Here is a 115,343-nt window from a genome sequence, read left to right as displayed (position 1 = left end):
TGGTCGGGGCTGAACAAGCAACAGACTATTCGATTACGATGGCTCGGATGCTTGTCCGACATACGTCGTAATTTTTTTGCCATAAAATTAGAAAGGTCGTTCTATATAATGAGAGGTGAGAAAGATGACGATGAAATTTTCTAGGCTGGTTTTACCTGGCATTACCATGATTGCAGTCACTTACGGATTGGCGAGATTTAGCTTTGGATTGCTTCTTCCTGAAATCAATCAATCACTTGACATGCCCGAGCTGGTGTCGGGAACGATTTCGTCGTTATTTTATTTAGCTTATTGCTTTACGATTATTGTTTCCACCGTGCTTACCACAAAAGAAGGCCCTAGAAAAATGATCCTCTTAGCAGGACTTTCAGCATTCATAGGGTTAATGTTCATGGGTTTTGCCCCAAATGTGTGGGTGTTGGCGATAGGCGTTTTGTTTGCTGGAGGAAGCACGGGCCTGGTTTCTCCCCCTTATGGCGCGGCGATAGCGCTTTGGATTAAAGAAGGTGAGCAAGGGAAAGCCAATACATGGATTAATTCAGGCACGAGCTTAGGTATCGCTCTCTCTGGGGTTGGAGCAATCTTTTTAATAGAGGATTGGCGACTGACGTATTTCATTTATGCGATCATGGCATTCCTGACCCTGGCATGGAATTTCCGGGCGATTCCGAAAAATGGAACGCGTTCGCGGTTGAGCTTTGAAAAAGGGCATCTCTCTATACGAGGCGTGAAAGGGTCGCTCCCTTTGGTGCTGGCCTCTCTTACTCTGGGGATCTCAACAGCGGCGTTCTGGACATTTTCCCGGTCTTTTATTGAAATGGCGGGTGAGTATAGTAATTGGCAGCTTTCTGGATTTTGGGTGATCATCGGACTATTTGGTGTGCTTGGGGGATTTTCCGGATCCCTGATTGAAAGATGGGGGCTCCCGTCCACTTATACGTTAGGGAGTTTGGCGATTGCTTCAGCTTCGATTATTCTAGCTGTTTCATCCGGGAATTGGGTGATGTCTTACTTATCGGCTGGCATGTTTGGCTCCTCATATATATTTTTAACCGGCGTTTTGCTCGTCTGGGGAATCCGTGTGTTTATTACGAATGCATCCTTAGGTATCGGTGTGCCGTTTTTACTTTTGGCAATCGGGCAAGTCGTGGGTTCAATCCTCGCTGGCTGGATGATTGGCACGTGGGGCTATGTTCCAGCTTTTATGCTTTATGGGGGTGTCGGTGTTGCAGCTTCAATGTTGGGTCCGACAAAAGAAAAAACGGAGTAGGAGGCAGGGACATGTCTCCTACGCGGGCTATTCTTCTTGCTCCTTGTTCTTATGAATCGGAATAAATTCCAGGATCTCCTTTGACTCAAAACTGTCGATGAGCCTGTTGAGCCAATCGTAATACTCCAGCCAATTTTCAAGGTTCTTAATATCAACTTGAGCGCGCTCGCGAACTTCTTCAGGCGTTTCTGGATTTTCAGTGAGTACCTGTAATTCATGAATGGTTGTTTCGATGGCATTGGTGTTCATTGTTGCCGCTCCACGCCATTTGGTTGAGAAGTAATCGAAAAAACGCTGATAAGGGTCATCATTTACCACATATAAATCTTTCCTTACGCCTTTTCTCCATGCCTTTTCAACCATATTGAGGTCCAGCAGTGTTCTGACTCCAAGACTCATACTGGCTTTACTCATGCCGAGCTGCTCTTTCATTTCGTCCAATGTCAGAGGCTTGTCCGCAAAGAAGAGGAGACAGTATAACCGTCCGATGGAAGGGGTAACGCCATAAAGATCCATGTTTTGTGAAATAGCTTCGATCACTCTAGCTCTGGATTGTTCTAACGCTTCATTATGATCCATCTCGCTCACATCCTGTAAATAATGTCTCTAGCTATATATAATTTAGGCTACCTATCCATTTTAGAAATGTAAAGACTCCCTTCCTATTGCAAAATGGATCATAAGTGAGGAATTATACATGAATTCGACATATTTTTCGTTTAATTCGTATTAAACGTATTATACGGTTCGTATTAACTTTGTATGAAAGTTGTTGCAGTCTAGTGATGACCGATACAATTGAGAAGGCTTAAGTGACAACATTGCAAAAAATATTGATGCAAAGAACAAAGGAGAGTTTACAACGGGTTTAACGTAACGTGGAAAAAATGGAGTATGATCGCAGGCTTATCTTTATCACTCATGTTAACGGGCTGTGGAGAAGATGATTCATCTGACAATGCCGACAATAGCGAAGGAGAAACGACCAGTGTCGGGGAAAAAATAGATTATACCATTACCGGTATTGAGCCTGGAGCTGGACTTACGGAAGCTACTGATAATGCTTTATCAGAATATGAAAACTTAGAGGGATGGGAACAGGAAACAGCGTCAACTTCTGCCATGTTGACTTCTCTAGGAGAGGCAATCGAAAATGAAGAACCAATTGTTGTTGCAGGGTGGTCCCCTCATTTTAAATTTGCGAAATATGACTTGAAGTACTTAGAAGATCCGAAAGGTGCCTTTGGGGATGTTGAGTCCATTAAAACAATCGCCAGAAAAGGATTTAAAGAAGACATGCCTGAAGCGTATACGATTTTAGACCGATTTCAATGGGAAACGAGTGACATGGAATCCGTCATGCTTGCTGCCCAGGACATGGATTTTGAAAAAGCGGCCCAACAATGGGTCGGTGAAAACCAAGACACCGTTTCGGAATGGACAAAAGGTGTTGAGTCTGTAGATGGGACGTCCATTGAGTTAGTCTTAACCCCTTGGGATACAGAGCGTTCTTCAGCGAATGTTGCTAAATTAGTGCTAGAAGAACAAGGTTACGATGTGACGCTCACCCCCGTTTCTCCATCGGTCATGTTCCAAGCCATAGCTGAGGGTGACGGTGATGCTTCACTTGCTCCGTGGATGCCGGAAACTCACGGTTCTTTCTATGAAAAACATGAAGGTGATTTTGAAGATTTAGGGGAAAACTTGGAAGGTGCCAAGCTTGGACTTGTGGTACCTGCCTATATGGATATCGATTCCATTGAAGATCTTAAACCTGACGAGTAATTTACAAGCAAGGGTTCAATACTGACGTTAAATAAAATGCTTCCCTTTGAATGACAGATTGAACATCTTGTTATTCAACAGGGAAGCATTTGTTATGTCAGAAATAATCTTCTGATCGTGTTCGGAGCTGCGTATGGTTGTTTATTGACGGGGTATTTCCTCGGAAATTCATGTCACCGTTTATTGTTTACATAGATACAGTTACAATGACTCCATCCATATTGTCACCTGAAATCTCATAAGCCTGATTTGCAGGGACCTCAATCTGCTCGTTTTCCCCGTAATACGAAATATAATAATCGGTTCCTTCATAATTGATATGGAGTTCTTTCTTATCTTTTAAATAGGTTAAGTATTCCTCCAGCACAAAATTTTTCTCATGCATGATGGCGCTGTGAGGCAGACCCACGTAGCGAATATGCCATGGTTCATATTGGATGCCTGTAATATCTGTTTTATTTTCAGGGTATCGAAGGATGAATCCGTGTTCCCAGGCGTGGTCCTCGATCCACTTTCCTTCGGGTGCATGTGCCATGGTGCCGTGGGTCGAACCGACATCCAGGGAAAGACCTGCATTGTGTTCGCTGTTTCCGCCAGGGAGGGCATAGTCTTCGCCCATTTCGTTAAAAAGACGGCTCTGTTCGTCTATGCCTCTATATCCGCTAGTAATCGTGAAGTTGCTTATTCCGTCATTCTTGGCGTCTTTTACTAGTTCCACAAAGTTTTTGGCGATTGAATGGGAGAGCTGGATATGCTGATCGGGGAGTTGGATATCTTGAAAATTTTCTGAGTAAAAGGTTTTAATATCGTTTTGAACACTTTCCTGCTTTACCGGGTGATCTTCATTGATTAGAACCAGGTTTCCGGAATGAACGTCAATCTTGCTAATCACCTCAGTAGCCAGCGTTTCCGGCAGTTCTCCGCTTTTTTCCTCAATGATTTTTTCGTTATTTATAAAGAGGAGCGTTAATGCTCCTCCCATAACAATAATTGTTAGAATAAAAAAAACCCACTTTTTCATGTCAATTCCTCCTTATCTCTACTGCATCTAAAGAATAGGAAAAAGTGTTAAATAAAATCGTGGGGTAAACCTAAAATTTTTCTTAAGTTTTCGTTCCAGGGAGCCGCACCTCGAATTGCGTGCGGATCACGTTGCTGTCAACAGAAATTGAGCCTTCATGCTGTTTGATTATATTTTTGGCGATGTATAATCCTAACCCTGTACTGCTTTCTTTGTGTGTGCGTGAGGGGTCTCCTTTATAAAACATTTCAAAAAGGTAAGGAAGTTCTTCCTCAGGGATATGATCGCCATAATTAATAATCTGAATGACGATTTCATTGTCTTCCCGAAAGCCATTAATATCCACATAGAGTCCATCTGCCCCGTAGCGGCTGGCGTTAATGAGGAGGTTCTCAAACACCCGCGCCAGCTGCTCCCCGTCACCATCGATGAGGAGCTCGGATACAACATCCAGGCGGACTTCCAGGTGGTTCTTTTCAAAAATTGGGTACATTTCCTCGCTGATCTGATAAATAAGTTCACTCATATTGATGGAATTCTTCTCTAGCGGCATCATGCCATAATTCATGCGCGTTGTTTCAAACAGTTCATCGATTAGACGTTCCAGACGCTGGGATTTTGTATAAGAGATTCTTAAATAGTGATCTTTTTGTTCGGGTGTTAACTGGGAATCTTTCAAAATGAGATCCAGGTAACCAAGGACAGATGTCAACGGGGTGCGTAAATCATGGGCTAGATTGACGATTAATTGATCTTTGCTGCTTTCCGAGAAGTCTCCCCGTTCAATGGCTTCTTCCAGTTTTTGCCCCGCCATATTAATATCCTTAGCGATTTCTTGGAATTCATCATGGGACTGGATATGGACACGGTGGGTTAAGTCGCCGCGTGCCAGCTGGTGAATGCCGGTGGAAATTTCTCTGAAATAGGTGGAATAGGGCTTAGTCAATAAGTAGAAAAACAGAACAGCTAAGGGTATAAAGAAGATTAAAAAAACATTAATGTCCCCCATTCGGCTGATCCAAAGTCTGAGAAACATAAGTGCGTCCTCATAGTCGACCATGTTGTGGTAGTACCACTGCAGCGTTTTAAAAATAAGATAAGAGATAATCCCAGCTAGTAGCATGCTCAAACCAAACAGGAAGATCATTTTTGAACGGAAGCTGTAAATGAATTTAACCATTGAAGGAATACCCCACTCCCCAGACGGTTTTAATCCATTGATGGTTGTTTCTTTCTTCAGCAAGTTTTTTACGGAGTGTCCGGATATGAACCATCACAGTATTGGTTCCTTCAAAATAATCCTCTCCCCAAACAGCTTTGAAGATATTATCTGCGCTAAATACTTTTTGCGGGTGTCTGGCCAGCAAATAAAGAATATCAAATTCTTTCGGAGTCAAGTTGATATCTTTATCGTATAAGCAGACCTTGCGCTGATCAGGAATAATCATAAGTCCGCCAAATTCGAGCTTCTCATGGTTGCTAGTTGGCTGGTTCAACTCCATATAACGTCTCAGCTGAGCATTGACACGTGCCACCAATTCAATAGGTGTGAAGGGCTTGGTCATGTAATCATCCGCTCCGATGACCAGTCCTTGAACCTTATCGAAATCTGAAGTTTTTGCGCTTAAGAAAATGATGGGCATATTATATGTTTTACGTAGGGAGCGTGTCACTTCGTATCCATCTATATGTGGCATCATAATGTCTAAAATGACAAGATCGACGAATTGGTTCTTAATGGTATCCAATGCCTCTTGTCCATCAAAAGCTTTTAGCACGCGATGATTTTCCTTCTCCAAATGTATCGCGATTAAATCGGCAATTTCCCTCTCATCGTCAGCAATGAGGATGGTGGCTTGCTTCATGGCGTTTGCCTCCTTGATCTTAGCTTAATTCTAATATGTAACTATAGCACAATTTTCATGATTCTTTTAGGGAGGACCAGTATAAGTGCGAAACACAAAAAGCCCCAATGGTCATCTTGGGGCTCTTCTCACCTGAGTTAAATTGAGGGAAGGAACGGGTCATGGCCTCTCTTTTGCTTCGTCCAAACGACTGGCCAAAGTATGAATGAGCCGGATAAGCAGTAGGAATGCGGCGTAGCCAATAAATGAATAGACATGATGCCAGCTTGAGCTGAATGCAACCCACCCTGCCGCCTCCATAATTGGCTCCAGCAGCATCGCAAGCGAACTGGCAAGCAGAATAAATATGTAGCGTGACAGGCCATTCAAAGCCCTCATCATCCATAAAGCGAATAGGGTGAAGATGGGGATGATCACTAATGTAAACCGAATATCTACGGGGAAAACAGACGGAAAAGGGCGGGTCAGAAACGTATAGTAACCTTGAGTGGTGAGCCATAATTCGATATACGTAGTCAGCAGGGAGGCGGACAGCATAGTGAAGAGGTAGGACAATTTAGTGTTGCCGCTGAAATATGATTTTTTTGGTGAAAACGGTCCACTCGAGTTTTTCGATGCTTTCACAGTAGTCATGTTTGATCTCTCCATTTACATTTTCGCTAAGAGGTTCTAAATAATCGATTCCGCTCCATTCTGCGAACCAGTCGCCCGCTTCAGCCTTACCTTGGTTACTATTTTTCCAAGCATATTCCAGTCGTGGGCTGTAGATCGGGCTGGCGTCTTTTTGTAAGCTGCAATCTTTTGTTTGAGGCACATACAATTCTCCCGGCACAGTCTCTTTCACGTCATGAAACAGATGCGGCCAGTAATCTTTGCGAGACCCTGTATGCGGAGTGGCTGCCGCCCAGTCAATTAGACGTTGTCGGCGATCGGAATCGGCGAAAAGCAGCCCATACAATTGTTTCCCTAATTCGATTCGTTTTGTCAAGGAAGAAAATTGGTGCAAGGTTTGCCCTACTAGCCTATTTTTGACAAATGGCTTTTGCGCGTAGGGAAATATTATATGACTCATGTTCAGCACATCCTGCAGCTTGAACATGATCGTATCTAAGACGGTGTGTTGGTAGGTCGGATTCTGAATGACCCGTTTTTCCAAATAGCTTTGTTCATTAATGATCATGGCTAGAGCGAGAGTCGATTGATGTTGGTTTTTCCAAAAGTCCGACCACACGACTTCCATAAATCTTGATACATTGAAGTAGGGCAGAAGCGCAAAGCATGGCTGCTGTCTGTTTAAACTTTCCTCATAGAGGAGGAACTGAGGGTAGATATCCTGGAAAATCAACCAGTTTCCTCGTTCTAAGAAGGAAAAGAACTGCGCTTGTTCTTTTTCGGTTAACAGTTTTGCTAGAAATTCTCCCTTCAAATCGGTCATATTCCAGCCGCCATTTCGCGACACCATGTGGCCAAGGAAAGCCCATTCGATTTCTGGATGCCGTGAATAGAAGTCAAAATAAGCGTGAGTACGCGTCACATTATTCGTATTGAGCTCTTCAGTTTTGTTTCGGATCGATGTGATGAGCTGCTGGTCCTTCACTGACAGTGGAACATCAGTCTGGGGAGACTTTGCTTTAAATTTCTTTTTCAGCTTTCTTTTTAATGTTGTCAGAGCAGGACATGTTTTAGTAGGCACTAGAAGAGATCCCTCCTCTTCGGGAATGTCCGTATTTGTCTGTGAATAAGTATAGGTAGCCATGAATCACGGGGGGGTGGGATGCGTGAATTACGTTGTAAGATCTGAAATGGAACGCCTGATCAATCGGTTAAAACAGGATCAATCAGAAGATGGGTCCTGGGATTATGCCTTTGAAACGGGGGTTGCGACGGATGCCTATATGATCATTTTATTACGTTCTCTGGAGATTCATGAGGAGAAGTTAATTCAAGACTTAGTAGAAAGGATTCTGAGTAAACAGGAGAAAAACGGGGCGTGGAAACTGTTTCATGACGAGGGAGAAGGCAATGTATCAGCTACAATCGAGGCTTACTATGGTCTCTTATACTCGGGCAATGTTAATATTCAGGATCCTAACATGAAGCAAGCAGAACAGTTCATCCTTAAACAAGGGGGATTAAGTGAGGCAAGCATGTTTACAAAAATCATGCTCGTGTTAACCGGCCAATACGCCTGGCCTAAATTATTCCCGGTGCCGCTTGAAGCGATTTTACTGCCGGTTCAATTTCCGCTCAACATGTATGATATTTCGGTATTTGGGAGAGCGAACATTGTACCGATTCTGCTGCTGGCTCATAAAAAATATCAATTAACGACGCCCCAAACGCCTGATTTGTCTCATCTGTATGTTCACCGGGGGTCAACTTCAGACGATCATTTCTTCCGAGAACAGAATCGCGTCTTTGAATGGCGCCATTACTTAACCTCATTAACCTCTTACCTTCAGTCTAGCTTCTATACGCTGAGTCATTTAGAGGAAACAGCTATTGAAGAAGCGAAACAATATATGCTCAGGCGAATTGAGCCCGATGGAACGTTTTTGAATTACTTTAGCGCAACATTCTTGATGATTTTTGCCTTTTTATCGCTCGGTTTTTCAAAGAAAGACGAACGTATCCAACGTGCTGTGAATGGGCTGAAGTCGATGGCCATTTTTATAGACGATCGTATCCATATGCAATATACGACAGCTGACGTATGGAATACGTCGCTCATCAGCTATACACTTCAAGAAGCTGGCGTTTCCGAGCATTCGGAAGTCGTTCAAAAGGCAAACCGCTATTTATTATTGCGACAGCATGTTAAATACGGCGATTGGGGTGTGCACAGTCCCTACGCGAGACCTGGCGGATGGGGGTTTTCTAATCTGAATACCATGCATCCTGATGTTGATGACACGACGGCGAGTTTACGAGCGTTACACAAGAGCCTTTCATTTCAACCGCGTTTATATCCAGCTTGGGAACGAGGGGTTCAGTGGGGAATGGCCATGCAAAATAATGATGGAGGCTGGCCGTCCTTTGAACGGAATGTGGATAAGACAATTTTTAACCTGCTGCCTGTCCAAGGAGCGAAATTTATTTTGCTGGATGCGTCCACGGCAGATTTAACAGGAAGGACACTTGAATTCTTAGGGAATTATACAAACTTAAATCGACAGCATGCTGCGATAACGCGAGGAGTCGCCTGGCTTCGCAAGGAGCAAAAGCAAAATGGTTCCTGGTATGGACGCTGGGGAATCTGCTACATTTACGGAACATGGTCCGCCGTAACGGGTTTAGTGGCATGCGGGGCAAATACCGAAGCCCCAATGCTCCGGAAAGCTGCCCGCTGGTTGAAGGGCATCCAAAATGAGGACGGTGGTTGGGGAGAATCTTGTAAAAGCGATACCGAGAACCGCTACGTGCCGTTACAAGCAAGTACACTGACTCATACCGCCTGGGCTGTAGATGCTCTGATCGCCACTTCACCATCTCCAACGCCGGCCATTGAAAAAGGTATCCAATTTCTTATTGATCAGGGAAATAACCGTGATTGGACGAGTGACTATCCAAAAGGGCAAGGGATGGGAGGAGCATTTTATATTCACTATCACAGCTACCGTTACATCTGGCCACTTCTCGCCTTAAGCCATTACAAGCAGAAGTTTCTACATGGATAAATGTATGATAAATCTGAACGTATACGATGAAAGGGTGCCATATACTGCTTGTTAACTAGGTATGTGTATCAAAAATGATATGACTACCTAAAAATTCTAATAGGCATTGATGCAACCATTAATTCTCCTTACACATACAATAAATATGAACTTACAAGGAAAGGAGAGATTAACCATAATGAGTTGCGAAAAAGAAAAAGATTTTAATACGTGCGTTTGTGAAACTGTCGCAAAGATTATCAGAGCACAAGATGAAGTAGCTGGCGTCGGTGGCTGCTGTTCCACTGGATGTGTTCAATCCATCAGGGACTTAATATCACCCATGGAGAATGGAAATGATTTTACTGCTATCCCATTTGCACTGTATTGTAAGGGTGATTGTGAGCCGTTTATCGGAAGCGGTATATTCAGATCTCCAGTCGGTGGTTCAGGTATGACAGCTTTACGTTGTGTGGAAACACCTATCTTTCAGGCGAAAAAATTCGTGGATAAAGAGGAATGCTGTGTTCAATTAGAGTTACTGCTTCCCGTTACAATGGGAGGGTCTACGCCTGGACCAAGCGGAAAGGGGAATAGGATTTGCGATTTTTTCCCGGGTAATAGCATCAGAAATTTACAAGCAACTGGCATTTGTATAACGGTAGATTTGGATTGCTTCTGCGGTATTGTCTGTTTAGACCCTGTTTCACCATTGCCGCTATCTGAATTTAATATGAGTGACGAGGAAGACTAAACGTTTTTCGATAATTCTCATGCAGCTCCTGCTGTTTGGACAAATGGGAGGATGAGGATTAGAAAATGCAAGAAAGGACGGCACAATTGAAACCCTTTTAATGCGATTTATTTGTTTTAAACTGATTGGGGGGCGATTCTCAAACTAGGGAATCGCCTTCTTAATGTTAGGAAAGAATTACTGAAGATTCGTATCGGGATACTAAAATTTATAAAAATTTTATAATGATTTCAGGCCTTTTTTAGTTGCGAATACTTGTACTATACCTATATCAATTTATTGAAGGAGAAGCGTATGATATCCTACAATACATGACTTTGCAGTTTAACGGTTTATTTTCTGCTTTCCACACCGTAATTGCGGTATTGTTAACCATGTGGGCGTTTGCAGTAGCAACCGCCGCTGTAAAATGTGTAGCAAAAAAGCATGAGAAACAATGAAATTTGAAATCATAATAAAATATTGACTGGATATTACAGCCTTCCTTACGTTCAAATTACTTAGGGGAGGTTTTTTGTAGATTAATTTAGTGTGTATTCTTTTAGCGGGGACCTCACCTGAGATGGCACTAGGACGTTTTAGATAGTTGACGATAACTTTCGTGATACAATACTAGGTGTAAGGGGTCATTGGAAGATATGGCATTAATAGTCATACATTTTTATGGAAGCATTCATACATCGTTCAACGATAGTTACACGCAGTCTAGTAAAGATATTTAAACAAATTGAGAAGAATATTCGTTATCAAAATCCACGGAGGAAATTTCTATGATTAAGCGTATCACCATTATCATCATTATTGCTCTAGTCACGCTTGGGGCGGCTTTCTTTTTGCTTCGTTCCTCGGGGGATGAGGCGAAGGATGGACAAACAGACGAACCATCTCATAACACATCTCCGGATAGTGAAAATCAAGAGGACTTGGAGCCTAAGCCTAAGCCATCATTGGCCACCATATTCGACATGGCTAAAGAAGGTACAATCCTGGACAGCCCGATTACAGTGAGTGAAACGACAGTCGATGATGTGGAAGAAACGTGGGGAGAACCGGAGGAGACTACTGACACGGAGGTAGGCCCTTTTTTGAACTATCCCTCACACAACATCGACCTTGGCATTACAGATGATGTTGTGACCGATCTGCGTTCGTCTCAGGAAGCAGTCACCTCATTCGATTTCGATACGATCAAATCCTATCAAAAGCCCGACGATACTCGGTACTATCAGGATGAGAATGTTGATCAAATCATTCTTGTCTATAACTTGTCTGATGATTATGTTTTGAAATGGGTGCTGCCGCGACCTGCCGAGGATTCAGATAACCCGGAGGTCGATCATCTATCATTATCTAAAAGCGGAAGTGAACATTCTGATGATAGGGGAGTCAGCAAGATGAGCCTGGATGAAAAGATTGGACAAATGATTTTCGGCGGAGTCGATGGTACGCAAATGAATGCCAAAACCAAAACAATTATCCAGAAATATCACGTTGGCGGCATCATTTTATTTGGCAATAACATCGAAAGTGCAACGCAAACCGTCAACTTTATAAACGACATGAAAACGGCGAATGCTGAGAACCCATATCCATTATTGCTGGGTGTTGATGAAGAAGGGGGCAGTGTGACCCGAATGCCTCCTCAGGCTAAAAGTCTGCCAACGAGCCGTTCGATCGGAAACCTGAATGATCCGGACGTGGCCTTCAATGCCGGCACCATCCTCGGTGAACAAATGCAAGAACTCGGGTTCAATTTGGATTTCGCGCCTGTCCTTGATGTTAACAGCAACCCCAATAACCCTGTCATCGGCGACCGTTCGTTTGGCGATAACCCGAAGATTGTCACCAGGCTCGGCATTCAGAGCATGAAAGGGATTCAGAATGAAGGTGTCGTTCCCGTTATGAAACATTTCCCTGGGCACGGGGATACCGGCGTGGATTCCCATTTGGAACTCCCGAAGGTCGATAAAAGCTACGAGCAATTAACCAATCTGGAACTTGTACCCTTTAAGAAAGCCATTTCAGAGGGGGCGGATGTGAGCATGATCGCTCATATCCTGCTGCCGCAAATCGACGGAAACTATCCCGCTTCCATGTCGAGAGAGGTCATAACAGGCATGCTGCGAGAAGATCTTAACTTTGACGGTGTTGTCATCACCGACGACTTGACGATGGGAGCCATTACAGATCATTATAATATCGCGGATGCAGCGGTTCAGACCGTGAAAGCGGGAGGGGACTTATTGCTTGTGGCCCATAACCCCGATTTGGTCGCTACTGTATTTAATAAATTGAAAGCAGCTGTAGAAAGTGGCGAAATAAGCGAGGACAGGATTGACGAAAGTGTTGAACGCATCACCCAGTTAAAAGCAAAATATCAGCTTTCGGGTGAAAAGACACCTGCTCCTAATTTTCAGCCGATTAATGAAAAAGTGGAAGCCATTTTGCAGAAGGTACCTTGATTAATGTGGGCACATTAGTTGGCTCCCTTTATGACATATTGCAAATGAAAATCACGAATGGATGGATTTCACTAATCCCCCATAAGTTCAATAACTTATGGGGGATTTTTAGATGCTAATCCGAACAATATAAATTTTTTATAGAGCCCCCAAAAAATATGTATTTTCTAAATAGTATGAAAACTTATAGAATGAAGGTCAACTATCACAAACCTAAGCGAATAAGGAGAATATCTCATGACCGAAACGTCACAGAAAAAGCGTATCCAAGATTATATCGATGAAACCCGTGAGCAATGGGTGGATTTATCGATGCATATTCATGACAACCCGGAGTTAAGCTTCGCAGAGCATCAGGCGATGGCCTGGCTGACTTCTCCTCTCGAGGAGGAAGGGTTTGAAGTGAGGCGTGGCCTTATACCTGAACTTCCGACTTCATTTCGTGCAGAGTGGGAGGGAACGACGGATGGTCCTACAATCGGATTAATTGCTGAGTACGATGCTTTGGCGGAGCTTGGCCATGCGTGTGGCCATAACATTATTGGTGCGTCTGCCGTTTGTGCGGCCATTTCGTTGAAAAAAGCGCTTGGCAGTCATTTTCCTGGTAAGGTGGTTGTCCTTGGAACACCAGCAGAAGAAGAAGGTGGTGGAAAGATTATGCTGATTGAGGAAGGATGGTTCGACGATTTAGACACAGCGATGATGTGTCATCCGAGAGATCGAACTATGATTTTGCGTGGGAGCTTGGCTTGTGTGGACGTCGATGTCTCTTTTCATGGCAAAGCGGCACATGCAGCTGCCAATCCGGATCAGGGAATAAGTGCTTTGGATGCCATGTTGAACAGTTTCATGTGTGTGAAGCAGTTGCTGCCTGCTCTGCACTCTTCGGCCAACATTCACGGTATCATCACCAAGGGCGGGGACGCGACTAATATTATTCCTGATCATTGTGAGGCAAGTTTCTTACTTCGAGCTGAGAAACTGGAAGTATTGGAACAGGTGAAGGAGAGGTTTTATCAGGGAGTGGAGCATTCAACGAAAGCAATAGGAGCAACATGCGAGATGAACGAAGGGCTTATGTACGCGGAGCGGATTAATAATAGAGTATTAGCGTATCAGTTTAAGGAGAATTTAAGGGAGCTCGGGGTCGATGTCGATGATTCCGTTATTGAAAAAGGGATCGGGTCATCTGATATTGGGAATGTCAGTCAAATCGTACCAACGATTCATCCATATATTAAAATCGGGGAAGCCTCCACTCACACGAAAGCTTTTACAGAGACTGCGGGGTCTCTTGATGGCATGCGGGGGCTCATTCAATCATCGAAGGCTCTAGCTTTAACAGCCTACGATTTGTTGGCAACACCGTCTCTAGTGAAAGATGCTCATGAAGAATGGAAGCAGTCAATTAATCATAAAGGAGATGGACATGGATGAACCTGAATGAACAAACTACTGAACCTGAAACGGAAGCTCCAAAAGGTTTCCGGCGCTTCCTGGTCATGCCGCATACATATGTGCTGCTTATTATCATTATTATATTTGCCGCTTTGCTTACGTATGTTGTCCCAGCCGGAGAGTTTGAGCGTGTTGAGGATGAACAGTCAGGCCAAACAGTGGTTGTCCCTGGCACCTATGAACAAATGGAGGCGACACCGTTTAACCCTTTGCTATTTCCAATTTCAATTGTCGAAGGGTTTAACGATGCGAGTTCAATCATCTTCTTTATCTTAATTATCGGAGGGGCGTTTCAAGTCATCATGTCGACCGGGGCGATAGATGCTTTAACGGGGAGGATGACGAAGTTTTTCTCGAAAAATGATGCTTTGTTTATCCCGTCGTTTCTTGCCTTATTCTCAGTAGGTGGTTTTACGATGGGGATGAGCACAGAATCGATGGTATTTGTACCTATCGGGATCCTTGTCGCTCGTTCCCTTGGCTATGATGCACTAATGGGCACAGCTTTGGTAATCCTTGGTACCAATATCGGATTTACGGCAGGTCTGTTAAACCCGTTCAGTGTCGGTGTGGCCCAGACGATTGCTGAAGTGCCGTTATTCTCAGGTATGTTGATGCGTGCAGTCATATTACTACTGCTGCTCTTAATCACCAGCTTGTACATTCATCGTTATGCGAAAAAGATAAAGCAGGATAAACAGCAGAGTCTCGTTTACGACCTCGAACAGGAAGCTTCAGAAGTAGAGACTGCGACACTCTATAAGACCATTCATAAAAAGCATGTTGCTGTTATTGGGGTGTTTCTAGCAGGGATCCTCGTTCTGTTATGGGGCGTTTCAGTTTATCAATGGTACATTGTGGAAATATCCTCTTTATTTCTGGCGATGGGTATAGTAGCAGGATTGATAGCAGGGTATGGACCTAGCCGCATTTCGAAGGAATTCATACAAGGTGCCAGCGGCATTGTCATGGGGGCGTTAATGATCGGGCTCGCCCGGGCTGTCATCATCGTTATGGAGGAAGGGGCGATTATGGATTCCATTGTTTATTTCGCTGCCAATTTCATTGATGTGTTTCCCGCTTCCGTTCAAATTCTTGGTATCTACGGCTTTCAAGTTTTTGTGAATCTATTCATCACTTCCGGTTCTGGTCAAGCTGCGATTACGATGCCGATTATTACACCGCTCGCTGACCTCATCGGTACGACACGACAGACCGGTGTGCTTGCCTTTCAACTCGGTGATGGATTCACAAACTTGATCAATCCGACTTCCTCTACACTGATGGGAGCTCTGGCTGTTTCTGGTATCGCTTTTCAAAAGTGGTTCCGCTTCGCGCTTCCATTAATCTTATATTGGATTGTATTCGGAGGCGTTATGGTCGTGATAGCCAATTTCATTCATTACTCGTAACGTGGAACACTTTTCTCTCTTTTGTAGAGAAAAGTGTTCTTTTCAATTATACTTGCTAGTAAAACTGGGGGAGTTGTATATGGACCAGAAAGACTGTCGAATGCTTATTTACTTGGAAGAAGAGCCGAACGTAACACGAGCAGCTCAACGCTTGTATATCTCTCAACCGGCACTAGCCTACCGCCTTCGACAGATCGAAGAATCGTTTGATATTACGTTTTTCCACCGGGAAGGTAAAAAGACCTATCTAACCAACGAAGGTCGTTGTCTTGTTCACTATGCCCGCAAACAATTACGTTTGCTCCAGGAAACCAAAGACAAGCTTACCGAAATAAAAGATACTTTCGGCGGCAATCTCCGACTTGGCGTGAACAGCTACTTCTGTAACTATATCTTCCCACCGCTTCTGAATGGCTTTCATCATAAATACCCAAACATCAAGTATTACGTTCGATCCGGGATGAGTTCAGAAATTTTTGCCCAGCTGCAGAACGGCGACATTGACGTCGCGATCGTACGAGGCGATTTTTACTGGTCAGGTGAAAAATCCTTATTACAGAAAGAACCGATCGGCATAGCATCTCATAAACGGTTTGAGAACAGTGACCTTATCAGCCAGCCGAGGATTGCCTTTCGTGAACCTGAAGCCCTCTCCCATTACCCGAATAAAACAAAATCGACGATTGAAGACATGATTTATCAATGGTGGAACGAACACTTTGATACTGAGCCAAATACACTAATGGAAGTCGATAACTATGAGACGTGCGTGCGGATGGTGTCCGAGGGGTTCGGCTACGCAGTCGTTCCGGAATTATTTTTAACCAATCACAAGGAATTACGGTTTACTCCCCTTGTGTTTAAAGATGATACGCCGGTCGTCCGTCATACGTGGGTGTATTACAGAGAAGAAAGCGTGGCACAAGCGGTGCCGATTTTCTTGAATTATTTAAGGGCGTATATGGAGGAGAATAGAGGTGAAGACGAGACATCAGTATAAAATTCATGTGAATCCTACAAAGCAGCTTGGAAATCTCCCAAGCTGTTATTTTTGGAACATAAAAACTGTACCTAAAGCTGTACCTGGTACCTCCCACCCTAAGAGGGCACACTAGTTGGGGGCTTTTTTTTTGTTTTCTGCACCATGAAAACAGAGTCGGGGATGCTGTACCTGGTACGCCTATCATACTTTTACACAAAATTGCTTTTAAAATGTAATGGAAATGTAAGAGTGAGAAGCTTGTAAGAGGGTAATAATGGGAATAAGGTTATTTTTTAATTTAATGAATTGAGGTGGTCTGGGTGAAGGGCATCATTCTTGCTGGAGGAAGCGGAACGAGGCTGTCTCCGAATACCATCAGTGTCAATAAACATCTGCTTGCTGTATACGATAAGCCGATGATTTATTATCCTTTATCGGTCTTAATGCTTGCTGGAATTGAAGAGATCTTGATTATCAGTTCGCCTGAGGATGTCAATAGGTTTGAAAGCTTATTAGGTAATGGTGAATCGCTGGGTATTTCGATAACGTATCAATCTCAGGAAGATCCAAATGGGATTCCTGAAGCATTAATCATTGGGGAAGATTTTATTGGAACAGATGATGTGACCCTTATCCTTGGCGACAACATCTTTTACGGCCAAGGTTTTACAACCATTCTCCGTAAAGCGATACAGGAGCATGAGCATGCTACCATCTTTGGATACCGCGTTAAAGATCCAGAGCGTTTTGGGGTAGTTGAATTTGATGAACGAAAAAAAGTTGTGTCATTAGAAGAAAAACCCGATGACCCTAAGTCAGACTTTGCCGTAACAGGTTTATACATCTATGATCACGAAGCTGTCGAGATTGCGAAGCAGCTTCATCCGTCAGAGCGGGACGAATTAGAGATTACCGATTTAAATCAAGCGTATTTAGATAGAAAACAACTCGATGTTCAGCTGCTTGGCCGTGGGTTTGCCTGGATGGATGCCGGCACGCATGACTCATTATTTGAAGCATCTGAATTTGTTAAGAACATTCAGCACAGGCAGGGGTTCAAGCTTGCCTGTATTGAGGAAATTGCCTATTACATGGGACATATCACAAAGGAAGAATTAATGCAGATAGGAAAATTCATGGCAAAAACGGATTACGGGCAATATTTGCTTGAGATTGCCAACCGTAAGCACATCGAACAATATTGGGAAGAATTCGACAGCCATCCCATGTTAAGGGGGAGTGAAGATGAATAAGGACACCTCATATCTTCTCGTTACGGGCGGAGCCGGCTTTATTGGGTCGAATTTTATCAGCTATTATGTAAGCAAGTACCCCGATACCCAGGTTCTTAACGTAGACAAGCTCACTTATGCTGGGTCCACGGCGAATTTGACTGATGTTGAAGACTGCTCCAACTATCATTTTATTCAAGGAGATATTACTGATGAGGCATTTGTAAAACGCTTATTTATCGACTATCCGATTGATGGGGTGATTCATTTTGCGGCCGAATCCCACGTCGATCGGTCAATTGAAGATGCGAGTTCGTTTATCGATACGAACGTCAAGGGGACCATGATTCTCCTGCAGGCCGCGAAGCATGCGTGGCAAGAGAGCGGGAAGCTTGAGGCAGCCCGATTTCATCAAATCTCCACGGATGAGGTGTATGGGTCGTTAGGTGATGATGATAAGTTTAATGAACACACGCCATACAATCCGCGAAATCCCTACAGTGCCTCGAAAGCCGGGGCTAATTTTCTTGTGACGAGCTTTGGCTCTACATACGGGATGAACGTTGTCATATCAAGCAGCTCGAATAATTATGGACCGAGACAGCATGTGGAAAAATTGATTCCAAAGATCATTTCAAATGCGCTAAATCACCAGACGATTCCTATTTACGGGGATGGAAAAAATGTAAGGGATTGGCTGTTTGTCGAGGACCATTGCCGGGCACTCGACGTTATCTATCATCAAGGGGAAACGATGGAAAGTTACAATGTTGGGGGTGGGAACGAGATGACGAACATTGATTTAGCCACCCAGATTTGCACGATCCTTGATGAACGGTATGCTGATCAGAAGGGGGCACTAAAGAATTTTACCGAATTAATCACGTGTACAGAGGATCGTCTTGGACACGACCGTAGGTATGCTGTGGATGATACGAAATTAAGAGGAACATTGGGCTGGCAGCCGCTCGTTGATATGGAAAAGGGCTTACAACAAACTGTGGATTGGTACGTGAAGCAATGGCTCATGCTCAACCATTAATTTCCGTTGTTGTCCCTGTTTATGGCTGCCAGTCATGCTTGCGTGAATTATGCGAGCGTCTGAGGACAACGATTGCGCGTATTCCCGCGCGTTATGAAATCCTGCTTATCAATGATGCCAGCCCTGATCATGCCTGGGAGACGATTGTCCAGTTATGTGAGGAAGATGAGCAGGTGAAAGGCATTGATTTAGCACGAAACTTCGGACAGCATTATGCCATTACGGCGGGGCTTGATCATACATCAGGGGACTGGGTCGTAGTGATGGATTGCGATCTGCAGGATCGTCCCGAAGAAATAGCGACCCTTTTTAATATAGCCCAGCAAGGGTATGAAGTCGTGTTTGCCAAGCGGGTATTTCGTCAGGATAAGCTGAATAAGCGTTTGCTTTCCAAATTGTTTTATCGTGTATATGATTATTTTACCGGCACTTCCTCTGATCATACGGTAGCGAATTTCAGTATGGCTGAGAAGAAAGTCATTGAGGGATTCAGGCAGATGAAAGAACAAAATCGTCTCTATCCCCTGTTCCTTCAGTGGATGGGATATAAGACGGCTAGCATTGCTGTAGAACATAATGGACGAAGTGAGGGTGTCTCCTCCTATAACTTGAAAAAGCTCGTGACGCTAGCGACCGATACCATCATTGCGCAATCAAACAAACCGTTACGGTTATCGATCCAATTCGGATTTTTCATCTCGCTTGGATCGTTCCTATACGGTCTATATTTATTTACCCGTTACTTCTTTATGGATTACCATGTGGAAGGCTGGACAAGTGTCATGGTAAGTATGTATTTTATTGCCGGGTTGATGTTTTTTAATTTCGGCATTCTCGGCCTGTATATCGGGAAAGTTTTTGATGAAGCAAAAGCCAGACCGCTTTATTTGATTCGTGAACAGCTCAATCAAAAGGAACGGAGGTGATTGGATGGCCGCAGATTATTTGCGACCGACCCCGTGGGATGTGAGAAATTTTCATATTGATACGTATGAAGTGATGAGAAGCGAGGAAGCGGCGTTGAAGGAAACGGACGAACGGACAGGGCATTTTACCATCAAAGTGGATCCGTTTGAAAATGCGAAACCATTATTAGAGCATGGATTTTATTATGTTGATACCTTAATAGAGCCTGTTTGTAAGAAGGAAAAACTGCAGCTGTTCACCCGAGAAGGCACAACCATTTCCACTGAGTACGATCGTGAGAGTATCTTGAAGATCGCTGAAGAGAGCTTTGAACATGGGCGTTTTCATCGGGATTTTAATATTCCGAATGAACAGGCGGATCGCAGGTACGTGAACTGGGTCAATGATTTAATCGATCAAAATCAGATTTATGCATTGAAGTTTAATGGAGAGCTTGCCGGCTTTTATGGGTTTAATAAAGCGTATGTCCTTCTGCTCGGAATGAGCGGTCGTTTCCGCAATCAAGGTCTGGCAAAGGCGTTTACGAGTCAGGGGTGTGCCAGACAATTGGAGGATAATGGGTTGTCCGAGCTGCGTACATCGATTTCAGCTGCTAACACTACTTCATTGAACCTATTTTATTCATTGGGTTTTCGTTTAACAAAGGCGAAAGACGTCTACCACAAATTAAATCGTAATCAAGCAAGTAGGTGACTTATGGGATATGCATATATATTTGGAACTATTTTCTTTACAGTTTACGGCCAATTGATTTTGAAATGGAAGATCGATCAATACGGCAGTTTGCCGGCGTTATGGAAGGATAAGATTCTATTTCTCTTGCAGCTGTTGTTTAATCCGTTTATCTTATCAGGCTTCTTATCCGCCTTCTTGGCTGCACTCTGCTGGATGGCAGCGATGACAAAGTTTGATATCAGCTACGCTTATCCGTTTATGAGTCTCTCCTTTGTCTTCGTATTCTTACTATCGGTTTTACTGTTTGGCGAACCGATATCGATGAAAAAGTTCATGGGAGTTTCTCTAATTATCTTAGGCATTATCGTAATGAGGTGAGCACATGATTCCATTTAACCGTCCCTGTGTGGTTGGAGGCGAAGAAGCATACGTAATGGAAGCAATTTCCAATCGAAAATTGTCAGGCAACGGACCGTTTGGCAAAAGGTGTACAGAGTGGCTGGAACATCATGTGGGCTGCGAACGGGCTTTTATGACGCCGTCTTGTACAGCCGCTCTGGAAATGACGGCGATATTAACAGAGGCAGGAGCTGGGGATGAAGTCATTATGCCCTCTTACACATTTGTGTCTACCGCTAATGCCTTTGCTTTAAGAGGTGCGGCGATCCGATTTGTTGATATTGAGGAAAATACGCTCAATATCGACCCCCGTCAAATCGAACAGGCGATAACAGACCGGACTAAAGCGATTGTTGTCGTTCATTATGCGGGCGTGGCCTGTGCAATGGATGAGATTATGCAGATCGCAGAACATTACAATCTGTGGGTGATCGAAGATGCTGCCCAGGCGTTAACGAGCACATACAAAGGGAAGCCATTAGGCTCGCTCGGTCACTTAGCCACCTTCAGTTTTCATGAAACGAAAAATTATACGTGCGGCGAGGGAGGGGCGCTGATCGTCAATCATCGTCCATTCATCGAACGAGCAGAAATGATCCAGGAGAAAGGGACGAATCGAGCGCAGTTCGCTCGTGGGATGGTCGATAAATATTCCTGGCGCGACATTGGGTCCTCCTATGTGCTAAGTGAACTGAATACAGCCTACCTTTACAAGCAATTGGCGTCCATTGAACACATTAATGAAGACCGCAAACAAACGTGGAACGTTTATCATGAGGCATTAAACCATTTGGACGGTGTTGAAGTGCCGCACATTCCTGAAGAAGCGGAGCACAATGCGCATATGTATTACGTGAAATGTCGTGATGGAGATGAACGCGCCGCCCTTATGCAACATTTAAAAGAAAATGGCATCATGGCTGTTCCGCATTATGTAGCCTTACACTCATCACATGCCGGCGGAACGTATGGCATGTTTGCAGGCGAAGATCGCGTTACGACGAGAGATAGTGAACGCTTATTAAGATTGCCGTTATATTATGGAATGACAGAAGAGGATGTCCGTCATGTCGTTAAGCATATTCAATTATTTTATCAAGTATAAATGGAACCTACTGGCTTTAATCATTCTAACGATGTATCTCCTGCCCTATTTCATGCTTGGGGGAGATACGCACATTCGTGTTCACGATAACTTAGACTCTAATATCGTGTGGTATAAGCTGCTTGCAGAGAGTGGACACTTATTCGCAAATCCGGGGACGACCCTCCCAAATATCATTAATGGTCTTCCCAGAAGTGCTTTGCCTTCAGCGTTGGATGCAGTGACGTGGCTTTATGAGTGGTTTGCTCCCTTTACGGCTTATACCATCAGTCAAACGATCATGCGCTTGGCAGCGTTTTTCGGGATGTATATGTTGTTGAGTCGCTTCGTTATGCCAGACTGGAAGAGGACCTGGCTGACTGCAGGTTGTTCCTTGGCGTTTGCGATGCTGCCGTTCTGGCCCTCAGGTGTATTATCAATCGCCGGACTGCCTTTAGCCTTTTATTTATTTTTGACGATCCGCCAACAAGGAAAAAGCACGCCGAGGTACATATGGCTCACCGTAGCTATTATTCCGCTTCTGTCTAATTTTATTTTATCGTTCATCTTCTTCCTAGGCGTAATGGGCGTCCTTTGGCTCGCTGAGTGGATACAGAAAAAGTATTTTAACTTGCCTTTTTTTATTGCCATAAGCGGGATGACCGCTATTTATTTGGTGAAAAATTATTTGCTCCTTTATACGATGTTTATCGATTCTTCTTTTACGTCGCACCGGGAGGAAAACGATCTTGGCCATAAGGATCTGCCAGCAACGATCGATTTGTTTAATGAAAATTTCTTTCACGGCCATACGCACGACATGGCTGTTCACACATCGATTGTGTTGCCCGTCATTGTGGCCGCGATCGTTCTTGCGATTATGCGCGGTGGTTATCCGACAAGCCTGATTGTGTTATTCGCCACTACGCCTGCTCTTTCCTTATGGTATGCCTTCTGGTATTGGGAAGGCTGGAGACCGCTTAAAGAGAGCTTTCATCTGTTGAATACCTTTAACTTTGCGCGTATCCATTTCTTTGACCCCATGATCTGGTATATCTGTTTTGCTCTCGCGCTCGTAATCGTGGCAAAGCGGATCAAAGGAGGAAAGCTGCTCGCCATCATTCTCCTGATAGCCCAGTGCTGGAACGTGTATCAATTGAACGAGGAAAACAAATATAGTGAAATCAACACACCGACGTTTAATGAATTTTACTCGGTGGACTTATTTGAAGAAGTAAAGTCATATATCGGTAAAGATCCTTCTTCTTACCGTGTTGTGAGCGTGGGCATGCATCCGACCATCGCGCAATATAATGGGTTTTATACGCTGGACACGTACAATAATATGTATCCGCTTGAATACAAACACAAATTCCGTAAAGTGATTGCGGGAGAACTGGAGAAGAGTCCGTCTTTACAAAATTACTATGATACCTGGGGCGGCAGAGCGTACGTTTTTTCAAGTGAACTCGGAAAGGATTATCTGTTTAGCAAACATAGCGATGAGACCATCGAAGACCTTTCCATCAATACCGAAGCCTTAAGCGAACTCGGCGGCGAGTACGTTATCTCAGCTCTCCCAATCGAAAATCACGAGGAGATCGGTCTCAAGTTAGAACAAACCTTCCAAAACGACCAATCTCCCTTGAAGCTTCACCTGTACCAGGTACAGAACTGAGCAATGTGTACCTTTTGTACCTGGTACGCAGAAACGAGAAGAGTCCTTATGAGGGCTCTTTTTTAATGCCGGTAAATAAGTAGCAAAGTGTGCAATGATTGCAAAATAATAGATTAAAAGTAATGATTACGATTTACAAAGTGTAATCATTACGATAATATATATATAGAATTAAAGGAGGGGAGAAATGTTGTTTAAGAAGTTTGTAAGCTTACTTAGTTTAGTTGTCCTTATTTTTACACTAGCCGCATGCCAAGAAGAAGCATCTACCAGTGAGGAAAATGACCAGTCATCAGAAGGGTCTAACGAGAAATTGAAAATTTTCACGACGGTTTATCCCCTTCAGTTTTTTGCTGAACAAATCGCAGGGGACCAAGCGTCCGTAGAATCCATTCTTCCGACAGGATCAGATCCTCATACTTATGAACCGACCACCCAAGAAATGGTGGAAATCGCTGAAGCTGATGCATTTATCTATAACGGAGCCGGTTTAGAATCCTATGCCAAACAAATCTCAGAATCTGTTGAATCTGAAGACGTCAAGATTCTAGAAGCATCGAAAGGTATTGATTTGAAAGAGCACGTTCATAACCATGAAGGAGTGGAAGGTAATCACGGGGATGAACATGCTCATGAAGGAGAAGAAGGCGATCATGAGGAGAAGCATGCTCATGAAGGGGAAGAAGGCGAGCATGAGGGTGAACATGCTCATGAAGAAGACAGTGAGGGCGATGAACACGCTGGCCATAACCATGGCGATCAAGACCCGCACGTATGGCTCGATCCAATGCTCGCCATCCAGCAAGCAGCGCATGTAAAAGAAACCCTGGTTGAACTCAAACCTGAACAAGAAAAGACATTTAATCAAAACTTTGAAGAGCTGAAAAAGGAACTTGAAAACTTAGACCAAGATTTTCATAGCCAGCTCGAGAGCTTACCTCAAAATAAAATCATTGTATCGCATGCTGCATATGGCTATTGGGAGCAGGCCTACGGAATCGAGCAGATTGCCGTTTCTGGGTTAAGCCCTACCAATGAACCTTCGCAAAAAGAGCTGCAGACTATCATTGAGACAGCTGAGCAGCATGGCTTGAATCATGTATTCTTTGAGCAGAACGTTACGCCTAAGGTGGCCGATGTAGTGCGCAAGGAAATCGGCGCAGAAACACTGCGCATCCACAATCTGTCTGTTCTGACAGAGGAAGATGTTAAAAATGAAGAGGACTACTTTACTTTGATGCGGCACAATTTAGAGGAGTTGACCAAGGCTTTATCTGAATCTTCTTCCGGTTCAGGAGATACCTCTGGAAATGAGGAAAGCGAACATGAACACGAGCATAGCCATGATCATGATGAGGAAGCGCAAAAAATATATGAGGGATACTTTGAAGACAGTCAAGTGAAGGACCGCTCTCTTTCTGACTGGGAAGGGGCCTGGCAGTCGGTTTACCCTCATTTGCAGGATGGTACCCTGGATGAAGTATTTGCCCATAAAGCTGAGGAAGACGAGGACATGACAGCGGATGAATACAAGGCATATTATCAGAAAGGGTATCAAACTGATGTAAAACGTATTAAGATCCAGGAAGGTAAGGTAACATTTTTTGAAAATGGCGACCAGTCGTCTGGTGAATATGGCTATGACGGCTACGAAATTCTCACCTATGAAGCAGGAAATAGAGGCGTAAGGTACATCTTTGAATTGAAGGAAGACACTGAAGGTCTTCCTCAATATATTCAATTTAGCGATCATCGCATTTCACCGACTGAAGTGGGCCACTATCATTTGTATTGGGGTGACGATCGTGATGCCTTACTAGAAGAAGTCACGAATTGGCCGACTTACTATCCTTCAAATATGGATGGTCATGATATTGCCCATGAAATGGTGGCGCATTAAGTTAAAATGTTGTTAGAAGGTATGGCAACTAAATAATGATCATATAACCCCTGGGAGTTCGTGCATCCCCAGGGGTTTTGTAGTGGGATTTTGTAAATATGATGTTGCCATTGGGCGATTGCGGCCAGAGTTTGGGCGGATTGCACCTCTTGTTGGGCGATTCAGCCACGCTTGGGCGGTTCTGCTCCTATCTCGGGCGATTGTGGTCCGAACTTGGGCGATTCCCACATCAATTTGGGCGATCCAACTTGAAAGCTTACTAGCTTAAGGAAAAACATCATTGACAAAATAACTACCAAAGTAGTAAAGTGTAAGACAACAAACATAATACTACCAACGTAGTAAGTAAATGAGGGGTAACTGTGGAAGAGATTATTCGTACGTTGAAGGAATTTGGTATGACTGAGTATGAGGCGAAGATTTATGTGTCGCTTTTAAGTCATCAGCCATCGAATGGGAATAATATTGCAAAATTATCAGGTGTCCCGACTCCAAAGGTGTATGGGGCTCTTCAGAAGATGAAGGAACAGGGTTTGGTGTTTACAGTATCGGGAGGTAATAATGGGAAGCAAGTTCGGTACAGTCCCCTCCCTTACAAAGAGCTATTGAAAACGAAGAAAGACACATTTATGAATCACCTTGATTTTCTTGATGATTCGCTTGCCGAGGTTTCTGCTAATAGTGATGTAGATTGGTCAGAGTTATTTTTAATAGAAGGGTATTCCGCTTCTATGGAAGTTGTGCAAACTGCAATTTCAGAATGTGAATCACAGCTTATCATCAGCTGCTGGAATAGAGAATTTGAGGAGTTGAAAGACCTTCTGTTTAAAACGCACCAACGCGGCATAAAAATTGTGACGTTAATTTTTGATGAGGATCAGACTGATGTGCCTTGGGATAGTTTTACGCACTACAAAGAAGGACTGGCATTAGGACGTCATAGCGGCGAATTCTCGATTGTAGTTGATAATCGAAAAGCAATTCTGCTTCATTCCTTAGAGGACGCGCCTCACTCCGTGGTGTCAAGTCATCCTGTTATGGTATCGACGACTCGAAATTACATTCGCCATGATATTTATGTGAATAGGATCATTAATGATTTTGAGTCAACGATCACAGAACATTATGGCCGCAGCTTAGAGAATTTGATTAATGATTTTTGATGAATAGAGTTCTAGGTAATTTTGGAAGCGCTTTTATAATCGAAATATATGGAGGAGATACACATGGAAAAGTTAATCATTACAGTTGCTCCTAATGGGGCTCAGGCCACACGTCAACATAATCCTAACCTTCCTTTGACCCCAGAAGAAATCGCGGATTCCATTTATGAATCATGGAAAGCGGGAGCAGCGATTGGTCATGTACACGTGAGGGATGTAATGGGCGAAAATACGATGGATCTGAGTGTTTACCAGGAAGTGATCGATCGGGTCCAGGAGAAATGCGACATCATTTTAAATTTAACAACGGCAGGGGGGTTAGAACCGACCGAGGAGGAGCGCCTTCGTGTGTGTGAACTGAATCCGGAAATGGCCACGTTTGATGCAGGGACCATGAATTTCGGTTCAGGTGTATTTTATAATACGCCGGACTTTTTGGAGAGACTTGCTGCCGAAACGCAACAGAGAAATATAAAGCCTGAAATAGAAGCGTTCGATGTGGGCATGATTTCGAATGCTATGCGGATAGCAAAAAAGGGACTGATCGATGAACCGTTCCATTTTCAATTTGTCTTAGGCGTTGCTGGCGGTATGCCTGCTACACCAAAGAACTTGATGCATATGGCTGAAAGTATTCCAGCGGGTTCCACGTGGTCAGCGATTGGCACAAGCAAAGATCAATTAACGATCAACACGATGAGTATTCTATTAGGCGGGCATGTGCGCGTAGGGATGGAAGACAGTGTGTACTTCCGCAAAGGTGAATTAGCTGAAACGAACGCTCAATTTGTCACGCGTATCGTTGAATTAGCTCAGACATTAGGAAGAGAAATCGCTACGCCTGATGAAGCAAGAGAAATCTTAAAGCTGAAAACTAGTAACTTGAATAAGGTAGGTCGAAGAGCATGAAAATTGCAGTTCTAGGAGCGGGGTCCTTGGGAACGATTATCGGAGCTTTAATACAGAAAGGAGGGTATGATGTTGATTTAATTGATGTGAATCACAAAAATGTAGATGCATTAAATCAAAATGGAGCGAAACTCACAGGATTTTTAGATACGACTATTCCAGTCAAAGCCAAACATCCAAATGATTATAGTGAAGTCTATGACATTGTCTTTCTGCTTACCAAGCAAGTTTTCACCCAAGATTCCCTAACCGCCATTCTCCCTTTCCTTCATCAAGAAAGCATCATTTGCACCCTGCAAAACGGTATACCAGAAGAACAAGTTGCCTCAATCGTAGGTGAAGATCGAACAGTTGGCGGTGCTGTTGGCTTCGGAGCTGCTTGGTCTGGTCCAGGTGTGTCTAAGTTAACCACAGAATTCGATACAATGAAAAAATATGCCTTCGATGTCGGTGAATTAAATGGCGACATAACGGAACGGATTAACATGGTCAAAAAGATATTAGATGCTGTCGGGCACTGTGAAATCACGACAAACATACAAGGGGTGAGATGGTCAAAATTACTGATGAATAGTACATTCAGTGGCATGTCAGCTGCGCTTGGTTGTACATTTGGCAGGGTATTGAATCATGCCGATGCAATGAAAATCATCGCTAATCTCGCTGACGAAACCATCAAGGTCGCTCATTCTTATCACATTAAACTAGAAAACATGCAAGGTAAAAATTTTGAATTTTTAGAATTGAAAGATCAGGATGCGATTTGGGATAAACTTGATTTTTACCATGAAGTTTGGGGACCGCATGCCAATCTGAAAGCAAGCATGCTTCAGGATTTAGAAAAAGGAAAACGGACTGAAATCAGTTATATTAACGGTCATGTTGTAAAAAAAGGTGAATTTTCTAATGTGCAAACGCCGTACAATCAGTTAGTTTGTCAACTTGTCCAACAAGCAGAAGAAGAGCAAGCAATACCGGATTTTGAGAAAAACATAGTCACATTCCAAAATTTTTTAGATGTAAATGTAAACGCATTCAATTGAATTGCTCTGATTATTAAATAATTGAAGGTGGGGTAATGTAATGGTTATTGCCTTAATGACCTGGTTCGTTACGATTATTTTTGGATTGCTACTCGGCACATATTTATGTTTCCGGCTTGAAAAACACGGTGTGAAACGATGGGGAGCGACAGGAAAGTTGTTTCACTATAATCCAAAAGGGGAGGAGTAGGGCGGAATGGTATACTTAGTTGTACTTGGCTTTTATATCGCCTTTGTTATATGGGCGTCATTAAAAAGTTTAAAACAAGCTGAATCTATGTCGGATTTTACCACGGGCGGCCATCGCATGGGGCTCATGTTAGGGATTGGCACCACAACAGCCACATGGGTTAGTGTGGCTTCTGTGATGGGGGTTCCTGGGTATTTATACAGCAACGGGGTTTCAGCGATCATCGGTTGGGTAGCCGGTTGGTTTTTGGCAACGGCTTTATTTCCAATCGTAGCTTACAAAATAAGGCGTCCCAAAACGCCGGCCCGTACATTTCCTGAGTACATTCATTTGAGGTTTGAACCATTCAGGAGGATCAGCCACTTACGAACGATTGTTGGCGCTGTTATGTTTATTGGTTACTTTTTATTTGTGCATTTACAGGTGGTTGGCTTCGGAATTGTATTCTCTACGATTACAAATATTCAATATGAGTATGCGATATTCGCATTTTTGATCTTTCTGCTTTTCACGAGCATCGGAGGATTCTGGTCAGTTGCAGCAACAGATACATTAAATACGACCTTAATCGTTATCGGTGTCATTTTAGGTGGAGCTTCTGTGTTAGCTGCTACAGGCGGATTGGGGAACATCATTGATACGATGTCCTCCACCACGAGCCCAACAAATATCGGAGGAGATGCCATACCGGAAGGGTCCATGATTTCGCCAGTTGGGACATTTGGTTTAGGGGCCTTATTTGCTATTTTTATGTCTAATGCAGTCGGTTCGATCGTTTCTCCGCACTGGGTTACGCGCATGCTCGCTCCCAAAAATATTAAGGTGGCTATTCTGCAAATCATGGGTTCGCTTCTTGTTTTAACAGCCATCTTTATACCGTTAATTATTATGGGATTGGGCGCGAAGACATTGATGCCGAGTTTACCGGCTGATCGAACGACAGATTATATCATTCCACTCATCGTCCAGGAGTACAGCCCTCCGTTATTTGGGGCGTTAACATTAGTAGCTTTATGTGCCGCTGCTGTGTCTTCCGCGAACTCAATGCTTCTGCATTGCGCCACTTCGATTTACTACGACGTCTATTTAAACATTTTTTCCGAAAAGAAAATCACTGAGAAGAAATTTAATATGAACCTTAGAATTGGCATGTTTGTGATTGCCGTCATTGCTGTGGTTAGTGCGATTACGCCTCCTTGGTTCTTAGCGATGGGCTTCACTTATGTATATGGCGGGTTCGGAGCGGTATTTTTCGCAGTCGTTATCCTGGGATTGTATTGGAAGCGCATGAATCGAGCGGCAGCATATGTTTCTATGCTCGTTGGGCTATTCGCGTATATCGCTGCTCAATTTGCCAGTGCGACCAATCCTTTTTTAATTGCTTTAGGAGCTTCTTTAGTAGGAGTGTTCATGGTTGTCTTCTTCACACCTAAACCTCCGGTTGAAGCATATGAACCCTATTTTAAAGCAGACGTCAGCCAATCAACTCAAGAGACCTTTTATCATATACAAAAGAACGAAACAGATCAAAGTGTCGTGAGTGATGAAGAAAAGTTAGCCAGGAAAGACGCGTAAAGCACTAAGCATGACTATCATATTTTTCCTGTTGTATGGGCGCCGATATCGGGGTCCAATTTTTTTTGATGATTACGCATTTTATTTATTGCCTTCACATGATTTCCTTCCTTCTACTTATACTAATGAGCAGTAGGAGGGCGCACGTATGAAATTTATAACGTTGTCTATATATTTGCTCGCATTTCAGCTGTTTATTCAAGATGATGATTTAACAATAGTCGATGATGGGGAAGAAATCCTTGATGTTAATCGGGAACAGTTTGAGGCAGAGTTCCTCGGGCAGCCGTTTGTAAACGAGACTGAAACACAGAAGCTGATCGATGAACTGAATCAAGAAATTAGTCAAAAACCGTTGAATGCCAAAATAGGTGAGTCAGGGGAAATCATACCTGGAGAGGATGGCTCGAAAGTTTATAAGAAAGCGTTCTTAGAAAAATTTTATCACTACTTACATGGGACAGGGTCAAGTACCCTTCAAGTTCCGAAAATTGCAATCTCTCCTAAAGTGGACGTTGAAATGCTTGCCAATATCCGAACGAAGCAGATTGGTCATTATGTGACCTATTTTAATTCGAGTAATAAAGAAAGGACCCACAATATCCATCTTGCTTCAGAGGCGATCGATAGTCATGTGGTGTTCCCTGGAGATATATTTTCATTTAATAAGGTGGTTGGAAAAAGAACAAAGGATAAGGGATACAAGGAGGCACCTGTCATTGTAAAGGGTGAAGTGACAGAAGGGATTGGCGGCGGCATTTGTCAGGTGTCATCGACCCTGTATAATTCTGTCGCTAATGCAGGCTTGGACGTTAAGGAACGCTATTCCCATAGTAAAAGTGTCCCGTATGTGCCTTCAGGACGCGATGCCACGGTAAGCTGGTACGGCCCTGATTTCACGTTCGAAAACCAGTATAATCAGCCGGTTTTAATACGGTCAAACGTTTATGGTGGCCAGATGAGTATTACGATTTATTCATCCGACGTCATCAATTTTGACCCGCAGAACATTCCAGAAGCCAGTGATAAACTCCCTGAGGAAAAGGACACCAGCGCTCAAGGGATCAACCAATAAATTTACGCCAGTGGAAAGCGGCGTGTTTTGGAAGGAGCGCTATTGAACGCCTTTCTTAAAACACAAAAAGACCGAAACAATTCAGCGAATTGTTCGGTCTTTTTATAATGAATTATTTGAGTAGTTTGGGTTCAAAAGGGAAGTCAGAGAAGTTTTCTACTCCATCTTCCGTCACCAGCAGCTGCTCTTCGAGTTTGACGCCTTCTTTTCCGCCTGGTGAACCAATGTAGCTTTCGACAGACAGCACCATATTAGGCTGGATGATGCCATCGTACCCTTTTTCTTCAAAATCTTGCGCATACACGATATAAGGATATTCACCGCTCAAACCTGTTCCGTGTGCGACAGTGAAATAACGATTAGGGAAAAATTCATCTGGAATCTGCCAGCTTTTTTCTGCGTATTCCCGGAAAGACATGCCCGGTTTCAACAATTCAATGTTGGATTGAATTTGCTCGTAAGCGGTTTGGTACAGGCGTTTTTGTTCATCTGTCGGTTCTCCGTCTCCGCAATAGAAGGTACGACTGATGTCCGTGAAGTAGCCGAAAGGTCCGTTCATATCGGTGTCGAACGCAACTAGTTCGCCGTCATTGATCACTTTGTCGCTGCATTCTTGGAACCAGGGATTAGTACGGTTGCCAGAGTTGAGTAAGCGTGTTTCCACGTAGTCGCCGCCCTGGGCAATGTTCGTTTGATGGAGGTACGACCACAGTTCGTTTTCAGTGATCCCCGGTTCAAGTGCTTGTTGCATGCGGATCATGCCCTCTTCTGCTGTACGGACAGAAATTTTCATGGCTTCGATTTCCTGTTTGCTTTTAATACTGCGGGCATGCTCGATTGGTTCTTGTCCATCCACGACATCAATGCCTTCTTTGGCGAGTTCGATCGCCCCAACGGAAGGGACATAATCGATGGCAAGTTTTTTATTATCGCCAGCGTGTTGTTTCATGAGATCGGCCATTTCTTTCGCCCATTGTTTGGCATTGTCATAGAGGTGATTTCCTGAAGCGACATAAGATAATGTTATGGCTTCCCTCACTTCATCGATGGTTTCAATGCCTTCTGATAGATGTTCGCAGTTAGGGAAATCAAATAGGGTGACAGGTCCTTCTGTAGGGATGAAAACGTAACGGGCTGGGTTTCGTAACATGAATACTTGCATGTTACGGCTTCCCGTTGCGTAGCGAAGGTTGACAGGATCAAAAATGACAATGCCCCCATACCCTAATTTCTTCAATTGTTCCCGGACGCGCCCTAAGCGGTATTGACGCATGCGGACAAGGTCAATTTGCGTTTTATCATGACGAATGCTCGAAAGCTTGCTCATATCTTCTCCTCCCAAAATTAACGTTAATGCTATTGGATGTTACGTCACTTTTATACTTCAATAAACATATTATAACATGATTAAACTTATGGCAACATGTTATTTCCCGATTTCTACTCGATAATGAAAGAATTCAGGAAGGTACCTGGTACGGCTATATTCGATGGGCTGGCTATCGATGCCGAGTGTCGTGCGTTCAATATCGATTAATGCTCCGCCTGGAATAATGCCTAACAAATCAGCTTCGTATTGAGTCGCATTGGAGGCGGATACGAGTTCTCTGATATTCGTGTGGTGGATATTGTGTTCGCCTAATTTTGGGAAAATATCAAATGCCTCAGCCGAGAATGTGGTAACTTTTTCACCAATCGGAAGCGGGACGAACATACGTTGAAAAGCAATCGGTTTATTATCTGCAATCCGCAGCCGTTCTATTAAATAAACGTCCTCATTTTCTTCTAACTGCAGCTGGTAGCTTGCATAGTAGTGCTCCTTCAGTGTTTCAGCACGTAACACTTTTACGTCGAAGTCTGTTCCTAGTTCATGGTGAATGATTCCTGGATTCCCCAACTCGATTTGTGGTTCATTTCGAACGCGTGTGGGGGCGCCGCGTCGTGTTTCTAACACATTTTTTTGGGCAAGGTCCTGAATCGCCTGCCTAATTGTCGTGCGGCTGACATTATATTGTTCGATTAGCTGGCTCTCAGAGGGAATGGCTTCTCCGGGTTGCCACACGCCTTCTTTGATATTCGTGACCAGTTTGTTTTTAATTTGCACATATAATGGTAATTTTCTTTGTTTGGTCATTTAGTCACCTCATTTAGTAAAAAAAATGCCTTGTGGCAGTGTTACAACTATTAATAGTAAGAGTGAATCGATAAAGGTAGGTTTGTCGATTATGTTTGGATTTCTTATTACGTTTCTTTGGTCAATCTTGTTAGTATATGTTATATCATATCATAACATCTCCAAGTGTAACGAAGTGTGGTGTGAACGTTAAATGGTCGAGTAAGTGCGATATAAAGTAATTATGAAAAAGAAGGGAGAATGGAGTTTATGGGGACAATGTTGTTCGTTATTTCATTCGTGATGCTGATTTATCTTGTAATAAAAGTGGGACATGTTGAAAATGTGTTGAAAAAGCAGCAGGCTGATCATGAGGAAATGAAGTCATTGCTCAAAGTGATTATTAAAGGTGAGCATATTAGATAAGCATACATATTCAGGAAGGTGGAATGAGATAAGAGAACTGATGAGTAAACGTTTAGAGAGTAGGGTTATACGATCAACTAGAGCATTCCTGGAGGAGTGCTTTTTTTGTTTTCGGAACATTCACAGTATTAATCGCCATTGTATGGAATATAATTACAAATCTTCAGCTCTTTACAAAAAAGGGGGGAATTTGTGAAAACATTTATCAAATCTAAAACGGTTAAGTACACAGCACTTGGTCTGGCAGTTCTTCTGTTCGCCTTACTCTTGTTTGTTGTAGGTAATAAAACAGCTAAATTTGAATTTGAGGAGTCTAAAATCACGTATAACAACCTCATCACAAAGATAAGCGAAGCTGAGGAGAAGAAAGATAAAATCGAACAGTAGGTAGAAGAAAAGGAAGCGAAGAAGGATGACTACGAGAATGAGATAGTTGAGACGATGCAAAAGCTTGATGAAGTAAATGAGGAATATGAGCAGGAAAAAGAAGCTTATGACGAGGCCATAGCGGTTATTGAAAACCGGGATGAAGCGGAAGAAGAGCTCACTGTTTTTCAAGAAGAGATAGACGCGTTCGATGCGAAAATTAAAGATAAGAATAAAAAAGTATCCAAGTTAGAGAAGGAAATAGACAAGTTAACAAATATCGTTTTGGAGAAAAAGGAAGAACCTAAAACGTTTTCTGCTGGGCAATACTTAGTTGGAGCTGATTTCCCGGCGGGTAGGTATAAAGCTGTCCCTGTTGGTGAAGGGAGCAATTTTGTCATTTTTAATGGGGATTCGGGGCTGGCTGATGTGAATACCATTCTCGGGGACGGTAGTTTCGGCGAGACTGAATATGTGTTTTGGACGGCTGACGGAGATATCATGGAGACGGAAGCTAGAGTGAAGTTGATTCCGCTGGAGGAATGACATTCTCATGCGAAAGATGACCTCTCAACACGTGGAAGTAGACATTACCCTTCATCCTGTTTACGATAATAAATAAGTGGTATTAAATTTTTATCGTGGAAGGGTGGAGAACATGAAAATTCTAGTGGTTGGTGCGAATGGTCAAATAGGCAAACATCTCGTGTCATTTATTCAGGAATATGACAGTTTGCAGGCAAGAGCGATGATTCGTAAGCAGGAGCAAGCTTCCTTTTTTGAAGAATTGGGTGCGGAAACGGTTGTGGTTGATCTCGAAGACGATATCGAGACGATTGAAAAAGCAGCTGAAGGTGTGGATGCTGTCGTCTTCACCGCAGGTTCAGGTCCCCACACAGGTCCTGATAAAACGGTTTTAATTGATTTGGATGGCGCTGTGAAAATGATTGAAGCTGCCAAAGCCGCTGGTGTAAATAGATTTGTTATGATTAGTTCGTTTGATACGCGTCGTCAAGCCATCCAGTCAGCTTCTTCGTCCTTTGCACCATACGTTGCAGCCAAGCATTATGCGGATGAGTGGTTGAAAGCGACTGATTTAAATTATACGATTATCCATCCCGGCCGTCTTACGAATGATCAAGGAACTGGCCAAGTTGAAGCAGCTGTTGAGGTAGAACGAAATGAGATTCCAAGAGAGGATGTCGCCTCAGTTATTGTGGCTACTTTGGAAAATCAGGCAACGATCGGGAAGGAATTTCAAGTGGTGAACGGAACGAAAGATATTATGAAAGCAATCGACTCGCTCTAGGGTGTAGTGACAAATTAAGGTAGACAATTTACCTTTAAGGTGGATTGTCTTTTTTGTTTTATCTATTGAGCATTGCAAATGTGAAATCAAGATGATGCGTGGTTATTTCATTACCCTCTGAAAGGCAGAACTAAGTAGGGGATTCTGACCAACATCACCTCCATTACTCATATACGAAAGCCTCTTTTAAGTGGTAACATAAGACTCGAAGCTATCAATATCGAAAAAGGCAATAGTGGAATAATTCAAGGAGGGTATAACGTGATACTAGACTCGTTTAACTTAGAAGGTAAGGTAGCCGCAATTACAGGTCCGAACAGAGGAATTGGCCGTGCGTTTGCTCTGTCTCTGGCAGAAGCCGGTGCGGATGTCGCTTTGCTGCAGCGGTCCTCAGATGAAGAGGTAAAAAAAGAGATCGAGGCTCTGGGGAGAAAATGTGAAATCATTCCGTGTCATTTGGAAGATAGTGAGGAATTAAAAACGTGTATCCCTTCCGTTGTCGAGCAGTTTAATCGAATCGATATTTTGGTTAATAACGGAGGCATCCAGCGTCGCTCACCATCCGTCGATTTTCCTGAAGAAGATTGGGATGATGTCATCAATGTCAATTTGAAAGCTGTGTGGACCCTTTGCCAGCAGGCTGGTCGCTATATGGTGGAACAACAACAGGGCAAGATCATCAACATGGGATCTTTACTTACGTTTCAAGGAGGGCTCACTGTCCCTGCTTATGCTGCTGCGAAAGGCGCCGTCGGTCAATTAACGAAGGCTTTATCGAATGAGTGGGCTCAGCACAATGTGAACGTCAATGCGATTGCCCCAGGCTACATTGCTACGGATATGAACACTGCTCTCATCAACGATGACACCCGAAGTCGGCAAATTTTAGAACGTATCCCGGCTTCTCGTTGGGGGATACCGGACGATTTCAAAGGCAGTGTCGTATTTTTGGCTTCGGACGCTTCTAATTATGTAAATGGACATATCTTAACGGTTGATGGAGGATGGATGGGAAGATAAGTTCACATGCTCGTATCATCAAAAATGATAGAGGGCATGAAGGAACTGTTTATGCGATTTACGTCTGCGATGATCATTCATTGGGTAGAATAGCGCATTGTCATTTCCATCCCATTCTCCTAAAAAGAAAAGCCCTTTATTCATAAAATAGGGGGACAGGTATGCATGATGTGAAAGGCATGGTGGATTCTCATTAGGTCAGTCACGCTTCCTTGGATATATAAAGTTTCGAGCAACAGGGTTAGGCCTGTCATCCTGCCTCATTGTGATAACCGTACTTTCCAAGCATTCGTCCTAAATGAGAATCCCAATGACCTTTCTTGTGAAATTCAATTCTTATACGTTACCGGATAAGTTATGAATGTAATAGGAGGTCTTTTATTTGCCCAACTATAATAAGCTCGTTCGTGATCGCATACCTGACATTATCAGGAGCACAGGGAAAGAGTGTGAAACGCGGACGCTCGAAAAAAATGACTACATAAATTCGCTGCAAACAAAGCTGCAAGAAGAATTAAACGAATACCAAAATACGGATCATGATCAAGATGCCTTAGAAGAATTGGCTGATTTATTGGAATTAATCCATGTGTTATCTGACGTGCATGGAGGGTCCATAGAAAAACTGGAGGACATGCGTAGACAGAAAGCCGAACAACGGGGCTCATTTTATGAAAAGGTTTTCTTGGTGAATGTGGACGATTGATAGAGGGTTAATGGGGTGCTTGAGATGAGCCATAAATTACGCGTGGGAGAGTTAAGGGCGCTTTATTTAACGGAAGAAGAAATTTGGCGTACCTTTACCATTGTGTTGACTACAAAATCAAAGAAATCTGCAACGTATAAGTTCGGCCTTTTGAAAGCGATGATCGAAAACCTTTATCAGGTGGACGAAGAAGCAGAAGTCACGTATGATCAATTGGCTTACTCGTTTACGAAAATCTATTGGAATTTGGTCATTCATCACGAGCTTGAACAAGGAACGAGAGGTTCAGCTGTCGTTAATCAATTAAATGACATCTATCATTCCTATAACATCCCACAAGAAATGCCGTTTGATAAATTAGATACGACCATTCAGCTTGCGGCCACAAGGCGTATTAAAGCGGTTATGAAAACAAATGTATTCGGCGCGCTGTACGGCGATACCCAGGGAGCATTTTATGCTTTTGATCATAAGACCGAACAATTCAAGTATAATGGTGCTGTGTTAACGTTCATGAGAAAATATCAACGCTTATTGATCGACTTAGTCAATCATCACATGGCCAAGATGATTGAGCAATTAAATGAAGGTCCTCATATTCAATACTTATTGAATAAAGTGGAAAGCATCGCAAAACGCTCCACTCTCAAACCATTTGAAAAGGTTTTATTACACTATTTCGAGGATAATTGTTTTTATTGCGGGAAATCACTTCATAAAACCAACATGCAAACACATGTGGATCATTTTATCCCATGGTCATTCGTTCAATCTGATCACATTTGGAATCTGGTCATTACCTGCAGCGCATGTAATACATCAAAAAATGATAAGTTAGCTGTGCGGAGCTATTTAGATGAGGTCGTGGATCGAAATGAAAGGATGATTAATCAGCCTGAACTTGTGCAACAAGAAAGCGAATTGGCAACGTATAAGAAAGAAAAAATGATTCACCTTTATGATTATTCGATACAGAACGGGTATGAGGACATTTGGGTGCCTAGATAGTGAAACAATGATGTGCTTGGTAGTAAGTGGACGCTTGGGTCTTTAGATTCCAAGCGTTTTTAGGTGATTGAAAAGTCTTAAATATAGGGGGTATACAGATGGCGAAAAGCGTCGTGAAATTTTGGATAGCTTGGGTGTTTGGCGTGGTTGTTGCGGTATTTGCCATAAGTTTATGGCGAAATGAACCCGTGGACTGGGGACAAATCGTTATCATGAGTGTGGCAGGCCTGATAGGAGTACTTATTGCGCCCAGCTTAAAAAGATTGCTGAAAAAAGGTGAAGACTAGCTCCTTGAATTTAACCGGGAGCTATCAAATTGGGCAGCTCCCGGTTAATGGCTTAGTTTGCTACCACTGTAATGTCGCCAACTCCCATGTCTACATCCATCTCAATGGTGATCGCCGCTCCATTTTCGTAGGCTTCGTTGACATACGTGTTGCCGCCTTGGGTGATGAAATCTTCGATATGCAACGCTCCTACCCCTTTATCGACTTTTAATTTGACGCCGATTTCCTCAGGGAGCGCTATCTTCGTATCGCCGACTCCAGAATCGATTTTGACGTCAAAGCTTTCCTGTCGTTCTCCAGATAAATCTAACGTGACATCGCCTACACCAGTATCGACGTCCAAGTCGGTCAGGTATAATCCGCGTAAATTCAGGTGGGAATCGGACACGCCAGTATCAACATTAAGTGCAGTCGGGGTTTCATCATTCAGCTTTACATTCCATTCACTTTTTCCTTTGCGGAAGAACCCGAGAACGTTAAAATCGAACCAACGTCGCTGCTCACTAATATCGATATGGCCTTCGGAGCCTGTCTGTTTGTATGAGACCACAGGTTTTTGCCTGGAATGCCTGTAATCGAATTGCCCGACTAGCCATTCGTTTGAACCTGGCTCCACATTTAGACTCCCCACTCCCATATCAAGTTCGACCGATAAGGATTCCGCCTCATCTCGTTCAACCGTTTCTTTTTTGCTTTTTCCTTCTGCCACTTGGACCATTTGATAACCGGCAATTAATAGAATGATGGCGCTCCCTATTGCGACGGCAAACAAACTCCACTTTTTCATGAACATCGCCCCTTTACTTAGCTATGTCCATTATAGTCCTGGTGTGAGAAATAAATAACGGCTCTGGATATATTATCATCTAAGCCCCGGGGCGTATTTTTCATGCATTAGAGTTGCCATTCCCTGGATGACCATAACGATTTTAACAAATTCTCCGATTCTCCTGTATTGGCATTGATGACAAACGTTTGGGTCAACGCGTCCGTTTCCACGTGTGCTTCCCATAAGGGTAAGTAAACGAGTTCTGCTGACTTCACCTCATATCGCGGTTTTTTTAATACATAGCTGCGATTGATTTGTTTCTCCTGAACATCGATGACATATTTGTTCAACAGCTCCTGTTTGGTAATGGCGGCTTGTTTCACGTTTGCCTGAGAGACGTCTTGCGAGAGTATCGGCGGCACACTAGGGAACAATCCGCGATAACCGGAGATGGCATCGACAAAGACCATATTCGGTCGAGTTCGGGGTGGAAAAGGTTTTCTCTCTGCTATGACCAGTAATTTGACGATCCACATAGGGTGATAGACTTTCTGTCGTTTTATCATACCTTGCCCCAGGAGCTCTTGATTCACCTGAGGCTTCCATTTTAACGATGGTTTTAAACTTTTATACATGTGCCCTGGCAGATCTTTTTCGGCTACATGTTCTTCTCCTAAAACACGTACATTCATTTTGTCACCTTCTTATGCCTCTACGTTAGTGTGATAACGGTCGACTTCCATTTGGACTTCTGCAGATGGTGGTGCTGTCAGCAAGCTCACCACGATAGTCAATAGCGCAGACACGGGGGCTGAAACCAGGTGTTCGGACACGAGCGCGAAGGGCAGCAGAGCCATGATAATAAACGTTACGGTTCCGCCGACCATTCCAGCCAGAGCACCTGCTGTATTCGTTCGCTTCCACCACAAACCTAATACGAGTGGGAATCCGAATGCTGATAACATTGCACCGCTTACCCAGCCGACCATGACGGCAATAAGCTGGGGCGGATTGATCGCGAATAGGATGCCGACGATACTCGCCAGGATCATAACGATGAGCCCGAGCCGTGTGACGGCTTTTTCTGATGCTTGTTTGTTGATGTATTCTTTGTAAATATCATGGGAAATCCCTGCAGCCACGGCTAAAAGCATGGCATCTGCTGATGACATGATGGCTGCTAATAAGCCGGCTAACATAATGCCGGCTAATACAGGCGGCATGTAGTGTTCGATGACCGATATGAAAATCATATCCTGGTTCTCCAGCGTTTCAGCAATGCCCAGGCTCGCACCGGCAGAAGCAATGAAGAAACCGAAAATAAACACGGTGACATAAAGGAAGCAAGCTCCCAGCGCGGACCTGCGGGCTGTTTTGGCATCACGCGCAGCAAAGTTCCTCATGACAGCAGAAGGGGACACGACGCCGAACCAGAGAAAAGCAATGAACAAACCGAAATAAGACATCCACGGCTGGGTCACGGAACCGAATTGAGGGTCGACTGCCAGTGCATCCTGAATCAGAGTGTTCACGCCGCCATGATCCATCAAGATAATCACCGACAATATGAACATACCAATCACCATGACCGCTCCCTGGATCAAGTCGGTATATGTAATGGCCCACATGCCGCCAAGAGCTGCATACAAGGTGAAGCCGATACCTAGAATGATGACGGCGGTCACGTAATCAATCCCGAGAACGTAGGAACCAATGAGACCGGATGCTGTCAGCTGGGGGATCATATAAAAGGTCATACATAAAACGACTAAAATAGCGGCAACGATTTGCACAGACTTTCCGTAACGATGTTTGAAAAACTCCGGCAGTGTTTTCACACCTGATCGTCTGATTTGTCCGGAAATCAAAAACATAGCGAACGAGGGGATCGCGACCGCTCCGAACCCGTAAGCTAATAAAAATGGAATACCAAGCGCAACGCCAGAGCCGACTGCTCCCATTAAGGAGCTTGAGCTCGCGACCGCCGCGAAAAAGGCGAACGACCCGACGAAGCTGTTGATTTTGCCGCCGGCTGTCCAGTAGTCGCCTTCCGAGGAATGGGCACGTTTAGCAAACCAGATGCCGATTAGCGTCATAATAATTAAATAAAGGCCAAGAATCGAGGCTTCCATTATTTGCATGGTTTTTCACTCCCTTAATCTGTGTCTTTTTTCTCCAGTTTCTCCATCCATATGACATAAGCGACAGTCAGCGCCAGCCAAATGAAAAAGCAGACGAACATGGCCCAGCCGGCTAAGGAAATACCGCCGATATACGTGTCAGTGGGCCACCAAACCCAGACGAACAAAGCGATGATGGACAACAGAATAACCATTACTATACCTGGGTCTTTCCACTTCTTCCGTGTCAGTTGCTTCATGCGATCATTCCGCTCCTTTCTTACCTATAGCACGACTCATAAATGGATTGGACTACGACCAAGTCAAAGATAGCCGCACCAACAGATTTATAGATAATTGTTTTGTTTTCCGTATCAGAAGGTTGGTGATTGGACGTGACGATTTTCTCAAGGTCCCATACGCCATCCAAATCTGACCGCAGCTCAGCCGCTCTGATCATGTCCCCTGACTCCCGCAAGGCACTGGAAGCATCTACGTAGACCTCATCGGCTTCCTTTAATACGTGATCGGAAATTTCCTGCATGGCTGGGCGGAAGGATCCGACGCCTACGATCAGTTTCCCTTTCCATTGAGAAGTATCAAGCTGCGGCAATACAGGTGACGAAGAGGTTGTAGTCGTCACAATGATATCGGACTGAGAGGCCAATACTTCGATGGTAGAGACGTGGAAGGTCACGTCTGGAAAAGCCTGTTCGGCTTGTGTTTTGAATTGATACGCTTTATCCTCTGTTCGATTAAAGATATGGACGGTTTTGATATCCCGGGCAACAAGTGCCGATTGCAAATGGCTCCATCCTTGTGTCCCTGTCCCGATGATGCCGAGCGTGTCTGCATTTTTTCTAGCAAGGTACTTCATTCCGAGACCACCCAGGGCTCCTGTTCGTAAGGACGTGATGGCCATGGCATCACACATGAACAAGGGGACCATGGTGTTGCGGTCATATAGCACCATAAGGCCATGAATGGTTGCTTTGCCTATGCTGGAGTTATTCGGGGCAACCCCCACGAGTTTCGTCGCATAATAATCTCTATAGAATGCAGGCATAAGCAACGCTGTATTGTCCCCGTCTTCGATATGCATGCGGTCGGGTGATATGTAGTCTCCTTCCTGAGACGTAAAAAAGTGTTCAATTCCGTTCATGGTGGCGTGCATGGAATACCTTTTCTTAATCTCTTCAGCTGAAATAAGCTCCATAAGCTGCCTCCTTTCTTTAGATATACAAAAAATATTACCAAACTTTTCTGAATAGATAAAATAATTCGACATTCTCATTTTAGGCGGGATCACGTGAGCATCGAGAAATCGATTAGGATTACCCAACTTGTGCTCAGTATTCGGGCATCTTTGGCTTTAATATGGAAGTTTTTGTTATGGTGGTAAGGAGATGGTTGTGTATCGAATGTGTGAAAAAATGATTAAATAACCATGACAAACGGTGTAAATCAATCAGGGGGCTCTCAAATGGAACTAAACAGCAACACGCGGATGCTTGAACTCCGGAATATTTTATTCGAAGAAACGGATGAACTTCACGAATTAAGCATGCAGGAGATTATCGATAAACTGAAGTTAACGTTCGGTACTGAGGCGAGTTTCGACGCGAGAACATTGAAGCGTGATATGGAAATATTAGAGGATACGGGCTTTGAAGTGATGAAACATACCGGACGTTTTGGGAAGGTGTACTATAGTTTCCAAGACCGTGTTTTCGAAACATACCAGCTTCGTCTGATTAATGATGCGCTGTTATCAGCCAAATTTATTACAGAGAAAGAAAAAAAGGAACTCATCGAGAAGACGAAGCAGCTCACAAGTAAACACATCGCCAAAACACTGCCCGACCCTATGTTATTTTCACAATCAGCGAATGATGATTACCAGCTGGTCAAGTTAAGCATTGACCACGTTCATCGGGCCATTTCCGAACGTAACGTGCTTCATTACCAATATGGTAAATACAATATAAAGAAAGAATTCCAATACCATCGTGACGGAAACACGTATGAAGTGGAACCCTACGCCTTGATTTGGCAGAACGATTTTTACTATTTGATTGGACGGTTCAAAGAGACGGACGAGATGCGGCATTACCGACTGGATCGCATGCGGAATATCCGGATATCGGAAGAAAAGTTTCGCCGTCAGGATTTTAACATTCAGGCTTACGTGAATCAGAGTTTCCACATGTTTGCAGGGGAGGACGTGTGGGTGAAAATCGAGTTCGATGAGTCACTGGTGAACGTGGTGCTTGATCGTTTCGGGCATGACGTTTCCATACAACCTTCAGGCAGCGACAGTTTCATTCTCTCGACAAAAGCGAAGATGAGCACAGGCCTTGTCAACTGGATCCTCACCTGGGGGAGAAAAGCCAAAGTTATCTCGCCGGAAGCATTAGTCGAGCAGGTACAAGAGGAAGTCGAAGCCATTTATGACCGGTATAAATAGTGAATAGAGAACGTACGTTGGGTTCACAAATTTTTGTGCACCCTTTTCTTTATGATGGAGTTAACAAGAAATCAAGGGGGCTAAAATGATGCGAAACAAAGGTCTATGCATGAGTGAATTTGGAGGGTGGAGAGGATAGTTACCGTCTACTGAACCTTACTGCTTAAGGGTGTTTTTATGGCTGAAAATATGAGGGAGGAATGAGATTAAGAAATTTATCAAGTGGGGATTAATCGCAATCGTTGGTTTAATCGTTTTAGGTGCTGTCTTTGGTGATAATGGAGATGAAGCAACTGGGCAAGGAAACACGGCAGCGCAAACGGATCAGAATGAAGAGGAAAACAAGAGTAATAGTAAGGATAAGGAGACCAATGAAGAAGCTCCAAAAGAAGAAGATGTTGAATCTAGTGAAGAAGGAACAAAAAATGTAGGTGTCGGGGAAGGGGCAGAGATCGCAAATACGACCTTTACGGTTAATAGTGTGGAAGAAACAAGCGAGATTGACAGCGGCAACGAATTTATTGAAAACGCCACAACGGATGGGAAATATGTGATTGCGGATGTAACAATTCAAAATGATAAAGATGAATCGTTAACCATTGACTCAAGCTACTTTTCGATTAGTGCGGGTGGAGCGCAATACGACCCAATTACTGATGGAGAAGTTTTGATGGCCATGTCAGAAGAAGATGATTTCTTCCTTGAACAAATTAATCCTGGTTTATCAAAAAGAGGCAAGGTCGTCTTCGAGGTGCCAAAAGACGTCGAATTAGCTTCAACCACCCTTCATGCTCAAACAGGATTCTTTGGCACTGAATCCATTGAGATTAACTTAGAAAACTGAAAAGCGCTGATTGTCAATAAAAAATTTTGAGATAGTAAAAGGACCGTTGGTGTAAAACGGTCCTTTTTTTGTAGACTAATATTTGACAAGGATAATAACAACTTTATAAAGGAGGTATATAGGAAACTGCAAGAATTTTTTTTCCGGTATAGTTTAAGCGATTATGTTAGGGGAATATGAAATTATGGATCAACAATTATAGGAGGAATACTATGGTTGAAAATAAAGTTGCGATTATTACCGGTTCTGGTCAAGGGATTGGTAAAGGAATTGCCAAAAGGTTAGGACATGACGGTTTTTCAGTGGTAATTAATGACATAAATAAAGATACAGCTGATGCTACAGCGCAGGAATTACGTGATCAAGGGTATGATAGCGTCGCTGTTGAAGGTGACGTCAGTAAGAGAGAGGATCAATTTTCACTAGTGAAACGAACAGTTGACTATTTCGGGCGTCTGGACGTATTTGTGAATAATGCGGGCGTTGATCAAGTAGCACCCCTATTAGATGTAACTGAAGAGGACTTCAAAACGATTAATAATATCAATGTGCTTGGTACTTTATTCGGAATTCAAGCTGCTGCTGAGCACATGAAAGAACAAGAGGGGCGTGGCAAGATCATCAACGCTTGCAGTATCGCTGGCCATAAAGGTTATAGTTTTCTTGGAGCTTATTCTGCGACGAAATTTGCGATTAGAGGTCTTACCCAAACTGCCGCTCAAGAACTAGCTCAATTTGATATTAATGTCAACTCTTATTGCCCAGGTATCGTTGGGACTTCCATGTGGGACCGTATTGATGCTAGCATGGTAGAATATATGGGACTGGAGCCAGGTCAAGCTTTTGAAAAATTCTCTGAAGGCATTACGCTTGGGCGAACTGAAGAACCGGAAGATGTGGCAAACTTTGTGTCTTATTTAGCGTCTTCTGACTCAGATTACATGACAGGCCAATCTGTTATGATCGACGGTGGAATCGAATTTAGCTAATTTCTTGGAAAGCTGCTGAATATATTCAGCAGCTTTTATTATCAGATACTTAATCGTTTTCCAGCTTTGCTGACGTCAGACCTAAAATGATTCCGAGCAAAGCACCACCAACGACCTCCAATGGCTGATGCCCGAGTAATTCTTTCAGTTCCTTCTCGCGCTCGACAAACTCAAAGCTTGGAAAATCGCCGGACAGCTTCGCAAAATTGTCTTCCAGTTCATTTACCAATTGGGCAATCTCGCCCGTGTGGCGACGGATCCCCTGGGCATCATACATGACGATTACGCCGAAGATGGCAGCCAGGGCTGTTTCTGTATGACGTGACCCCTTATTCGCGGCAATGTAAGAAGCCAGTGCTGAAACACCTGCTGAATGAGAGCTCGGCATCCCGCCGGTCGTCGTGATTTGTTTGGCATCCCATTTCCCCGTCACTTGTTTATGAGTCAGGATTTTGAATGCTTGAGCGATGCCTATTGCGGATAACGCGGTCCACATCCCTCGATTCATTTTCTTCATGATGTCATCCCACCACCTTGTCCATATTCTTTTACATTTCATTATCCTTAGCGTAGATATGCGAAAGAACCTTTCGTTTACCACTTAATCCCGTGGGCTTCACACCATTCTTTCGCAATTTCTAAGTATTGTTCATTCTTGTACGCATACCAGTCATCAACAATTCCTAATAGATTTATCTTATCTTTGAATCTTCTAAATGCCCCTTTTCCTCTGACGCAGTTCAGTAGTTGGTTCCGTTTGTTTTCTTCAGTGGTAAAACAAAAGGCTTCCATGATCCGGTAATCATCGATATCAAAGTGATCAGGGAGTGAGATGAATCGCTCTGGGTCTTCTTCCATCTCTGTAGCCAATTGTAATTCTTTATGCTGCCAGTAAGGAAAATCGGTAAAAGGTTTTTCTTCCTCTGCTGCTCGGTACGATTCTAGGGTGACTGCTACGGGTGCATATGTTTGTTTGTCAAAACAAGCAAGAAAATCATATTGAGACATGTCGATATGGTCCACTATGTCTTGAAGATTTGCTCTCATTTATGACCACTCCTCATAATGAGTCATTCTCCGTAATTTTATCCCACTCGGTTTTTTTGTAATGGATAAATTTCAGCATCTTATTGATATGGTCAGGGTCGTACTCCCGAAAAAGTTGCGATTCTGCCCAAGCACGCATATCTTCATGTTCAGGGTGTGAGGGATTATTGTACATCTCTAAAAAGTCGTAAAAACCAGGAATTCCTCCCACATCTTCAGGAGGAGCCGTTTCGGCGCCATCAACTAAAATAGGATACCCATAGTAGTGGTCCTCCACCACCTTTTCCAAAATGATGTGAAAACGCCAGTCATCTCCAAAATCGTATTCATAAAATAGCTCATGATCGTTTTCGATAAACGTATCAATCTTAATTCCCTCAGGTTTCCTGTACGTTGTTGACAGTTCTCGCGTGATGAAACCAAACGGGTCTTCCTTATCTGAGGGTTGGCTCTTCTTGTATTGCTTTTTATAAAATTTGTTCTGTTCATATGCCTCATCGTCATTCGTCACTACAATCTGTTCCTCAAGACGATTAAATGTAACATCAGCAGGCATAATGACACGCCGCCAAATTAAAGGACTTGTACCCAGTAGGACTATTTTCAATTGATAGCTTTTCATAACAACTCTCCTTTTTACTCATTCTACTATAAGGAGGATGATTGATTAAAATGGACAAAAGCCACAATTAGCCTGAATATATGCTGAGGCACTTACAAGAGGCAAGGCACCCTCCTTACAGGATCTTCTTTCTGAACTTAATCAACTAAAAATTGCTACTAGTCATTTGTTGCTCATTTTAAAAGAGTGCATTCACCACCGCAAACATTTAGCAAAGTAATCTGTTCCACTTGAAAGGACATGGAATCCAGTCGATATATGAAAAAACACCGTTCTACCTATTAAAAAAACGAGGAGGCCAGAGAACATGAGCACTCACACGCACGGCAGGCGGCTGATCTGGGGGATTATCCTGGCTGTTATCCTGCTTGTTCCGCTGCAATCAGTGAAAGCCGATAAGGCCCATTTTCCTGATGTGCCGGAAGAAAATTTTTACTACAATCCCATTCAAGCCTTAGCCGATGAGCAGATCGTCAATGGATATGACGATGGAGAGTTTAAAATTAAAGCTAAGATTACCCGGGCAGAGGCTGCGGTCATGATAGCGAGGCTGATGGAGTTAGAGACAGACCAGGTGCCAGAAGCGCCCTTTATTGATGTCTCACAAGAAAGGTGGTACGCCGATGCAGTCAATGCTTTATATCAAGAAGGCATAGTGGAAGGGATGGGCAACAATGTATTTGGAACCGACCAAACCATTACCCGTGCTGCTTTATCTGCGATGCTTGTCCGTGGGTATGATCTTCAACTGAAAGAGGAAGTATCCTTGCCTTTTACTGATGTCGAAAAGGGTGCCTGGTACATAGATGATTTGAAAGTCTTGTATTCGCACGACCTGATTTCCGGCATGACTGCCACGACATTTGCGCCAGAAACGCCAATGAAGCGCGGGGACTTTGCTTTGTTATCGTATAATACCGAACGGGCTCATGGAGACTTATTCTTGGAGATTGCAGATGCGGAGGCGATTAGTGCTTATCATCTGACAGCAAACTTTACGGACGGAGCGTCACTTACCTTTAATTTGGACGAGCCTTTGACGGAAGGGGAAAACACGCGCTCCATTATGTATAAAGGGAAGACGTACAGTGCTACGGTAAACTTTGCGAGAGATATCCCTTCTGATATCGCTTCGGATCATGACCTTGTCGCTGGCGCTCTTCATTATCTCGGGGTTCCGTATATATTCGGTGAAGAAACGCCGCACGGGTTCGATTGCTCTGGTTTAACCCAATATGTTTTCAACGAAGTGAGAGATATCTACCTTCCTCGTTCCACGGATCAACAGTGGCAAGTCGGAGAAACGGTGGGACTGGAGAACATCCAGCCGGGAGATGTCGTATTTTTTAGTGATACGTACCGGGATGGTATTTCTCACAATGGGATTTATGCTGGAGATGGACAGTTCGTCCATGCTTCAAGATCACAAGGCGTGACGGTGTCCCATTTGGATTCCTCCTATTGGCAGGAAAAATTTACGGGCGTAAAGCGGTTTGATGGGCTGCAGCTTTCGAAAGAAAACCCGATAGTCTCAGAAGCCGCTCAATTTATTGGAAACGTACCTTACGAAAGTGGAGGCAAGACCCCTGAAGGATTTGGCGCTTCAGAGTTCATTCAATATGTCTACGAAGAAGCGAAAGGGATTGAGCTTCCGCGTCATGGTGATGAACAGTGGGAAGTGGGTGAAGAAATTTCAAGAGAGGATTTGGAGCCTGGGGACATTGTGTTCTTAAAGGCGGAGTATTTGAATCCCGCTATTTATGCAGGAGATGACCAGGTCATCCATGTTACGGTTTCTCAAGGTGTAACGGTCACCAATCTTGAGACGAGCACGTTCTGGGGGCCGAAATATTATGGGGCCAAGCGTGTGGATAAGTAAGCTATTCAAAAGTTAGTCGTCTATATAAACAAAAAAGATGTTCTCATTAAATTGAGGGCATCTTTTTTGTGTGGGGAGGGGATGGCTATTCGATTTTGGATTTTAAATAGGCGTCGTTATGGATGATGGCTTCATGTGTAGGGTTGTATTCTTTTGCTCGACTATTATGATAATACGCTTTGGCATGATTTTGAAGGGCGTCATAACAGACGCATAACTGAAGGTGAGGGAGCCACGTGTAGCAATTTGAGTTGACGAAGCCACCTTTTTCTTTGACGCTATCATAATCAAGCCTTGTCGCTAACTCATACCAAAAAATAGCCTGGTTCAATTCGCGAAAATGAACATAAATATACCCTAATCTACAGCAATTCTCTGCTCGTGGTATGTCATAATGGAACGATTGATATAACGCGTCAATGGCTGCAAGACTATCATTTAAGCTGATATAACAATCTGCTAATTTTCCATAAGCAGCAATGATATCCTCAACCCATCCTTTTTCGGTATCAATAAATTTCTTGTAAGCGTTCACCGCTTTTTCGAATTGTTCGTGGTCGTAGCATTCGTTAGCGTAATAGTATAAGTCTCTTGGGCTAAATTCGGCGCCGTTAGCGATCATCGTTTCATAAATGTGTAAATTGCGATAACTTATCCCGGTGTCCTCCTTTAAGTGCGTAACCTGGATATCACTTTGCAGGATATTACCGCCAACTTCTAAATACTCATGGACAGCCCCGTGCCACTGAAAATTATTACAACGCTTCACGAGTCTGTTCCGTCGAACGCTATGTGTAACGGTATTGTTCTCATCCCTGGCCAGCACATATACCATGGATATTGCATCAGGTTGATTGACCGTATTTTGTTTAAGAGAAGCCAGCTTTTGCTGCTCTTCTTCTAATAGAACGTCATCAGCATCAAGCCAGAAAATATAGTCTTTTGTCGCTTGTTTGAATGAGAAGTTGCGAGCTTTTGAAAAATCATCCACCCAATTAAATTCGTAAACGTTGGCGTTGAATTCTCTTGCAATCGATTTAGTGTTGTCCGTAGAGCCTGTATCGACAACAATAATTTCGTTCACTAAGTGTTGCACACTTTGCAAACACCGTGCTAAGTGATCTTCCTCGTTCTTTACAATCATACATAGACTGATCGAAATAATACGAATCCCTCCTCGATTTAAGTTGTTCTATTCCTGTTGTCTAGATAATTAGCACATCAACAAGAAAGAGTGAGACCACTCTTTCTTGATAAATGTCCTTTAGTTGATAGTGACACCAGCACTGGCGTAACCAAGAACAGTGCCTACCAGTTCAATTCCGTCAACAATTGCCGAAAATACCATTAATAGACGGTCGCCTTGATCAACTTCGACAGATAGATCAGAGAGGGTTCCGCGTGCGATATCCCCTAGAGTCACAGGTGCAGTTAACTCAGGTGATAGTGTAACGAGGGTTTCTGGAATAGGGGTAAAGATGTTCGTAGCTGGGTCGGCTGATCGATATACTTGAGCTTGGATGGTTGTATCGCCTACCAATGTAACGGAGGCAGTAGCACTGAAATAAGCAGCCACTGATGTGATGGTTCCATCCCGAGGTACGGAAAAAGCAAAGTTGAGAAGCGTTCCACCTGCTCCAGTTAAATCAATTTGCCCTCCACCGAGTAATGATACACCTGTCACGCTATTTCCAAAGCCGACGAGACTGGTGGTCCCGACTAACCCACCTGCAACAGTAGTCAATGCAACAGGTAAACCTGAAGCATAAGGAATAATTGAACCTGTTCCTGGCAAGCCCGTAGCCCCGGTAGGTCCGATTGGCCCCTCAGGTCCTTCAGGTCCAGTTGGCCCCCGCGAGCCTCTTATGGGTGAAGTATTACAGCAATCAGCCGCCGAGACTCCTGAAAAGCCGCCTATATCTCTTGCAATAGGTGTCTGACTTGTTCTTAATCTTTTTTTCATATATTCTCACCTTTCCTATTTACTAAGACTATCTTATTAACCTATGGATAAAAGGTGTGGTCTCATAACATGGTAATAGACTGTTTTTTTAATTTTAGAGTAGTGATAGTTGGTAGCGTGGGGGTACAGGTGCCAATTATCGTAGGTCAACTCATTGAATTGTTAAAATTATAGAAAACAAAGGCGACGGCACATGCAATATTGCTTTAGCTGACATGTAATATAAGGTACATGGAATGAAATGGCAGTTTTACCCAGAAAGGGGGTGAAAAAATGCCCAAGCTTATTGCACTTGACGACGGCCATGGCATGAATACAGCCGGTAAACGTACGCCTCATATACCCGAAATTGGCCGTGCGATTAAAGAAAATGAATTTAACAAAGCGGTCGTCAATTTTCTAAAACAAGAATTGGAACGAAATGGTTTCCAAACGTTATTGGTAGCACCGACTGACGCTGATACACCGCTTACGACGCGAACGAACCTAGCTAACAGCCGAAATGCTGACGCTTATATTGCGATACACTATAATGCATATGATGGTTCATTCAGTGCGCCGAATCCTAACGGCAACGAAATTTATGTCTATCCCGGCCACACCAATAGAGCGGCAGGAAATTTAGCTGCTTCTATAGGCAAGTATCTCAGACAAGGGACCAGTCAAAATTGGCGCGGAGTTAAAGAGGCTGATTTTCATGTTTTAAGAGAAACACAGATGATCGCGATTTTAAGTGAAAATGGGTTTATGGATAATAAACGTGAAGCATTACTCATGATAAGTGAAGATTTTCAGAAAGAAGTCGCTGTTGAACACGCTAAAGGAATCTGTGAATACTATGGAGTGGCGTACCAAGGAAGACAGGATACAGGCTTTACAGATGTACCAAACGATCTACCACTCGCTGATGAAATAAATGAAGCCAGAGAATTAGGTATTGCTAAAGGTTATGGAGACGGCACATTCAGACCCAATCAGCACATGACTCGAGCAGAAGGCGCAGCTATGGCGCTTCGTGCTTATAAGAAAGCAATCGAATAATGTAAAATAAACTCTCCTCTTACTATAGGGGGGACTTTTTTTCTTCATGAGGCTCAGAATACGCTCTGTGATGAGAACGCCTTTCTTGAAACAAAAAAAGCCGAAATCATTCGGCTTTTTGTCGATACCTTCAGGTCAGGTTATTTTCCACCATGAGGTTAAGGTGCGTCTTTTGGTTTGCTCTGAGATTTTGCCCATAAATCATTTAATAAACTGTCTAGTTCTTGCGAGACTTCTAATAACTTACTATCTGTGGGATTGCTTTCATATATCGTGTACATTTTTTTCCTTAATTGATTGATTTTCTTTTCCAATTTCTCGATTTCAGTCAATGGTTAGCCTCCGTTCCGAACTTTCTTTTTGTTGGCATATAAAGGGCACATTAGACTATTCCCCCAATAGTAATTCGTTAATTTTAATAATTTATGACACTTTTGGAAATTAACGCCTTAATTCAACACATAACATGAACTGGAATATTGTTTTTCTAGTGGTTATACGCCGATACAACCGCAGGCATCGTTCCATACAATAGGGATGAGCGTATGTTTAGGGCTGATGGGAGGTGTATGACATGTTTGGAAATTTAGAGAAGAAGACGGGAGTTAAGATGAATGATGTCGTCAAATTGGCCCAGTCTTTGCAAGGTGCGAATTTCAAAGATGAGAAAACAATCAGGGGTATTGTGAAAGAAGTTTCGAAAATGGCTAAACGACCTGTCTCTAAGGAAAAAGAAGATAAGATTGTGAATGCCATTATCAAAGGTAACGTTCCAAAAGATCTTGGCTCCATTGAAAAAATGATGAATAAGAAGCGTTAATCATACAGGTTTGAATATTTTTTCCATTAACGGAGGCTCCTGCAGTCAAGGTTACGAACTTGCCTGCAGGAGTGTTTTTGTGTAGGGGCGGGAAAAACCGGGAAGAATGGTTAGATGTGAATAGGCCATTATGAGTGTGGGCACTGAACGTTTGTTTTGCTGCCTGGTCACAAGGGTGTTTTAATAAAGAGGACAGGAATGGAGATAGAGAGTTGGTATAAATATGTTAGACACACATGCTCGAAAATACATAAATCCATCCATTGACAAGACGGCTCATTGGTTGGTGAAACACGGGCACACCCCTAATCAAGTGACGGTAATCGCTCTTCTCATAGGTTTGATGACGAGTGTTCTGTATATTCTAGGTTATCCACTATTGAGTGTCATCTTTCTCTGGGCATCCGGTTTTCTCGACGCTGTGGATGGTTCCATGGCCAGGCATACAAAGACATCGCCGTTTGGCACAGTCATGGATATTACGTTTGACCGTCTCGTTGAAATTGGCATGATTGTAGCCATTGCGTATGTATACCCCGAACTGCTATGGCCACTTTTGTTACTCAGCGTTTCGATCATCTTTTCGATGACCATTTTCCTAGTCGTGGGCGCTGTCTCGGAACAGGCGGGCATCAAATCGTTTTATTACCAAGCCGGTCTGGCCGAACGTACCGAAGGATTTGTGTTATTCAGCGTGATGCTACTGTTTCCTGGTATCTTGTTTTGGACGACGTTGTTATTTTTCGCGGTCGAAACGTTTACGGGTGTTCAGCGGTTTATCGAAGCTAGACGACTTTTACATAAAGGAGCGGGTACTGAATGACGTATGATGTCATCGTAATTGGCGGAGGAGCCGGTGGGCTGACGGTAGCGGCAGGCGCAGCTTCGCTTGGGGCAAGAGTTGCGCTGGTTGAGAAAAACGAGCAACTAGGCGGGGATTGTCTGCATGCGGGGTGCATTCCATCCAAAGCCCTGATTGAAGCGGCAAACGAAGTGTTCCATGCGCGCCAATTAGAAGCGGTCGGAATCAAGGCAAGCGGCAAAGTGGATTTAGGGGAGATCAATCGTCGGGTCAAGGAAGCAATCGGCCAGATACAAGAACATGATCGAAAAGAAAGGTTCGAAGCTTTAGGCATCGATATTTACATAGGATCTGCTGTGTTTGAAAACCAGCACAACATTTCGGTGAACGCACAAATCTTATCCGCAAAAAAAATTGTTATTGCCACCGGCTCCCGAGCCATGGTCCCTCCAATTGAGGGGTTGAAGGAAGCGGGGTATATCACGAATGAAACAGTATTCGATTTAGAGGTGCTGCCTGAACGGATGGCTTTTATCGGGGGAGGGCCTGTGGGTTTAGAAATCGCTCAAGCCTATAGTCGTTTAGGGACCGACGTTACCGTATTTGAAAAGGGATCGGCAGTATTAAAACAAGAGGATCATGATATACAAGCGAAAGCGACAGAACTCCTTGAAAAGGAAATGACCATATTGCCGAATACCCACATAGAGCGTTGTTCACACGATAAGGCAGCTAAGTTCGTGCATTATTCGGTAAACGGGCGCGAGCACACGCTGGAAGTGGATCACATTTTTGTGGCGACGGGGAGAAGACCGAACACTGATACCCTTAAGCTCGAGCAAGCCGGCATCAAACAAGACGAACAAGGATTCATCGAAGCGGATCACACGTTACGAACCTCCCAGCATCATATATTCGCCGTTGGAGATGTGAATGGCTCCTTTCCTTTTACTCACGTGGCTGGCCAGGAGGGCAAACTCGTAGTGCAGAATGCGCTATTTAATTTGAAACGTAAGATGTCGTACGATTTTCTCCCCTGGAACACATATATCACACCGGAGATCTTTCATTTAGGCATGACCCAGCAAGAGGCTGGCAAAGCGTATGACACTTCAATCTATTACACGCCATTAAATGAAGTGGATCGATTTGTAGCGGATCATGCAGATGACGGATTTATTAAAGTGATCACAGATACGAATGGGAAAATTTTAGGCGCCCACGCGCTGGGGAAAGGTGCGGGCGACTGGATGCAAGTCCTGATTTACGCTGTTAACCAAGGGGCGAAAATCGGTGATCTCTCCCAGATGATTTACCCTTATCCCAACCATGCTGCGGCTATTGAAACCATCAGTAATCAATACTGGCGACAAAAACTATTTTCCGGTATTGTGCCGAAAGTGACAGGGAAACTGGTTAAGTGGCTGCCTTAATGTTCAAGTGACTCCTTAAGATAGTGAATTGAAAAGCTGCCTTGCCTCATACTAATCCAAACGTTAAGAATTTTGGAGGCTGCGTATGAAAATAGCGATAATGGGCGCTGGCTTATCAGGGTTAACATGTGCCTTGACCTTGGAAAAGTATGGCTATCAAGCTGAAATTTATGAAAAACGCGGCATGGTAGGAGACCGTTTTATCGTGGCAGAAGCGATGCTTTCCATGTTTTATCACCCTTATGATGATGCTGTGAAATATATTTCTGAAGCTCATGGGATACACCTGAAGCCGACTAATAGTGTCAATAAGGTGTTCATTCATTCCGAACATGAATCAGCTCATATTGAGGGCCAGCTGGGGTTCATCAATATGAGGGGAAAACACTCGGAATCATTTGAAAAACAACTTGCCAATCAGCTGAAAAGCAAGATTCATTTTCAGCAGAATGTCACACATGAAGATTTATCCAAAGCGTATACGCACGTGGTACTTGCCACAGGCGATCCGATGGATACAGAACAATTACAGCCTTACGAAGAGGCCTTTAAAGCTAGTTTTAAAGGAGCGATTGTCGAGGGAGATTTCAATCGGACAGACGTACATACCTTCTTCAATAATAAACTTGCACCTAAAGGTATGGCATATTTACTCCCTCATTCTGAACGTGAAGCGTCATTCGTGCTGGTTTATCCGCAATATCCTGAGAATGAAGGCGTGGATAAAGAACAACTTTGGAACGCATGTCTGGCTGAATACTGCAAGCGTTTGAATCAAGATTTAAGAGTGCGTGAAACATTTTCCATCAAGGATTATCGAGCAGGCAAGACGGAAAACGCTAGAATTGGCAATACATTTTTTGTAGGTAATTGTTGGGGAGCCATTTCCCCTTTATTCGGGTTTGGTCAATTCGAATCAATGTTGACCGGCATTTATGCAGCCCATGATATCGCTGGAGTAGGAGATTACAACGAACTTGTCCAAGATTTATATCAAAGCTACCACGATTCTCTGACGTTGAGGCGCGCGATAGAGACATTAGACAACAAGCAGCTAGACCTGTTAACGAAGTCCGTAAAGGTTAAATGGGTTGAGGGGTTGATTACAAATAAACATATGAACGTACTTAAACTATTGAGCCGTGTTATTCATCCCTTTGTTCGGTCGACTGAAAAGTAAGGTCTTGAACTGCGGTTTTGCTGAAGCTTCTCATTTATTTGAGGGGCTTTTTTTAGTGTGAAGGTAAAAGATTGATTATAAATTTATAGTAAAAAACAGAACAAAATATGAGGTAAATGGAACTTTTACAGTTAAGTAGCGTAAATGTGTATGAATAGGGCTTTCATAGGGGGCGGCAAATGAGTAAAGTATTTTTGCATCTTGAAGGGTTGACCGTATTTCTGGGCACTTTGTACTTTTATTCTCAGTTCGGCAGCAGTTGGTGGTTATTTTTAGCATTCTTACTGGTGCCAGATTTGTCTATGGTTGGGTATGCGATTAACAAAAAGATGGGGGGCATCATATACAACGCGGGGCATACATATGTTTTTCCTTTAGTGCTAATCATATCAAGTGTTCTGAGTAATCAAGCTTTCCTATTAAGTCTAAGTCTTATTTGGCTTGCCCACATAGGGATGGATCGAACGATTGGGTATGGCTTAAAATACCCGAGCGATTTTAAAGAGACGCATCTACAAAAAGTCTAGATGATAAGAGCATTATCAAAGATGTAGTTGCCGAGATTAAGTGAAAAAGCTGCCCCAGCTCTCGGTAGACAGGGGCAGCTTTTTCTAATTATTATTCTCAACTTTATCTTCAGCTTGAAGCTCTTCCAGGATGTCTTCTTTGACGTCTTGGTAAAGTTCTTCTTTTATGTCGTCATAAACTTCGTGTTTAATATCTTCGCGGACTTCTGCTTTGACCGCTTCATAGTTTATGCTCTGTGGCGTGGTTTGATTGTGTTTCCAATCTGACTTGAACATGAGCATATTCGATATGATCATCAGGATCATAATGATAGCAAAAGGCAGAGCGGCGATAATGGAAGCGGTTTGGAGTGCGCTTAGTCCGCCTCCACCGCTGAAGAGTAGGACGCTTGCTGAGCCCGCAATCAGAAAACCCCACACCATTTTGACACGTAATGAGGGGGCAAGGCTCCCTTTAGACGTCATCGCTCCCAATACGTACGAAGCGGAATCGGCTGACGTAATGAAAAAGATTAAAATGAGCATGACGGCTAGTACGCTTGTCACCATACTGAAGGGCAGTTGTTCCAATGTGGCGAACAGGGCGAGCTCGACATTACCGGTGACCAGCTCTCCAATACCGCTCGCGCCATTGGTAGCGAGGCTTAAGGCCGTGCCGCCGAACGTTGTAAACCAGATGATCGCAAGCAGGGAGGGCACAATCAAGACGCCTGCCATGAATTCTCGAATGGTTCGACCGCGCGAGATGCGGGCGATGAACAAGCCCATAAACGGTGCCCATGAAATATGCCATGCCCAGAAGAAGATCGTGTTCGTACCGAGCCATTCATTTTCTGTAAAAGGTGTTAAGGTTAAACTCATGGGAATGACGTTGGACACGTATCCTCCGAGCGTGGTGACGAAATTTTCTGCGATGAAGATGGTCGGGCCGACAGCAATGACAAATGTAAGGAAGAGTCCGGCAATGACCAAATTGATATTACTGAGAATCTTGATGCCTTTGTTGACACCGGTTGCAGCCGACACCATGAACAAGACCGTCACGATACAGATGATAACCAGTTGTGTGATGGCGTTGTTAGGTATCGGCGAAATGTAAGACAGGCCTCCGGTTATTTGCATAGCGCTAAGTCCAAAAGTGGTGGCGACACCGGTTGATGTGGCCAATACGGCAAGGATATCAATTGTTTGGCCAGGCCATTGATCCACCCGTTTTCCTAAAATCGGATAGAAAGCGGAACTGATCAAAGCAGGGCGGTCTTTCCTGAATTGTACGTATGCCAAGGTCAGTCCGACAATTGAAAAAATCGCCCACGGATGAAGCGCCCAGTGATAAGAGCCATAGCGAAGACCGGCAATGGCTGCACCGGATGTTTCAGGCGAGTAGCCGGGCGGCGGTTCCAAATAATAAAGCACGGGCTCCGCCACTCCCCAAAATACAAAGCCGACCCCGATGCCTGCAGCAAACAACATGCCGATCCACGTCGGCCAGGAATATTCGGGCCTGTCCCCAACTTTGCCTAATCGTAATTTTCCAAATGGACTGATTGCCAGACCGAAAACAAACAGAATAAAAATCGCTGTGATCAGCATATAAAACCAGCCAAAATTTTCAATCATCCAGCCAAGAGCTTGCTCAGCTGTCGAGTTCAGAGAGGCGGGGTTAAGTGCACCCCATAGAACAAATATTGCAACAAGAAGAGCAGCAATTAAAAATACGGATCCGGGTTTTTTGGTTTCGTACGTATAATTTTGTTGGGTCATAAAATTGTGTCAGTGACTTGGACACCTGGCTCCCTTCCCCAGCAGTAATGTATGTAGCTGTTATCAAGGCCGTTATGCATACGTCCTCAATAAACTTGTTGTAATTTAACACTTCACATCATGTTTGTAAAATGCCGATCGAATCTATTTTTACACATTATTAGACCCGCTAAATATCTCATGTTAGTGACAAAATATATGAAATGTCAGCAAACACGTTTGAATTTATTAGGTAAATCCGTAATATTCTTTATACCAGTCTACAAACTTTCCAATTCCGTGCTGAAGTGGTGTATTTGGTTGATAGCCGACTTTCTTCATTAAATCTTGAACATCAGCGTAGGTAATTTGAACATCACCGTCTTGAAAAGGCAGGAAGTCTTTCTTAGCTTTGATACCAAGTTTGTTCTCTAAGGCTGTAACGAAATCCATGAGTTTAATGGGTTTATTGCTGCCGATGTTATAAATGTGGTAGGGAGCAGAGCTCGTGCCGGGGTCTGCTGAATGAGCATCCCACTGAGGTGTTGGAGCAGGGGGGAGGTCAATCAGACGAATCATTCCTTCGACAATATCATCAATATATGTGAAATCACGCTTCATGTCGCCATTATTATAGAGTTTGATCGGTTTTCCGTCGAGAATGGCTTTGGTAAAACGAAACAAGGCCATGTCCGGACGGCCCCATGGTCCATAGACCGTAAAGAAACGAAGCCCGGTAGTGGGCAGCCCGTAAAGGTGGCTGTATGTGTGGGCCATAAGTTCATTCGCCTTCTTCGTGGCGGCGTATAGGCTGACGGGGTGATCGACATTATCATGAACGGAAAACGGCATTTTGGTATTCATGCCATAAACAGAACTCGACGAGGCATAAATCAAATGTTCGACCTGATGGTGTCGACATGCTTCAAGAATATTCATGAACCCGACGATATTCGAAGTGATATAGGCATGCGGATTCTCCAGACTATACCGAACCCCCGCCTGGGCAGCCAAATGAATGACGGTCGTCGGTTGGTAAGTTTTAAATATGTGCTGCACCTCATCGCGATTGGCCAAATCGATCTGCTCGAAGCTGTAGTGTTCATGCGTTAATAATGTTAACCGGTCCTTCTTTAATTGAACACTATAATAATCGTTCATGTTGTCTATGCCTATAATAGAATGTCCCAGCTCTAGTAATCGCTTGGCTGCATGAGCTCCGATAAAACCTGCTGAGCCCGTAACTAATATCATCTCGTCACCCCGTATTCCCTCTATTTAACTGTACTGTATGATGCATTTTGTCAAATGTTCACACGGGTCGTGGTTATTTTTTTGCCTAATTTTCGTTTATGTAAGTCATGACACCATACCCAGTATGGGGGATGGAATAGACTACATATATCAACGGAGGTGAAAAAATGACTGATCAAATAATAGAACCGTGGGTGGTCGATGAGAATGCTCAGGATTCATTTCAAGTTCCGGCGTACATCGAGGAAATAGCCCATCAGGTGGCAGAGTACTACCACTTTCGTGTTCAAAACATGACGGTTATGGCAACGAAAGAAGAGAAAGGCGGGGCCATATGGAAAATTGATACCGATCATGGCCCTTTTAGTCTGAAGCTGTTGCACCGCCGACCCACTCACAGCAAGTTTAGTCTAGGGGCACAAAATTATTTAGTGAATGAGAAAAATGCTAAAGTCCCGGCCATCGTAAAAACAAAAGACGGGAACGACTATGTTGAAATGGGAGGAAAGCTTTGGTTTGTGGCCAACTGGATCGAGACATTGCAGCAGCTACCGGAGGATTTGGAAGGCACGAAAAAGCTGTGCTACACGTTAGGGGAATTCCACAAGCTCACTAAAGGCTACGTTCCTCCAGCTGAAGCAGAGAAAATATCACGCCTCCATCGCTGGCCCCGGACGTATGAGCGAGTGGAAAAGAAACTCGGGTGGTTTCAGGATATTGCAACGGCTTACAGCGAGATGCCGGCAAGCTCAACTATTTTAAATGTGATTGATATGTTCCAGGAGCAGGCGAGCCAAGCACGCGAGCGGCTGATGGCTTCTCCTTACGAGGATTTTGTGGCGAGGGGAACGGAAGATGCAAGTCTTGTTCACCAGGACTACGGCTGGTCCAATGCTCAACTGGCTGACGATGGCATGTGGGTGATTGACCTGGATGGTGTATCCTACGACATCGCGATTCGTGACTTGAGAAAGCTGATCATCGACCGGATGCATGCTATGGGGCACTGGGATATAAATTGGGCGAGAGACATGATCCAGGCTTATGATGACGCCAATCCCATTTCAGACGAAGAATTCGAGATGTTACTGATCGATTTATCACTCCCCAATTTATTTTATAAAAACGTCAAGGAAATTGTCTATGACCCCGCCCTGTTTTTAACTGACACATTAGCTCAAGAATTGCAAGAGATCATAGATCTTGAGCAGACTAAGTGGCCCGTGTTGGAACAATTAGCTAACGATAGGAAAGGAGGGCAACCAACTGAATGAATATTTTAATCATATGTACGGAAAAACTGCCGGTACCTCCTATTCGAGGTGGAGCCATTCAAACGTATATTGACGGGATTCTTCCTGAATTAAAACAAAAGCACACGATTACAGTGCTCGGGCGAAGTGACGAAGCTCTTGCAGACGATGAAATGCTGGATGGTGTTCGTTTTGTCAGAGTCGAAGGCGGGCTGTTGGAAACGTATCGCGCCCATGTCGTACGTTATTTGCAATCGTCTAATGAGCATTATGATTTGATTCACATTTTCAATCGGCCACGCATGGTCAACGCCGTCCGTGAATTGGCACCAGATTCAAAAATTATTCTCAGCATGCATAATGATATGTTCAAACCTGAAAAAATCGATCGTGAAGAAGGAGCTTCGGCTGTCAGAAAAGTTGATAAAATCATCACCATCAGCAAGTATATAGCCAAGACGATTGAGGATTTGTTTCCTGAAGCTGCTCCTAAACTCCAGCCCATCTATTCGGGAGTGGATCTGAATCGGTTTTTGCCGTCGTACTCACAAGAAGCCAAACAATTAAGAGCCAAAATACGCCAGGAGCACAACCTCACTTCGAAAAAAGTGATTTTGTATGCCGGCAGGTTGTCGCCGAACAAAGGAATCGACGTACTAATTCGTGCGATACCTGAATTAGCCCGACAGCATGAGGACGTAGCGCTTGTGGTTATGGGAAGTAAATGGTTCAGTGATAACTCTGTAACCGATTATATTGGATACGTTCGCGCGCTTGCCGAACGGCTGCCCATCCCAGTCATCCAAACAGGATTTGTATCTCCTGATAAGATTCATGAATGGTTTGTAGCTTCAGACATTTTTGTATGTACGTCCCAGTGGCAAGAGCCGCTTGCCCGTGTCCATTACGAAGCGATGGCGGCCGCTTTACCTATTGTCACGACAGACAGGGGTGGCAATAAAGAAGTCATCGAACCCTATAAAAATGGAATTCTGGTTGAAAACCCGGAGGATACAAGTGAGTTCGTCAAACACCTGTCCTACCTCATATCCAACCCTAATAAAGGAGAGGAGATGGGACGATACGGGCGAACGTTAGCAGAAAAATATTATGCCTGGGATCGAGTCGTCCGCGATGTTTCGGCAGTATGGGATGAAGTGGAACATATGGATTCTCGAGATTATGAGCTTCCAGTGACTCAGGAAGGAGAACTCCAAAAGCCTAAAGAGGATTCAGTGGAAGAGACGAGCGAGACGACACCACCTCAAGTCAGTGTTGAAGCTGAAGAAGATGTGTCAATTCAGTCTGGAGACAGTGAGAAAGAGAATGAGAAAGACGTGTCATCGGCAATCAAGGAAACAGAGGAGGCAGAATCAGAAGAGGACAATTCCAGTCCAGCCAATGAACCGACCAACCCTGTACCATTTCGATCGAAACCCACATTCATTAAACGCAACAAGGCTCACGTTCATAAACACAAAGAAGAAATGGCTCAACAAGAAGAGGAAGCAGCTCAAAAGGAAGAGGACACTGATCAACAAGACGTGACGCCTCGATTTTACTTTGAGCCTCGAAGTAAGCGAGATGAGTTTCGCCGTGTTCAGGCTTTAAAGCGGAAAATGGCCAATAACAACGTACTGGAAAGGCATAAAAGGAATTCTGGAGACAGGGTTCGTCTAAGCGAGCGAAAATGTAACGATTAATAACTCTTTACACTCCTATCAGGCTGGCGAGAACAAGTCTCGGCAGCCTGAGCTCATGTTGACCACGCAAGCGCTTTTCGTTCAATCTCTAGTACCAACGCCTCTTTTCCAGTGATATAGGCTTCCATGTCATAAGGATGACGTTGAGCTAATGCCGCTTTTAAATCCCCGTACCGTCTAGCTTCTTTTAGATGAATGCGTAAGTAATCGCGAAAGGCCAAGTGGCGGTGCACGTCAGGGTGGCCGGTTTCGTACATATGGAGGTGATGGCTGCGCTGATCACCGCCTTTCTTGAAAAAGCGCCGGCCGCTTAGACCATTTTCCCCCATCGGTTCGTAACCGAGTTCCCTCATCGCCTCGTTATAATCATCAATAGCGTCGATGCATTGCACCTCGGGCATAAGATCGATCACCGGCTTAGCCTTCAGGCCATCTACTGCCGTACTCCCGATGTGATGGATAGCAATGATTTCATCTCCGACCACCTCTCTAAGGCGCTGCGCTTCTTCATTAAACATTATTTTCCAATTAGAGTCGTGTGATCGCACGTCTACTTTTCTCATCTCTCATCTCTCCCTATAAAAATGGAATATGTACGCTGTTGGGACGTAATATCATCGTTTCTTGTCGCGTTATCATCGCCCGCCGGCGCGTTATCGTCGGACCGCTCCAACTTATCGTCGGTTGCAGCGCGAATATCGTCGCTTCCGCCATTATCATCGCCCGCCGTCGCGTTATCATCGGACCACTCTCATTTATCGTCGCGTCCAGCGCGAATATCATCGCTTCCCGCCGCTTTATCGTCGGTTCGCCTTTATTCAGTCTACCATGGAGTATTTATTGCGACCATTTGTAAAGGAATGTAAAGATTTTGCGCATGAGGTTAAGGGATTACGTGGAGGGGGAAGGTTAGAAGTATGAGCAGATTTTCTAAAGGGTGGATGGAATCTTTATGAGTGAAACTTACGTAAGGCAATTGGACAAGATCGGGCGTGTCGTTATTCCTAAGGAAATTCGGGATGAACTGGAATTGTCTAATCAACCATTAGACGTGCAGATGACAGGAGACGGGCTTAAGCTTTCCAAAACAGAAAGCGGGGAAGAACCCAAGACGTTGGACCAATATGGTCGTCTTGTCATTCCAATTGAATTGAGACAAGAGCTCGATTGGGAACAAGGGAAGCATATTGAAATGCGTACGGAAAAAGATGAGGTCCAATTAAACGGTCAGTTCGAAGTCTGTGAAATTTGTGAAAATAATCAATCGCTCATTAAAGTAAAAACGAAATTCGTTTGCCGGGATTGTCTGTCAGAAGGAAATCAAAACATCGTGCACAGGTGGGGTGATCTCTTAGACGGCCTCATGAGTGAATACCTCCACTACTGTAAGCAGGCGCTAAGGTTTGAGGATGAAGAAGATACTCATCAGGCCCGGGTTAAAGACCGCCGTCTCAAAGCATTATTGCAATTTATCGGTGTGTCCGAGAAGCATGACATCATAAAGTCGCTTGAAGAGGCGCATAAGCGATTAGGTGCAGTTAGAGAGCGAGATGTCTTGATTGCAGGATTCAAAGCGTTTGAAGAATATGTGGACGAGGAAAGAATGGCCGAGGTGTACCGGGAAGTGTATCAACGCGTAGAGCAAAAGCGGAAAAAACATCAAGAGAAACTTGAAGAAAAGCTTCCGGCTATCATCGATCAAAACTTCCAGGAAAGGTGGCGCTATTTTATTGATGAAGAACTGCATGCTTACATTCTGTCGTTATCGGTAGCCTCGCGTCTGGACGAATATGAACAGGACATCGCCAACCGAATGGAGGATTACAAAGCGGTTGTGGCCGAACATGGTCCGGCATCTCAGGAAGCACTCGAGTCCATGCACGCCTTAAGGATTGCTTCCAAACATATTCGCTACATTTATAAGTACCTGGACACCATGTATGAACAAGATTACCAAACATCTGCTAAGTATTATGAACAGCTTCAGGATCAATTCGGACCGGTGAATGATGTGAAGGACTGGCTGAAAGCTTTTGATAAGCAGCGCGATAAACTGGATATCAAAAAGAAACACGCTAAAGAAGTCAAAGCGCAATTGGAAGATGAATTAGAAAGCCGCGTGAATGAAGTGAAAGTCGATTAACTAAAATATGAGAGTCGCTCCTCATCAGTTTTCAGAGGAGCGGCTTGTTTGCTTTTGGGCATTGAACAGGAAAAGAAAGCGCGTTTAGAGAACGTAATAATATTGGAGGGGTGGACTTATGGGGTTTAATATTCAGGAGGATGTGCAGCTTGCCGAGGCAGCTGATAATAAGCTGCTCGAGCGTCGTCTTTATCAAACGAAGCGGACTTTAGAAGAGCTGGAGAAACACGAACGATCGTATTTTGATCAGGAGAAAAATGAGCAAGCTGTCGACCAGTATTATGAGGCATTGCATTTTGAGGAGATAGACGAGGTTAGCACCCTACTGCAGACAACGCATACTCAAAAACTCCGCTATGATCCGAGTGAGTACGTGTATCCGTGGGTGGATTTACGGCCGGATGGCAAGCTTACTAGTATTTATTCGGGTCAAACACGTCAACCGGAGGAGGTCGTGAAAGCAGACCACGCCACTTCAATGAAGCGCAAAGAAGCCTTGGCTCAAGTTGAAGATGCCCAGGATTCTGAGGAAGCGGCTTTGCAAATTATGGCTGCTTATAAATATAACTGTGAACATGCTGTGCCCCAGTCCTGGTTTGATGGCGCAGAACCAATGCGCGGGGACCTTCATCATTTATTTACGTGTGAGCCGTTGTGTAATTCGATTAGAAGTAATTATCCTTTTCATGATTTTGCTGATTATCCCGCTGAGAATGCGACAGTGAAACGTATCGAAGACCAGTGCGGCAAAGCGGATGAACATTTGTTTGAACCAGAGTTCGGTAAAGGTACAGTGGCTCGAGCGACGTTGTATTTTCTTTTACGTTATCCCGATAAAATAGAGCATGCTCATAAGGAAAAAATAAAGCTAGCTTTATTGTTGGAATGGCATCGAGATTTCCCTCCAACGGTTTATGAACAGCACCGTAACCAGGCAATCTATGAGATCCAGGGGAACCGGAACCCCTTCATTGATTTTCCTGAAAAAATGGCTGACTTATATGAGACATGTGTCACAAGGGGCTAGTGTGTTACATTGAAAGGTAACGAAACGAGAGAAAGGTTGAGGTATAGATGGATGACATTCGCTGGGGAATTATTGGTTGTGGCGATGTAACGGAAGTGAAAAGCGGCCCGGCCTTTAATAAAATTGAGAACAGTTCGTTGGTGGCTGTTATGAGAAGAAATGGTGAGCTGGCGAAAGATTACGCTGCGCGTCATGGGGTGCCGAAGTGGTACGATCAAGCAGAAGATTTGATTCATGATTCTGATGTTAATGTTATTTATATTGCCACCCCGCCTTCTTCCCACAAAACGTACACCATAGAAGCAGCGAAGGCGGGAAAGCCTGTTTATGTGGAAAAACCAATGGCGATGAATGAGGACGAATGCCGTGAGATGATAGACGTTTGCAACGAAGCGGGTGTGCCCTTATACGTGGCATTTTACCGCAGAGCGTTGCCGAGGTTTCTTAAAGTGAAGGAATTAATTGAACAGGGTGCTATAGGAGATGTGCGCTTTGTTTCGATCCAGCAAACGCAGCAGCTGATGGAAAAAGACGAGAATGGCGAATGGCCATGGCGTGTCCGGCCGGATGTAAGCGGCGGCGGGATTTTTTACGACGTGGCATCACACACGTTGGATTTAATGGATTACCTCCTTGGTCCCGTTCAAGAGGTTAAAGGGTTTGCCGCAAACCAGCAGCAAGCTTATCCTGCAGAAGATATTGTCAGCGGTAGTTTTCGGTTCGAAAACGGTATCATCGGAAGTGGAATGTGGAGTTTTGCCGCTTATAAAAACGAGGAAAAGAACCGGATTGTTGGGTCCGAAGGTGAAATTACGTTTTCCTGTTTTGAAGAAAAACCGGTGACACTGAAGACTGCAGAGGGATCCCGGCAGTTTATTATTGAGCATCCCAAACATATTCAGGAGTGCTTGATTCAATCCGTCGTAGAAGAGCTGCTTGGGAAAGGTGAAGCTCCCAGCACAGGGGAATCCGCCCTTCGCACCAATCGGGTCATGGATGAACTATTGCAAGCCTATTATCAACATTCGTAGAAAACATAGACAAGAGAAAGCCTGGTTCCGTTTATGATAAGGAATCAGGCTTTCCTGCGTTTTAGCAGCATTTGAGAGATTCTTCGGCTCGGTGAATCGACTCTACCGGAACAAAAATTTGATAGTTACATTCGAACCCATGGCCGTTACCAGTACCTGCACCCGCGCTGATCGTCTTAGTTCTAGGCTTCAATCCGACGTTTTTCAAAGCACCCATAATCCGGTAGTAATCAGACAAATCACGCGTTGCATAGACCATTTCCCACTTCATGACATGACGATTGAATAATCCAGCACGTTTAATAATACGGAACCCACCTGTCCTCTAAAATTAGAACATGTAAAAGAACAGTCTTTTACATTAAAAGTATATGCGTGGGCTTGAGCGTTTATGCTAAATAAATAAAAAAATGTGCGTAAATAAATATAAAAGAAAATAGAATGAAAGTTTACGAGGGGGGGCGGCTGTGTTGCTGCTTCCTCAACATGCAAATTGAGAGAAGCGATGATAAATGTAAGAGAACCGACGATAAAACAGCGAGGACCGATGATATTGAGTGGAGTGACGATAAGTGAGGAGGGAGCGATGATAAATGGCTCAGCAGCGACGATAAAGCAGCGGAAATCGGCGATAAAGCGGCAATGCTGAAACATTTGCTCCATCTCACACGTATAATTCTTAGAGGGGGATGAGCGATGTTTAAATATGTTTGTTTCGGTGGGATATTCACATTAGTTGCTCTTATTAATGGGCTCTATACATCGGAGTGGGAGTTCCCGTTCAAACTAGCAGGTGTGGCAGCATTAATACCAATATTAGGTGTAGCAGTGTTTACAGGGGCGTTCTCTAGAGGTGAGCGAGTAAATGTTGATTCAGATGTTAAAAGCGATCGTATTCGAAAGGATAACTGGACGAAGAAACTGTTACTCATGAGTGCACCTAATGCTGTTTTTATAATTGTGATGCTTATTGTCAGTATTATGATTTGATAGTATGAGGGCGTAACTCGTTTACAAAAGGAGGAGTGGAGAATGTCTGTTTTCGGATGGGTAGCCGTCGTTATTTTGTTAGTAGTAGTAACAGGTGCAGCTTATGCCCTGTTTGCTAAAACACCATCAAGCAAAGGAAGTAAACATGCGCTTGCTAACACACCGTTATTAGCTGGTGTCGTGTTCGTGTTATTTCTGCCAGAGAACCTTCTGGCTGACGAGGAAAGTGTGGGTACGTTTCTAAAAACAGTGGTTCCGTTTTTCTGTGTGCTCGTATCACTCCCTTTATTTCTGAAAGTGATACGTGAGACAAAAAAGAGCACTAGTTCCGGTCGGTAAAGGGGCAAAGAGATGTACAGAATAGCTGTCATTACAGATATACACGGAAATCGTCATGCTTTGAATGCAGTCCTTGAAGATATAAAAGGCAGGGGAGTCGATCACATTTATTGCCTTGGAGATATGATCGGGATCGGCCCTTTTTCTAATGAAGTGCTCGACGCTTTAATGGAATTAGACCACGTTTCCATGATAACCGGGAACCATGATGAAGCCGTTCTTGCCCTGTTGAAAAACGAACCCTACCCTGAGAGCAGGGTTAATGTGATCCCTCATCATGAATGGATCGCCAATAGACTGGAGCAGCATTGTAAAGCTCAATTAGACATACTCCCTCGAGTAATAAACCATACAATCTACGGGCATAAACTGCACTTCACCCATTATCCTATGGATCAAGCTGCGTACCATGCTCCGATAAGTATGGATCCGTTTGATTTGCAAGGCCCTCCTTCACGAGAAAACTTTTCCTCCTTAAGCAGGCTGAGTGAATGTTCGTTAGTTTGTTTTGGCCATGACCATGGGCGTCATCATTTAACATGTAATAATCAAACATTCTTTAACCCTGGTTCCCTCGGCTGCTTCAATAAGCCTTATGCTCGGTATGGCATCATAGATGTTATGCCAACTGAGATCACCATTCATCAGCAAGCTGTGGCCTATAAATTTGATGAATTTGTCAGTGAACTGAAGCAGAGCTCCATGCCACGAAAAGAGATTATCCTTAATATCTACATATAATTTTCCTGAAGAAGGAAATTCACGATTATGCTAGAAGTACATAATTACACAATAAAAATTTATGAGAGGTGTCGAGTTGTTTATTCAAGTGGCTATATGTGTCGCGCTATTTATAGGGATTTGGTTATTATCCAGCATGTTTAATACATATAGAGAACGCTTTCTCGTTGGTCTAGGTGTTCTAGCATTACTATTCACGATTGGGACTAATTTAAATAATCTGTTTGAACGCAGTTTTTTAACCATGCTGTTGCTTTGCGGTACGGCTGTATTTTGTGTCTATAAAAAACAGATGCTTTAGCTGAAAAGGAGAGGAAACGATGTACGAACTGAAAACGAAAGAAAATGATGGGGACGTTATGGCATTCATCGAAGATGTTGACAGTATGAGGAAGCGGGAAGATGCGTATGAATTATTGGATATTTTCTCTGAAACCACGGGCTTCCAAGCGAAAATGTGGGGACCAAGTATTATCGGGTTCGGCTCTTACCATTATAAATACAACTCTGGTCATGAAGGCGACGCACCGCTGGTTGGTTTTTCCCCACGGAAAGCCAAAATCAGTTTATATTTTGCTCCAGGTGACCCGCAGCGTGAGGAGTTGTTGAAGGAGCTAGGTAAACATAAAACGGGTAAGGCGTGTGTGTACATCAATAAAATAGCTGATATTGATACGGATGTATTACGAGCATTGATCAAGCAATCCGTTGCATATTTGCAAGAAACGTATCCTCAATAAAAAAAGTTCTAACCTATGTAAGAAGGTTAGAACTTTTTGTCATGATTTACTCAGATACTACAAATTCAAATTCACCTTGGAATTTCACGTCTTTACCTAAGAGGACGCCGCCCGTTTCAAGCGCAGCGTTATAAGTCATGCCGTAAGCTTCACGGTTGATGGTGCCTGAAACATCGAACCCGGCAACCATGCTATTGTCTAGAGGACTTTTAGCGGTACCGTTGTACTCGACTGTAAACGTTTCTTCGTTGGTCACGCCTTTGACAGTGAAATCACCTGTTACTTCAAATTCGTCGTCTGACTTCTTCTTAATGGATTTACTTTCGAATACCATATTAGGATACTTTTCGGCTTCAAAGAAATCGCCGGAGCGAAGGTGATTATCGCGATCTTCATTTCCAGTGTTAATCGAGGTCACAGGGATTGTTACAGTTACGCTCGCTTCGGAAAGGTTATTAAGGTCGCCTTTGAAATCCACATCGAAATCCTTGAATTCGCCTTTCGCTTTGGAAACCATCATATGCTTAATTTGAAAATCCAAACTGCTGTGTACTTTGTCTAAAGTAAGTGTAGACATTGAAACGCCTCCTGAATATAAGTGATTTTAACCTTACTAAACCTTACGATAACGTTATTTTATCTCGAAGTCAAGATATATTGCCTGCAGATTTTCCATTATGTTCACCTTCTTGGTGACCCAACGAACACATATAAGACTACTTCCCCCTAGGAAATCTATCCAAACAAAGCATTAAATGAGGGGTTTGATCAAGAAGACACGATAGACTTGAGAAGAAAATGCATGATCATGTCATACGAGGGAGGCTTATGATGTCGGTATTCTCCGTTAATGTTCTGCAATTCAGAGATCGTCCCTTTAACATAGGGGTGAAGACAGGGGAAGCAATTCAACACCACTCAATTATCAAAACGTTTGAAGCGTTGACCAAAGATAAAATAGATGTGGTACGTATGAGGTCTATCTACGCCACATATGCTCCCCACTTACTTGAAGAGTTAGATGGGTTAGCTCAAGGGTTAGACATTTCGTTTTCAAAGGCGGCAGCTATGTTCAGCGGTTATGATGTGCCCAAAACGGAAGCCATGGGGTGCTCGGCCGTCGCTACACCGGATTATTACGTTAGAAATTACGATTTTGCACCTGAACTATATGATGGCGTTTTTAGTTTGGTACAATCAGAACACAGTTATGCATCGGCGGGGTATTCGCTTCAAATCGTGGGAAGACATGAAGGTGTCAACGAGAAAGGCGTCGTGATAGGGCTGCATTTTGTAAGTAACTACGGGTACACGACAGGTCTGGCTCCCTGGATGGCCGTAAGGATGGTTCTGGATACGTGCTCTTCCGTCGATGAAGCAACGGTGATGCTTAAAGAGATGCCTCACGCTGCCTGTTACAATTTTTCTGTTGGAGATAACCTTGGTAATAGTGCGGTCGTAGAAGCGACTCCTGATAAAGTCGTTGTACGGCCCGGGCAGTCATCATTAGCTTGTGCGAATCATTTTCAGGACGCCTTGCTTAAAAGTAACAATCGAACGTCTATCGAAGGCTCGACCAAGCGTCATAACTACTTAGATAACCTGGAAGATAAAAAACGCTCGCATGAGGAAATGTTCCATCACTTTAGCAGCGTCACTTCACCCGTGTTTTTTACAGACTATAAGGACTTATTCGGTACCCTTCATACCTTCTCATATGCCTATTCAGATGCAAGAATTCTAACGACCATTGCTCAAAGCAGCCACGTATTAGATATTAATTTTCAACAATGGGTCAAAGGGGAAGACCTCAATGTTCATTGCCTAAAAGGGTTTATTGAGGACAACTAACATTAAGGAGTGATAAAGTGAAAGTCAAACGAATTGTGAGTAATATTGAAACCCAGCACATGTCAAAAGCCGCATCCTTTTATCAGGTCGTATTGGGGCTTGAAAAACTTATGGATCACGGATGGATCGCAACATATGGTTTGAAGGACAAAGCAAACAGCCAAGTGAGTTTTGCTTCACAGGGAGGGTCTGATACGCCAGTTCCTGATCTATCAATCGAAGTGGATGATCTCGATGAAGCCCTGCGCGGCATGAAAGAAGCAGGATATCCGATCGAGTATGGACCTGTTGAAGAGCCGTGGGGAGTGCGGCGATTCTACGTTAGAGATCCATTCGGGCAACTGATTAATATACTTACTCATCAGTAATGGAGTGCGTGGTTTTACCCACGAGTTACACACCGACAGGATGAAATCTTTCAATTAACTACCCTGGTATTTTGTAACCTTGGTTAATTCTGGCGGTAAATATTGAATGGTTTTGATTGCTTGTAAAAAATGTAAGGAGGTTATTCGTAGATGTAAACACACCCTTTTTCATCGGATAAAAAAACGATAAAAAGGGGTAGATAACATTGAAATCTTCATCCTTTCGGTTCTTGTGGATGGGCCAGGCTTGCTCCAATTTAGGTGATGTGTTTTATATCGTAGGCCTGATCTCAATTATGTACATTGTTTCACAGTCAGCCTTTTATTTAGCGCTGCTGCCATTTATCAATACGTTCGGTCGGTTCTTAAGCGGGTACTTATCTCCGCTTCTCTTTAACACGTATCCATTAAAAACACTTTTAGCAGGTTCACAGATTAGTAAGACAGCTGTCTTAATTATTTTAGCGATATGGATAACGTTACAGTCATCCTTTTCTATGATGGCCATACTTACTTTGATCTTTGTTGTTGCTTTTTTAGATGGTTGGGCAGCCCCTGCCAGTAGGGCGATGCTTCCGAGGTTACTGAGCAAGAAGGAAATTGTAAAAGCGAATAGCTTTTTTTCCGTAGTCAATCAACTGATTCAGCTGGGAGCATGGGCATTAGGGGGCCTCCTGGTTGCCTGGATCGGAGGCCAGGCCGTGATTTGGCTGACGTTCGGTTTGTTCGTCATATCTTCTTTGATGGTGGCACTTATTCAAGATTCGACCCCATTTTCTCCTCGTGAAGTGAAGGATAGGGCGAATGTATTGAAAGAAGGTTGGCAAACCATATGGTATACACCGCTATTCAAAAAAATCCACGTCGTCATTTTTATTGAATCCATCGCGAATGTGGTTTGGATCGCGGCCATCATTTATGTCTTTGTTTCTGAAGTGTTGGAGAAAATTGAAGCGTGGTGGGGTTATGTCAATACCACATTTTTCATCGGCCTCTTAGTTGGTGGTTTGTTAAGCATCCGGTATTCGGAAGTAATCGAATACCATCTGAAAAAGCTGCTCATCTATTCATCTTGCGGCGTAAGTATCATCACGCTTTTATTTGGTTTCAACTCCATAGCATGGGTCGCTTTAACACTATCTGTACTATATGGTGTTGTGGAGCAGGTAAAATCCATCACCATAGAAACCTACCTGCAGCAGGAAGCTACTTCCGAGGAACTGCCGAAAATTTATGGAGCTCAAGGGGCATTAACTTCGCTAACGTTCGGACTCGCGTCTTTAATACTCGGTGCTCTAGCGGATGTTTTCGGTGTTCAGTATGTTTTTTTGATAGCTGGCTTATTATTAGCAACTGCTGCTGTTTATCTCGTGCTATCCAGGGGAAGTTTTCCACCTAAATATACGGAAGATCCTGATATTTAATTTGGATGTCGGGCTGGGCAGGCTTTTGTTCTCGAGACGAAGGACCACCAGCACCTTTTATTTGTGTTCGGCTGCTATTTGGGCGATTCTGGTCTCTATTTGGGCGATTAGCTCGTGCTTGGGCGGTTTCACCTCCCACATGGGCGATTGTGGTAGCAACATGGGCAGTTCTGCTCTGTATTTGGGCGATTAGCTCATGCTTGGGCGGCTTCACCTCTCACATGGGCGATTGCGCTTAGTGCAAGAAGGTTTTTCTGTCTTCCTTTATACGTTACACTTTCAAAGGAGATAGGGAGGCGTCGTTTATGAAATGGAAAGGGATTATGCTTGTTTTGTTGGGAGCTGCTAGTTTTGGGTTTACGCCGATATTCGTTAAGACAGGGTTTGAATTCGGTTACTCATTAGGGCAATTGAACATTACTCAAATGGTGGTGGCTGTTATCCTTTTAGGGGGGATGAGCCTCGTTAAAGGGCTGAAGTTCAATGGCATCACAAAGAAGGACTTCATAACTATTATTGTGACCGGGTTATTCGTTGGGCTGACGAGTATTTTTTATTATGGTGCGATGGAATTTTTGCCTGCTTCACTGGCCATTATACTTCTTTTCCAATTCGTTTGGATCGGTATGGTCTATGAATGGATTTTCAGCAAAATGAAGCCGACGAGGGTCAATTTCATTTCGTTAGTTATTACGTTGACGGGCGTGTTTTTTGCTTCAGATGTGCTCAGTGGCGATGTGCTTGATTTTGCGCCGATAGGGATACTTTTAGGACTGCTGGCGGGCGTTACATATGCGGGCTTTATTTTTTTTAGTGGTCAGGCGGCGACAACTTCGCACCCGATCCTTCGTAGTTTTATCATGATTGTGGGGGCTACTATTCTCGTACTGATTATTTTTTATCAGGACATTCCGACACTCTATCTTGATGACGGCCGTTTATGGGCGTTGGGGGCCGGCATTGCCCTGGTTGGGGCTGTAATTCCGCCTTTGTTCTTTGCGGGAGGGGCGCCGCTTATTTCAGGCAGGTTGGCTAATGTTTTAAGTTCGATCGAGTTGCCGGTAGCCATTGTGTCCGCTATGTTGATTCTCTCTGAATCTGTTACTGTATTACAGTGGTTTGGTATATTATTGATCATTATGGCCATTGTCGTCAATGAACTTGGGGATCAGTTCATGTACAATAAACGGTCTTTGGGACCTGCTAATCAATGATTGAGAGGATAGAAAAGGTTGTGTTTGATTTCGTTCAAAATAACTTGGTTTAGTCCTATTTCATTAAATTATGCTCAATTCATTGATTAGCAGCACGAAGTTAGATATAGTGGATACAGTCCATATCAATCCCTGTTACGGACAAAGAAATCCCGGCCCTCCACAGCCGGGATTTTTTTACGTGCAGCCAAGAGGAACTGCACGTTTTTTCTATTTAACAACGATAACGGGAGCCTGGACATATTTCACCAACTTGTGGCTCACACTTCCTAAAATCAAAGTTTGAAACTTATTGCGACCACGGCTTCCGACAACGACACAATCATAGTCATGCTCATTGGCATATTCAATGATGGTTTCAGCTGGGTTTCCGTGCAGGAGGATGATATCAGCATCAATTTCTTGAGCTTCAATCGACTGAATGGTTGGTAAGAATTTTTCTTTGCGTTTGATCGTTGCTGTTTGAGCGTCACCGTATTTCAGGACATCTGATTTTGATGTTTCTCCGTCGACAGCATAAACAAGATCAATGGTGACCTGGTCTTTATAGGGTGTCACCATTTTAATTGTTTCGTCAATTGCCCGCTGCGAATGCTCTGATCCATCCGTTGCTAGTAGTATGCGTTTAAACATAAGAGAACTCCTTTATATTTCACATTTTGATCCAAGTCGTTAATGGCCGGAGTTTTTTGAGACGCCGCCCAGTCGGTTCAGCAAACGAGAGCTTTCGCCGTTGAGTCCTATGAACTTCACTTGGATGCCATTTTGCAGGAATTTTGATTCTACATTATCTAGTGCGCCGATTGCGGAATCATCCCAAAGGTGAGAGTCACTTAAGTCGATTTCTACTTCATCAACAGAGTCTTTGAATTCTATTTCAGATAGAAAATCCGTGACCGAAGCGAAAAACAGTTGGCCCTGCACGTAATAAATCCGCTTGGTTCCTTTGTTGACGTATAAAGAAAGAACGCGTACTTTTGATATTTTTACAGCAAAGAATATCATGCTCAGGACGACGCCGGCTAAGACGCCGTAAGCCAGGTTATGAGTCAGCACGACAGTGAGCACTGTCACAACCATAACCGCTCCATCGGATACCGGAACTTTATGAAGGTTTCTGACCGAGCTCCAATCGAATGTGCCGATGGATACCATTATCATGACGCCCGCCAATGCCGCCATTGGAATTTGGACGACAACACCCCCAAGAGCAATGATCAAGAACATAAGGGTCACACCAGCTACTAGAGAGGACAGGCGGCCATTTCCCCCGGATTTAACGTTAATGACGGACTGGCCGATCATGGCACAGCCTCCCATTCCTCCAAAGAAACCCGTAACAATATTCGCAATGCCCTGTCCGCGGCTTTCTTTGTTTTTATTACTTTCCGTATCGGTCATATCATCAACAATTGCCGCGGTTAACAACGACTCTAATAATCCGACAATCGTTAATGCCAGGGCGTAAGGGAAGATGATCATTAAGGTTTCAAAGGTGAGCGGAATGCTCGGCAAAGCGAAAAGCGGGAGTGTTTGTGTTAACTCTCCCATATCTCCGACGGTTCGAACACCCATGTTCATAGAAATTGCTATTGCTGAAACGACAACGATGGCAACCAGTGTGGAAGGAATCGATTTTGATATTAAAGGAAAAAGATAAATGATGGCTAATGTCAATCCGACTAACGCATAGATGACCCACGATTCATTCTCAAAGTGTTGAAGCTGTGAGGTGAAAATTAATATGCCTAATGCGTTCACAAATCCCACCATAACGGACCGTGGAATGAATTTCATGAATCGGGCAAGCTTGAACGTGCCAAATAACACCTGTAAGATTCCCGTCAATATCGTGGTAGCAAGCAAATACTCAATACCATGTTCTGCTACCAATGTTATCATAACTAAGGCCATAGCGCCGGTCGCCCCGGAAATCATGCCCGGCCTGCCCCCAACAAAAGCAATAACGAGTGAAATACAAAAGGAAGCGTACAATCCGACCATCGGATCGACTCCGGCAATGATAGAAAAAGCGATGGCTTCCGGGATAAGCGCTAAGGCGACCACAATGCCGGAGAGAATATCGCCTTTCAAGTTCCCGAACCATTGTTCTTTGATGGCTGAAGTTGACATAAATACCCTCTTTCTTGTCTTTATTTAAGACTACTGAGTCTCGCAGCAGTCGTATAGTAAAATGGGTTCGTTTTAAGGTTTAGTTTATAATCGTCTATAACAGACTATAATAGATTATAAGATAATGATATGAATTGCAATGGGTATTTTTCTGTTAAGCGTTTACATGAACAAGAAAATTACAAATCCGTTTATGGAAGGCGGTTAGCGTGGTCAATTCGAATTCATTTGACTGGTTGGTGCATTAATTGCCGGGGAGAATGTATTTGAGATATTTGAGCAAACAGTATACACTATTAGTACATACTTCAGTTAAAGGAAGGTCTATTTATGGAACATGAGCAAGAAATTATGACGGTGTCCCAAGTGGCTGAATATCTTCAGATCAGTGAAGTCACTACATATAAATTAGTGCAAGAAGGACGGATCCCTGGGTTTAAAATCGGTCGTCATTGGAGAGTTCGTAAAGAAGACCTGAGAGAATATATCGGTAAACTCAAACATGGAGAAAATCTATAGAAGAACAGGAAAAAGAGCATTGAATCCGGATTTCAATGCTCTTTTTTTTGCTTTGAGGGCATATCATGCATAATAGCGGTACGCTTAGGTCCTCTTTTTAAGAGTTTTGACGAAATGGAAATATGTGGCAGATCAGCTTGCGAACTAGAATAAACAATGGTAGTATTCTAGATACTATTAAACGAAAGGACTGATGGGTGGACAATGGAAAACTAACCTATTTTTTAACGTTTGAAATAGTATATTATTTCAGATTGCAAAATTTAGGATTAGTCTGCCCATTTTTACATCCACATCTAAGGTAAAGCGTAGTGGCTCTTATTTGAGTAGAGCAAAAAATGTGATGTGACTAATCCTTCCAAACAAGTTGGGAGGATTTTTTTATTCTCCCTCAATAAGAAGGGTGATACAGATGATCGAAATCATGCAGGTGCAACATGCGAAAGTTGAGATGCAGGATCAGACTATTTTTGAAAATATAAATGCGAATGTGCAGCAAGGCGATATTATTGGCATTATCGGTAAAAATGGGGCAGGCAAATCCACGTTGCTGCAATTATTAAATGGTGACTTTCCTCCAACGGCAGGCCACATTAAACATTTACACGATGATTTAAGAATAGCGATGGTTGAGCAGGAAACCGAAACATATCGCTTTGGTGAAGTTACGCCTTTAGAGGAATCCCTTTTAAAGAAGTGGAAGGTGCCACTCCGTAATTTTTCAGAGTTAAGTGGAGGTGAAAAATTAAAAGCGCGCCTTGCACGGGGTCTGGCAATAGATACGGACATTTTATTGTTAGACGAACCAACCAATCATCTAGATGCTCAGAGTTTAGAGTTTTTCATAAAACAACTCAACAGCTACAAGGGTACCGTTATTCTTGTCTCCCACGATCGTTATTTTCTAGATAAAGTTGTGACAAAGATATGGTCAATCGAAAACCAGGAACTTATCTGTCATAGTGGCAGCTACACAAGTTACATGCAAATCCGTGAACAAAGAAGGCTTGCTCAGCAGCGTACCTATGAAAAACAACAAGACATGATCGCTCGAATTGAAAATCAAATGGATCAATTAACGTCCTGGTCGACCTCAGCGCATGCGCAATCTACTAAGCAGGAAGGTGAAAAAGAATACTATCGAGTAAAAGCTAAACGAATGGATTCCCAAGTTAAATCTAAACAAAAGCGTCTTGAAAAAGAACTGGACAAAATGAAAGTCGAGGCCCCTCAGTCTGAATACGACGTTAAGTTCTCATTAAAATCGCATAATAAAATAGGGAAGCGATTCTTAGAGGTTAAAGATCTAGAAAAATCATTTGAAGGTACCCCATTATTTAAAGGGGCTCATTTTACGATTCAGCGTGGTGAAAAAGTGGCAGTGACCGGCCCGAATGGGAGTGGTAAAACGACTTTTTTGAATATGATCAAAGGAGTAGAACCCGTATCCAAAGGAGAAATATGGGTTTCCCCATCAGCAGATATTGGTTATTTAACGCAAGACGTGTTTGACTTACCGCTCGATCAAACGCCTCAACAATTATTTGATAAAACGACATTCGAAGAGAGAGGGCATGTACGCAACTTAATGAACCATTTGGGTTTCTTGACATATCAGTGGACAGAGCCGATTGAACAGATGAGCATGGGCGAGCGGATTAAATGTAAGCTCATGAAATTTATCCTTGAAGAAAAAGACGTCCTCATATTGGATGAACCGACGAACCACTTAGACTTGCCTTCCCGTGAACAACTTGAAGACACCTTAGCTCAATACAATGGCACGCTATTAGTCGTGTCCCACGATCGTTATTTTCTTGAAAAAACAACGGACGTGAAGCTTATTTTTTCGGAAAATACCATTCATAAGCAATTGACTAGTCATACGTCTTCAGTCAAAAGAGATGTTGAAGCGGAAACGCGATTGACGCTTGAGACAGAACGCCAAGAAGTATTGGGAAAGCTTAGCTTGATGACGCCTAAAGATAAAGAATACGAGGAGCTTGACCTAAGATTTATAGAACTCACGAAAAAAATAAATGAGATGAAAGGATGAGGTGTAGAGTTAGGGCGATGATCCATAAGGGATTGTCGCTTTTTTTTATAAGAGCAGCCTTTGAAATGATTACACTAATTAAAAGGTGAAACTAGTTTGAGCGGAGAAGTGTTTAACAGTTGACAAAAGAAAGGTGGATAAAATTATGGTTCAAGCAAACGAAGTATTATTGGATCAACTGTTAGCTAACGCCAATGACCCTAGTTGGTATGTCTCTTTCCAGGATTCAGTTGAAAAATTGTCAGAAGAAGACGCGTTTTGGAGTCCAAATGAAAATAGCCACTGTATCGCTGAAATAACGCAGCATCTGATTTATTGGAATGAAACCTGGCAAGTCAGATATCAAAACGCCCACGTCAAAGCTGTTCCGCGCATAGAGGATAATAGCAGTAGTTTTTTGATTCCTGAGGCGAAAACGTTCATTGAGTTAAAAGAACAGCTTCTTAATGTGTTACTACAATGGCAAAGCTTACTTAGAGAAGAAAAAATCAATAAAGAAGTCAAGGGGATTCCGGTCCATGCTGAATGGTGGGAGATCATAGGAAATGTAACGACACATAACGCCTATCACATTGGCCAGATAGTCTACATTCGCAAGCTGCAGAAAAGTTGGGAAGCATGAAAAGCGAAATAAATGAAGGGAAGGGTGCAGTGATGATAAAAGAGGTGTGACCGACGATAAATGAGCGGGGAGCGACGACACGTGATTTCGGAGCGATGCAATCGAGGGTATAGGAAGAATAATGTGAAGGTATGGAGGTCCGAGTCAGAGAGCACTAGTTAAAGGGAGAACTTCCACATAGTTGCATATCACGAGGGATAAATAAATGAGCGCAATTCGGCGGACCGGAATTGCGCTCATTTAATGAGTTAATTGTCTGCATGCCAAGCAGGAAGCATTTTATTAAGCGGTTTATCCTGACGATAGCCCAACACATATTCCGCTTGCATGATGGTATGGATTTCGCGTGTTCCTTCATAAATGACGGGGGCTTTTGAATTGCGGAGGTAGCGTTCGACTGGATACTCGTTCGAGTAACCGTAGGCCCCGTGGATTTGAACAGCATCGTCGGCAGCTTGGTTTGCGAAGTCACAGGCTTGCCATTTTGCGAGAGAGGTCTCGCGTGTATTGCGGACACCCTTATTTTTTAATTCGCCGGCACGATAGACGAGCAGACGGCTCATCTGCAAGCCTGCTTCCATCCGGGCAATCATTTGTTGGACGAGCTGATGTTTGCCGATTTCTTTACCGAATGTTTCACGCTCGTGGCAGTAATCGACGCTTGCTTCCATACACGCCATGATTTGGCCGCAAGCACCGGCGGCAACGGTGAAACGGCCGTTATCTAGGGCGGCCATCGCTATTTTAAAACCGTCACCTTCTTCTCCGAGGAGATTCGATTCGGGAATTCTGACGTTATCAAAAAATAACTCCCCTGTATTGCCGGCGCGAATCCCGAGTTTCCCTTTTGTGGCTTTAGACGAAAATCCTTCGCCCGTTCTTTCCACGATGAACGCCGAGATGCCGTTGTGTTTTTTGCTTTTATCGGTATAGGCAAAGACGAGGAAGTGATCAGCAGAGTCGCATAGGGAAATCCACGTTTTCTGCCCATTCAGGATGTAATCATTTCCGGATTTTTTGGCCGTCGTTTGGAGCGCCACGACATCGGAGCCTGCGCCAGGTTCGGTCAAAGCAAATGCTCCTACTTTTTCTCCCTTTGCCTGCGGAATTAGGTATGATCGCTTTTGGTGTTCTGTTCCCCATTGGAGGAGCGTCATGCTGTTAAGCCCCGTATGAACAGAGACCGCTGTCCGGAAGGCCGTATCGCCCCGTTCTAATTCTTCACACACAATGGCTAAAGCGTTGTAGTCCATGCCGCTTCCGCCGTAATTCTCTGGTATACAAACACCCATGAGACCTAAGTTGGCCAGTTTCGATAAAACACCTGTGTCAAAATGCCCTTTCGCGTCCCATTCCCCGATAAACGGCATGATTTCTTTATCTACAAAGTCTCTGACCGTTTTTCGCAGCATGCGTTGTTCATCACTGAATTCAAAATTCATGCAAAACACTCCTTAAATCGTATTCGTTTTCCTTAATTCATCAATCACGCTTTGTTCGTACCCTAACGCTTGTAGAATCTCATCGGTGTGTTCGCCTGGATCGGGAGGATGGCGCTTCACCTTGGTGGACGTTCGAGAGAGCTTTAAGGGGCTGCCGATCATTTTCACCCTGCCTGCTTTGGGGTGTTCAGCTGAGACGAACATGTCTCGGGATTTCAATTGGGGATCTTCTTCCAAGTCCTTCAGCGTTTGAATGGGGCCGAATGGGATGTTGGACTGCCTGCACGTGTCTTGCCAAACGCTTGTCGGCTGCTGGGAAAAAGCTTGTTGCAGGATGGCGGTGAGTTCAGTTCGGTTGGCTACGCGGTCCGGATTCGAGCGGAATCGCGCCTCGTTGGCTAATTCAGGACGGTGGATCATCTCGCAGAGTGAAGCGAATTGCTGATCGTTCCCAATCGCGATAACCATTTCCCCGTCTTTGGAGCGAAAGGTTTGATAGGGGGCGATGTTGGCGTGATGGTTGCCAAGTCGTTCAGGGATGTGCCCTGACATTAAGTAATTGCTTCCTATGTTAATGAGCGCACTTACAGCTGAATCATATAAGGAGAGATCAATTTTTTGCCCCTGGCCTGACTGAGTTCTCTCGAGCAAAGCAGCCTGAATGCCGATGCAAGCATACAGCCCTGTTAAAATATCGGTGATGGCGACGCCCATTTTCTGGGGGCCGGATGCTTCATTTCCTGTGATGCTCATGAATCCGCTCATCGCCTGGATGATGAAATCGTAACCAGGTAAGTGCTTATAAGGGCCGGTTTCGCCAAAGCCCGTGATGGCGCAGTACACGAGGCGGGGGTTGATGGTTTTCAACGCTGTATAATCCAGGCCCAGGCGTTCCATGGTTCCTGTTTTGAAATTGTGGAGGATGACGTCACTTTTAGCCGCGAGTTTCTCTATGATGGCTTTGCCTTCCTGCGATTTTAAATTGACGGTAATGCTTTTTTTATTTCGGTTGGCGCATAGGTAGTAGGCACTCACACCTGCCTGGAAAGGCGGCCCCCATTTTCTGGTCTCATCACTACCGCCAGGTGCCTCTACTTTAATGACATCGGCACCCAGGTCTCCCAAAATCATCGAACAATAAGGCCCCGCCAGCACCCGAGTCAAATCCAAAACCCGCACCCCCTGCAAAGAAACCGTCACATCCCTCACATCCTTTCTATCTTTATTGACGCGTACCTGGTACCAAATCATGTTTTTCAAAAGAGCCGGGTGTGCCATGTTTGCTCATGGCACACCCGGCTCTTTTCATTTTGCTCTTTTGGTACCAGGTACGCCTCTTCCGCCCTCTTCCTCTTCTTCACACTTCTTCACGTGCATGTTCATTCCGGTACAGTTTATTCGGTGGAGTGGGATTTTATGATGGGGATGGTTGGTCGGGTGGATGGTGAAATAACGCTATCATGAAATGTGTTTTTGCTTAATAGGATAGAACAATGAGCCAAACCAGACATACATGAATATGACATGACTTAATTGTGATTTGGGGGATGGAAGGATGACGTATGGATCTGAGCAAGTGAATAGTTTACCTCCTTATCTGTTTTCCATTTTTCAGCAAAAAAAGAAAGCGCTACAGCAGCAGGGTATAGACGTGATTGACTTAGGGATCGGTGCACCGGATTTGCCGACGCCTTCCTTCATTATTCAACGATTAACTGAAGAAGCGCATAAACCGGAGAACCATAAATATTCTCCTTATGGAGGGTGTCTGGAATTTAGACAAGCTGTAGCTGATTTCTATCACAAGCATTACAACGTAAGGCTTGATCCGGAAACAGAGGTTCTGACGTTGATCGGATCGAAGGAAGGAATCGCTCACATGATCAGTGCAGTCATCAATCCTGGCGACGGGGTCCTGATTCCTGACCCTGGCTATCCCGTTTATGAATCGGCTGTTCATCTTGCGTATGGACGAGGCATTCCACTTCCTTTGGATGAGAAGAAGGGTTATGCACCCGCGTTTCATGCGGTTTCACGTCCTGATTTGGAGCGATCGAAGCTGATGTTGTTAAATTATCCGAGCAACCCGACTGGTGCTACGGTAGAGTTGGACACGTTCGATGAAGCGGTTGCCTTCGCTAAAAACCATCATTTTTGTGTGGCGCATGACGCTGCGTATGACCTCGTGACATTTGCTGACTATCAGGCACCAAGCATTTTGCAAGTGCCGGGAGCAAAAGACGTCGCTGTTGAATTCGGTTCATTATCGAAAAGTTTCAATATGACGGGCTGGCGCATTGGTTACGTAGTGGGCAACGCGGAGCTCATACGTGCCTTATCTACGGTGAAAAGCAACATGGATACGAGTCAGTTTTTACCGATTCAAAAAGCGGGCGCGACTGCATTAAACAGTGATTTTTCCTGCGTGACAGCCAACAATGCAATCTATCAGAAGCGGATGGAGACGATGCATGCAGCTGTGGAAGAAATGGGGATGAAAGCGGAAAAACCGCGCGGCACATTTTTTCTTTGGGCAAAGGTTCCAGACGGGTATTCATCCCAGGCATTCGCAGAAAAAATGCTGGACGAGGCAGGAGTCATTCTTACGCCGGGAACAGCCTTCGGAAAGCGCGGGGAAGGGTATGTGCGCATCTCACTATCTGTGCCTTCGAACCGGTTGAATGAAGCTGCGGACCGTATGAAACAGCTGAAGTCAGGAGGGGCGCCGTGATGAAAAATCATGCCTGGTTAACGAGCGCGGCTGCTATCGTGGCGTGCATCAAGCTGGAAAAGGTAACGAAAGTGTTTTGTGTGCCAGGGGAGAGCTATCTCCCTGTTATGGATGCGATTCGTGATGAACCTGCAATCGAGCTCATTTCCAACCGGCACGAAGGTGGCGCATCGTTTATGGCTGAGGGCTATGCCAAAGCAAGCGGAAGAACCGGCGTTGTTATGGCGACCCGGGGAGTGGGGGGCTCCAACCTTGCTATTGGTGTTCACACAGCCTACCAGGATTCGACGCCGATGGTTGTGTTTCTAGGACAGGTTCATAGCCAGTTTCGTGATAGAGAAGGATTTCAAGAGGTGGACGTGCCACGATTTTTCGATCCGATTGCCAAGTGGACGGTGGAAATACATGAGCCATCCAGGGTGCCGGAACTCGTGCAACGGGCTTTTCGCATCGCCCAAACAGGTCGCCCCGGCCCTGTCGTTGTTTCGTTACCAGAAGACGTATTGAAAAAACAGGCTGATATGACGTTTGGAAAACCTGTTGTGCGGCCGTCACCGCGTCCCAGTCAGTCAGAAGTAGCGGCGATAGAAAAGGTGCTTCACACCGCGAAGCGCCCATTGATCATCGCTGGTGGAGGGGTGAAATCGTCAGGGGCAGAAGAGGCGTTGCTTCAGTTTGCCGAGAAGTACACGATTCCGGTTATGGCCGCTTTCAGGCGGCATGATGTGTTTCCGAACCACCATCCGCTTTACCTCGGACATTTGGGGTTAGGGACACATGCGAACGTGTTAGGCTCCGTTCAAGAATCGGATACAGTGATAGCCATCGGAACGCGGTTGTCGGAGGTGACGACACAAGATTACAGCATACTGAGCAAGGATCAAGCACTTATTCATATCGACATTGATGATCAGACCCTGGGAACCGTTTTTTCGCCGGATGTGGGGGTTGTAGCTGATGCGGCAGAAGGCTTGACGTCTCTGTTAAGCATGACTCTTCCGTCGACTTGGGCTGACTGGGCCGGGGAGCGCAGACGGGAATATGAAGCGTCCCTGCGTGAAAAAGATGGCAGCTTGACTGCGATGCATCAGATGGTAACCATTCTCCAGAAGCGCTTACCGGCAGATGCAATCCTTACGAATGATGCCGGAAACTTTGCAGGCTGGCTGCATACGTATTATCAGTTCAAACAAAAGCACACCTATATCGGGCCCACTTCAGGGGCTATGGGTTACGGGATGCCGGCTGCATTAGGAGCTAAATTGGCATTGCCGAGTCGGACGGTCGTCTCCCTTTCTGGAGATGGCGGTTTCATGATGACGATGCAAGAGTTGGAGACCGCGGTGAGGTGCAACATCCCCATCATCAGCATTGTATTTAACAATCGCATGTATGGAACGATTCGGATGCATCAGGAAATCCATTATCCGTTTAAACCCATCGGAACGAGCTTAGGAAAGGTCCCATTTTCAGAAATGGCAGATCAATTAGGGGCTGCAGGTTATTACGTGCGCAGTCCGGATGAATTTGAACGGGCCATCCTTGAAGCGCTGAATTGCACCAAACCGGTCGTCATTGAAGTTGAAAGTGACCCTGAACAAATTTCACCGTCTTCGACCATTGAGCAAATAAGAGCACGTCAAAAATGAACGCATGTTAAGGAGGAACAACGATGAGTCATGATTTGATTAAAGTGGAGAAGCTGCAAAATTTCATAGATGGTAAATTGTTAGAGCCAGAGGTTGGGGAGCATACGCCTGTCATCAATCCCGCTACATTGGAAACGCTCGTCCAGGTGCCTTTATCTACTAACGAGGATGTGGCGGCGGCAACACAAGCTGCCAAAAAAGCGCAAAAGACATGGGCGCTCGTTCCAGCTCCACAACGAGCGGAAGTCCTTTATCGCGTAGGGAGCATGATGAAGGAACGGAAAGAGACCCTATCGCAATTATTGACGATGGAAAATGGGAAAGTGCTTGAAGAAGCGCGGGGGGAAGTACAGGAAGGCATTGACATGGCCTTTTATATGGCGGGTGAAGGCAGACGGTTATTTGGACAAACGACGCCTGCTGAGCTGAATGACAAGTTCGCCATGAGTGTGCGCGCTCCGGTGGGTGTTGTGGGGATCATTACGCCTTGGAATTTTCCTATAGCGATTGCGACGTGGAAGTCATTCCCGGCCATTGTTGCCGGAAACGCCGTCGTGTGGAAACCGGCTACTGAGACGCCTCTCATGGCTTATGAATTAGCCAAAATTTTCGAAGAGGCTGGTCTGCCTAAGGGCGTTGTCAATGTGGTGTTCGGCGCGGGTTCCACGGTAGGCGAAGCGATGATCGAGCAGGATGATATCCGCGTTATCTCATTTACGGGCTCCAATGATGTGGGCCGGAATATAGCATCAAAATGCGGGCAACGTTTGAAAAAAGTGTCGCTGGAAATGGGCGGCAAGAACGCCGTAATCGTCATGGACGATGCCGATCTTTCCCTGGCGGTAGAAGGGATAATATGGAGCGCATTCGGCACGAGCGGGCAACGCTGTACGGCATGCAGCAGAGTCATTGTGCATGACAGTTTAAAAGGGGAACTTGAAGCACGTTTGCAGCAGGAAATTGCAAAACTCACGATTGGAAACGGACTCGATGAATCGATTAAAGTCGGTCCCATCATTAATCAAGGCGGTTTAGAAAAAGTGAAAAGCTATATTGAAGTCGGGGTCCAAGAAGGAGCCAAATTATTGGCAGGGGGTTACGTTTTAAATGACGGGGAGCATGCCAAAGGGAACTACTTTGCTCCAACGTTGTTTACAAATGTAGACGCAAACATGCGGATTGCACAGGAAGAAATTTTTGGTCCGGTCGTCTCACTTATTCCAGTAAAGAGCTTTGAAGAAGCCATTGAGGTCAACAACAGCGTCGAATATGGATTATCCAGTTCAATTTTTACCCGTGATGTGAACAAAGTCTTTGCGGCTCAACGTGATTTAGACACCGGCATTGTGTATGTGAACGCCGGCACTACTGGAGCAGAAATCCATTTACCGTTTGGCGGCACAAAAGGGACGGGGAATGGCCATCGTGACTCCGGCGTCGCAGCATTAGACGTGTTTACGGAATGGAAAGCGGTGTACGTCGATTTCAGCGGAAAGCTGCAGCGGGCTCAAATTGATGTAGATTAGGTTTGGTAGTGGTCTTTAGGAATTTCGCTATGAGGGAGTGCAGTGTATGAAAGTAGCAGTTCTTGGATCGGGGTTAATGGGAAAAGAAGCGGCGCGTGATCTAGTCAACAGCCCGGGCGTCATTGAAGTCGGAATCGCTGATATCGATGTGAAACGAGCACAGCTTGTCTGTCAATCGCTTAACTCGCCGAAAATTCACGCGTATCAGGTGGATGCCGGAAACATGGCAGAACTCACCGCGTTTATTAAACAATTTGATGTTGTTATTAATGCCCTGTTTTACTCGTTTAACGAAACAGTGGCGCGGGCTGCGATTGATGCCGGTGTTCATTCAGTCGACTTGGGCGGTCATATTGGTCACGTCACGGATCATGTGCTGGAACTTGATAAAGAAGCGAAAGCAGCTCAAGTCACGCTCATCCCGGATCTCGGTGTTGCTCCAGGTATGATCAACATCTTATCGGGGTTCGGCGTGAGCAAACTTGATCAGGTCAACGCCATTCGTTTATTTGTCGGAGGAATTCCGGTGCAGCCGGAGCCCCCGCTTGAATACAATCATGTCTTTTCCATGGAAGGGCTGTTCGATCATTATACGGATCCTTCGACGATTATTAGGCACGGGAAAAAAGTGGAGGTTCCCTCACTTACTGAACGAGAGCCCCTGTATTTCGAACGTTTCGGACCATTGGAAGCTTTTCATACATCAGGCGGCACATCAACCTTATTGACGTCTTATCCGGATATTGACACGCTGGAATACAAAACAATCCGCTACCCCGGTCACGCCGAAAAGATGAAGTTGCTGGTCGATTTAAAATTAACGCGTAATGACTATGAAGTGGATGTGCATGGTGTGAAAATTAAGCCGCGTGAGGTGGTGTTAAAAGTTCTGGATCCAATCGTGGCTTTGAAGGATAAAGATGATGCAGTACTATTGCGTGTTCAAGTTGGAGGGAAGAAAGGCGGGCTCGGTACCCTCTATCAATATGAAATGGTGACGTACAAGGATCGTACGAATCAGGTGACGGCGATGGCTCGCGCTACGGCCAACACCATTTCCGTGGTCGCGCAAATGATCGGAAATGCCACCATTGCTAAAAGAGGCGTGTACCCGCCTGAACAAGTAGTGCCCGGCGATCTCTATATAGCTGAAATGGCCAAACGAGGAGTCATCATTTCTGAGAAACAACTTCCATCTTCCACCTAGAAACAAAATAGAAATAAACACAAAAATTCCGAACGATCCCTGAGATCAGTTCGGAGTTTTTGTATGCCAAGAAAGGCGCTCTCTTACCGCTCCGTCAAAACACTTCGCTTTCCACGGGCACGGCCTCAGCTTCCTCGAAAAGCAAAGAACGCTTTTCTGCGGGATCTTCGGCTCGCGCTGTTCCCGTTGGAGTCTCCGTGTTTTGACTACGCTAATGATAGCAATTGAAATTAAATCAATTTTCTTTTTTTACGTCTCAATATCTTCTCCCCATGTCTTCTACACTAAATTCAATAATACGGCGAAATCATCAAATAGACGATGACGCCGGTTAAACTGACATACAGCCAAATCGGCATCGTCCATCGAGCTATTTTGCGATGCTTATCCACCTTCATAGCCAATCCGCGGAACAGCGTGATTAATGCTAGCGGCACAATGGCTGCTGCCAGGACGATATGCGTGATCAAAATGAAATAGTAAATCGATTGGATCAAGCCTTCTCCCCCGTATGACGTTGAGGAAGACATGGAGTGATAGGTCAGATAAGATACAAGAAATAAAGCTGTGGTTGTAAATGCAGCGAAAATAAACCGTTTATGCCAAGTGACGTTTTTCCGTAAGATCATGAATAAGGCAGCCAGCAAAAACACGAACGTGAATGAATTTAAGATCGCATTCAATAAAGGCAGCAGCTTGATATTAAAGCTGGTGCCGTTTTCGATTTCAGGGATGAATAACAACGCCACAACGATGACATTGATCGCAATCGACAACCCGACGACCCAGGGGACATAATTGAAATGTTTGTTAATTTGCACAATAATTCCTCATCTCATAAAAATAATGATTCATCTTGAGTATATCGAAAAATGACCGTTAATTCATTAGTAGAGGAAATACAACAGTGACGATATTGTTAACTTTTCCGCTCTTATTTTTTCTTTTAAAGATGGTGCTCTAATTTGTGTTCTCTAAACGTGCAAAAAAACGTTATTCTCCTTCTGTTTTCATGCATTAAGTGGGGTGTTATCGGCAAAGATAATAGATGTTGTTAAATTCGTTAACCATCTAATGGTGATTATAGAAGGAGGGTGCTTCTGACTTGAGTACTGAGAAAAAAGACAAGAAAATTGCACTAATAGGATGGAGCCTGCAATCGATTGAAGCCATCGATGAATTGAAGCGTCCATTTGTCGTCGTCAGTCTGCCTGGTTTTGAAGAATATGCTAAGAAGTATGACATTCCTTTTATTGGTTGGGATTTTGAGACGGCCATGAAGGAAACACCAATGGAGCAAGTTTATGAGCGATCAAGAGAACTCGCGGACATCTTGAAACAGGCAGGCGTGGAGCACGTCATTCCCATTTTTGAGGACACTGTGGAATGGGCGGGCGCCTTAAATGCCCTCTTAAAAGAAAATCCCCGGGAATTCCATCATTCTTTGTTATTTCGGCACAAGGCCAAAATGAAAAGAAGGGCTCAAATCGGCGGCCTTAAAATCGGTATTTTTGAAGAAGCCAACAATAGAGCCGAAGTCAGCGAATTTCTTAAGCGTGTGAATGATGTCCTTCTGAAAAATGAGGGAGACGAAAACGATCCAATCCATATTAAGCCGTTTGATAAGGCAGGAGATGTAGGTCATAGGGTGATTCGAGATCCGAGGCAAATTGAAAGCGATTTGACAGATGATCAATTTCCTTGTTTGATGGAGAGCCATTTGGATGGTTCACAATTTTCCTGTGAGGTGTTTATCCGGAACGGTAAAATCAAGTTTTTGAACATTACGGAATATGTTGAGTTTGGTTATTCCATGATGGTTCCGCCTTCTCCAGAAATTGAGAAGAAACGCCCCATGATACGTAAGGCCGTTCAACAGTTGATTGATTCGTTTGAAATTGAAAACGGATTTATTCACCCGGAATTTTTTCTGACGGAGGATGGCGTCATTAACTTCATTGAAGTTGCGTTCAGAATTCCAGGGGGCAACATATTTGATTTGATTGCCGAATCCTATGGGTTTAACCCATTCCAGGCGCATATTCTGTGCTGTGATCCTAATACCACGGAAAAAGAGCTCAGTAAACTTTTTCCGAATGAGCGAAAAGTTAAAGGCCACACAGGGAGCTTAATGGTATACCCGCGGGTCAACAAAATTCAAGGACTTGTCGTGCCAGAAGAATTAGAGAATCACCCTGGGTTCAATAAACACACGATGTTTACGCCGGAAGATCGTAAAGTTATGAAAAGCGAAGGGTTCGGATCGCCTCATGGAGTCGTCTATTTCCATCATGAAAACCCTGATCATGTCAAACAACCGTTAATGGATTACAGCAAGTATGATTTCTATATATAAAGGGGACAACATGAAATGGCTATGCAATTAAATCACTCAGATCGTTTTGAGCAAGCCTTTGAACGATTGAAAAACGCAAAACCGTATGCCAAAAAATTGTATCAGAATGATTTATTTCAAGAAGCAAACCGGCTTGCCCGCTCCTATGAAGGCGTTCAAAAGTTGTACGAGTACGCTGATCAATTCGATCAGGCAGGCGTGTTTGAAGGGGGTCCCTGGGAAGACCCTTCTAAATTGCAGCCCAATTTAGTGAATCTTTCTTTGAGGGTCGAAGGCATCGAATCGATTGTCACGTTATTAAGTGAATTGCGCATGCTCGCCATCGCCCAAGGAAAATATGAACATGGCGAATTAAGTTCAGAAATGGCTAAGTCCTATTTGAATGAAGTGATGGCCCTAAACCTTGATTATATTTTTCCGGAAGAATCCGAGGAGTCACGGATTGAGAGCAGCAAAGAGACAGATCGTGCCCAAAACCTGTTCAAGCTGATCGTCGATGAAATGTCTTTATTAGCTGTATCGGGCACGTTAATCACAGAAATTAAACGATTAACGGCGCAGCGGCCTATTATGGTCAACCGTATTTTACTTATGATAGATAAGGCAGAACAGCTCTTGCACAGCGATGTAGATGAAAAAGAGCGTAAAGAAATCCAGCGTTACCACGATGCGACGGCTGAATTGACCAAGCTTAGCGAGGAGCACCCCAAGTTCAGTGACTACCGAAAGCAATTGCAGGAACTGTCGGAAGAGGAATTAACGCGCGAAGCCAGAACATTTGGTGAATCGATGAGAGCTACAGGACTCGTTTCTCCCTATCATGTCGTGTTGGTGCGCCACCTTAATTCCTCAAAATCAGAACTTCTGCCGACCGCGCTCAACTTAAATGAAAAGGGAGCAGCGAGTTTGGCAGAACATCAATCCGTCATCAGCGAATTGATCAAGGTCGCGATCCATATTCCGACACGTCAATCGTTATATGGCTTGGCCCGGTTATTGGAACGCAGCGTTTTGTCCCATCATCCCGTCATTCCTGGGTTGCGACGATTGATAGAATTGGACGTCCAGCAGGATGTGCGCGAGACCCTACTAGATGCTTTTGCCGAACATGACGGCTTGACGGCAAACAATATCATGGTCGCAGGAGTTTTGAGTGTGCTCGGCCAGCCGTTGGGTATTGGACAAGGATTGAACCCTACCTGTCAAAGTGCACGGGCAATCAGCCTCTGGTCCATTCATGATCCAGGCTATTTGCTTGAGCAAATTCCAAGGGCGGCAAGAGATGGCGACATTAATATGACGTTCGAGGGTGAGTCGATTCATTCCAAGAATTTGACTGGCGGACTAGCTCCAGAATTGCATGAAGAGCTTGATCCTGTTTCCCTCATTTTAGTTCCTCATCTTGATCGTATATACGCTGACATGATGCGTCGCGTGCAATTCAGAGGGGATGACCCCCATAAATGGGTCAACCCGGCCTTTTACGGCGACTGGGTGCCAAAAGGATTTGGAAAAGTATTTGATCAATTGACGCAGAACGTGACCGACTTTAACGGTTTCGTCCGCTTATTTTATGCCACGCACCACCCTGAATACAATGAGGGGCATGAGTTGATCTATCCGAATCCAGTCGGCATTTGTGTTACCACTGTGTATGGGAAAATGCTCGGTTTCCATGCCATTACGATTCAGCGGATTGACCAGGATGCAAACGGGAAGTACCGGGTGTATTTCTACAACCCGAATAATGACAGTTCACAAAATTGGGGACAAGGGATTGAACCGAAAGTGCAAGGGAACGGTGAAAAAGAAGGCGAGTCATCGCTGCCATTTCATGAATTCGCTTCACGCTTATATGCTTTCCATTACAATCCTTATGAACAAGGAGACCCCTCAGCTGTTGATGATGACATTGTAGAGAAAATTGCATCGCTTGCTCGCGAAAGCTGGGGGCAGGAGTACACGTGGACAAATTAATAAAATAAATCGAGTTTCCAGGTGCCTTTCTTTTTCGTAGAGAGCACCTGCTTTTTTGTGTCTCCCGATCGACTCTCAAGGCTTTTGTTTGCATATATTAAAACGTCCCCCTCGGGAACAAATGGGATAAAATGGTTGAATTTTGTGGGCAATCACGTACGATGATGTATGACTGATGTTTTATGAAGGAGGCAGATCGATGAGTGAGCAAAACCAGACAAATACAATGGCAGGCCTATCTCTAACCTTAGGCATTCTTGCGATTGTCTTACCATTTATCGGGTTGGTCATCGGAATCATAGGTATCATCTTGGCCAGGAAAACAATCAAGGGCATCCAGGAGACAGGTGCAAGCGGGAAAGGCATGGCCACGTCCGGGTTCGTGTGCAGTATCGTCGGCGTTATCATTCAATGTCTTCTTGCCGTTTTCGTGTTTTTAGGGATATCCCTCTTTATAATGGTTTAAGAAGGAATCCAACAGCGCCCTGGCGCAATCCAATGAGGGGGATCATATGACTGATATAAAAGAAATAGGACATGTATACCGTGTCAATGAAGAAGGGCATTTAATCAATGAATCAGAATTGGCCAAAATCGATCATACCTTCCGCTCAGCCATCGACACGGTTTTAGACATTTGCCTCCAGGCGTTACCGAATGATATTCATAGTATTTATGTGCGAGGGTCATTACCGAGAGGATTAGGCATTGCCGGTGTTTCCGATATCGATCTTATCGTGCTCACCTATTCTCAGCCGGAAGAGCTTCCATTAGATTGGGAAAGGGGAGCTGAAGCCAGAGTGAAAGAAGCTTATCCGTTTGTAAACGGCATAGAGATAGTTTTTAGTTCGTTGGACAATCTGTTGGATACACGTCGATTCGGGATCATTCCGTTTATGGTTAAAACTTATAGTGTGTGTGTTTATGGAGAAAACGTACAGCAGCAACTGCCGCCTTACCAAGCCGATCGTGCGCTTGCGAACGATCACATTATCCATATACGCTCACAACTCCATCAGGCTGCGTCAGATTTAACAGACAATGAAGATGAAGCTGAAGTTGAAGACTGCTGTGAATGGATCATGAAAATGATGGTTAGATGCGGCCTGGCGCTTGTCATGATGCATGAACATACATACACCCGGGATTTATATCCGGCCTACACTTTGTTTGCTAAGCATTACCCAAAAAAGGAACCCGAGATGAAAACCGCCCTCGTGTATGCGATTAACCCTTCTTGTCAGCCCGAGCTCTTATTGCCATTTCTTGAAAGGTTTGGCGCCTGGCTGCTCGCTGAAGCTGAGAATTGGCTGAACGTACATAACCCAGAACGGGTGGTTCATCTTGAACAAAACTGTTAGACATTTCAAATGAAAAAGTTATCTCACGTCCATTTGCTGCGATTACGCAGTGGGTGGGCGTTTTTTTTATGAGCTGGTACGCAGGGAGGTTCGTAGGTCATACGTACGCTTTTCTCTGTGTTCCCAAAGACGTTCAGCAAAATGTCTTGCTATTTTTTGATTAATACGATAAAGTTGCACAAAGTAAACTTTTATAACTATAATAAAAAAAATAGCTCTTAGGAAAAAGGAGAGATTGACATGAAGTATGGACTCAAGATGTTTGCAGGCATGCTCACCGTTGCGATGATTTCAGCTTGTTCCTCTGACTCGTCTTCAGGGGGCTCATCGGAGGATGAGACAATAAAGGTCACGACGACGATTGCTCAAATCGGAAATGCAGTGGAAGAAATCGGGGGCGAGCATGTTGAAGTAGTAAGCTTGATGGGTCCGGGGATTGACCCTCATTTATACCAGGCGACCCAAAGTGATCTGAAAAAACTTCAAAATGCTGAAGTCATTTTTTATAACGGATTGAATTTGGAAGGGCAAATGCACGAGGTTTTCGAAAACATGTCGGATCACACCCCGACCGTAGCGATAGGTGATACATTGCCAGATGATGTGTTGAGGGAAGATATGGAAGATGACAATAAAACAGACCCACATATCTGGTTCGATATTGAGATTTGGAAAACCGCGATTTCTAACATAACCGATACATTATCTGAAGAAGACCCGGCGCATGCTGAGGCGTATCAACAGAATGAAGAAGCTTATTTTGAAGAGTTGGATGAGCTTCATGATTACGCCAAGGAGCAAACGGCTAACATTCCGGAAAACCAACGTGTCCTCGTCACGGCGCATGATGCATTTAATTATTTTGGCAATGCCTACGATATGGAAGTGAAGGGCCTTCAAGGTTTATCCACGGACGCTGAATACGGATTGGCAGATATTCAAGACTTAGTAGGTACACTTGTTTCAAAAAACATTAAGGCAGTCTTCATAGAATCGAGTGTTTCTGAAAAATCAATCAATGCAGTCATTAAAGGAGCAGAGAAACAAGGCCACAACGTCACAATCGGCGGTGAATTATACTCTGACGCGATGGGCGAAGACGGAACAGAAGAAGGTACGTACATTGGCATGTACCGGCATAATGTAGACACGATTGTGAAAGCACTGAAATAAAGGGGGAGTCAACGTGAATCAAGCGGTAGAAGTAAAAGATGTAACGGTTGCTTATGATCAAAAGCCTGTCCTGGAGAACATATCATTTACCGTTCCTAAAGGGATACTTATGGCTGTGGTTGGACCAAACGGGGCGGGGAAATCGACGCTCATCAAAGCGATGCTCGACTTGACTCAAAAGAGTGCGGGGGACGTTAAGATTTTAGGAGAGGCCTACAAGCCGAAAAACAGAACAGTCGGGTATGTTCCGCAACGCGGCACAGTGGATTGGGATTTTCCTACAAATGCCCTTGATGTAACCCTTATGGGGAGGTATGGACATATCGGTTGGTTTAGGCGTCCGTCTAAATCCGATGTTGCTCTGGCTGAGGAAGCGCTGGAAAAAGTCGGTATGAGCGCTTATAAACATAGGCAGATTCGTCAGTTATCCGGCGGACAGCAGCAACGGGTATTTTTAGCTCGTGCCCTAGTGCAAGATGCGGATGTCTATTTCATGGATGAACCCTTCGTGGGGGTAGATGCGGCTACTGAGCGGGCCATCATTGCGTTATTACGCGATTTAAAAGAAAGCGGCAAAACGGTGGTCGTCGTCCACCACGATTTGCAGACCGTGCCGGAATATTTCGATTGGACGCTGCTTTTGAATAAACAACAGATCGCCTGTGGGCCAACCGATGAGGTCTTTACAATGGAACAACTGCAACAAACCTACGGCGGTCATTTATCATTTTTAAACCAGACAGAAATGGTTGGCAGGTGATAGGGAATGGAGCAAATTATTCAGTCCTTACTTCATGATTCGAATACCCAGTGGGTCGTGTTAAGCACGATGCTGCTTGGGATTGCCAGCGGGGTGCTGGGCAGCTTCGCCCTCTTACGGAAACAGAGTTTGGTCGGTGATGCCGTCGCCCATGCTGCATTGCCAGGGATTTGCCTCGCTTTCTTTATCATTGGTGAAAAACAGTTTCTCGCTTTGATTATCGGTGCTACCGTTTCGGGATTGCTCGCCATGTACCTTATCCAGTTGATTACGTCTACAACACGTTTGAAACAGGATGCTGCCATTTGTCTCGTTCTCTCGGTGTTCTTTGGAATCGGAATTGTTTTATTGACGAAAGTATCGCAGCAAAGCTCCGGGAACAAGAGCGGTTTGGACGATTTCATTTTCGGGCAGGCCGCTTCTATGACGGGATCTGATGTCTATTTGATGGGCGGCACAGCTGCTGTGCTCATCGTCACCACGTTTATCCTGTTCAAAGAATTGAAACTGATTACGTTTGACCCCGAATTTGCCAAAGGAATCGGACTGCCGCTAGGCGTGTTGGAAACCTTGTTCTCGACTTTGCTAGTTGTAACCGTTGTGATTGGGATTCAAGCAGTCGGTGTCATTTTGATGGCCGCTTTGCTTATCATTCCCTCAATGGCCGCACGGTATTGGACCGATTCTTTAGGGGTGATGGTATGGATATCGGGGTTGATCGGAGCCATTTCCGGCGTATCAGGTACGCTCATCAGTACATTAGGTCTTGGTCTGGCAACGGGACCCTTAATCGTCGTTTCAGCCTCGTGCATGTTTGTGGTCTCCTTGATCGTTGCTCCGAAGCGGGGGATGATCGCTCAATGGACATTTCATAAAAAGGGCATAGCCGCCAAAACTACCGGGTCTTATCGAAAGGAGGGAGCATAAATGGGATATGAAGCCTGGATTTTGCTGACAGGGAGCTTAGTGGGCATTAGCTGCGGGATGATTGGCTGCTATTTAATCGTGCGTCGCATGGTCATGTTGGCCGACGCCATCAGTCATAGCGTTCTGCTTGGCATTGTTTTAGCCTTTTTAGTTTCGCAAAGTTTAAATAGCATCTATATGTTAATCGGAGCTGCTGTCATTGGCCTGGCGACAACGATTTTTATTCAATGGTTGTACGCTTCAGGTGTTCCCGAGGATGCTTCGATTGGCATCGTATTTACGACGCTTTTTGCCATTGGCGTTATCCTTATTTCCCTCTTTGCGAAAGATGTTCACCTGGATGTGAATCATGCATTGATGGGGGAAATCGCATTTGTTCCCTGGAATACGATCGTTATTTTTGGGGCAGAGATTCCCAAAGCAACAGCGACACTGCTTGGGATTACCGTCGTGACATTGCTATTCATCATCGGTTTATATAAAGAATTGAAGATTACATCCTTTGATGCCGCTCTAGCGCTCACCATCGGTTTGCCGGTTACGTTTATCCATTATCTCCTCATGACAATGGTTTCCCTGACAGCCGTGGGCTCATTTGATGCGGTCGGTGCCATTCTGGTCGTCGCCATGTTCGTCGTTCCAGGCTCCTGCGCTTACTTACTGACCGACAGGCTTGATGCGATGCTCGCGATCAGTGCCCTTGTCGGCGTGCTCAGTGCCGTGTCAGGATACTATGCGGCGCTTTGGTGGGATGTATCAATATCAGGGTCCATGGCCATGATGGGAGGGGTTATATTTTTGCTCACCTGGATATTCTCTCCGCGATATGGTCTGATTTCAAAATGGAAAAAATCGAGCACCCCATTGAAGGAGCAGGAGGGATAGCGTGATAAAGGAGAAATAGGATATGGCGTTTATGATAGCAGTCATCTCTGGCGTGACGATTCTGATCTATTTTATATGGAAGTTGTTAGTGACCAAGAATCAAAACGAATAGCACGTTGTTTCCTGTGCTTCTTTTGCTGGTTATCCTCCTCCCCATATTTTTTATTCTATTCCGTTGAATCGCGATACGCGTGCGCCTGCACCATAAAAAAAAGCCAAAGCAGATGCCTTGGCTTTTTTTAAGGATTTAACGCACATGCGCTAAAGGGTTAGAAAAAGGTCTTATCTATTTTGGGAGTTATTTTACAAACGCAACGCCCACGATAATGAGCAGGATGAACAAGACAACAATTAACGCAAAACCGCCGGTACCCCTGCGTCTGCCGCAGCCGCCGCCGAATCCGCCGACATTGTTAGGACCATAGCCGCCAAAACCGCCAACGTTATTCGGGCCGTAGCCACCAAAACCTCCGAAACAGCTCATAACTTCACCACCTTTTAGTCGATATCTTATTCTATGAAAGTCAGGGGATGAGTGGAAAGGCTTATGTCTATTCAGATAGGTGTGCCCTCAATTTTGCAGGGTTGAAGATAGATCATCTTGCTTCGTATCCAAGTAAACACGGCCTGTTTGGTCGATTTGAGCCACCATCACGTTTTTGATGGCCGTGACATTATGGGATTTCAATATAGCGTTTACCCAGTCAATATCTTTTCCTAGCGCTGCTAAGCCGGACGAAAGGATCTGACCGTCCATGATGAACACGTGCGGAATGCCCCGGGAGGACGGATAGATATTCAAGCTCCCCATGGTGACCTGTTGCTTAGCTGGCTTTTTCAAAACACTAAGCGACCCATCTGTCTCAAGAATGGCTGCTTCGACTTCATCCAAGTAGAAAGCATTCTTTTTTCTGAGTTGATGGAGCAGTTCATCAATCGAGAACCGTACTTTAGTCATTTCGTCCTCGAGCACTTTACCATTGCGAATGAGAACGGATGGTTTGCTTTTAAGTATTTTTCTAATTTGGAAACTTTTTAATGATAAAACATCGAGGAGAAGAATGAGCATGGCAAATACGACGAGCAAGGTTAGGCCAGTTATAAATGGGGTATCTGTACTTATTACAACATCTGCCGTAATCGAGCCAATGGTGATTCCCGCCACAAAGTCGATGAAGGTCATATGTGAAATAAGTTTTTTGCTTAGACTCCGACACAAGATATACAGCACAGCTAACGACACCGTCGTCCGAATCAAAATATCAATCAAATCCAAGTAAGATCACCTCACAAACAGTCTCCATAGTAATTTCCCCGAATCCCCTATAATGATGCGTACCTGGTACAAAACGGGGAATTTGAAAAGAGCCGGGTGTTTCTTTTTTGTGTTCAATAACGATTATTTTTTTATAAGAATTCTAAATATGATGTTTTAGTGTGGTGTTATCGGGAACAAGAGTTACGTAAGAAATTACATATTTTTTATAAGGAGGAGAATATGTATGAGTGATGAACACCAGAAGCAAAACAAAAAAGAGGAACAGCTTGAGAAACATAGTACAAAAGACGAAGGTAAGATGACGACGAATCAAGGCCAGAAGGTTTCGGAAGATGAATTTTCATTAAAAGCTGGCGAACGCGGTCCTACGCTAATGGAAGATTTTCATTTCCGTGAAAAAATGACGCATTTTGACCACGAGCGTATTCCAGAGCGCGCGGTGCATGCGAGAGGCTTCTCAGCTCACGGCGAATTTCAGCTGTACGAGTCTATGGAAGACTACACGGATGCCGACTTTTTAAAAGATACATCAAAAACAACCCCCGTATTTGTAAGATTTTCTACTGTAGCAGGTTCTAAAGGTTCTTCTGAAACGGTACGCGATGTGCGAGGCTTCGCGACCAAGTTTTACACAGACGAAGGTAACTTTGATTTAGTAGGAAATAACATCCCCGTATTTTTCATTCAAGATGCCATTAAGTTCCCGGATTTAGTTCATGCCGTTAAACCAGAACCGCATACAGGCATGCCACAAGGGGCTTCTGCTCACGATACGTTCTGGGATTTCGTAGCCAATAACCAGGAATCAGCGCATATGGTCATGTGGGCGATGTCAGACCGCGCCATTCCGCGTAGTTTCCGGATGATGGAAGGTTTCGGCGTCCACACGTTCCGATTAGTAAACGCCAAAGGGGAAGCGCACTTTGTCAAATTCCATTGGAAACCAGTGCTTGGTACGCACTCCCTTGTGTGGGATGAAGCGCAAAAGCTTTCCGGTAAAGATGCTGACTTCCACCGTGGCGATTTAATCGAAGCGATTGATAATGGAAACTACCCAGAATATGAACTGGGCGTTCAAATTATAAAAGAAGAAGACGAGTTCATGTTTGATTTCGATATCCTTGACCCGACCAAAGTATGGCCGGAAGAAGACGTGCCGGTTAAAAAAATCGGAAAAATGACCCTTACGCGCAACGTTGATAACGTGTTTGCTGAGAACGAGCAAGTCGCTTTCCATCCGGGTAACGTGGTAAAAGGCATCGACTTTTCCAACGATCCGCTGTTGCAAGGACGGCTCTTCTCTTACACGGATACGCAAATCAACCGCTTCGGCAGCGCAAACTTCCATGAGGTGCCGATTAACAAGCCGGTCTGCCCATTCCACAATAATCAGCGCGATGGCTTTATGCGCCAGACGATCAGCAAGGGGCAAGTCAGTTATCATAAAAACTCACTGGCCGATAATCAACCTGAGCCTGCCACTGAAGAAGAAGGCGGATATGTCCACTATCAAGAAAAAGTGGATGGCCGTAAGATCCAGGCTCGCAGTGAAAGCTTTAAAGACCACTTCTCTCAAGCGACGTTATTCTGGAACAGCATGAGCGATGTGGAAAAAGACCACATCACCAATGCATTCAGTTTCGAACTCGGGAAGCTGGAAAGTGGATCAGTGCAACAGCAAGTCATTGATATGTTTGCAAATGTCAGCCTTGATTTGGCTACGGCCGTTGCTGAAAATATTGGGGCCAGAGCACCTCAAAGCGGCGGATCGGATGTTACCAAATCATCGCCAGCATTGAGCCAGGAAAACATGACGTACAAACCAGATACCCGAAAAGTCGGTGTCATCGTGGATGATGGCTTCAAAGGCGAAGACTTGATGACAGTTATTAATGAGTTGAAAGCCCAAGGTATTCAGCCTGAGCTTATCAGTGATAAACTCGGCGTGAAAAAAGCTGTGGACGGAGCAGAAGCTGAGATTGATCACACCTTCTTAACCAGCGAATCCGTCTTGTTTGATGCCATATATGCCGTTGGCGGCGACAATGAAAGCAAAGACTTTTATAAAGCAGCCAACTACTTCATCAACGAAGCGTTCTCGCACTTTAAACCAATCGGTGCGACTCATGAAGGCGTAACCTGGTTGCAAAACAATAACTTGACAGGCAGCGCAGGTGTCGTAACAGGAGATGACATGCAAGCCTTTGCTAAAGAGTTTGCCGAAGCTGTAGCGGCCCACCGCCATTGGGATCGCGAAATTGTTTATCAAGTGGTATAAAAAAATAGTGCGCCATGAGACTGTCGAGTGCGACTCGGCGGTCTCTTTTTTTGTTAACACGGAAGGGATCGTTATGGTTGAAGTCTACCTAATTTAGCTAACAACTTCTGTTGGTTTCTTAGCAACTTGACTTTCTAAAAAAAATTTTATCGCAAAGTCAATTGATTTAATTCTGAATGGAGCGCGAATAACAGGGGTTACATAAACGATAGTTATCTTTTTTAATATTCAAACTAAAATAAAAATTCTAAATATTTGATTGAAATGCACTTTAAGTCTGTGATAGAATTTCATTCAAATAAAGTCCTGCAAATAAAGAATATATTCTCAATATTTGAGAATTAAATTTGAGTAAGCTAGTTATTCTCGCGCAGGTGCCTACAAGTGGTGTGGAAACTTGTATAGGAGCATTACACGTAGCATCCTGTCAGAAAGGTGGTTGAAAGCATGAGTGAGGAACTATTATCCGGTAAATCTGCTCGTTTGCAACAGTATATTGAAAAACTGGCGACGTTTATTGATCAGGAAAAGCCGGGTTGGACACGCCGGCCATTTACGAAAGAATATCAACACGCTAGGAAGTGGCTGAGAGAGCAAATGGAAGAATTAGGGTTAACGACCCATGTAGATGCATCGTCAAATTTAATTGGCCGATGGGAAGGGAAGAAGCCAGACCTTGCTCCAATTGTTTTAGGTTCCCATATTGATACGGTAACGGGAGGCGGACGATTTGATGGAATAGCTGGTGTCGTTGGAGCGTTAGAAGTGGTACGTGTTTTGCAAACCTCAGGCAAACGGCTTGACCATACCCTTGAGGTTATTGATTTTACTGCAGAGGAGCCAAGTGAATATGGAATTTCCACAATCGGAAGTCGAGGGCTTGTCAATAACTTAACGACCAACATGTTGGAGCGCAAAGGTCCTGATGGAGAAACACTAAGCGAAGGGATTCGACAAGCTGGAGGTCTACCGGAGCATATTAGCGAGGAAGCAAGACAAATCGGAGAAGTATCCATATATTTAGAAATGCACATCGAACAGGGCCCCGTTCTTGAGCAAATGGACGAGACGGTAGGTATTGTAACCGGCATTGTCGGGATTCACCGGTATCGAGTCAATGTAATTGGACAGCCGGATCATGCCGGTACCACGCCGATGAATAAACGTTGTGATGCGCTTACAGCTGCTTCAGAACTGAACCTTGCTCTGGAAGCGATTTGTCAGGAAGAGTGGGAAAAAGGGGTTGTGGGGACCGTTGGGCGTTTAAACGTAAAACCGAACGCTTCAAACGTTATCCCCGGTGAAATTAACCTAGACATAGACGTAAGAAGCTTAGCTATTGAGACGCTTGAGGGGGTAATGACTAAGTTGAAAGGCAAAGCAGCTGCCATTTCATCAAGCCGAGGGGTGGATATTAAATTTGATTGTTTATCTCAATCCACTCCTATCGAGGTTGATGACAAGATTCTTACGCTTATTGAAAAAGCTAGTCAGCAGGCAGTTCACACACATCGAATCCCAAGTGGAGCTGGGCATGATGCTAATCAAATGGCTAATATTAGTCCGATCGCCATGTTCTTTATTCCAAGTAAGGATGGTAAAAGTCACTGCCCTGAAGAATGGACGGATTATGAAGATGTGGCAAGAGGGGTAGATTGTATGGTTCAATCTTTATTCCAAATAGACTCCTCACTTAGTCCTAGCTCTGTTAACTGAAGAGGCAGCACTTATGACTGGCTGAAGAAGGGCTTTAGGGCATTATATTCATGAGGAGGAAGAGAATGATTCGATTCGAAAATGTCCGCAAAGAGTTCGGTGAACATGTAGCCTTACACAATATTAACTTCGAAGTGAAAGAAGGGGAACTCGTCTGTTTAATCGGTCCAAGTGGGTGTGGAAAGACCACATGCTTGAAAATGATCAATCGCTTAATAGAACTTACATCCGGCAGCATTCACATGAACGAAAAAGATATCGCAGAACATGATCCGGTGGAGTTACGGCGTAATGTCGGGTATGTTATCCAACAAATCGGTCTGTTTCCGCATCTATCTATAGCTAAGAATATTGCGCTCGTACCTAAGTTGAAAGGATGGAAAGCGGATCGATATAAAAAGCGGACCGATGAGTTGTTGCAGATGGTGGGGTTGGATCCAGACACATACAGGGACCGATTTCCTTCCGAATTAAGCGGCGGTCAACAGCAGCGGATAGGTGTTATACGGGCACTTGCAGCTGAGCCGCCAATTGTGCTTATGGATGAACCTTTTAGTGCTTTGGATCCAATCAGTCGCGAGCAGCTTCAGGAAGAAATGATGCGGCTGCAAGAGGAAATAAAGAAGACGATCGTTTTCGTCACCCACGATATGGATGAAGCTCTGAAAATAGCAGACCGAATTGCAATTATGGTGGATGGTCACATTATTCAATTTGACACGCCTCATAACATTTTGAAAAATCCTAAAGATGCTTTTGTGCGGGACTTTATCGGAGAAAAACGTTTGGGCGAGGCCATTGATGAAGAAGGATTTGAACGGCAGGTCAACCATGTCATGTCTCAGCCGAAGAAAGTGTTGCAATCCGATTATACGGTATCTCAAGCCAGGGATTTACTGGGAGATACCACTCCGTCGTTACTTCCAGTCGTGAACAAGGATAATGAATTAGAAGGGTTAGTAAGTTCGACGGAACTGTACATTCATTTAGAAGATGATCAATTGGTCGCTTCCTTAATGGTCACGGATTTTACCAGGTTAGGCCCAGAGGAGAATTGGAAGCAAGCGTTAAAGCATTTGCTTGGCGAAGGAGCACAAGCAATGCTCCCTGTTGTGACAAGCGAAAATAAACTCCACGGAGTTGTAACGGAAAAAACGATTCTGCGCTGTTTAACAGCAAAAGAAAAAATAGTTGTAAAATAGGAGGTTATAAAAATGGAAGATCAACCAGGTACTTTTTCGCTGCTGATTGATGTGTTTGTCAATAGAACAGGCATGGTCGTAGAAGCTATTTATCAACATATCTATTTATCCTTTTTATCATTAGCAATTGTATTAGCCATCTCTATTCCTTTAGGTATTTATCTTACACGTAAAAAGAAAATTGCGGATCCCGTTATTGGAATAACAGGCGTTTTTCAAACCATTCCAAGCATCGCCTTGTTCGGGTTTCTTCTCCCATTTGTCGGGATTGGAACAACTCCGACGATTATTGCGCTTGTGATGTTTGCGCTTATGCCCGTGTTGCGGAATGTATATACAGGTATCACCGAGGTGGACAAAACAGTAGTTAATGCTGGAAAGGGCATGGGAATGACGGATTGGCAAATTTTATGGACGATTCAATTACCGATTGCCTTGCCTGTCATCATGGCTGGGGTAAGAACGGCAACTATTTTGATTATCGGGTTGACGACAATTGCTGCATTTATCGGTGCCGGAGGCTTAGGAGAAATGATATTTCGTGGCGTATCGCTTATGCGGAATGAATTGATCTTGGCTGGTGCTATACCGGCAGCGGGGTTGGCGCTATTAGCGGATTTCTGTTTGAAGAAGCTTGAAAACTCTGTAACACCACGTGGATTGAAAGAAAAAGCGGATTAGAATCTAAATATTGAAATGGGCTAGGTGGTAAAATGAAAAGCATGGCAGCAATTGCGTTAAGTTTTGTCCTGTTAGCAGCAGGGTGTGGAAGTGCAAGCTCAGGTTCATCGGATAGCACTACTGTCACAGTATCAGGAAAAAATTGGACAGAGCAAATTATACTCGCTCACATAATGGCCAGCACCATTGAAGGAAAGACGGACCATAACGTCGATTTAAAGGAAGGACTGGGCTCCTCGGACGTACTAGTACAAGCTCTTCAGGATGATAATATTGATGTGTTCGCAGATTATAGCGGGACAGGCATGGTTAACATACTTGGCAAGGAGATAGCGGGGGAAGACACACGCGAAACAGTACTAGAAAAAGCTAAAACTGGATATGAAGAGGAGTTTGGTGCCACTTGGCTGAAGTCTTTTGGGTTCCAGAATACGTGGTCATTAATCGTGAGAGAAGAAACCGCGGAGGAATTGGGAATTGAAACATTCTCTGATTTGGAAGAACATGCAGGCGAACTGGTACTGGGGTCAGATGCTCAATTTGCTGAAAGAAGTGACGGGTTACCCGGATTGCAGAAAGAATACAAAGGCCTACAATTCCAAGACAGGGTGGAGATGGACATCGGATTAGCATATGATTCACTTGCAGAAGGGGAAATTGATGTTTTAGTCGGTTATGGAACCGATGGGAGAATCCCTGCTCTGGATCTTCAGACTCTCAAAGATGATAAAGGGTACTTCCCTCCCTATGACGCTGCCCCTATCTTAAGACAGGAATTCGTTGATAAATACCCCGAGGTCAAAGAAGCATTGAATCAATTAGCTGGAGAAATCAGTGAAAAAGAAATGGCAGAAATGAATACGCAAGTAGATCTAGAAAGGCGAAGTCCAAAAGAAGTAGCAGAAGAGTTTTTAGGAGAAAAAGGGATATTAGAATGAAATGTCCGTCGAAAAGGTAACCATAAGGCTGCAATATAGCGCGGTGGGGCAAGCTGATTACTTTAGTCACCTAAGAAAGAAGTTTTTTATGATCCAGGAGGAATGAGGTATGGAGGTCAAAAAAGGCACAATAATAGAGCTGACAGGAGACAATCTCTCTATCGAAAAGGTTATCCATATAGCACAAGGAAGAGCTAAAGTTCAGTTGAACTCACAAGCTTTTGATAGAGTGGTGGAAGAACGGGAAAGCCTTAACAAATTGGCTAGGAGAGAAGAGCCGATTTATGGCGTTAATACGGGTTGTGGTGCTAACAGAGATGTTCGCATTCCAGATGATCGTATTGACGAATTCCAACGAAGCGTTTTATTAAGTCATTGTGTTGGAACGGAAGAAATCCATGATGATGAAGTTGTCCGAGCTATCCTGGTTTGTCGGGCGAATACGTTGTTAAAAGGTGGAACGGGGGTTCAGGCTGGTATTCTAAAAAGGCACGAAGACTTTATCAATTTAGGTATTCACCCATTGACACCTAAGAAGGGTTCAGTAGGTACTGGGGATCTTGGTCAGATGGCTGAACAAGGGTTAGCTTTCATAGGAGAAGGCGAGGTTAGGTATCAAGGTGAACAAATGCCAGCGTTACAAGCGTTAGGGGAGGAAGGATTATCGCCGCTGACACTTGGACCTAAAGACGGGATGATTCTCTGCTGTACCAACGCAGCGACGGTCGGACATATGTGCGCTGTGCTGTATCGGGCAGAAAAGACTCTCTGGCACCTGGATTTAGCTGGTGCTTTAAGTTTGGAAGCTTTTCGTGGCAACCTCTCACCTTTTCAAGATAAGGTCGTACAATCACGTGCTTTTGCTGGTCAACAGAAAACGAGCAACCGTGTTAACACGTTCTTGCAAGGGAGTTTTCTAACGGAACCTCAAAACCAACGAAGTGTACAGGACCCCCTCAGTTTTCGTTGTATGGCTCAGGTCCACGGGGAGTGCCATGATGCCTACACATTCGTGAAGCATGCTTTGGAAATCGAAATGAATAGCATCTGTGACAATCCTATGTTTGATGCTGAAAGTGAAGCATTCATCCATCACGGAAATTTTCACTCTCAACCTTTTGTAACACGTCTCGAGTACCTCGGTCTCCAATTGTCCTCTGTAACCAGTATGATTCAGAATCGTTTGCAAAGATTGATGAACCCGGAATTCAGTGGGTTGACGAAATTCTTAACGAATGATCCGGGCGTTAGCAGCGGTTTTTCTACCTTGCAGAAAACATATTCGCAGCTGGCCGCTGAGATTAGACATTTAGCTAACCCGGGTTCATTAGATAGTTACAACGTGGCAAATAGTGTCGAAGATCATGGCAACATGGCTCCGTTTATTGTGCAAAAAACCGAAGATATACTGGAGCATCTAGAAACGATTATCGGAATTGAGCTAATGGTTTCCTCACAAGGGATTGATTTATTGGACAAGCCAACTCTGGGGGAAGCGACGAAAATCGGTTACCATTCCATTCGACAATTCGTTCCCCCTTTAGAAGAAGACCGTGTCATCAGTAAAGATATTAAAGAGGTGAAAACTCTAGTGAAGCGTAATGAAATCATCCAAGGCATGAAGTTCGGAAACGAAACGTTCTCGCATTCCTCTTGATAAACTCATCTAACTAAGATGAGTTTTTTTATGGTTACTTGATTGTAAACTATAAAAAATATCAGGTTGACAAAAGGTGCACTTATGCGATAATCTTCGCTATATACATATAGAAAAGCAGGTGGTCTTGGTGACATTAAGAACGATGGTATACGCTTCGTTATTTGCTGCCATTATTGGCGCACTCGGTTTGCTTCCGCCTATCGTCACGCCCTTTACGCCGGTTCCGATCACAGCCCAGACACTCGGCGTCATGCTGGCCGGCTCCATTTTAGGAGCGAAACGCGGTGGGTTGAGTGTGCTCGTGTTAGTCATGCTCGTGACATTCGGCGTTCCGTTACTTTCCGGTGGGCGCGGTGGTATAGGCGTTTTATTCGGTCCTTCTGGTGGTTACATTATGGCTTGGCCGATTGCTGCCTTTATGATCGGATTTTTGGTAGAACGCTTGTGGAAAAAGCTTAACATCTGGCTCTATATGGCAATTAATGTGGTGGGGGGCATCCTATTAGTCTATGCGTTTGGTGTAACTTATTTGTCACTCATCACGGAAACGCCATGGACCAAAGCGGCATGGGCAGCGCTCGTATTCATTCCAGGCGATCTTGTTAAAGTTGTGGCAGCTTCGTTTTTGGCCCGGCAGCTCAATAGGGTGTCACCGATAATTAGCAAAGATAAACGTGAATCTCATTATTCGAACCATGTTGCCTAATTAAAAGGATTGCCTTAATATACAGGCAATCCTTTTTCAAACGGAGGTGTTTTTATATGGCTTGTATTGGGCAAGGTCTAAGTGAAATAGCAGCCCGGCATCCGGAACGTATTGCGATTGAAAATGAGCAAGGCTCCCTAACATATAGCGCGTTTCATCACGCTATTCAGCTTCTTCAGCGGAAACTATCACGCTTACTTGAAGGAAAAGGTGGTAAGGTAGGTTTTCTGCTTCCGAACGATGCGTGCTGGTTAGAGATGTTTATGGCAATCAGTTTGAATGGAGGCATTGCTATCCCGTTCGATTCCAAATGGCCGAAAGAGCAGTTACGTCGTGTCGTGCAGGATTGCGAGCCAGACCTCATCGTATATGATGAGGCATATTTTGCCCGTGTGGAGGCTGCTGAAGTGAGCCAGGTAATCTCCATCCAAGAACTTGATTCGCTTCCCGAAGCAGAAGAAGGCTCTCCCGTTTTACATGATCAGGACCCGTTTTATATCGGGTACACGTCTGGAACGACCGGTGATCCCAAAGGGTTTATCCGACATCATGCCTCCTGGGCAGATTGCTTCCCGCTAAGCCGGGATGTTTTTGCTTTAAGCGAGACGGATCGGATATTATGTCCGGGGCCGTTGGTGCACTCCCATTTTTTATATGCCGCCCTGCAAAGTTTACATATCGGTGCAACCCTACATCTATGTTCAACGTTTGAAAAAGAAAAAGTGTGGGAGCTGCTGCAGCACAAAGGCATTACCGTCATGTATATCGTACCGACGATGTTTGAAGCCTTACACACATTATCCAGTCAGCCCGTTCGTACATCGTTGCATACGCTTATCTCGTCTGGTGCAAAATGGGCACCGTCTTCCAAACAAGAAGCAACCCGCGTCTTTCCGCATGCGGCGATTTATGAATTTTTCGGTGCCTCCGAATTAAGCTTTGTGAGTTTTCGTCATGTCAATGATCAAGCTATACCTGAGGGGGCGATCGGTCATATGTTCCCAAAGGTCGAAGTGGGGATTCTTTCCGATACGGGAGAGGGAGTCCCCCAAGGAGAAGTCGGTACGCTTTATGTTAAAAGTCCCTGGGTGTTTGATGGGTACTTGAACCGGCCAGAGGAAACAGCAAATGTGTTCGCTGGCGATTGGGTAACGGTCGGGGACCTCGCCTTAAGAAATGAAGAAGGCCATGTGATACTTAAAGGCCGGAAGCAAAACATGATCATCAGCGGCGGACTAAATATTTACCCTGAAGAGGTGGAACAAGCGATTAGCCAACATGCTGCTGTGAACGAAGTTGCGGTGTGTGGCGTCGCCGATGAATATTGGGGTGAAATGGTCGTCGCCTTTGTAATCTGCCATCATGAATGTCAACTCAACGAAGCGGATATAGAAGGTGAGCTGGCAAAACGTTTACCGACATATAAATGGCCGAAAGAATGGATAGAAGTGGACGCCTTTCCTTATACACAAAGTGGCAAAATAGCCCGCGTCCAACTTGGAACGTTACGAGGAGGAATAATATGAACGATGTAGTCATTGTTGCTGCCCAACGTACGCCTATAGGAAAAATCGGTGGACGTTTGGCTCATCTTCCTCCAGAATCACTGGCTGCCTCCATTTTGTCACGCCTTAGCCGGGACATCGATGCAGAGGAAATTGATGAAGTTATGCTCGGTAACGTGGTTGGGCCGGGCGGGAACATGGCACGCCTTGCTCTTCTTGAAGCGGACTTCCCCGTCTCAGTTCCCGGTGTCACGGTGGATCGCCAGTGCGGATCTGGGCTGGAAGCGATTAACATGGCTGCGCGCCACATTCAATCCGGCGCAGGGGATGTTTATATCGCAGGAGGCGTCGAGAGCACCAGCCTAGCCCCTTGGAAAATGGCGAAACCTGCTTCAATTTATCAACCAAACCCACCGTCAATGTTTTCCCGAGCGCGTTTTTCACCGGCCACAGTAGGTGATCCTGAAATGGGAGAGGCAGCTGAGAATGTGGCGAGCCGCTATGGCATCACCCGGGAAAAACAGGATGAATTCGCTTACGAAAGTCACCGCAAAGCCATTAAAGCTCAACAATCCGGCTTGTTTCAGGAAGAGATCGTCCCCGTAGCTGGCGTTCATGAAGATGAGTGCCCTCGGCCGACTACTTCCATAGAAAAATTAGCCAAATTATCGCCTGTTTTCAAAGAAGGGGGCACGGTGACGGCAGGCAATGCGTGCCCGATGAATGATGGAGCTGCCGCTGTGTTGCTCATGTCATTGGAAAAATGCCAGGCGCTCGGATTGAAGCCATTGGCGCGGTTTGTCGATAGCACGTCATCAGGCGTTGATCCGAATGTCCTTGGCATCGGCCCGATCCCCGCTGTGCAAACGTTATGGCAGCGTCAGCGTTTGACGGAGCGTGATATTGACCTGGTTGAATTCAATGAGGCGTTTGCTTCACAAGTTATCGCCTCGCTCGAGGAGTTAAACATCGATTATGAAAAAGTGAACCGATCGGGCGGTGCTTTAGCATTAGGTCACCCCTATGGTGCGTCAGGTGCCATTCTCGTCACCCGTCTGGTCCATGAACTAGCCTGGCATGATGCCAAACGTGGCATCGCGACACTTGGCATCGGCGGCGGATTAGGACTGGCAACATTATTTGAAAAATATGAATGATTATGTAAGACACCTGTGGAAAAGGTGTCTTTTTTTGTTTCGCATCGTCCTCCTTCAGAAGGTATAGCTTTTGGTCTTTTACGAACAATAACCTGGTTTTTTGTGTTGATTTAATTTTCACTGGATATTTGTGCTCCCTGCAAAAAAAGCCATTTTGCCTGAATGATAATTAGCAATTCTGCTTATGTTTGTAAGTCCATTGTTCTAGATCATTCGTTTTGCTTAAACGGCTGTGAAAATCCAGACGAAAAAAGTTTTTTTGAAAAAATACTGTAATATTGAATGGTTTGGATTATGGTAATGGTTTCTGTTAAGAGGTTGATTGAAATATATAAAGATATATTATTGTTACAAAACAAACAGGCCGGAGCAATTAATAATTAAGGCCTAGTTTTTACTTGAAGGTTCAGGGAAAACAAAAAACATACGCTGAGTTGTCAAAAATTTGGCTCGGGAGGGTGTCCATGGACGTTAAAGAAAAAGTGAAGCATGATTCAGGAACACAAGCGCTGACAGGTAGTTTGGTGGCCGCCACGTCTTCACTGTTTGTTCCGAAGATTAGACAGAAAATCAAAAAAGGCGCCCGCCTTTCAACTAATTATCTAGAAGAAAAATTTCCTCAGACTTCTAAAGTGCTAGATCGCGCAGATGGACCAATAGATGCAACTGAAGAAGCAGCTGATGAAATACAAGATGAAGTTACCGATCAAATGCGTGAGCAGTTTCAGAAGCAATTAAAGTCGCAGGTGAACGAAGCAACAGAAAATCTTCGGGAATCCAAAGAAGAGAATGCGGCTAACGTACATGCTAAAGCACAAGATGTGAAAGAAAAGCTGCAGAATAAATTGTTGACGGTTCGAGAAAAGTTAGCAAACGTAAAAGAAACAGGAGAAGGCATTCAAGAAAAATTGAATGATGACACTTCCCACGAAGAGTTGTATGGAGCTCATGATATTAAAGGGGTCAATCAAATTAAAAGTGCTGCGAACATTAAGAGTTCAACGAATATTAAAGGCCCTAAAGATGTCAAGCATCCTTCAAATACCAAATCACTCAGTTCTTAACTGACAGAAAGGAGAATCATCATGGCTGTACAAAAATCGACAGATAGTTCAAGTTTGGCGGAGGTAATTGACCGAATTTTGGATAAAGGGATCGTCATTGATGCGTATGCTCGTGTTTCTGTTGTCGGTATTGAATTAATTACTGTTGAAGCACGCGTGGTTGTAGCAAGTGTGGACACGTGGTTGCGTTATGCTGAAGCTGTCGGATTACTTCGTGATGAAGTAGAAGAAGAAGGTCTTGGCGGACGTCTTGCAGAAGATTCGCAATCAAATGAACGCAGTCAGTTAAGCATTTAATTAGCCGGAGCCAGAGGGTTTGGCTCTGGCTCTTGCTGCTTTTAATTGAAAATCCACCAACAAGGGAGGGAAATTGAAGACTATGATAATCATGGATAATGTGACCCACTTTTTTAACGAGCATATAGCTCCTCCCCATAAAATCACTTCAGTAGAAAAACAGTCGGAGGAAGAAGGTTGGCGCGTGACGTTAGAGGTCATCGAAGAAAAGGATTATATGAAAAGATACGCACATGATGAAATGGTCGGTTTATATGAAGTGTATGTCGACAAGGATATGGAAATCACTGGCTTTTCCAGAATACACCTTCGTTACCGTAGCGATCTTGAAGAAACGTCCTAAGCAAGACTGAAGCAAGTTGGAGGACTTCGTATGACTACATTGAAAGAAACCCATCAACTCGAGCAACAAACAGACGTTTATGATTCATCGGTTTATCCAGATTTGATCAGACGTTCTTTGCGCTATTTATCGATCGGTTATCCTGTCCATTTCACGGGGGGATCTGGGATAGGCAAGACATCCCTGGCACTTCACGTTGCAAAACAGCTGAAGCGACCGATTCTGTTTTTGAGTGGCAACCGGGAGCTTTCGAATGAAGATCTGATAGGAGCTTTCAGCGGCTACGATCGCCGTAAACTGAAAGATAATTACGTCCGTTCGGTATTGAAATTGGAAGAGAATGTGACAGAGTCTTGGCAGCAAGGAAGACTCTATGAAGCTGTAAAAAATGGCTACACGGTGATTTATGATGAATTCACACGTTCCCAACCGGAGACGAACAACCTATTTCTCTCAATATTGCAAGAAAATATCCTGCCTCTCTACGGGACGAAACGGACAGCTTCATATATAGACGTTCACCCTGAATTCTCGGTTATATTTACAAGCAATCCGATAGAATACACTGGCGTTTACCAAACACAGGATGCCTTGCTGGATCGTATGGTGAATCTGCCGCTTGATCCTATTGATCAGGAGACTGAGGTCCGTATTCTCCTCTCCAAAGTGGAAGTAACCCAGGCTGAAGCAGAAGTGATTGTATCATTCGTCGGGAAAGCACGGGAACTTTGTTCAGAAAATAGTAAGGCAGGGGGCCCGAGTCTGCGTACGTCAATCATGATTGCCAAAACCGCTGATCAGGCCCAAATTCCGATTGATGGCAAGGATGAGGAGTTCCAAAAGCTGTGTCTCGATATGACCCTGTTTACGCTCGTTACTTGCGGGAATGAGGATAGTGAAAAAATTAAAAATAAGGTGATTACAGCATGTAAGAACATTGAACGGGGTGAATCGAATGAGTGAAGAAACCGGCGTGTATATATTTTGCGGCATTCAGAGTGAGCAAGAAACAGACTTCGGGACAGTCCAGTTTGAAGGAGAAGAGCGAAACATTTTCACGCTTCATTATGAAGATGCTGCAATGGTAGCGGCTGAAGTGCCCATGAAAATATATCACCCTAACAAAGAAAACTTAATGGTCCACCAGCAAGTGATTTCAAATGTGATGCAGATTGAAGATACCGTCATCCCCATCAGTTTCGGTAATGTTTTTCACTCCGACGCTGATGTGATCAAGTTGCTTGAGAATCTTTATCCGCAATTTAAAGAGCTGTTTCCTCAGATAAAGGGAAAGATTGAGGTCGGGCTAAAAGTGATTGGAAAGAAAGACTGGCTGGAAAATGAAATTCATAAACAACCTAATGTCCGAGAGAAAAAACAAACAGTTGATCAAAAATCTCGAGACGCCGGCTATTTTGATCGAATTGAATTAGGTGAGATGGCCCAGCAATTTTTCCAATCCATTCAACACGACGTTAAATCCAGTATTCATGAACCTCTGACCAAATTGGCTGAATCGGAGCGTGAAAATGAACTGATAGGGGAGAAGATGTTGTTGAATGCGGCTTACTTGATCGACCGTGATCAGGAGGACGCTTTTGACGAAAAAGTAAATGAGGCACATGAGCAATGGAAGGATAAAGTTGATTTTAAATACACAGGTCCATGGCCTGCTTATAATTTCATCAACATTCACTTGAAAGTGGAGGAAGGTTCATGATCCATAAACTTTTTACGTCCCCGATTAATTTGATTGTAAAAGTCGGTGAACAGGTGAAAGATGAAGTGGACAAAGAACTGTATGATTTAGAACACATTCAAAAGAAGCTGATTCACCTTCAAATGATGTATGAACTCGATGAAGTATCAGAAGAGGTTTATAAAGAGCAGGAAAGCGAGCTGCTGGCGCGGTATGAAGCGGCCAAAAAACGCGAAATGGAACAATGGCAAGACCTAACCAAACGCGAGTAAAGTGAGGAAGCGTCATGTCGGACTTAATTTATTTATATGGGATTGTCCCCAATCACCCTGGGCAAAATGAATGTCCAGCCTTTAAAGGGTTGGACCAGACGCACGA

Annotated in this window: 117 protein-coding genes (2 of these 117 running past the window's edge); 86 read left to right on the top strand and 31 right to left on the bottom strand. The window is 44.2% G+C overall.

Features of this window, described 5'->3' with window-relative positions; translation table 11 throughout:
• Together HOP45_RS06190 and HOP45_RS06185 are read left to right on the top strand one after the other, a co-directional pair.
• A protein-coding gene (locus HOP45_RS06190) for a TetR/AcrR family transcriptional regulator (RefSeq protein WP_181348046.1) crosses the window boundary here: on the top strand, positions 1-71 show its final stretch. Its footprint begins 484 nt before the window's first position; the window shows 71 of its 555 coding nt (coding positions 485-555); the start codon falls outside the window, past its left edge; the stop codon is at positions 69-71.
• Positions 72-124: 53 nt separating this feature from the next.
• Positions 125-1,270 carry an MFS transporter gene (locus HOP45_RS06185; protein ID WP_255437503.1) on the top strand — a complete coding sequence of 382 codons (1,146 nt, stop codon included), beginning with the start codon at positions 125-127 and terminating at the stop codon, positions 1,268-1,270.
• Positions 1,271-1,297: 27 nt separating this feature from the next.
• On the opposite strand, the gene HOP45_RS06180 is transcribed toward HOP45_RS06185, so the two are convergent.
• Positions 1,298-1,849, bottom strand: coding sequence for a GbsR/MarR family transcriptional regulator (locus tag HOP45_RS06180; RefSeq protein ID WP_181348045.1), 552 nt, complete (start codon positions 1,847-1,849; stop codon positions 1,298-1,300).
• A 315-nt stretch (positions 1,850-2,164) separates the two neighbouring features.
• Here HOP45_RS06180 and HOP45_RS06175 point away from each other — a divergent pair, with 315 nt between their 5' ends.
• The gene (locus tag HOP45_RS06175; RefSeq protein WP_181348044.1) at positions 2,165-3,055 is read left to right on the top strand and encodes a glycine betaine ABC transporter substrate-binding protein; all 891 of its coding nucleotides are present in this window, start codon (positions 2,165-2,167) and stop codon (positions 3,053-3,055) included.
• Positions 3,056-3,242: 187 nt separating this feature from the next.
• Here HOP45_RS06175 and HOP45_RS06170 read toward each other — a convergent pair whose 3' ends face one another.
• The 5 genes from HOP45_RS06170 to HOP45_RS06150 all read right to left on the bottom strand — a co-directional run bounded on the left by HOP45_RS06170 (position 3,243) and on the right by HOP45_RS06150 (position 7,634).
• Positions 3,243-4,076, bottom strand: a complete 834-nt coding sequence (locus HOP45_RS06170; protein ID WP_181348043.1) for a M15 family metallopeptidase — start codon at positions 4,074-4,076, stop codon at positions 3,243-3,245.
• Between the two features lie 82 nt (positions 4,077-4,158).
• On the bottom strand, positions 4,159-5,256 hold the full coding sequence (locus HOP45_RS06165) for a sensor histidine kinase (protein WP_181348042.1): 1,098 nt from the start codon (positions 5,254-5,256) through the stop codon (positions 4,159-4,161).
• Positions 5,249-5,941 (bottom strand): response regulator transcription factor, encoded by a 693-nt coding sequence (locus HOP45_RS06160; protein WP_181348041.1) that lies wholly within the window; start codon positions 5,939-5,941, stop codon positions 5,249-5,251. Before HOP45_RS06160 ends, HOP45_RS06165 begins: the two co-directional genes overlap by 8 nt.
• A gap of 159 nt (positions 5,942-6,100) precedes the next feature.
• Positions 6,101-6,574 carry a CBO0543 family protein gene (locus HOP45_RS06155; RefSeq protein ID WP_181348040.1) on the bottom strand — a complete coding sequence of 158 codons (474 nt, stop codon included), beginning with the start codon at positions 6,572-6,574 and terminating at the stop codon, positions 6,101-6,103.
• On the bottom strand, positions 6,498-7,634 hold the full coding sequence (locus HOP45_RS06150) for a DUF2515 family protein (protein ID WP_370457963.1): 1,137 nt from the start codon (positions 7,632-7,634) through the stop codon (positions 6,498-6,500). The genes HOP45_RS06155 and HOP45_RS06150 overlap by 77 nt, the downstream gene beginning before the upstream one ends.
• Before the next feature lie 85 nt (positions 7,635-7,719).
• Here HOP45_RS06150 and shc point away from each other — a divergent pair, with 85 nt between their 5' ends.
• The 20 genes from shc to HOP45_RS06050 all read left to right on the top strand — a co-directional run bounded on the left by shc (position 7,720) and on the right by HOP45_RS06050 (position 31,557).
• Positions 7,720-9,618, top strand: a complete 1,899-nt coding sequence (shc, locus tag HOP45_RS06145) for a squalene--hopene cyclase (RefSeq protein WP_370457962.1) — start codon at positions 7,720-7,722, stop codon at positions 9,616-9,618.
• 178 nt (positions 9,619-9,796) lie between these two features.
• Complete coding sequence (locus tag HOP45_RS06140) at positions 9,797-10,351, top strand: CotY/CotZ family spore coat protein (protein ID WP_181348037.1); 555 nt, start codon at positions 9,797-9,799, stop codon at positions 10,349-10,351.
• A 770-nt stretch (positions 10,352-11,121) separates the two neighbouring features.
• Positions 11,122-12,813, top strand: coding sequence for a beta-N-acetylhexosaminidase (nagZ, locus tag HOP45_RS06135; RefSeq protein ID WP_181348036.1), 1,692 nt, complete (start codon positions 11,122-11,124; stop codon positions 12,811-12,813).
• Positions 12,814-13,050: 237 nt separating this feature from the next.
• Positions 13,051-14,250 (top strand): M20 family metallopeptidase, encoded by a 1,200-nt coding sequence (locus tag HOP45_RS06130; RefSeq protein WP_181348035.1) that lies wholly within the window; start codon positions 13,051-13,053, stop codon positions 14,248-14,250.
• Complete coding sequence (locus HOP45_RS06125) at positions 14,247-15,683, top strand: YfcC family protein (RefSeq protein ID WP_181348034.1); 1,437 nt, start codon at positions 14,247-14,249, stop codon at positions 15,681-15,683. Before HOP45_RS06130 ends, HOP45_RS06125 begins: the two co-directional genes overlap by 4 nt.
• Positions 15,684-15,762: 79 nt before the next feature.
• Positions 15,763-16,683, top strand: coding sequence for a LysR family transcriptional regulator (locus tag HOP45_RS06120; RefSeq protein ID WP_181348033.1), 921 nt, complete (start codon positions 15,763-15,765; stop codon positions 16,681-16,683).
• A gap of 302 nt (positions 16,684-16,985) precedes the next feature.
• Complete coding sequence (rfbA, locus tag HOP45_RS06115) at positions 16,986-17,918, top strand: glucose-1-phosphate thymidylyltransferase RfbA (protein WP_181348032.1); 933 nt, start codon at positions 16,986-16,988, stop codon at positions 17,916-17,918.
• Positions 17,911-18,939, top strand: coding sequence for a dTDP-glucose 4,6-dehydratase (gene rfbB, locus HOP45_RS06110; protein ID WP_181348031.1), 1,029 nt, complete (start codon positions 17,911-17,913; stop codon positions 18,937-18,939). Before rfbA ends, rfbB begins: the two co-directional genes overlap by 8 nt.
• Complete coding sequence (locus HOP45_RS06105; protein WP_181348030.1) at positions 18,918-19,865, top strand: glycosyltransferase family 2 protein; 948 nt, start codon at positions 18,918-18,920, stop codon at positions 19,863-19,865. Before rfbB ends, HOP45_RS06105 begins: the two co-directional genes overlap by 22 nt.
• A 4-nt stretch (positions 19,866-19,869) precedes the next feature.
• Positions 19,870-20,559 (top strand): GNAT family N-acetyltransferase, encoded by a 690-nt coding sequence (locus tag HOP45_RS06100; protein WP_181348029.1) that lies wholly within the window; start codon positions 19,870-19,872, stop codon positions 20,557-20,559.
• A gap of 3 nt (positions 20,560-20,562) precedes the next feature.
• Positions 20,563-20,919, top strand: a complete 357-nt coding sequence (locus HOP45_RS06095; protein ID WP_181348028.1) for an EamA family transporter — start codon at positions 20,563-20,565, stop codon at positions 20,917-20,919.
• 4 nt (positions 20,920-20,923) lie between these two features.
• The gene (gene rffA, locus HOP45_RS06090) at positions 20,924-22,045 is read left to right on the top strand and encodes a dTDP-4-amino-4,6-dideoxygalactose transaminase (RefSeq protein WP_181348027.1); all 1,122 of its coding nucleotides are present in this window, start codon (positions 20,924-20,926) and stop codon (positions 22,043-22,045) included.
• The gene (locus HOP45_RS06085; RefSeq protein ID WP_181348026.1) at positions 22,008-23,702 is read left to right on the top strand and encodes a DUF6044 family protein; all 1,695 of its coding nucleotides are present in this window, start codon (positions 22,008-22,010) and stop codon (positions 23,700-23,702) included. Before rffA ends, HOP45_RS06085 begins: the two co-directional genes overlap by 38 nt.
• A 187-nt stretch (positions 23,703-23,889) precedes the next feature.
• On the top strand, positions 23,890-25,602 hold the full coding sequence (locus HOP45_RS06080; protein ID WP_370457960.1) for a metal ABC transporter solute-binding protein, Zn/Mn family: 1,713 nt from the start codon (positions 23,890-23,892) through the stop codon (positions 25,600-25,602).
• A gap of 362 nt (positions 25,603-25,964) precedes the next feature.
• Positions 25,965-26,765 carry a TrmB family transcriptional regulator gene (locus HOP45_RS06075; protein ID WP_181348024.1) on the top strand — a complete coding sequence of 267 codons (801 nt, stop codon included), beginning with the start codon at positions 25,965-25,967 and terminating at the stop codon, positions 26,763-26,765.
• 63 nt (positions 26,766-26,828) lie between these two features.
• Positions 26,829-27,674, top strand: coding sequence for a beta-keto acid cleavage family enzyme (locus tag HOP45_RS06070; protein ID WP_181348023.1), 846 nt, complete (start codon positions 26,829-26,831; stop codon positions 27,672-27,674).
• Positions 27,671-28,717 (top strand): ketopantoate reductase family protein, encoded by a 1,047-nt coding sequence (locus HOP45_RS06065; protein ID WP_181348022.1) that lies wholly within the window; start codon positions 27,671-27,673, stop codon positions 28,715-28,717. The genes HOP45_RS06070 and HOP45_RS06065 overlap by 4 nt, the downstream gene beginning before the upstream one ends.
• 40 nt (positions 28,718-28,757) lie before the next feature.
• On the top strand, positions 28,758-28,907 hold the full coding sequence (locus HOP45_RS06060) for a hypothetical protein (RefSeq protein ID WP_181348021.1): 150 nt from the start codon (positions 28,758-28,760) through the stop codon (positions 28,905-28,907).
• 6 nt (positions 28,908-28,913) lie between these two features.
• Positions 28,914-30,482 (top strand): sodium:solute symporter family protein, encoded by a 1,569-nt coding sequence (locus tag HOP45_RS06055; protein WP_181348020.1) that lies wholly within the window; start codon positions 28,914-28,916, stop codon positions 30,480-30,482.
• Between the two features lie 148 nt (positions 30,483-30,630).
• Entirely contained in the window at positions 30,631-31,557 is a 927-nt protein-coding gene (locus HOP45_RS06050; protein ID WP_181348019.1) for a VanW family protein, read from the top strand.
• A gap of 112 nt (positions 31,558-31,669) precedes the next feature.
• Here HOP45_RS06050 and HOP45_RS06045 read toward each other — a convergent pair whose 3' ends face one another.
• The gene (locus HOP45_RS06045; RefSeq protein ID WP_181348018.1) at positions 31,670-32,884 is read right to left on the bottom strand and encodes a M24 family metallopeptidase; all 1,215 of its coding nucleotides are present in this window, start codon (positions 32,882-32,884) and stop codon (positions 31,670-31,672) included.
• 99 nt (positions 32,885-32,983) lie between these two features.
• The gene (locus HOP45_RS06040; protein ID WP_181348017.1) at positions 32,984-33,691 is read right to left on the bottom strand and encodes a GntR family transcriptional regulator; all 708 of its coding nucleotides are present in this window, start codon (positions 33,689-33,691) and stop codon (positions 32,984-32,986) included.
• A gap of 249 nt (positions 33,692-33,940) precedes the next feature.
• Between HOP45_RS06040 and HOP45_RS06035 the strand changes: the two genes are divergently transcribed.
• The 8 genes from HOP45_RS06035 (at position 33,941) to HOP45_RS06000 (ending at position 38,792) form a co-directional block, all read left to right on the top strand.
• Entirely contained in the window at positions 33,941-34,096 is a 156-nt protein-coding gene (locus HOP45_RS06035) for a hypothetical protein (RefSeq protein ID WP_181348016.1), read from the top strand.
• A gap of 192 nt (positions 34,097-34,288) precedes the next feature.
• A complete protein-coding gene (locus tag HOP45_RS06030; protein WP_181348015.1) occupies positions 34,289-34,483 on the top strand; it encodes a hypothetical protein in 195 nt (64 codons plus the stop codon).
• A gap of 54 nt (positions 34,484-34,537) precedes the next feature.
• Positions 34,538-35,008, top strand: coding sequence for a kinetochore Spc7 family protein (locus HOP45_RS20665; RefSeq protein ID WP_255437502.1), 471 nt, complete (start codon positions 34,538-34,540; stop codon positions 35,006-35,008).
• Between the two features lie 112 nt (positions 35,009-35,120).
• A complete protein-coding gene (locus tag HOP45_RS06020; RefSeq protein ID WP_181348014.1) occupies positions 35,121-35,771 on the top strand; it encodes an SDR family oxidoreductase in 651 nt (216 codons plus the stop codon).
• A 264-nt stretch (positions 35,772-36,035) separates the two neighbouring features.
• Positions 36,036-36,791 (top strand): SDR family oxidoreductase, encoded by a 756-nt coding sequence (locus HOP45_RS06015; RefSeq protein WP_181348173.1) that lies wholly within the window; start codon positions 36,036-36,038, stop codon positions 36,789-36,791.
• Positions 36,792-37,173: 382 nt separating this feature from the next.
• Positions 37,174-37,497 (top strand): nucleoside triphosphate pyrophosphohydrolase, encoded by a 324-nt coding sequence (locus HOP45_RS06010; protein WP_181348013.1) that lies wholly within the window; start codon positions 37,174-37,176, stop codon positions 37,495-37,497.
• A 24-nt stretch (positions 37,498-37,521) separates the two neighbouring features.
• Positions 37,522-38,505 carry an HNH endonuclease gene (locus tag HOP45_RS06005; protein WP_181348012.1) on the top strand — a complete coding sequence of 328 codons (984 nt, stop codon included), beginning with the start codon at positions 37,522-37,524 and terminating at the stop codon, positions 38,503-38,505.
• A gap of 98 nt (positions 38,506-38,603) precedes the next feature.
• On the top strand, positions 38,604-38,792 hold the full coding sequence (locus tag HOP45_RS06000; protein WP_181348011.1) for a hypothetical protein: 189 nt from the start codon (positions 38,604-38,606) through the stop codon (positions 38,790-38,792).
• A gap of 52 nt (positions 38,793-38,844) precedes the next feature.
• Here the strand turns inward: HOP45_RS06000 and HOP45_RS05995 are convergent, their stop codons facing one another.
• The 5 genes from HOP45_RS05995 to HOP45_RS05975 all read right to left on the bottom strand — a co-directional run bounded on the left by HOP45_RS05995 (position 38,845) and on the right by HOP45_RS05975 (position 42,897).
• Positions 38,845-39,579: a toast rack family protein gene (locus tag HOP45_RS05995; RefSeq protein ID WP_181348010.1), complete on the bottom strand. Its 735-nt coding sequence runs from the start codon at positions 39,577-39,579 to the stop codon at positions 38,845-38,847.
• A 107-nt stretch (positions 39,580-39,686) separates the two neighbouring features.
• Positions 39,687-40,253, bottom strand: coding sequence for a hypothetical protein (locus HOP45_RS05990; RefSeq protein ID WP_181348009.1), 567 nt, complete (start codon positions 40,251-40,253; stop codon positions 39,687-39,689).
• Between the two features lie 12 nt (positions 40,254-40,265).
• Positions 40,266-41,702, bottom strand: a complete 1,437-nt coding sequence (locus HOP45_RS05985; protein WP_181348008.1) for a sodium:solute symporter family protein — start codon at positions 41,700-41,702, stop codon at positions 40,266-40,268.
• A 14-nt stretch (positions 41,703-41,716) separates the two neighbouring features.
• Positions 41,717-41,941, bottom strand: a complete 225-nt coding sequence (locus tag HOP45_RS05980; RefSeq protein ID WP_181348007.1) for a hypothetical protein — start codon at positions 41,939-41,941, stop codon at positions 41,717-41,719.
• Positions 41,942-41,961: 20 nt separating this feature from the next.
• Entirely contained in the window at positions 41,962-42,897 is a 936-nt protein-coding gene (locus HOP45_RS05975) for an ornithine cyclodeaminase family protein (RefSeq protein ID WP_181348006.1), read from the bottom strand.
• 267 nt (positions 42,898-43,164) lie between these two features.
• Here HOP45_RS05975 and HOP45_RS05970 point away from each other — a divergent pair, with 267 nt between their 5' ends.
• From HOP45_RS05970 to HOP45_RS05960, 3 genes are all read left to right on the top strand, one after another.
• Positions 43,165-44,148 carry a helix-turn-helix transcriptional regulator gene (locus tag HOP45_RS05970; RefSeq protein WP_181348005.1) on the top strand — a complete coding sequence of 328 codons (984 nt, stop codon included), beginning with the start codon at positions 43,165-43,167 and terminating at the stop codon, positions 44,146-44,148.
• A 205-nt stretch (positions 44,149-44,353) separates the two neighbouring features.
• The gene (locus tag HOP45_RS20985) at positions 44,354-44,992 is read left to right on the top strand and encodes a DUF4352 domain-containing protein (RefSeq protein ID WP_181348172.1); all 639 of its coding nucleotides are present in this window, start codon (positions 44,354-44,356) and stop codon (positions 44,990-44,992) included.
• Between the two features lie 212 nt (positions 44,993-45,204).
• Positions 45,205-45,981, top strand: coding sequence for an acetoin reductase (locus tag HOP45_RS05960; RefSeq protein WP_181348004.1), 777 nt, complete (start codon positions 45,205-45,207; stop codon positions 45,979-45,981).
• Between the two features lie 49 nt (positions 45,982-46,030).
• Here HOP45_RS05960 and HOP45_RS05955 read toward each other — a convergent pair whose 3' ends face one another.
• The 3 genes from HOP45_RS05955 to HOP45_RS05945 form a co-directional block, all read right to left on the bottom strand.
• A complete protein-coding gene (locus HOP45_RS05955) occupies positions 46,031-46,498 on the bottom strand; it encodes a divergent PAP2 family protein (RefSeq protein WP_181348003.1) in 468 nt (155 codons plus the stop codon).
• A gap of 77 nt (positions 46,499-46,575) precedes the next feature.
• Positions 46,576-47,028, bottom strand: coding sequence for a UPF0158 family protein (locus tag HOP45_RS05950; RefSeq protein WP_181348002.1), 453 nt, complete (start codon positions 47,026-47,028; stop codon positions 46,576-46,578).
• A 13-nt stretch (positions 47,029-47,041) separates the two neighbouring features.
• Positions 47,042-47,650, bottom strand: a complete 609-nt coding sequence (locus HOP45_RS05945; RefSeq protein ID WP_181348001.1) for a plasmid pRiA4b ORF-3 family protein — start codon at positions 47,648-47,650, stop codon at positions 47,042-47,044.
• Between the two features lie 307 nt (positions 47,651-47,957).
• On the opposite strand from HOP45_RS05945, the gene HOP45_RS05940 reads away from it, so the two are divergent.
• A complete protein-coding gene (locus HOP45_RS05940) occupies positions 47,958-49,529 on the top strand; it encodes an NlpC/P60 family protein (RefSeq protein WP_181348000.1) in 1,572 nt (523 codons plus the stop codon).
• Positions 49,530-49,614: 85 nt separating this feature from the next.
• Here the strand turns inward: HOP45_RS05940 and HOP45_RS05935 are convergent, their stop codons facing one another.
• On the bottom strand, positions 49,615-50,673 hold the full coding sequence (locus HOP45_RS05935) for a tetratricopeptide repeat-containing glycosyltransferase family 2 protein (RefSeq protein ID WP_219914497.1): 1,059 nt from the start codon (positions 50,671-50,673) through the stop codon (positions 49,615-49,617).
• A gap of 120 nt (positions 50,674-50,793) precedes the next feature.
• Positions 50,794-51,492, bottom strand: a complete 699-nt coding sequence (locus tag HOP45_RS05930) for an exosporium glycoprotein BclB-related protein (protein ID WP_181347999.1) — start codon at positions 51,490-51,492, stop codon at positions 50,794-50,796.
• A 273-nt stretch (positions 51,493-51,765) separates the two neighbouring features.
• On the opposite strand from HOP45_RS05930, the gene HOP45_RS05925 reads away from it, so the two are divergent.
• On the top strand, positions 51,766-52,533 hold the full coding sequence (locus tag HOP45_RS05925) for an N-acetylmuramoyl-L-alanine amidase (RefSeq protein ID WP_181347998.1): 768 nt from the start codon (positions 51,766-51,768) through the stop codon (positions 52,531-52,533).
• A 158-nt stretch (positions 52,534-52,691) separates the two neighbouring features.
• Here the strand turns inward: HOP45_RS05925 and HOP45_RS05920 are convergent, their stop codons facing one another.
• A complete protein-coding gene (locus tag HOP45_RS05920; protein ID WP_181347997.1) occupies positions 52,692-52,865 on the bottom strand; it encodes an aspartyl-phosphate phosphatase Spo0E family protein in 174 nt (57 codons plus the stop codon).
• A 242-nt stretch (positions 52,866-53,107) separates the two neighbouring features.
• On the opposite strand from HOP45_RS05920, the gene HOP45_RS05915 reads away from it, so the two are divergent.
• From HOP45_RS05915 to HOP45_RS05895, 5 genes are all read left to right on the top strand, one after another.
• Positions 53,108-53,353, top strand: a complete 246-nt coding sequence (locus HOP45_RS05915) for a stage VI sporulation protein F (RefSeq protein WP_181347996.1) — start codon at positions 53,108-53,110, stop codon at positions 53,351-53,353.
• Between the two features lie 223 nt (positions 53,354-53,576).
• A complete protein-coding gene (locus tag HOP45_RS05910; RefSeq protein ID WP_181347995.1) occupies positions 53,577-54,176 on the top strand; it encodes a CDP-alcohol phosphatidyltransferase family protein in 600 nt (199 codons plus the stop codon).
• Positions 54,173-55,588 (top strand): dihydrolipoyl dehydrogenase family protein, encoded by a 1,416-nt coding sequence (locus tag HOP45_RS05905; RefSeq protein ID WP_181347994.1) that lies wholly within the window; start codon positions 54,173-54,175, stop codon positions 55,586-55,588. The genes HOP45_RS05910 and HOP45_RS05905 overlap by 4 nt, the downstream gene beginning before the upstream one ends.
• Before the next feature lie 85 nt (positions 55,589-55,673).
• Complete coding sequence (locus HOP45_RS05900; RefSeq protein WP_181347993.1) at positions 55,674-56,768, top strand: FAD-dependent oxidoreductase; 1,095 nt, start codon at positions 55,674-55,676, stop codon at positions 56,766-56,768.
• Positions 56,769-56,947: 179 nt separating this feature from the next.
• Positions 56,948-57,295, top strand: coding sequence for a DUF4260 domain-containing protein (locus tag HOP45_RS05895; RefSeq protein WP_181347992.1), 348 nt, complete (start codon positions 56,948-56,950; stop codon positions 57,293-57,295).
• An 84-nt stretch (positions 57,296-57,379) separates the two neighbouring features.
• Here HOP45_RS05895 and HOP45_RS05890 read toward each other — a convergent pair whose 3' ends face one another.
• Together HOP45_RS05890 and HOP45_RS05885 are read right to left on the bottom strand one after the other, a co-directional pair.
• Positions 57,380-59,059, bottom strand: coding sequence for a BCCT family transporter (locus HOP45_RS05890; RefSeq protein ID WP_181347991.1), 1,680 nt, complete (start codon positions 59,057-59,059; stop codon positions 57,380-57,382).
• A 228-nt stretch (positions 59,060-59,287) separates the two neighbouring features.
• Positions 59,288-60,292: an NAD-dependent epimerase gene (locus HOP45_RS05885; RefSeq protein WP_219914496.1), complete on the bottom strand. Its 1,005-nt coding sequence runs from the start codon at positions 60,290-60,292 to the stop codon at positions 59,288-59,290.
• 167 nt (positions 60,293-60,459) lie between these two features.
• Here HOP45_RS05885 and HOP45_RS05880 point away from each other — a divergent pair, with 167 nt between their 5' ends.
• Both HOP45_RS05880 and HOP45_RS05875 read left to right on the top strand, forming a co-directional pair.
• Complete coding sequence (locus tag HOP45_RS05880; protein ID WP_181347990.1) at positions 60,460-61,566, top strand: CotS family spore coat protein; 1,107 nt, start codon at positions 60,460-60,462, stop codon at positions 61,564-61,566.
• Complete coding sequence (locus HOP45_RS05875) at positions 61,563-63,248, top strand: glycosyltransferase family 4 protein (protein ID WP_181347989.1); 1,686 nt, start codon at positions 61,563-61,565, stop codon at positions 63,246-63,248. Before HOP45_RS05880 ends, HOP45_RS05875 begins: the two co-directional genes overlap by 4 nt.
• Positions 63,249-63,301: 53 nt before the next feature.
• Here the strand turns inward: HOP45_RS05875 and HOP45_RS05870 are convergent, their stop codons facing one another.
• Together HOP45_RS05870 and HOP45_RS05865 are read right to left on the bottom strand one after the other, a co-directional pair.
• Positions 63,302-63,811 carry a GrpB family protein gene (locus tag HOP45_RS05870; RefSeq protein WP_181347988.1) on the bottom strand — a complete coding sequence of 170 codons (510 nt, stop codon included), beginning with the start codon at positions 63,809-63,811 and terminating at the stop codon, positions 63,302-63,304.
• 13 nt (positions 63,812-63,824) lie between these two features.
• Positions 63,825-64,031 carry a hypothetical protein gene (locus tag HOP45_RS05865; protein WP_181347987.1) on the bottom strand — a complete coding sequence of 69 codons (207 nt, stop codon included), beginning with the start codon at positions 64,029-64,031 and terminating at the stop codon, positions 63,825-63,827.
• 169 nt (positions 64,032-64,200) lie between these two features.
• On the opposite strand from HOP45_RS05865, the gene HOP45_RS05860 reads away from it, so the two are divergent.
• From HOP45_RS05860 to HOP45_RS05825, 8 genes are all read left to right on the top strand, one after another.
• Complete coding sequence (locus HOP45_RS05860; protein ID WP_181347986.1) at positions 64,201-65,391, top strand: CHAD domain-containing protein; 1,191 nt, start codon at positions 64,201-64,203, stop codon at positions 65,389-65,391.
• A 118-nt stretch (positions 65,392-65,509) separates the two neighbouring features.
• Positions 65,510-66,418: an endonuclease I family protein gene (locus HOP45_RS05855; protein ID WP_181347985.1), complete on the top strand. Its 909-nt coding sequence runs from the start codon at positions 65,510-65,512 to the stop codon at positions 66,416-66,418.
• 47 nt (positions 66,419-66,465) lie between these two features.
• Positions 66,466-67,449 (top strand): Gfo/Idh/MocA family protein, encoded by a 984-nt coding sequence (locus HOP45_RS05850; protein ID WP_181347984.1) that lies wholly within the window; start codon positions 66,466-66,468, stop codon positions 67,447-67,449.
• 505 nt (positions 67,450-67,954) lie between these two features.
• Positions 67,955-68,098: a hypothetical protein gene (locus HOP45_RS05845; RefSeq protein ID WP_181347983.1), complete on the top strand. Its 144-nt coding sequence runs from the start codon at positions 67,955-67,957 to the stop codon at positions 68,096-68,098.
• A gap of 47 nt (positions 68,099-68,145) precedes the next feature.
• Entirely contained in the window at positions 68,146-68,439 is a 294-nt protein-coding gene (locus HOP45_RS05840; RefSeq protein ID WP_181347982.1) for a DUF5316 family protein, read from the top strand.
• A 42-nt stretch (positions 68,440-68,481) separates the two neighbouring features.
• Positions 68,482-68,778 (top strand): hypothetical protein, encoded by a 297-nt coding sequence (locus HOP45_RS05835; protein WP_181347981.1) that lies wholly within the window; start codon positions 68,482-68,484, stop codon positions 68,776-68,778.
• Positions 68,779-68,790: 12 nt separating this feature from the next.
• A complete protein-coding gene (locus HOP45_RS05830; RefSeq protein ID WP_181347980.1) occupies positions 68,791-69,519 on the top strand; it encodes a metallophosphoesterase family protein in 729 nt (242 codons plus the stop codon).
• A 320-nt stretch (positions 69,520-69,839) separates the two neighbouring features.
• A complete protein-coding gene (locus tag HOP45_RS05825; protein WP_181347979.1) occupies positions 69,840-70,259 on the top strand; it encodes a DUF1801 domain-containing protein in 420 nt (139 codons plus the stop codon).
• Between the two features lie 46 nt (positions 70,260-70,305).
• Here the strand turns inward: HOP45_RS05825 and HOP45_RS05820 are convergent, their stop codons facing one another.
• On the bottom strand, positions 70,306-70,836 hold the full coding sequence (locus tag HOP45_RS05820; RefSeq protein WP_181347978.1) for a YceI family protein: 531 nt from the start codon (positions 70,834-70,836) through the stop codon (positions 70,306-70,308).
• A gap of 254 nt (positions 70,837-71,090) precedes the next feature.
• Here HOP45_RS05820 and HOP45_RS05815 point away from each other — a divergent pair, with 254 nt between their 5' ends.
• From HOP45_RS05815 to HOP45_RS05800, 4 genes are all read left to right on the top strand, one after another.
• A complete protein-coding gene (locus tag HOP45_RS05815; RefSeq protein WP_181347977.1) occupies positions 71,091-72,110 on the top strand; it encodes a C45 family autoproteolytic acyltransferase/hydrolase in 1,020 nt (339 codons plus the stop codon).
• Between the two features lie 17 nt (positions 72,111-72,127).
• Positions 72,128-72,478, top strand: coding sequence for a VOC family protein (locus tag HOP45_RS05810; RefSeq protein WP_181347976.1), 351 nt, complete (start codon positions 72,128-72,130; stop codon positions 72,476-72,478).
• A gap of 206 nt (positions 72,479-72,684) precedes the next feature.
• A complete protein-coding gene (locus HOP45_RS05805; RefSeq protein WP_181347975.1) occupies positions 72,685-73,902 on the top strand; it encodes an MFS transporter in 1,218 nt (405 codons plus the stop codon).
• Between the two features lie 305 nt (positions 73,903-74,207).
• Positions 74,208-75,116 carry an EamA family transporter gene (locus HOP45_RS05800; RefSeq protein ID WP_181347974.1) on the top strand — a complete coding sequence of 303 codons (909 nt, stop codon included), beginning with the start codon at positions 74,208-74,210 and terminating at the stop codon, positions 75,114-75,116.
• A 210-nt stretch (positions 75,117-75,326) separates the two neighbouring features.
• On the opposite strand, the gene HOP45_RS05795 is transcribed toward HOP45_RS05800, so the two are convergent.
• Together HOP45_RS05795 and HOP45_RS05790 are read right to left on the bottom strand one after the other, a co-directional pair.
• The gene (locus tag HOP45_RS05795; RefSeq protein WP_181347973.1) at positions 75,327-75,749 is read right to left on the bottom strand and encodes a universal stress protein; all 423 of its coding nucleotides are present in this window, start codon (positions 75,747-75,749) and stop codon (positions 75,327-75,329) included.
• Between the two features lie 39 nt (positions 75,750-75,788).
• The gene (locus tag HOP45_RS05790) at positions 75,789-77,249 is read right to left on the bottom strand and encodes a SulP family inorganic anion transporter (protein WP_181347972.1); all 1,461 of its coding nucleotides are present in this window, start codon (positions 77,247-77,249) and stop codon (positions 75,789-75,791) included.
• Between the two features lie 330 nt (positions 77,250-77,579).
• Here HOP45_RS05790 and HOP45_RS05785 point away from each other — a divergent pair, with 330 nt between their 5' ends.
• From HOP45_RS05785 to HOP45_RS05775, 3 genes are all read left to right on the top strand, one after another.
• Positions 77,580-77,768, top strand: coding sequence for a helix-turn-helix domain-containing protein (locus HOP45_RS05785; protein ID WP_181347971.1), 189 nt, complete (start codon positions 77,580-77,582; stop codon positions 77,766-77,768).
• A 412-nt stretch (positions 77,769-78,180) separates the two neighbouring features.
• Positions 78,181-79,824: a ribosomal protection-like ABC-F family protein gene (gene abc-f, locus HOP45_RS05780; protein WP_181347970.1), complete on the top strand. Its 1,644-nt coding sequence runs from the start codon at positions 78,181-78,183 to the stop codon at positions 79,822-79,824.
• 145 nt (positions 79,825-79,969) lie between these two features.
• The gene (locus HOP45_RS05775; protein ID WP_181347969.1) at positions 79,970-80,446 is read left to right on the top strand and encodes a DinB family protein; all 477 of its coding nucleotides are present in this window, start codon (positions 79,970-79,972) and stop codon (positions 80,444-80,446) included.
• A 248-nt stretch (positions 80,447-80,694) separates the two neighbouring features.
• Here HOP45_RS05775 and HOP45_RS05770 read toward each other — a convergent pair whose 3' ends face one another.
• Both HOP45_RS05770 and HOP45_RS05765 read right to left on the bottom strand, forming a co-directional pair.
• On the bottom strand, positions 80,695-81,888 hold the full coding sequence (locus tag HOP45_RS05770) for an acyl-CoA dehydrogenase family protein (RefSeq protein WP_181347968.1): 1,194 nt from the start codon (positions 81,886-81,888) through the stop codon (positions 80,695-80,697).
• 12 nt (positions 81,889-81,900) lie between these two features.
• Positions 81,901-83,088 (bottom strand): CaiB/BaiF CoA transferase family protein, encoded by a 1,188-nt coding sequence (locus tag HOP45_RS05765; RefSeq protein ID WP_181347967.1) that lies wholly within the window; start codon positions 83,086-83,088, stop codon positions 81,901-81,903.
• 355 nt (positions 83,089-83,443) lie between these two features.
• On the opposite strand from HOP45_RS05765, the gene HOP45_RS05760 reads away from it, so the two are divergent.
• The 4 genes from HOP45_RS05760 to HOP45_RS05745 are packed head-to-tail and all read left to right on the top strand — an operon-like array spanning position 83,444 to position 89,001.
• The gene (locus tag HOP45_RS05760) at positions 83,444-84,619 is read left to right on the top strand and encodes an LL-diaminopimelate aminotransferase (RefSeq protein ID WP_181347966.1); all 1,176 of its coding nucleotides are present in this window, start codon (positions 83,444-83,446) and stop codon (positions 84,617-84,619) included.
• Positions 84,619-86,268 (top strand): thiamine pyrophosphate-dependent enzyme, encoded by a 1,650-nt coding sequence (locus HOP45_RS05755; protein ID WP_181348169.1) that lies wholly within the window; start codon positions 84,619-84,621, stop codon positions 86,266-86,268. The genes HOP45_RS05760 and HOP45_RS05755 overlap by 1 nt, the downstream gene beginning before the upstream one ends.
• A 23-nt stretch (positions 86,269-86,291) precedes the next feature.
• The gene (locus HOP45_RS05750) at positions 86,292-87,794 is read left to right on the top strand and encodes an aldehyde dehydrogenase family protein (protein ID WP_181347965.1); all 1,503 of its coding nucleotides are present in this window, start codon (positions 86,292-86,294) and stop codon (positions 87,792-87,794) included.
• A gap of 46 nt (positions 87,795-87,840) precedes the next feature.
• The gene (locus tag HOP45_RS05745) at positions 87,841-89,001 is read left to right on the top strand and encodes a saccharopine dehydrogenase family protein (RefSeq protein WP_181347964.1); all 1,161 of its coding nucleotides are present in this window, start codon (positions 87,841-87,843) and stop codon (positions 88,999-89,001) included.
• A 290-nt stretch (positions 89,002-89,291) separates the two neighbouring features.
• Here the strand turns inward: HOP45_RS05745 and HOP45_RS05740 are convergent, their stop codons facing one another.
• Positions 89,292-89,825: a DUF420 domain-containing protein gene (locus HOP45_RS05740; RefSeq protein ID WP_370457967.1), complete on the bottom strand. Its 534-nt coding sequence runs from the start codon at positions 89,823-89,825 to the stop codon at positions 89,292-89,294.
• Positions 89,826-90,106: 281 nt separating this feature from the next.
• Here HOP45_RS05740 and HOP45_RS05735 point away from each other — a divergent pair, with 281 nt between their 5' ends.
• The 8 genes from HOP45_RS05735 to HOP45_RS05700 all read left to right on the top strand — a co-directional run bounded on the left by HOP45_RS05735 (position 90,107) and on the right by HOP45_RS05700 (position 98,440).
• Complete coding sequence (locus tag HOP45_RS05735; RefSeq protein ID WP_181347962.1) at positions 90,107-91,357, top strand: ATP-grasp domain-containing protein; 1,251 nt, start codon at positions 90,107-90,109, stop codon at positions 91,355-91,357.
• A gap of 15 nt (positions 91,358-91,372) precedes the next feature.
• Positions 91,373-93,334, top strand: a complete 1,962-nt coding sequence (locus tag HOP45_RS05730; protein WP_181347961.1) for a hypothetical protein — start codon at positions 91,373-91,375, stop codon at positions 93,332-93,334.
• A 199-nt stretch (positions 93,335-93,533) separates the two neighbouring features.
• Positions 93,534-93,800, top strand: coding sequence for a DUF4190 domain-containing protein (locus tag HOP45_RS05725; protein ID WP_181347960.1), 267 nt, complete (start codon positions 93,534-93,536; stop codon positions 93,798-93,800).
• Between the two features lie 46 nt (positions 93,801-93,846).
• Positions 93,847-94,695: a nucleotidyltransferase family protein gene (locus tag HOP45_RS05720; RefSeq protein WP_181347959.1), complete on the top strand. Its 849-nt coding sequence runs from the start codon at positions 93,847-93,849 to the stop codon at positions 94,693-94,695.
• A 240-nt stretch (positions 94,696-94,935) separates the two neighbouring features.
• Positions 94,936-95,868, top strand: a complete 933-nt coding sequence (locus HOP45_RS05715) for a metal ABC transporter solute-binding protein, Zn/Mn family (protein WP_181347958.1) — start codon at positions 94,936-94,938, stop codon at positions 95,866-95,868.
• A gap of 13 nt (positions 95,869-95,881) precedes the next feature.
• Positions 95,882-96,628 carry a metal ABC transporter ATP-binding protein gene (locus tag HOP45_RS05710; protein WP_370457957.1) on the top strand — a complete coding sequence of 249 codons (747 nt, stop codon included), beginning with the start codon at positions 95,882-95,884 and terminating at the stop codon, positions 96,626-96,628.
• Between the two features lie 6 nt (positions 96,629-96,634).
• Complete coding sequence (locus HOP45_RS05705) at positions 96,635-97,555, top strand: metal ABC transporter permease (protein ID WP_181347957.1); 921 nt, start codon at positions 96,635-96,637, stop codon at positions 97,553-97,555.
• Positions 97,556-98,440 (top strand): metal ABC transporter permease, encoded by an 885-nt coding sequence (locus tag HOP45_RS05700; RefSeq protein WP_181347956.1) that lies wholly within the window; start codon positions 97,556-97,558, stop codon positions 98,438-98,440.
• A gap of 298 nt (positions 98,441-98,738) precedes the next feature.
• On the opposite strand, the gene HOP45_RS05695 is transcribed toward HOP45_RS05700, so the two are convergent.
• Together HOP45_RS05695 and HOP45_RS05690 are read right to left on the bottom strand one after the other, a co-directional pair.
• Entirely contained in the window at positions 98,739-98,924 is a 186-nt protein-coding gene (locus HOP45_RS05695; RefSeq protein WP_181347955.1) for a YjcZ family sporulation protein, read from the bottom strand.
• Between the two features lie 87 nt (positions 98,925-99,011).
• Positions 99,012-99,716, bottom strand: a complete 705-nt coding sequence (locus HOP45_RS05690; RefSeq protein ID WP_181347954.1) for a DUF421 domain-containing protein — start codon at positions 99,714-99,716, stop codon at positions 99,012-99,014.
• A gap of 226 nt (positions 99,717-99,942) precedes the next feature.
• On the opposite strand from HOP45_RS05690, the gene HOP45_RS05685 reads away from it, so the two are divergent.
• The 16 genes from HOP45_RS05685 to HOP45_RS05610 all read left to right on the top strand — a co-directional run.
• Positions 99,943-101,997, top strand: coding sequence for a catalase (locus tag HOP45_RS05685; protein ID WP_181347953.1), 2,055 nt, complete (start codon positions 99,943-99,945; stop codon positions 101,995-101,997).
• A gap of 447 nt (positions 101,998-102,444) precedes the next feature.
• Complete coding sequence (locus HOP45_RS05680; protein ID WP_181347952.1) at positions 102,445-103,713, top strand: Zn-dependent hydrolase; 1,269 nt, start codon at positions 102,445-102,447, stop codon at positions 103,711-103,713.
• Positions 103,714-103,778: 65 nt separating this feature from the next.
• Positions 103,779-104,915 (top strand): betaine/proline/choline family ABC transporter ATP-binding protein, encoded by a 1,137-nt coding sequence (locus HOP45_RS05675; protein ID WP_181347951.1) that lies wholly within the window; start codon positions 103,779-103,781, stop codon positions 104,913-104,915.
• A gap of 12 nt (positions 104,916-104,927) precedes the next feature.
• A complete protein-coding gene (locus tag HOP45_RS05670; RefSeq protein ID WP_181347950.1) occupies positions 104,928-105,596 on the top strand; it encodes an ABC transporter permease in 669 nt (222 codons plus the stop codon).
• 41 nt (positions 105,597-105,637) lie between these two features.
• Positions 105,638-106,534, top strand: a complete 897-nt coding sequence (locus tag HOP45_RS05665) for a glycine betaine ABC transporter substrate-binding protein (protein WP_181347949.1) — start codon at positions 105,638-105,640, stop codon at positions 106,532-106,534.
• A gap of 109 nt (positions 106,535-106,643) precedes the next feature.
• Entirely contained in the window at positions 106,644-108,191 is a 1,548-nt protein-coding gene (locus tag HOP45_RS05660; RefSeq protein ID WP_181347948.1) for an HAL/PAL/TAL family ammonia-lyase, read from the top strand.
• A 130-nt stretch (positions 108,192-108,321) separates the two neighbouring features.
• A complete protein-coding gene (locus tag HOP45_RS05655; RefSeq protein ID WP_181347947.1) occupies positions 108,322-108,900 on the top strand; it encodes a biotin transporter BioY in 579 nt (192 codons plus the stop codon).
• Between the two features lie 56 nt (positions 108,901-108,956).
• Entirely contained in the window at positions 108,957-110,426 is a 1,470-nt protein-coding gene (locus HOP45_RS05650; RefSeq protein ID WP_181347946.1) for an AMP-binding protein, read from the top strand.
• Entirely contained in the window at positions 110,423-111,562 is a 1,140-nt protein-coding gene (locus HOP45_RS05645) for a thiolase family protein (RefSeq protein WP_181347945.1), read from the top strand. Before HOP45_RS05650 ends, HOP45_RS05645 begins: the two co-directional genes overlap by 4 nt.
• A 464-nt stretch (positions 111,563-112,026) precedes the next feature.
• Positions 112,027-112,626, top strand: a complete 600-nt coding sequence (gene gvpQ / locus HOP45_RS05640; protein ID WP_181347944.1) for a gas vesicle protein GvpQ — start codon at positions 112,027-112,029, stop codon at positions 112,624-112,626.
• A gap of 21 nt (positions 112,627-112,647) precedes the next feature.
• On the top strand, positions 112,648-112,923 hold the full coding sequence (gene gvpA, locus HOP45_RS05635; protein ID WP_181347943.1) for a gas vesicle structural protein GvpA: 276 nt from the start codon (positions 112,648-112,650) through the stop codon (positions 112,921-112,923).
• Positions 112,924-113,005: 82 nt separating this feature from the next.
• On the top strand, positions 113,006-113,266 hold the full coding sequence (gene gvpO, locus HOP45_RS05630; RefSeq protein ID WP_181348167.1) for a gas vesicle protein GvpO: 261 nt from the start codon (positions 113,006-113,008) through the stop codon (positions 113,264-113,266).
• Positions 113,267-113,296: 30 nt separating this feature from the next.
• Complete coding sequence (gene gvpN, locus HOP45_RS05625) at positions 113,297-114,229, top strand: gas vesicle protein GvpN (protein ID WP_181347942.1); 933 nt, start codon at positions 113,297-113,299, stop codon at positions 114,227-114,229.
• Positions 114,222-114,986: a GvpL/GvpF family gas vesicle protein gene (locus HOP45_RS05620; protein ID WP_181347941.1), complete on the top strand. Its 765-nt coding sequence runs from the start codon at positions 114,222-114,224 to the stop codon at positions 114,984-114,986. Before gvpN ends, HOP45_RS05620 begins: the two co-directional genes overlap by 8 nt.
• A complete protein-coding gene (locus HOP45_RS05615; RefSeq protein ID WP_181347940.1) occupies positions 114,983-115,237 on the top strand; it encodes a gas vesicle protein GvpG in 255 nt (84 codons plus the stop codon). Before HOP45_RS05620 ends, HOP45_RS05615 begins: the two co-directional genes overlap by 4 nt.
• Positions 115,238-115,251: 14 nt before the next feature.
• Positions 115,252-115,343: the start of a GvpL/GvpF family gas vesicle protein gene (locus HOP45_RS05610; RefSeq protein ID WP_181347939.1), read on the top strand. It continues 709 nt past the right edge of the window; the window shows 92 of its 801 coding nt (coding positions 1-92); it begins with the start codon at positions 115,252-115,254; the stop codon falls past the right edge of the window.

This window comes from Thalassobacillus sp. CUG 92003, assembly GCF_013618635.1.
Taxonomy (GTDB): domain Bacteria; phylum Bacillota; class Bacilli; order Bacillales; family Halobacillaceae; genus CUG-92003.
The sequence above is the reverse complement of the archived record's forward strand: the minus strand, read 5'-3'. Positions and strand labels throughout refer to the sequence as shown.

Bases quoted from the DNA above. Each gene is read 5' to 3' on its own strand.
- HOP45_RS06185 (WP_255437503.1), top strand. From the start codon at position 125: ATGACGATGAAATTTTCTAGGCTGGTTTTACCTGGCATTACCATGATT.
- HOP45_RS06180 (WP_181348045.1), bottom strand. From the start codon at position 1,849: ATGGATCATAATGAAGCGTTAGAACAATCCAGAGCTAGAGTGATCGAA.
- HOP45_RS06175 (WP_181348044.1), top strand. From the start codon at position 2,165: ATGATCGCAGGCTTATCTTTATCACTCATGTTAACGGGCTGTGGAGAA.
- HOP45_RS06170 (WP_181348043.1), bottom strand. From the start codon at position 4,076: ATGAAAAAGTGGGTTTTTTTTATTCTAACAATTATTGTTATGGGAGGA.
- HOP45_RS06165 (WP_181348042.1), bottom strand. From the start codon at position 5,256: ATGGTTAAATTCATTTACAGCTTCCGTTCAAAAATGATCTTCCTGTTT.
- HOP45_RS06160 (WP_181348041.1), bottom strand. From the start codon at position 5,941: ATGAAGCAAGCCACCATCCTCATTGCTGACGATGAGAGGGAAATTGCC.
- HOP45_RS06155 (WP_181348040.1), bottom strand. From the start codon at position 6,574: ATGACTACTGTGAAAGCATCGAAAAACTCGAGTGGACCGTTTTCACCA.
- HOP45_RS06140 (WP_181348037.1), top strand. From the start codon at position 9,797: ATGAGTTGCGAAAAAGAAAAAGATTTTAATACGTGCGTTTGTGAAACT.
- nagZ (WP_181348036.1), top strand. From the start codon at position 11,122: ATGATTAAGCGTATCACCATTATCATCATTATTGCTCTAGTCACGCTT.
- HOP45_RS06130 (WP_181348035.1), top strand. From the start codon at position 13,051: ATGACCGAAACGTCACAGAAAAAGCGTATCCAAGATTATATCGATGAA.
- HOP45_RS06125 (WP_181348034.1), top strand. From the start codon at position 14,247: ATGAACCTGAATGAACAAACTACTGAACCTGAAACGGAAGCTCCAAAA.
- HOP45_RS06120 (WP_181348033.1), top strand. From the start codon at position 15,763: ATGGACCAGAAAGACTGTCGAATGCTTATTTACTTGGAAGAAGAGCCG.
- rfbB (WP_181348031.1), top strand. From the start codon at position 17,911: ATGAATAAGGACACCTCATATCTTCTCGTTACGGGCGGAGCCGGCTTT.
- HOP45_RS06105 (WP_181348030.1), top strand. From the start codon at position 18,918: ATGGCTCATGCTCAACCATTAATTTCCGTTGTTGTCCCTGTTTATGGC.
- HOP45_RS06100 (WP_181348029.1), top strand. From the start codon at position 19,870: ATGGCCGCAGATTATTTGCGACCGACCCCGTGGGATGTGAGAAATTTT.
- HOP45_RS06095 (WP_181348028.1), top strand. From the start codon at position 20,563: ATGGGATATGCATATATATTTGGAACTATTTTCTTTACAGTTTACGGC.
- rffA (WP_181348027.1), top strand. From the start codon at position 20,924: ATGATTCCATTTAACCGTCCCTGTGTGGTTGGAGGCGAAGAAGCATAC.
- HOP45_RS06085 (WP_181348026.1), top strand. From the start codon at position 22,008: ATGTCGTTAAGCATATTCAATTATTTTATCAAGTATAAATGGAACCTA.
- HOP45_RS06080 (WP_370457960.1), top strand. From the start codon at position 23,890: ATGTTGTTTAAGAAGTTTGTAAGCTTACTTAGTTTAGTTGTCCTTATT.
- HOP45_RS06070 (WP_181348023.1), top strand. From the start codon at position 26,829: ATGGAAAAGTTAATCATTACAGTTGCTCCTAATGGGGCTCAGGCCACA.
- HOP45_RS06065 (WP_181348022.1), top strand. From the start codon at position 27,671: ATGAAAATTGCAGTTCTAGGAGCGGGGTCCTTGGGAACGATTATCGGA.
- HOP45_RS06060 (WP_181348021.1), top strand. From the start codon at position 28,758: ATGGTTATTGCCTTAATGACCTGGTTCGTTACGATTATTTTTGGATTG.
- HOP45_RS06055 (WP_181348020.1), top strand. From the start codon at position 28,914: ATGGTATACTTAGTTGTACTTGGCTTTTATATCGCCTTTGTTATATGG.
- HOP45_RS06050 (WP_181348019.1), top strand. From the start codon at position 30,631: ATGAAATTTATAACGTTGTCTATATATTTGCTCGCATTTCAGCTGTTT.
- HOP45_RS06045 (WP_181348018.1), bottom strand. From the start codon at position 32,884: ATGAGCAAGCTTTCGAGCATTCGTCATGATAAAACGCAAATTGACCTT.
- HOP45_RS06040 (WP_181348017.1), bottom strand. From the start codon at position 33,691: ATGACCAAACAAAGAAAATTACCATTATATGTGCAAATTAAAAACAAA.
- HOP45_RS06035 (WP_181348016.1), top strand. From the start codon at position 33,941: ATGGGGACAATGTTGTTCGTTATTTCATTCGTGATGCTGATTTATCTT.
- HOP45_RS20665 (WP_255437502.1), top strand. From the start codon at position 34,538: ATGCAAAAGCTTGATGAAGTAAATGAGGAATATGAGCAGGAAAAAGAA.
- HOP45_RS06020 (WP_181348014.1), top strand. From the start codon at position 35,121: ATGAAAATTCTAGTGGTTGGTGCGAATGGTCAAATAGGCAAACATCTC.
- HOP45_RS06005 (WP_181348012.1), top strand. From the start codon at position 37,522: ATGAGCCATAAATTACGCGTGGGAGAGTTAAGGGCGCTTTATTTAACG.
- HOP45_RS06000 (WP_181348011.1), top strand. From the start codon at position 38,604: ATGGCGAAAAGCGTCGTGAAATTTTGGATAGCTTGGGTGTTTGGCGTG.
- HOP45_RS05995 (WP_181348010.1), bottom strand. From the start codon at position 39,579: ATGAAAAAGTGGAGTTTGTTTGCCGTCGCAATAGGGAGCGCCATCATT.
- HOP45_RS05990 (WP_181348009.1), bottom strand. From the start codon at position 40,253: ATGAATGTACGTGTTTTAGGAGAAGAACATGTAGCCGAAAAAGATCTG.
- HOP45_RS05985 (WP_181348008.1), bottom strand. From the start codon at position 41,702: ATGCAAATAATGGAAGCCTCGATTCTTGGCCTTTATTTAATTATTATG.
- HOP45_RS05980 (WP_181348007.1), bottom strand. From the start codon at position 41,941: ATGAAGCAACTGACACGGAAGAAGTGGAAAGACCCAGGTATAGTAATG.
- HOP45_RS05975 (WP_181348006.1), bottom strand. From the start codon at position 42,897: ATGGAGCTTATTTCAGCTGAAGAGATTAAGAAAAGGTATTCCATGCAC.
- HOP45_RS05970 (WP_181348005.1), top strand. From the start codon at position 43,165: ATGGAACTAAACAGCAACACGCGGATGCTTGAACTCCGGAATATTTTA.
- HOP45_RS05960 (WP_181348004.1), top strand. From the start codon at position 45,205: ATGGTTGAAAATAAAGTTGCGATTATTACCGGTTCTGGTCAAGGGATT.
- HOP45_RS05955 (WP_181348003.1), bottom strand. From the start codon at position 46,498: ATGAAGAAAATGAATCGAGGGATGTGGACCGCGTTATCCGCAATAGGC.
- HOP45_RS05950 (WP_181348002.1), bottom strand. From the start codon at position 47,028: ATGAGAGCAAATCTTCAAGACATAGTGGACCATATCGACATGTCTCAA.
- HOP45_RS05945 (WP_181348001.1), bottom strand. From the start codon at position 47,650: ATGAAAAGCTATCAATTGAAAATAGTCCTACTGGGTACAAGTCCTTTA.
- HOP45_RS05940 (WP_181348000.1), top strand. From the start codon at position 47,958: ATGAGCACTCACACGCACGGCAGGCGGCTGATCTGGGGGATTATCCTG.
- HOP45_RS05935 (WP_219914497.1), bottom strand. From the start codon at position 50,673: ATGATTGTAAAGAACGAGGAAGATCACTTAGCACGGTGTTTGCAAAGT.
- HOP45_RS05930 (WP_181347999.1), bottom strand. From the start codon at position 51,492: ATGAAAAAAAGATTAAGAACAAGTCAGACACCTATTGCAAGAGATATA.
- HOP45_RS05925 (WP_181347998.1), top strand. From the start codon at position 51,766: ATGCCCAAGCTTATTGCACTTGACGACGGCCATGGCATGAATACAGCC.
- HOP45_RS05915 (WP_181347996.1), top strand. From the start codon at position 53,108: ATGTTTGGAAATTTAGAGAAGAAGACGGGAGTTAAGATGAATGATGTC.
- HOP45_RS05910 (WP_181347995.1), top strand. From the start codon at position 53,577: ATGTTAGACACACATGCTCGAAAATACATAAATCCATCCATTGACAAG.
- HOP45_RS05905 (WP_181347994.1), top strand. From the start codon at position 54,173: ATGACGTATGATGTCATCGTAATTGGCGGAGGAGCCGGTGGGCTGACG.
- HOP45_RS05900 (WP_181347993.1), top strand. From the start codon at position 55,674: ATGAAAATAGCGATAATGGGCGCTGGCTTATCAGGGTTAACATGTGCC.
- HOP45_RS05895 (WP_181347992.1), top strand. From the start codon at position 56,948: ATGAGTAAAGTATTTTTGCATCTTGAAGGGTTGACCGTATTTCTGGGC.
- HOP45_RS05890 (WP_181347991.1), bottom strand. From the start codon at position 59,059: ATGACCCAACAAAATTATACGTACGAAACCAAAAAACCCGGATCCGTA.
- HOP45_RS05885 (WP_219914496.1), bottom strand. From the start codon at position 60,292: ATGATATTAGTTACGGGCTCAGCAGGTTTTATCGGAGCTCATGCAGCC.
- HOP45_RS05880 (WP_181347990.1), top strand. From the start codon at position 60,460: ATGACTGATCAAATAATAGAACCGTGGGTGGTCGATGAGAATGCTCAG.
- HOP45_RS05875 (WP_181347989.1), top strand. From the start codon at position 61,563: ATGAATATTTTAATCATATGTACGGAAAAACTGCCGGTACCTCCTATT.
- HOP45_RS05870 (WP_181347988.1), bottom strand. From the start codon at position 63,811: ATGAGAAAAGTAGACGTGCGATCACACGACTCTAATTGGAAAATAATG.
- HOP45_RS05865 (WP_181347987.1), bottom strand. From the start codon at position 64,031: ATGATATTCGCGCTGGACGCGACGATAAATGAGAGTGGTCCGATGATA.
- HOP45_RS05860 (WP_181347986.1), top strand. From the start codon at position 64,201: ATGAGTGAAACTTACGTAAGGCAATTGGACAAGATCGGGCGTGTCGTT.
- HOP45_RS05855 (WP_181347985.1), top strand. From the start codon at position 65,510: ATGGGGTTTAATATTCAGGAGGATGTGCAGCTTGCCGAGGCAGCTGAT.
- HOP45_RS05850 (WP_181347984.1), top strand. From the start codon at position 66,466: ATGGATGACATTCGCTGGGGAATTATTGGTTGTGGCGATGTAACGGAA.
- HOP45_RS05845 (WP_181347983.1), top strand. From the start codon at position 67,955: ATGATAAATGTAAGAGAACCGACGATAAAACAGCGAGGACCGATGATA.
- HOP45_RS05840 (WP_181347982.1), top strand. From the start codon at position 68,146: ATGTTTAAATATGTTTGTTTCGGTGGGATATTCACATTAGTTGCTCTT.
- HOP45_RS05835 (WP_181347981.1), top strand. From the start codon at position 68,482: ATGTCTGTTTTCGGATGGGTAGCCGTCGTTATTTTGTTAGTAGTAGTA.
- HOP45_RS05830 (WP_181347980.1), top strand. From the start codon at position 68,791: ATGTACAGAATAGCTGTCATTACAGATATACACGGAAATCGTCATGCT.
- HOP45_RS05825 (WP_181347979.1), top strand. From the start codon at position 69,840: ATGTACGAACTGAAAACGAAAGAAAATGATGGGGACGTTATGGCATTC.
- HOP45_RS05820 (WP_181347978.1), bottom strand. From the start codon at position 70,836: ATGTCTACACTTACTTTAGACAAAGTACACAGCAGTTTGGATTTTCAA.
- HOP45_RS05815 (WP_181347977.1), top strand. From the start codon at position 71,091: ATGTCGGTATTCTCCGTTAATGTTCTGCAATTCAGAGATCGTCCCTTT.
- HOP45_RS05800 (WP_181347974.1), top strand. From the start codon at position 74,208: ATGAAATGGAAAGGGATTATGCTTGTTTTGTTGGGAGCTGCTAGTTTT.
- HOP45_RS05795 (WP_181347973.1), bottom strand. From the start codon at position 75,749: ATGTTTAAACGCATACTACTAGCAACGGATGGATCAGAGCATTCGCAG.
- HOP45_RS05790 (WP_181347972.1), bottom strand. From the start codon at position 77,249: ATGTCAACTTCAGCCATCAAAGAACAATGGTTCGGGAACTTGAAAGGC.
- HOP45_RS05785 (WP_181347971.1), top strand. From the start codon at position 77,580: ATGGAACATGAGCAAGAAATTATGACGGTGTCCCAAGTGGCTGAATAT.
- abc-f (WP_181347970.1), top strand. From the start codon at position 78,181: ATGATCGAAATCATGCAGGTGCAACATGCGAAAGTTGAGATGCAGGAT.
- HOP45_RS05775 (WP_181347969.1), top strand. From the start codon at position 79,970: ATGGTTCAAGCAAACGAAGTATTATTGGATCAACTGTTAGCTAACGCC.
- HOP45_RS05770 (WP_181347968.1), bottom strand. From the start codon at position 81,888: ATGAATTTTGAATTCAGTGATGAACAACGCATGCTGCGAAAAACGGTC.
- HOP45_RS05760 (WP_181347966.1), top strand. From the start codon at position 83,444: ATGACGTATGGATCTGAGCAAGTGAATAGTTTACCTCCTTATCTGTTT.
- HOP45_RS05755 (WP_181348169.1), top strand. From the start codon at position 84,619: ATGAAAAATCATGCCTGGTTAACGAGCGCGGCTGCTATCGTGGCGTGC.
- HOP45_RS05750 (WP_181347965.1), top strand. From the start codon at position 86,292: ATGAGTCATGATTTGATTAAAGTGGAGAAGCTGCAAAATTTCATAGAT.
- HOP45_RS05745 (WP_181347964.1), top strand. From the start codon at position 87,841: ATGAAAGTAGCAGTTCTTGGATCGGGGTTAATGGGAAAAGAAGCGGCG.
- HOP45_RS05730 (WP_181347961.1), top strand. From the start codon at position 91,373: ATGGCTATGCAATTAAATCACTCAGATCGTTTTGAGCAAGCCTTTGAA.
- HOP45_RS05725 (WP_181347960.1), top strand. From the start codon at position 93,534: ATGAGTGAGCAAAACCAGACAAATACAATGGCAGGCCTATCTCTAACC.
- HOP45_RS05720 (WP_181347959.1), top strand. From the start codon at position 93,847: ATGACTGATATAAAAGAAATAGGACATGTATACCGTGTCAATGAAGAA.
- HOP45_RS05715 (WP_181347958.1), top strand. From the start codon at position 94,936: ATGAAGTATGGACTCAAGATGTTTGCAGGCATGCTCACCGTTGCGATG.
- HOP45_RS05705 (WP_181347957.1), top strand. From the start codon at position 96,635: ATGGAGCAAATTATTCAGTCCTTACTTCATGATTCGAATACCCAGTGG.
- HOP45_RS05700 (WP_181347956.1), top strand. From the start codon at position 97,556: ATGGGATATGAAGCCTGGATTTTGCTGACAGGGAGCTTAGTGGGCATT.
- HOP45_RS05695 (WP_181347955.1), bottom strand. From the start codon at position 98,924: ATGAGCTGTTTCGGAGGTTTTGGTGGCTACGGCCCGAATAACGTTGGC.
- HOP45_RS05685 (WP_181347953.1), top strand. From the start codon at position 99,943: ATGAGTGATGAACACCAGAAGCAAAACAAAAAAGAGGAACAGCTTGAG.
- HOP45_RS05680 (WP_181347952.1), top strand. From the start codon at position 102,445: ATGAGTGAGGAACTATTATCCGGTAAATCTGCTCGTTTGCAACAGTAT.
- HOP45_RS05675 (WP_181347951.1), top strand. From the start codon at position 103,779: ATGATTCGATTCGAAAATGTCCGCAAAGAGTTCGGTGAACATGTAGCC.
- HOP45_RS05670 (WP_181347950.1), top strand. From the start codon at position 104,928: ATGGAAGATCAACCAGGTACTTTTTCGCTGCTGATTGATGTGTTTGTC.
- HOP45_RS05665 (WP_181347949.1), top strand. From the start codon at position 105,638: ATGGCAGCAATTGCGTTAAGTTTTGTCCTGTTAGCAGCAGGGTGTGGA.
- HOP45_RS05660 (WP_181347948.1), top strand. From the start codon at position 106,644: ATGGAGGTCAAAAAAGGCACAATAATAGAGCTGACAGGAGACAATCTC.
- HOP45_RS05650 (WP_181347946.1), top strand. From the start codon at position 108,957: ATGGCTTGTATTGGGCAAGGTCTAAGTGAAATAGCAGCCCGGCATCCG.
- HOP45_RS05645 (WP_181347945.1), top strand. From the start codon at position 110,423: ATGAACGATGTAGTCATTGTTGCTGCCCAACGTACGCCTATAGGAAAA.
- gvpQ (WP_181347944.1), top strand. From the start codon at position 112,027: ATGGACGTTAAAGAAAAAGTGAAGCATGATTCAGGAACACAAGCGCTG.
- gvpA (WP_181347943.1), top strand. From the start codon at position 112,648: ATGGCTGTACAAAAATCGACAGATAGTTCAAGTTTGGCGGAGGTAATT.
- gvpO (WP_181348167.1), top strand. From the start codon at position 113,006: ATGATAATCATGGATAATGTGACCCACTTTTTTAACGAGCATATAGCT.
- gvpN (WP_181347942.1), top strand. From the start codon at position 113,297: ATGACTACATTGAAAGAAACCCATCAACTCGAGCAACAAACAGACGTT.
- HOP45_RS05620 (WP_181347941.1), top strand. From the start codon at position 114,222: ATGAGTGAAGAAACCGGCGTGTATATATTTTGCGGCATTCAGAGTGAG.
- HOP45_RS05615 (WP_181347940.1), top strand. From the start codon at position 114,983: ATGATCCATAAACTTTTTACGTCCCCGATTAATTTGATTGTAAAAGTC.